Raw genomic sequence first — 107,571 nt, 5'->3', positions numbered from 1 at the left:
GTGCTGGTCGTCGACCAGTTCGAAGAGACCTTCACGCTGTGCCGGGACGACTCCGAGCGGGACCGGTTCGTCGAGTCGCTGATCACGGCCGCGTCGGCGGAGAAGGCGAGCTGCCGGGTGATCCTGGGGGTGCGCGCCGACTTCTACGCGCACTGCACCCGGAACGCGCTGCTGGTGGCGGCGATGCGGGACGCCCAGGTGCCGGTCGGGCCGATGAGCCTGGACGAGCTGCGCCGGGCCGTGACACAGCCGGCACGCAGGGCCGGGCTGACCATCGAGGGCGCGCTCCTCGCGACCCTGACCGCTCAGGCGCACGGCCAGACCGGTGTGCTGCCGCTGCTGTCGCACGCCCTGCTGCAGACCTGGCGGCGCCGGCGCGGCAACGCGCTCACCCTGGAGGCGTTCGAGACGGCGGGCGGCCTGGAGGGCGCGCTGGCCCGTACGGCGGAGGAGTTCTACCAGGATCTGGACGCCGGGCAGCGGGAGCTGGCGCGGAGTGTGTTCGTGCGGCTGACGGCGCTGGGCGAGGGCACGGAGGACACGCGCCGGCCGGCCCGCCGGGCGGAGCTGGAGGGGCTGGCCGGGGCCGACGCCGGCCGGATCGACGCCGTGCTCGACCGTGCCGCCACGGCACGGCTGCTGACGCTCGACCACGAGCAGGTGGAGTTGGCCCACGAGGCGCTGATCCGGTGCTGGCCCCGGCTGCACGGCTGGCTGGCCGAGGACCGCGAGGTCACCCGGACGCTACGCCGGCTGACCGACGCGGCCCAGACGTGGGAGGCCCTGGGGCGCGACCCCGGGGCGCTGTACCGCGGTACGCGTCTGGACATGGCGAGCGCGCTGGACCGTGCCGCGCTGTCCGGGCAGGAGCGGCGGTTCCTGGACGCGAGCCTGGCCGCGCGGGCGGCCGAGGAGGCCGCCGCGCAGCGCCGCGCCTGGCTGCGGCGCGGGATGGTGGCGCTGCTGAGCGTGCTGCTGGTGCTGGCGAGCGTGACGGCGTTCCTCGCCGTGCGGGCGCAGCGCATCGCGGACACCCAGCGGGACGCGGTGAGTTCGCAGCGGGCCGCGGAGAAGGCGGCGGCGCTGCGGACGCTCGATCCGGCGCTGGCCGCGCAGATCGGTCTGGCCGCCTACCGGCTGTCCCCCACGCCGGAGGCGCGGGGCAGTGTGCTCAGCACCTTCGCCACGCCGTACGCCACCACGCTGACCGGGCAGCCGGGCATGGTCACCGCGCTGGCGTTCGGCGCCGGCGGCCGGCTCCTGGTGACCGGCGGCTCCGACCGGGCGCTGCGGTTGTGGCGGTCCTCGGATCCGCATCATCCGCGCCCGCTCGGCGGGCCGTTGCGGTCGGCGAGCCCGGTGCGCGCGGTCGCCGTGAGCGCCGACGGGCGGGCGCTGGCCGCGGGAGGCGCGGACGGCACGGTGCTGGTGTGGGACATCGGTGACGCGGTGCGACCCCGGCTCGCCGCGCGGCTGCCGGGCGGCGAAGGCCCGGTCGTCGCGCTGGTGTTCGGGGCAGACGGCCTCGCGGTGGCCGCGCGCGACGGCATCCGGCTGTGGCGGCTGCCGGAGTCCGGGAAGCCGAGCGCCCTCGCCGGGCGGCGCGTGCCGTCCGATGTGACCGGCGCCGCGTTCGCGCCGGACGGCCGCACTCTCGCCACGGGCCATGCCGACGGGACGGTGCGCCTGTGGGACGGGGACGGAGGGATCCGCGAACGGGCGTCCCTGGACGGTGAAGGCGGCGAGGTGCACGCGCTGGCGTTCGCTCCGGACGGCCGGAGGCTCGCCACCGGAGGCGGCGACTTCGCGGTGCGGCTGTGGGACGTGGGCGAGCCGGGCGACGCCCGGCTGGTGAGGGTGCTCAAGGGCCACACCGACGCGGTGAACGCGGTGGGCTTCAGCCCGGACGGCTCCACCCTGGCCAGCGGCAGCACCGACGCCACCGTCCGCCGCTGGGAGGTGACCGGGTCCGGCCCCGCCCGTGACCTCGCGGTCCTCATCGGCCACACCGGCAGGGTCGGTGTGCTGGCCTTCAGCCCCAACGGCCGAAGCCTCGCCACCGGCAGCGAGGACCGCACGGCCCGGCTGTGGGACCTGCCGGGCCCGGCCCTGACCGGCCACACCAGCTCGGTCTACTCCGTCGCCTTCAGCCCGGACGGACGGCGCCTGGCCACCGGCAGCTACGACCGCACCGTCCGCCTGTGGTCCCTGCCGGGCGGCGACCGACCCGGCCGCTCGGTGCGGCTCACGGGGCACACGGGTCCGGTCAACTCGGTGGCCTTCAGCCCCGACGGCCGCGCCCTGGCCAGCGGCAGCGCCGACGGCACCCTCCGGCTCTGGCGCCCGGGGGCCACAGAGGGCTCCCGGACGCTGAGCACCGTCCCGGCCCGGGTCGGCCACGTCAACGCGGTGGCGTTCGCCCCGGACGGCCGGACCCTGGCCACCGGCGGCGAGGACGGCACCGTCCGCCTGTGGGACACATCCGACCTCCGCAGTCCTCGTCCGTTGGCGGCACTTCCAGGCCCCGGCGGGGTGGACTCCGTGGCGTTCGCCCCCGACGGCCGGGTCCTGGCCGTGGCCGGGCGCGACCACACCGCCGTGCTGTGGAACGTGACGGACCGGCAGCGGCCCGCCCGGCGCGCGGTCCTGGAGGGCCACACCGACGCGGTGAAGAGCGTCGCGTTCAGCGCCGACGGGCGGGCGCTGGCCACCGGCAGCGAGGACCGCACGATCCAGCTGTGGAACGTCACCGACCCGGACCGCCCCGAGCGGCGGGCCCGCTTCACCGGCTACACGGACGGCGTCATGTCCGTCGCCTTCGCGCCGCACGGCCGGATGCTCGCCGCCGCCAGTTCCGACCACTCCGTGCGGCTGTACGACGTGAGCGGGGAGGGCGCCCCGGAACTGGCCGTGCTGGCCGGGCACACCGACGCCGTCGACTCGCTCGCCTTCAGCCCGGACGGCCGGCGTCTCGCCACCGGCAGCGAGGACTGGACGGCGCTGCTGTGGGACCCGGACGTCGAGCGGGTCACGGCCCGGATCTGCGCCACGGCCTCGCCCGCCGTGACCCGCGCGGAGTGGCGGCAGTACTTCCCGCAGCACGTGTACCGGCCGCCCTGCTGAGGGCAGATCACGGCCCGGTCCACACCCGCGAACCCCTTGGCGGGAGGTCTGTACGGTCCGCAGACGGAAGGACGGGGGGCGTTTGGGGGGCCAGACCGAGGATCAAGGACGTCGCGGAGTACGTGGGCGTGTCCCCCGAGACGGTCTCCCCGTCATCAACGACTTCGAGCACGTCTCCGAGCGGACCCGAGCCGCCGTCCGGGAGGCCATCGACGCCCTGGGCTACCGCATCAACCGGCGCACCGTCCCCGGGTGTGCGCCCTGACGGCCGGCTCCCCCTGTCCCCTGTCAAAGACGTCTCGGTCGCCGGCCGTCGACCACCTCGGCCTCGCCCTGCGGACTGCGCCGTCCGCACTGGCCTCTTCCGCGCGGGGAACTGCCACGCATCACCGTTCGCAGCGGCCATCCCCCTGTCTCTCCATCCCAGGGACTTTTCGGGGACTTTCAGCGCTGTCCGAGGAACTTCCGAGGGACTTTTCGCGGCCTGACGCGGCAAGCTCCTGAAAGACCGGAAAGGGCCTCCGACGCAGGTCGGAGGCCCTTTCCAAGGCGAAGCCGCAGAGAGCGGCAGACGAGTCGGGCTGTACGCCGGGTTCTGACCTGATGGGGAACGCCACCTGCGGCGGAGCATCGGCCGCGAGGGCGAAATCCCTCTCACCTGCTTACTTACGCTTCACTCGACTTACCGCAGACTTCACGCGGACGTAGTTCCTGGCGCTCCCCCGCCGCTCCCCGAGCCCATCCGCTCCCCAGATTCTCCCCAGGTTCCGCCCCGTCGGAAGGCGCTCGGACCTGCAGCGACGGCCTAGGCGTCACACTCGCCGAGGTGGCCGGGCTCGTACTCGCTCCCCGAGCGGCGGGCGGCCTCACTCCTTATGTCCTCCATGGCGATGACGCAGTCGGCACAGGCGCGCACCTCGTGCCGGCCGGCATCCCGGGGACGAAGCTCCTTGAGGCATGCGGTGGGGACCGTGCCCTTGTCGGGATGGCGGAAGCAGACGCCTGGACTCCACTGATAGAGGTCGAGGATCTGCTGGCGCTCCATCGCGTCTCCTTGGTCGAGGCGGCCTTAGGGGCGGGGGGTACGGCGCTCGTTCCCGCCGTGCCGATAGCAACACCCCAGGCCGCGCGTCATTCACTCGATCGGGCGAACAAGCGTTCGATTCGTGCACACTACAGGGAGCTCTGCGGCATATGCCAGGCCGCAGAGCTGTGGGGGTGGGGTGGCCGGTCTCGTCGCGGACGTTAGTCCATGATCGAAGACTGCCTCAAATCTGCTGCTGACTTATGATCTTGGTACGTAAACGGTTGGTCGGGTGCCAGCCGATCAGCCCCAGTGGGTCCTCGATGCCCGCCGGGCAGCCGGCGACCGCATCCGCGTCCGACGGCTGCACCAGAACATGACCCAGGAGAGCCTCGCCCACGCCGCCGGCGTCGACCGGTCGACCGTGCAGCGCATGGAAGCCGGCCACGAAATGAAACTCAGCCACCTGCTGCTCGTGGCCCACGCTCTGCGGACACACGTCACCGACCTCCTTCACGGCTGATCACACCGCTACGGCCGGCCGCGTCCTGACCGGGGGGTTAGTAGCCGAGTCAACAACAAGTTGATCGCCCAGGGAAGAGCTTGTAGCGCCCATTCACCGTGCGGTGATGTTGTGGCCAGAGCTTCGCGCGCCGCGCACTTGGTCCATCGCCTCGTCGGCCAGCACCTTGAAGCGGCCGTGCAGCTGCTCCGCCGTCTGGCACGGGCTGCCGTCGACGCGGCGGCAGGTGTCGCACTCGTAGAGGCTGTGGTCGACATACCGCTTCCACGCCTTCTGCACGGCACTGAGGCCGCTCGCCGCGGCGGCTATCGGTGGCGTCGGTCGCCTATCCGCGGCGGGCTGGGTGTCTCTACCCTCGTCCATGCCTGCGCTCCTGTCAGCGTTGGCCACGCCCCCGGGCCGGTGTGCCGCCGGTCGCGGGGGTCCTGCAATTTCACGGTACCGCCTCGACTGGCGCGATAGGTGCGATAGGGCCGATAGGCGCACTCGTCTCGCCTGGTGGGGTGAGCGGTCCTAGCGTCCCGATCATGGACTGGCAGCCGGATATCCCGAGGTGGCGGCAGGTGTACACGGTGATGGAGGAACGGATCGCCGACGGCACCTACCCGCCCGGCGGACGGCTGCCCTCGGTCGTTGACGTATGCGCCGAGTTCGAGATCTCGCAGATGACAGCCCGGAAGGTGCTGCAGAAGCTGCGCGAGGCCGGCCTGGCCGCGATGCACCCCGGCGTGGGCACGTTCGTCACGGAACTGCCGCAGCCCCCGAAGTCATAGCCCGGTGTCAGACCCCGCGGCTACGCTGATCGTCATGCCGTCCTCTCCCTTGCCGGAGCCTCGCGTGCGTCCGGCCGCCGTGGTGAACGAGGAGATCCGTGCGCTCGTCCGCGCGGAGGGCGGCTACCTGTACGGCGCCGCGCGGTCGCGGTACGAGCAGCTTGTCGCGGAGTGGACGGTCGCGGTGCAGGCGGAGCGCGCGTGCGGGGAGATCGTGGAGGCGGCGTAGCCTTCCGCCGTGAGTATCGAACTACCTGACGAGCTGATCGCACTGGAACGCCGCGCCTGGGAAGAGATCCAGGCCCAGAAGCTCACCGTCGACACGGCCTCGGCCGTGCAGGACGCCGTGACCGCGCACGCCAAGGCCGCGGGCATCAGCCGGTACACGGTGGAGATGGCGTTGAAGAAGGCCGTGCGGCACGCGGAGCCCGCCGAGGGCTGACAGCAGCAGGCCCCGCCTCGGTGCATCACGCCGCGGCGGGGCCAGAGCAAACCCGACTTGCTCGTCGGGATGTTCTCGTCAGCTTAAGCGTCGCCACTGACAGCGCCGGGGCGTCGCGTCGACAGCACGTACACGCCCGCAGGTGCCTGCTCGGGCGGGCGCGGGGCGGGGAGCAGCTGGGGCGGCAGTTCGTTGCCGTGGCGGCGCATGACCTGGCGCAGGGCGCGCTCGCGGGAGGGGAACGGGCGGACGTTCATCCCCGCAGCATGGCAGAGCCTCACGCCGTCTCCGGCCAGCTCGTCAACACGTCGCCCGTCTCCTCATCGACGAGGGTGACGGCCGCACCTGGGCGACCCCAGTCGCCGACCCAAGCCCGGAACCGGTCGCGGGCCACGGTCTCGCTGTCCCACCAGCCGTGCATGGCCGGGCGCCCGTCGCGGGTGAGGACGAGGTGGAAGCGGCCAGGGTTCATGGGCGCCGTCATGGGCGTCATCATGCGAGCCGGATGCCGCGCGGCCGGTGCGGCTCGCGGACGATCGCACCCTTGGTCTCCAGCTCGCGCAGCTGGTAGTGCACTGAAGAGGGCCGCAGGCCGGAGGCGGCTGCGAGCTCGGCGACGGTGGGGGCGTCGCCCTGGTCGGTGATGGCCATGCGGATGAGGCGGAGGATCCGCTCCTGGGTGTCGGTGAGATGCTCGACCTTGTGCCTGGCCATGACCCCAGTAGAAACCTTGTTCGATTTTTGGTGCAAGCTGGAGACGTGACCGACCTGCCGCCCGACCTGCCCAGACTCCGCACCCTGGAGACGTGGCTCGCCTACACCCTCGACCAGGTGCGCCAGGCCATCGCCGCGGCCGAGCGGCGGGAAGCGGAGCGGCAGCACGGCATCGAAGCCCGGCCGCCCGCACCCGACTGGCTCCTCGAGCTCGGGCTGAACCGCGACAGCCCGCCAGTGCAGGTGCACGTTGGCGGCTGCTGGAACTCTGGCAAGCGGTCCCGTGGCGTGGCCCGGGACGAGGCGCTGCGAGCGCTCGCCGCCGGGGTCAAGGCATGCGGGGCGTGCCGGCCGGACAGCGAGCTGGGCTTCCTCGACGGCTGAGGCGTCAGTCGTCGAACCAAGGGGCCTGTGCGGGTTCCATGTCGTCGCGCACCCTGACGTAGCGCACCGGGTGCCGGAAGCGGCCCTCATCCACCGCGGTGTCGGCGACGATCTCCACCACCAGGTGCGGCACAACCGGCCGGTGCTCGAGCATCTCGCGCGTCCCCCAGCCCGCGGAGAACCGGCGGCCCCACCACGGGTGCCCGTCCCCGCCCGGCTCCAGCCGCTGACCAAGTTCCTGCCGGGCCGCGCGGGCGAGCGGCGCAGTGCGGGCCACGTAGTGCAGGCGGCCGATGCGATCGAAACGGCCCAGCAGCAGCGTCGACGGCCGGAAGACAGGCCCGGTGACGGAGACGACGACCGCCTCCGTCGTCGCCCGGGTGCGCACCTTGAGCCAGCCGCGGCGGCCCGGCTCGTACCGCTGGCCCAGGCCCTTCACCACGACGCCCTCGATACCGGCCGCGCCCCACGCCGGGTCCAGCCAGTCCTCCGCGGCCGCCCGGTCCGTCGTCGCCGGACACAGCACGAACGGCGCGGCCAGCGTCCGGTCCGCGAAGAGGGCCTCCAGCAGGGCGCGCCGCTCCCGGTACGGCCGGTCGAGCAGCGGCCCGTCCGCGGTGTCGAGAACGTCGAACACGATCAAGTTCGCGGGCCGCTCCCCCGCGGCCGTCCGGGCGCCCGCGCCGCGGCGGCGGGCCCGGCGCTGCAGCTCCCCGAAGTGCAGCCGCCCGTCGTGCGCCACCACCAGCTCGCCGTCGAGGACCAGCGGCCCGGGCAGAGCGCGCCCGGCCGCGGCGATCTCGGGGAACGAGGACGTGAGGTCGGCGCCGTTGCGGGACTGCAAGTACGCCCGGTCCGGCCCGGCGAACAGGAGCGCCCGGTAGCCGTCGGGCTTCTGCTCGAACGCCAGCCCACCCGGCAGCGCGATGTCCCGCGGCAGGGCGGGCCGGGACTCGGCGAGCATCGGCGCGAGCGGAGGGGTGAGAGCCACAGCTCAGGTGTATGTCGGGCGAGCGCCGACCGCGACCGGACACGACAGCGCCCGCCGAGACGGGGGAGGCTCGGCGGGCGCTGCTGCCAGTGTGGCACGGGGCCGGGCGCTACAGCCCGATGTCCTCCGATGCTGCGTCGGTCCACTTGTCGGCTTCGCGGATGTACCCCCAGAAGGCGGGGCTGTTCTCGGCGTGGCCGGACTGTTCGCGGATCTTCTCCTCTCGCTTGCCTGCCCGTCGGCTGGTGGTGATGAACCCTGCCCGCATCGAGTGGCCGGTGAGGCGGACGGAGAGTCCGGCGCGTTCGGCGTTGCGGGCGATGATCTCGCGGACGGCTTCCGGGCTGAGGGCGCGGCCACCCATGTTGCCCCGAGCGTCGATGGGGAGGAACGCGGGCCCCGTGGTGATTCCCGCGGCCGCACGCCAGATCTGCCAGGCGCGGACCGGGCAGGTGTCGGGGTTCTTGCCGTAGGCGACGACCACATCGCGGGGCGGCCGCCCTTTCACTGCGGGGACGTGTACGTCGAGGCCCTGGCTGACGAGGGTGATGCCGTCGGCCCTGAGCGCGGCGACCTCAGCTGAGCGCCCGGCGATCCCGAAGGCCATGAGCCACAGGGCGCGGTCGCGGAGTCCGGTGAGTCCGTCGGCAACGGCTGCGGACATCAGCCGTAGTTGCTCGGGGGTGACGGCGGCCGCGCGGCCGCGGCCGCGGGCTTGCCGCTCGGGGTCGTTCTTCAACGGCCTGAGAGCTTGGCGGGCGGCGACGGTAGCAGCCTTTGGAACTTCCACCCCGCGGCCGCGGGCGGTGACGGTGACGCCGGTGATGCGGCGGTCGATGCTGTTGGGCGCGGCGAGTCTGATGGTGTCGAGCCAGACGACGAACCCGACGAGCGTGCCCTTGGTGACGGCGGTGGGCGGCAGGCGCTGGCCGGTCCGTTCCCCCAGCCAGTCGTGGAACTCCTCCCAGAGTGCCCAGTCGTTGGCGTAGCTGCGTTTGGTGTTGTGGGGGCGGATGGCGTCGAGGTGCTTCTCGGCGGCTTCTTCCATGGCGTGCAGGACGGCGAGCGTCGCAGCGTCGTAGACGGCGGGGGTAGCGTCCGGCTGGCGCGGGATGACGGCGTCGGTCACCGCTCGCCCCGCATCGCCGCCAACGCTCCGTCGGCACCGTCCTCGTAGAAGCGGTTGAACAGTCCGCCCGTCAGCCCCTCATAGACCGCGCTACTCAGTCGACCGCCACCGGGTGCGACCTGCTCAGCGGACGCACCGCTCTGCCGACCCAGCAAGAGCGCCAAGTAGGCCGCCTCGTCGTGGGACAGCTCCACCACCACGGTCTCCGGCATCTCTTCGTCGTCGAGATCGATCCGCTTCACCTTCACGCCTTCGCCCTCGCCTTCGGGTCGATGAGGTTGGCAGTGCCGCGAACGGTGACGCATCCACCACAGCTGCAGTCTTCGGTGGCCGTCGCTCGCTGCTTCTCGGCGAGCCCGTGGGCGTAGTCGTCGAGCACGGCGTTGGCGCGGGCGGTACTCAATCCGGCCTGACAGAGGTAGGCGATTAGTCGCGCTCGGGAGTCTGAGGGCATAGTCGATTGTACCGTTTTGACGCCCGCGATATGGCATGTTATCGAGGGTTGCGCTTGGGCTTCGCCGCTTGTCCGCCCGGCCTGGCGAAGATGCGGCGCAGGAGGTCGACAACCTCGGGCGGCGGCTCAGGAGTGGCGGCAACTCGTGCGCGGATGTCGGCGATGACGTCATCGCCGAGGATTCTTCGGCGTTCTTCTGCTCTCACACCCCACTACCGCGCCGAAGGCCGCAAGGACACGCAGTCCTAGGTACGACGAAGCGCCCCGCCCTCCCACTGCGGCGGGAAGGCGGGGCGTCGAGTCAGGGACGGTTGCGGTTGATGTAGTAGGCGACGACAGCGTTCAGCAGGCCTGTTACCAGGGTGCAGTTGGCGCCGAACAAGGCGATGATCTGGTCGGTGAGCACGTAGGCTCGCCTCCCTTACTGACAGAGACGTAGCCCGGCCCAAAACCAGCGGCTGTCGCCACGACTCGGCCCTCAACCAGCAATCCGTGGCAGCACCATTGAAGCATGCCAGCAGCGTTGGCGGCGTCCTCCGACCAGGTGACGCGAAGCACGACGAAGCGCCCCGCTCCCCCGCCGGTTGGCGGAGAAGCGGGGCGCTGTGGTTCACGCGGGTTCGTCGGGCGTGTACCCGCCGGGCAGGTCGGGATAGACCGGCTCCAGGAACGGGTTCGTCGCCGGCGCCGGTACGGGCGGGGGCTCCTCCCGGCCGAGGCGCACCAGCGAGCCCACATCAGCGGCGGTGTCGTCGCGGCGCGGACGCAGCGGGATCGGCTCAGGCATCAGTCACACTCCAGTTCGGTTACGGCTTTCCCGCTGGGCCTGCAGCAGGATGCGGATGCGCTGCACGATCAGCGCGCTGATCACCAAAGCCAGCCCCGTCCGAACCCCCCGCAGGATCACGGCCATGCAGCCGTCCGGCCACAGGGTGATGAGGACGGTGTACAGGAACAGCAGACCGATCGCGGCCGGCAGCCCCATCAGATTGCGGCCCGTCTCGGACCGCCACCACGTCGTCTTCACGTGGTAGATGACGACGAATGCGGCGCAGACCAGCGTGGCCAGTGCCGACGCGATCAGGTTGACCCACATGTCGACGCCCATCTCTCTCACTACGGTGCTCCTCTGAACGCGGCCTCGATCCGCTCACGGAAGTGGTTCTCCTCGCGGGCGTGCCGGAGTTTCGCGGCGACGGCGGAGACGATCGGCTGCCGCGCCTCGGCCTGCTCGCGTGCTTCACGGGCCCGCTGCAGGGCGGCTTCGGAGTCGCTCGGCTCGATGCGGTCACATCCGAGTACGAGGCGCCTGACCCATCCGATCACCGGCATTCACCTCCTCCTCGTCCGCATGCCCCGGATGGGGCAGGGCGGTGAGGATGTGTCCGCCGAGCTTGGCCATCTCGAGCAGTTCGCCGGTCTGTTCGTGCTCGACCTTGCGGGCCGCCTCGCTCTCGAGGAACGCCTGCCGCCAGTTGTCCCGGTCGGCGAGAGCGTCCTCGTGGGTCTTCCGGGGCACGAGGCGGCCGGTCAGTATCAGCAGGACCACGACGACGAGGAGCGTCACGGCTCCAGCGTCGCCCGGATTGACGCCGAAGACCTCGCTCACTGCGCCCTCCCCTGCAGTTGGTGAAGCACTCGATCAGACGCTTCGGACGGACGCCCCACCGCCGAGAGCGGACTGCGCCTTGTCGCTGACGCCGGCGGGCTTCCACAGGCCGAAGTGCATGAGGACGCCGGTGGCAAAGGAGACGAGCGACAGGACAACGGCAGTGCCGAGGTCGTAGTCGGGGCCCGGGTTGGCGAGCTCGGTGAGGAAGCCGGTGAGCGTGCTGAGCGCCAGGAGCAGCGTGGCTTTCACGCCGGGGTGGGTGACGTGCTTGGTGACCAGCCCGACGAGGACCGGCAGCACGACGGAGACGGCCAAGCCGATCCAGTAGGCCTTGTCGAGGGACGCGTTCATGGGGTTCTCGCTTCCTGTTCGGCGAGCCAGCGCCGGACGGTCTGGTTGTGGCGGGCGTCCGCAAGGGCGTTGTGCTCTCCGGATTCCTGCTTGGGCAGTTCGTCCCAGCGGAAGCCGAGACGGACGCGTTCCTGCTGGATGTCGCAGGTGAACATGGGGACGCCTTCGGGCAGGTCGATCATGCGGCCCCAGAGCTGGGCGAGGCAGACGTGGTCGTAGGCGCCGTAGTTGGCCCACAGCTGTACGTCCGGCCCGGCGGCTCGAATGAAGTCCATGACGTCGTCGGCGATCCGCTCGCGTCGCTTCACGACCGGGTCTGTGTAGTCGAACAGCCAGGACTTCGGCACATGGTTGCGCCGGTCTCCGTGCCCCTTGGGGAGGCTGGGGACGACGTTTTCCATGAGCCACTGGTGCTTGCGGATCTTCCGCACGGGCATGTCGCGGTTGACGGCGTAGTACTCGCGGCCGTCGTCGCACACCATGCCGATGGAGATCAGCTCGATGGTGCGGCCGTCCTCCAGGAACTCGAGGTCGTAGTCGATGACGGTCACGCGGTCACCTCGAATCCGTAGCGGTCGCCGAGGCGGGTGAGGGACGTCTTGCCGGGGATGCCGTCGGCGTCCTTGCCGCGGTAGCCGAGCTTGTTCTGCCACTTGGCGTAGGCGGCGATGGTCGTGGTGCCGAAGTGCCCGTCGGAGTAGCGCTTGGAGAGCAGCCCGGCGTCGACGAGTGCGGCTTCGACGGTCTTCACGCCGCTGTACGTGACCGGTGTGCCCTTCGCTGCGGGGTTGGACTTGGCCGCGGCGACCAGCTTCGACAGGTCCACGGTCGGCTTGGTCGGCTTCGGCAGCGGGTCCGGTGCGGGAGGCTTCGGCGCGGACGGTGCCGCGCCGGCGAGGCGGGCGGCGACGCGGGCGAGGATGTCGTCCCAGTCGACGCCACGCGGGTCGACCTTGCCGGGCTGCCAGTCGAGGTGCCGGATCGCCGAGCGCGGACCCCAGTCGTGCTCCCGGCAGATCGCGGTGATGACACGGACGATCGCCTCGAGCTGGGCATCGGGCCACGGGTCCTTGCCGTCGCCCATGTTCTCGCACTCGAAGCCGTAGAAGTGCCGGTTGCCGTCGACGGTGGCCTCGTTGTCGGCGGGCGGCTTGCGTTCGCCGATGACCGCGGCCAGCACGTCGGGGTCGCCGAGGCCGGCGTGGTTGGCGCGGCCGTTGCCGACGAGGTGCACGCGGCCGTCCTTGGTGATGACGCCGTGGCACAGCGGCCCGGGCAGGGCGCTGTGCCCGCTGCGGCACATGTCGACGGTGGCGGCGGAGCCGCGGGTCACGGTGTGGTGGATCATCACTCCGTTGACCGGGCCCCACGGTCCCTTGCTGTTGCGGTTGTGGGTCTCCCAGTTGCCGACCTCGACGACGGAGATGCCCTCGTCTCTCAGGCAGTTCGCGAAGGCGGCGGCGGACATGGGTGTGGCCATGAGGCCTCCAGGCGGGAAGGGCCCCGAGGCCGGGGCGCGGGCGGGTTAGAGGCTGACGGTGACGCCGTTGAAGCCGACCCACGGGGGCTTGGCCGTGGTGCTGAAGCCGAAGACCTCGAGGTAGCCGTCGGTGCGGACGTCGAGCTTCAGGGCGATGCGGTCCGAGTTGGTGTCCGAGCAGGGGATGAGCACGGTGCGCAGCGTCGACGGGCGGGCCGCGGACGGCAGGGCGGTGTTGTTGACGACGTAGCTGCCCGCCGGGGAGGACGGGTAGGAGGCCCGGCCGAGGGCTCCGCGGAACTGCAGGGACTCCTCGCCGGAGATGTTGAGGATGCGGTACTGCCAGGTCCCGTTGCTGTTGCCGTTCTGCGTCCACGGCGAGGCTGGCGTGATGGTCTTCCAGGCGGACTGGCCCACCGATACCGCGACCCAGGCGCTGCCGTCCCAGACGTCGAGGCGGTTGACGTCGGAGAGCCAGGTCAGCATGCCCTCGACGGGTGCGGCCTCTCCGGTGAGAGTGGCGCCCCGGGCGGAGGCTGAGGCGAACGTCAGCCGGCCGCGGGGGATGACCCCGTCAGCGAGGTCCTTGATGGCCTTGGACAGGTCCGGGGCGTCGGTGAGGGAGGCGAGCTTGATGCCCTGCCCATAGTTGTCCTGTGTGGGCACGGGCCCCTCCTAGATGGTGTACGTGATGCCGTCGAGGGCCACCCACGCCGGCAGGTTCGTGGACTGGAAGGTGCGCAGCACACCCGCGGCAGTGATCTCCAGGCGGCACACGGCCGGCATGATGGCCGCGTCGCGGGCGACCGCCCATGCCGCGGCGACGCCCGGCCGGATCGCGGCCGGGATGGTGGCCAGAGTGTCGCCGTCGGGGATGGTTCCCGAGGTGGGTCCGATGCGGCCCCGCATCCAGATACGGCGACCTTCGCGCAGGTAGGACGCGGTGTAGCCGTGGCCGGGGTTGGTGTAGCCGGCGGCGAGGGTGAGCGGTGTCCAGTCGGGGTCGACGGTGGCGGTGCGGCCCCAGGCGAGCCAGTTGCCGTTGCTGGACTGGGTGATGGCGATGACGTCACCGACGGCGGGCTGGCTGTAGGTCTCCATACAGCGGATGTCTTCGATGCCGTCCGCGTCGACGGTTCCGTCGCCGTTCTCGGCGGTGACGGTGGCGGTGCGCCAGTCCGCGCCGCGCACTGATGGGCTGTTGCTGCCCGCCCGGACGGCTTCGGTGGCCTGGAAGTCGGCGTACTCGCGGGCGTGCGCGAAGAAGCTCTTGTCGCTCACGCGTCCTCCTTCGCCGAGATCGTGCTGATGGGGAAGTCGCCGCCTTGGTCGAGGGGCACCGTGAAGGCGGCGACCTGGTGGAGTTCGCGGGTGTCGTCCTCGTGTGTCACGCGCAGCACGTCGCCCGGCTCCAAGGCGGGGTTGGGCAGGGAGCTGATGTCGCCGGAGGCGTTGGGCGCCTTGCCCTTGGCCAGTTCGGCGTTCGCCGCCTGCGCGCAGGCGGCGAGGCTGGTGTAAGCGCTGGACGACACGAACTTGGGGCGCCGTCCGAAGGGGCCGCCCCAGTAGGTGGGTGAGCCGGTGTCGCTGTCGACGGCCAGGTAGCTGATCGGCGGGACGTTCTCGCTCGTGTTCTCCCCGCGGGCGAGGACGCCGTTGTAGACGTTGTCGCCGCTCATCGCCCGGTTCGCGGAGATGTAGACGCCGCCTTCGACCGCTTCGACCGCCCACGCCGGCTGAGTGGTCAGCAGGTCGGGCAGGGCCGCGATGACGAACACCCCGTCTGCGTTGGCGTACACCTCGGCGCCTGCGGCGGCGGCGATCTCCTGCGCGCCGGCCCACGGGTCCGCCTCGACGTCGAACACCCGCGATCCGATGGGGGTGTCGACGACGAGGCTGATGACGTCGGCGCCGGGGATGCTGCGTTGGATGAGCGCGGTGACCGCGCCGACGACCGTGCCCGAAACTTTGTACGGTTCGGTGAACTTGTCGTCGGCGACGATGACCGACAGGTCCTTGCCCTGCAGGGTGACGGGCCCTTCGGAGACGTCGCCGTCCACCGTGTCGAGCCGGAACACGCCGAGCGGAACCAGCTCGTGGCTGCCGTCGCCGTAGACGATGCCGCGGGAGATCCGCAGCCTGGCGCCGTAGGTGGCGAGCTGGTCCGCCGGCGTGCGGGGGATCAATGCCGGGTCGGCGACCGTCACCGAGCAGGTGCGGCGGACGGCCTGGCCGCGGTCGACGGTGACGCTGCCACCCGTGTGCTCCAGCTCGACGACATCGCCGTTCGTCAGGAACAGTTGCACCTGGGTGAGCGGTGTGTGGGACTGGGCGAGGGTTTTCAGGAACCGGTCGGAGACGGGGTACATGGCGTCACCCCGTTCTGCGGTCGAGGAACACGTCCTCCCAGGTGGCGTAGGTATCGAGGACGTCCTGCCAGGTGGCGAACTCGGTGAGTACGTCCTGCCAGGTACGGCCCGTGGCTCCGTTGACGCCGGTCGTGGTGGGCATGTCCGCCTCGACGAGCGGCAGGCTCCAGGCTCGCCACTGCTCCTGGGCCAGCGTGCCCACGCGGGACTCGGTGACCTGGCCGACGTTGACGTACATGTCAGTGACGCCCATGCCCGGCGACGTCTGCCACAGCAGGACGTTGCCGGAGTCGAGCAGCAGGTGCAGCGCCTCGCGCTCCTCGTCGCTGCGCGTCCAGATCGAGAGGTCCCCCTCCAGGCCCTGCCGCCGACCGGACAGGACGACCTTGTTGCGGCGCCCTCGGACAACGAAGCTGGCCTGCTCGATGGGTCGCTGCCAGTCCGGCGCCGCCGCCACCAGCACCTTCGTGTTCCGCTGCGGGTTGCCCGGGTCCTTCAGCCACGCCTCATTGACGTCGGCCAGGGTCAGGGTGACAGTCTCCGACGTGCGGGTCGACGCCACGCTGCGATCGGCGTTGAGGATCGCGATGTGGTAGTACACCGGCACCCCGAACGGCACCTCGTGGTCCTCGACGACCAGCAGGTCGGACGTGATGGGCTGCAGGTCGATCAGTCCCGTCGGACCCCGCACCAAGGTGCGGGCGCCGTCCGGGGTCACCCGGTACAGCGACAGATAGAAGTCGACCGGCATCTCCCGCAGGGTCAGTGCGATGTAGCCGTCGTCGGAACGCGGGTCGACAGCGGTCTGCGGCAGCACCTGCCACAGGCTGACCAGGTCGACATGCAGGACGCTCGCCGCCGCCGACGCAGTGACGACCAGCTCGATCGCCGCCTGGGCCGCTCCCGGCGGGGCCACACCGTCGGACGGCATGGCGTACCAGCTGGAGCCGGGGACGACATAGTTGATGCCCGTGCTGGCGCCGAGATCGTTGCCCCCCGCGTCGTACCAGCGGATCCGCACCAGCACGGTGCTCCAGGCGCCGGCGTCGCGGTGAGCGAGGATCTGGGCCCGCCAGTTCTGCCCCTCTGTCACGGGGTAGCGGCCGGAGCGCACGGTCGACGCGGTGGCCGTGCTGGAGGTGATGGCCAGCGAGTAGGAGCCCTCGAAGAAGGACACGCCCCAGGGGCTGGTGCGGGCCAGCGTCGCCACGCCGGAGGTCGTCGTCCATGCGCCGACGCCCTGCTCGAAGGAGCCGTCGGCATACGGCAGGACGGTGCCGGACTGCAGCGCCGGTGCGGCGCCGATGACGATCGTCTCCAGGCGCAGCACCTGCCCGGCCGACGCCCCGTCCAGGCCCGCGGCGAGCGAGCAGGTCGCGGCGTTCGCCGGGGCCGTGTCGGAGACCCGCTGGCGGTACATGCCGGTCGCCGGGGTCGGTGGCGCCAGCACGCTCCGGGTGGCCTGGATCTGGTTGCCGTTGGAGTCGTAGAAGCGCAGCTCGATCCATGCCGTCGAGGCAACGGTGGGCGGCTGCAGGTAGGCGTAGGCCAGGTACTCCTGGCCGGGGGTGACCGTCGGCCGGTCCACCGCCAGCATGGACGCGTTACCCGCGGCGACCGCGGTCATGGCGAGGGTGTGGCCGCCTGCGGTGTAGTTGGTGACCGCGTAGCCGACCGCCGGGACCTGCCGGGTGATGGTCGCGTTGACCACCGGCGTCCAGCCCGATGCGTCGATCTCGGAGGACTCGGTGTTGAACGGCAGCAGGTTGCCGAGGGTGCGGATCGGCTCGCCGAGGTAGACGTTCTCCCAGAAGTGGCTGACGTTCGCGCCGGTCTCCGTCGACGACAGCAGCACCTGCGCCTGCGTCGCCCCCGCCGGAGCAGGGCCCGCCACCGACACGCGATGCCAGTTCCCGGAGGCGGACAGCGTCGTCAGCGACCAGGTGACGGACAGCTCCGTCCCGCCGGCCATCCAGCGGATACCGATCCGCTCCGGCGTCGAACCGCCGGCGTCGGCGAACGCGTAGTAGACCGTTCCGGCGGTGACCGGGTAGCTGGAGACCGTGCGGGCCTGCATCTCCCCCGCCGCCACCGACCGGACCGACAGGCAGCCACCCCCGCCGGTCCGGCCGCCAATGCCCTGCGCGATGGTGCAGTTGAGTTTGCTCGTCCAGCCTGACGTGTTCGGGTCGATGGTCTCCGTCGTCGCCGACAACAGATTCCCGGGAATCGGCATCAGGGCCTCCTCCCGCCGCGACCAGCAGCCATCACCATGCGATCCCGCTCCATGACCACCTGCCGCGCCTCGCCCCGCACCTTGCCGAGGAACTCACCCGAGTCCAGGTACAGGTCTCCCTCGAAGTGGCCCGCCCCACCGGCTGCGGCGAGGCTGGTCATGGTCCGCCACTGGGCGGGCGTGAGGACCGCTTCGGGCTGGCGCAGGTTGTTCACGCCGATCTGCCCGGGGCCGAGCCAGCCTCCGCTGTCGTAGCCGCCCGGCCGGTTGTAGGCCCGGGGCAGGCTGCCGTAGGCGGCCAGCGCGTACCGCATCGAGGCGTACACGTTGGCCAGCGGGTTGGTGCTCACCCCGTAGGAGAACGGGCCGGTCTTGCGGAACCGTCCCGCGTAGGAGCGGAACGTCGGCCCGATGACCTGCATGAGGCCCACGGACGGCGTACCGCGCTTCCAGTTGGAGTCCCAGCGGTTGACGATGTTGGGGTCGCCGCCGGACTCCTGGTTCATGCGGCGCAGCGTCGTGTTGGCGTGGGCGCGCGGCTGCCCGGCAAGGTCGAGGGCCTGGTTGACGACGCCCCGCCACCGCTGGACACCCTTGCCGCCGGAACCCTGGCCGCCACCGGTGAGGTACGGCATCGGGTCCACCGGGCGGCCGTTGACCCGCGCCTCCAGGTGGAGGTGGGGTCCGGTGACGTTGCCGGTGGCGCCGACCCGGCCGATGGTCTGCCCGGCTTGGACGGGGCCCGCCTTCTTCACGATGGCGGACAGGTGGGCGTACAGGGACTGCAGCCCGTGCCCGTGGTTGACCAGGATGTGGTTGCCGTAGGGGCCGCCGGAGCGAGCGGAGGCGATCTGCCCGTTGGCGACGGCGTGCACGGCCTTGCCGACCGCGGCCGGGAAGTCCAGGCCGGTGTGCCGGCCGGAGGACCACATGCGGCCGGGCACGCCGAACTTGGTGCCGTAGGCGGCGTCGACGGGCTTGACCCACTGGCCGCCCATCTGGGAGTCCTCGGACCCCTTGATGACGGCGAGGGCCTTGTTCAGCAGCGAGGTGGGCAGCGCCTTGGCGAGCGCCCCGAATCCCTTCGTGCCGCCGGGGATCCGGCTGATGAGGTCCCGGATCGGCTTGGCGGCGAGCTGGGCGGCCTTGTACACGCCGCCGAGGATCCAGTCCTTGCCCTTCTTGACGAGGTTGCCGAGCTTGCTGATGGTGCCGCCGAACCAGTCGTCGATGCCGCCGTGGTGGCCGACGATGCCGCCTTCTGCGTAGCCGCTGACGAGGCGGCGGACCGCGCCGACACCACCGCGGTTGCCCGCGTCGTTGAGGGCGTGGATGGTGCCCGGCCCGATACCGCGGACGGCTTCGGGGACGAGGACGCCTTCGCCGGAGCGCATCGGGGTGAGGACGTCGTCGCGCTTGGCCGACTGGTAGCCGGGCAGGACGCCACCGCGCGCCCAGCCCTTGGGCTTGAACGCGGGGAGCTTGTCGATCGGCAGAACCTTGGCGGCTGCGTTCCACAGGCCGCGGACGCCCTGGTTGTAGACGACGTCGATGACCCATTTGATGGGGGCCTTCGTCGCGTTCTTGATCTTGTCCCAGGCTGTCTTGATGCCTTCCTGTGCCGTCTCGAACGCGCCGACGATCTTTTCCGCGAGGGTGGTTCCCCAGCCCGGGACCGTCTTGGTGAAGAAGGTCTTGATCGGCGTCAGGACGTTCTTTTTGATGCTGGTCCAGACGATGCCCATGCCCTCGAGGACAAGCTCGAAAGCGCCGACCACCTTGTCCTTCAGGCTGGTTGCCCAGCCTGGCACCGTCACCGTGAAGAAGGTCTTGATCGGGGCCAGGATCTTGTCGCGGATGAATGTCCAGGCGGCGGAAATGCCCGTCTGGATGCCCTGCCACACCGGCAGGATCACCTTGTCGCGCAGCCAGACCATGGCCGGGCCGAGCTTGTCCGCGACCCACCCCACCAGCGACGCGATGATGCCGACCAGGCCGGTGACCCAGCCGATCGCCGTCTGCAGGGCACCCGCCAGGAGGCCGACGAGGAACCCGGCCAGCGACAGCAGCGGCGGCAGCAGCCACGACAGCACCTTGACCGCGAGTTCCAGCACCAGCGCCACGATCTTCGCCAGCGACGGAATGATCGGGATCAGGGCGAGAGTCAGCTGCACGAACGACGGCATCAGCTGCACCAGCAGCCCGGTCGCCAGCGACACCACCTGCGCGACCAACTGGCCGATCAGCGGCCACAGCGGCTCCAGCGCCTGGAACAGGATTAGCAGAGCCTGCGTCAGAGGCGGCAGCGCCTGCGCCAGCAGGCCGGCGAACGTGCTCGCGAGCTGACCCAGAACGGGCGCAAGGCCGGCGACCACGGGAGCCAGGGAGCGGCCGAGTTCCGCCGCGATACCGACGATCGGCGGGAGCAGCTGCATCGCCGCCTCGGCGATCACACCGAAGGCGTGGGCGAGCGTGGGCAGCATCGGGCGCAGGGCGTCGAAGACCTGCGTCACGAGCTGCACCCCGATGGGGATCAGCGGCTGGATGGCGACAGCCAGCTGCTGGAAGACCTGCGCGATCATCTGGGCGATGTCCGTCAGCACCGGTGCCAGGGCCTGGATGACGCTCGTCAGCGGCCCGACCAGGGCGTCTACCAGCTGAGTCACCAGCGCCACGACGGGACCGAGTGCAGGGGCCAGGCCCTGAATGACCGCGACGATCAAGTCGGCGATGGGCTGGATCAGCGGCATGACCGACTGGACGAGCTGGATGATGGCGCCGCCGACCAGGACGACCGCGGGGGCCAGGGCCTGTACGATCGGCAGCAGAGCGGCGCCCAGTGTTGCTGCGAGCTGCTGCAGCACCGGGCCCAGAGCGGTAGCCAGTTGGGCGATCGGCTGGGCGATGGCCGCAAGGAGCGGCACCACGGCCTGCACCACGGCGCCGATGACCGGCACCAGCGCGGAGACGATCTGCGCCACCGACGCGAACAGGCTGCGCAACTGCGCCTGCATCTCCGGGGTGGCGAGGATCCTCTCCAGTTCACCGAACACTGCGGCCAGGGCGCCGACGATCTGCCCGCCCGCGTCGGAGGCAGCACGGAAGATCTCCTGGACCGTCCCAAGGACGTTGCCCAGGAGGGTGCCGAACTGGCTCAGGATCCCGAACGCGGTGGTGATGGCCTGCTCGAGGCCACCCGACTCGAAGCTCGCGGCGATACCGTCGGTGAACGACGTGATGGCGCCGGCCATCTGCGTGAGCAGCGAGTTGAACGCGGGCTGTGCGGCCACAGCAAGCTGTCCCCAGGCCGTGATGAGCTGGCCCGGGGTCTCCTCGAACACGCGCAGGTTCTTGGTGGCGTCCGACAGGATCTGATCCAGCATCCCCGACTTGGCCATCTCGGTGACGGCGCCGGCCGCGTTCTCGGCCATCGTGTTCCACACGGCGGCCGTCGCGGTGAGCTGCCGCTGCAGGATGGGGATGGTCGTGCGGCCCAGGGCGGTGACGGTGGAGTCCAGCCCTCGGAAGAGTTCGTTCTGCACGGACAGCCGCATGGACGTCCACGCGGGCCCCAGGCCCTGCACTGCGCGCACGAACGACTGGGCGTTCGGTGCGAGCTTGGACATGGCCTCGTCGAACTTCGACGTCTGCGCCGCCGCCGCGGCCTGGGCATCGGCTACCGCGGACGCGGCTTCGGCTACGGCACGCTGGGCGTCCTCGACCTGCCGTTGCCCTTCGGCGCGGGCCTTGTCCACGCCGGCCTGCGCGTCGGCGAGGGCCTGCTGGGCGTCTGCCACGTCGCGTGCCGCGTCCACACCGGTGCGGCGGGCGTCCTCCTGGGCCTTCGCCAGGCCGCGCTCACGGTCGGCGACGGTCTCGTTCGCGGCGGCGACACGCTCGCGGGCGCGTTGCATCTGCTCCGAGCCCGCGACGCCCGCCTTGTTCGCCTTGGCGGTGTCCTTCGACAGGCGTTGCGTTTCGGTGCGCTGCTCCTGCAGGTTGAGCTTGGCCCGGTCGTAGGCCAACTGCAGCTTGGCCAGCTGGTCGGGGGTGACACCGGGGTTGGCCTGCGCCGCGCGGAGTTCCTTCTCCGCTTCCTGCAGGCGCAGCACTGCCTCCCGCTCGTCGAGCCGGGACTCGGCGAGGCGGGTGTTCATGTCCTGCAGGGCGCGGGTGGCTTCCTGCCGGGCATCGGTCAGGGACGTCTGGGCGTCGCGCGCCTCACGCTGGGCGTCACGCAGGTCCCGTTCGGCGTCGCGCACGGACTGCTGGGCGTCGCGCTGCCGCTGCGCCGAGTCCTCCACGACCCGCGCCAGGTTCTCCTCGGCGTCGGCGACGGCCTTCTGCGCCTCGCGCACCCGCTCGGCCGCCTGCACGCGCGCGTCCGCGAGGGCGCGCTGCGCGGTGGCCAGCCCACGCTGAGCCGACTCGACGGCCTTCGTCGCGGAGGCGGCGGCTTTGGCGTCCGCGCTGGAGTCGGCGAACGCGGCCTTGAACGCCTCCCCCACACCCGACAGGCCCAGCTTCAGCGCGCCGGCCGCGGCCCCGGCCGTGGTCAGGGCAGGCGCCAGCAGCGCCGCACCCGCGGCGGCAGCGGACATGTTCGCGCCGATCGCCACACCGGCCAGCGCGCCGATGCCCTTCAGTCCGGCGCCGAACGCCTTGGAGAAGGCGCCGGCCCCGGACTTGCCCGCACTGGAGGCGCGGGAGTTGACGCTGCGGGACCAGTCGCCCTCGAACTCCGGCCGGATGGAGACGTAGCCACGCCCGACGAGGACACCAGCACCAGCCACCGCGCACCCCCGTTACTGGTTCGCGGCGGGCCTCCCGAAGACCTTCGCCAGTTGCTTCGCTCCGGAGCCGTGGCGGCCACCGAAACGGATCACGTTCGTCTTCGGACGGTCCTCGACCCCCGGCCGTGGGATCGGACGCGGCGGCTTCAGGCGGCCCGTCTTCTTCGGGTCGCCGTGCAGCTTGACCGCCGTGAAGGTGCTCTCCCGTACCGCGTCGGCGATCGTCGCCAGCAGCTGTCGCTCCAAGGTCCAGGCGTCCTCTTCCGGCGTGGACCCGCGTACCGCCCGCGCGGTGGCCGACTCGTGCGGCAGGAACCTGAGGAAGACGCGCAGCTCACGCCACGACATCTCCCCCCGGTACAGCTGAAGCAGGGACCGGCCCGGCCAGTAGCGGGCGATGTCCCACTCGACGGCCTCCCCGTACTCCTCTAGGAAGCGGCGGAGGCCGGCGATTCCCCCGGCTCGACACCGGAGCGCTTCTGCCACTCCTCGGCGATCAGCTCGATGTCGCTGAACTGGTAGCCGGCCGCATACATCTCCTTGACCTTGTCCTCGCCGAGGAGGTCCTTGAGGACGGCGACGGTGTTGTCGAGGTCGCCGACGCGTTCCTGCAGCTCGAATGGCAGGGCCTTGATGGGCGGCAGGGTGAACTCGACATCGAACAGGTTGAAGGTGGTGGGCTTGGGCAGGGCGTCGCGCCGCTGCCTGGCCAGGGAGTTGAGGTCGACGACTTCGGTGCCGGCGGTCTTGCTGGGCATGTGCTTCTCCTTGCGGGTGTAGCGGGTTGGGCCCGGCAGGCGCGACCCGCATGGCACGCCTGCCGGGAGAAGGGGGGTTAGGCCGCGGCCCAGGCCGGGTCGTCGGACAGCCACACGGCGATCTCGGGGGCGGTGTCGGCGTAGGCCGAGACCGTCATGCCCAGGCCGACCGCGCCGGAGCGGGCGAAGGTGATGGACTCACGGTCAGTGACCTCACCGCGGGCGATGATCAGCCGGTTGGTGATGTCGCCGTCGACCCACTCCAGGCCGATGGCCCGCTCGTCGGGCTCGGGCGCTGCCGGGATGGACAGCTTGTGGACGGTGCCCGCGACGTCGGACATCGTCGCGGAGGGGAAGTACAGCGTCATGGTCGCCGTCTTCAGCTCGATCGCGGTGAAGCCGAGTGTCATGTCGACACCGGTCAGCACCTTGCGGACCGGCGACAGGGACTGCCAGGCGTTGATGTCCTCGGTGTCGGTCGAGTAGCTCATCTCGACGCCGTCGTCGGACAGGTAGCCGAGGTCGACCCAGCCGGCTGGCCAGGCGGTGGTCAGGTCCGTGGGGGCGGTGGTGCCCTTCGGGGCGATGAAGATGGAGCCGTTGAGTCCGACCCTCACGTTGTCGGCGTCGTTCGCCACGGGATGCCTCCAGGCATAGCGAGGACCCGCACGGCCAGACGCCGACGGGTGAAGTGGATAGGGGGTGCGGGTTGGGTGCTGCTACGCGGGGCGGACCACCATGCTCATCACGAGCACGTAGCGGGGAATCGCGTCCGTCTCGGCGGACGGCTTGTACGGCAGCCAGATCAGCGACGTCTCGTCGACGCCGTAGATGCGGGCCCCGTGCTGCACGGTGCACTGAGCCGCGATCAGGTGCGCGGAGACCAACGCGGCCAGATCCCGGGCCTGCTTCTTCGTGGCGCCGAGGATGTCGATGTCGAGGGTGCGGTCCGCGGTCACGGGCTTCTGCCGCGATCCGCCGCCGCCCAGGGTCACCGATACGATCCCTGCGGCCAGCTTGGTGTCCCAGTTGGGGGGCCATTCGGTGCCGACGATGGTGCCGGTCGGCAGCAGCGGCTTGAGGTACTTCACAGCGGCCTGCTCGACGTCTGGCATGGCCGCCGCCTGCAGGCCGCCGCTCACCGCTTCCTGCGGCCCGGCTGCTCAGCCTCAGCGCCGGCCTCGACGGCGGGCTGCGGCTGCGCGGGCTCCTCCGTAACCGGGGTGGGGGCCTGCTTCTCCTGCGGTGTCTCCCGCTTCGGCTGGGCGACGAGGCCGTCCCGGCGCAGGGCCTTCGCGGTCACCTCGTCGACGTCGATGGTCTCGCCGGGAGCCTTGTCCCCGTACCAGTGGGCGAGCGTGATCTGGGGCATCAGGTGCTCCTCAGTGAATCAAGGGCGCGCCCGAGCGGGCGGGCCTTCGGAGACCAGCCTGCCTGCGGCCGGTCGCGGGAAGAGGCCGGGCGGCCGGTGCCGAACTCGACCTGCAGCGCCCATTCGGCCGTTGCGCCGTACTCGGCCCGCCAGCCGTTGGGTTGCATGGTGGCCGCCGAGTAGACGCTGGCCGCGTACTCGCCGTGCCGCTGCACCGCCGGATCGTAGGTGGGGCCCGTGTACTTGGGGGCGATAGCCCGGGTCACGGCGGCGCCGCGATCGGCAACGTCCTTGAGCAGGTCCCGCATCTGCGAGGAGCGGGCCAGCTCGTCGTACAGGCGCGGGTTGGGGACGAACCGGAAGGAGGTGCGGGCCATCACGCCACCTCCCGCAGGTCGGCTTCGACGTGGTGCACTCCCCCGCCCGGAGCGGGCCAGCGGGCGACCTTGCCGATGACCTGCATGGTTGTGCCCCACGCCTCGACACGGTCGGTTTCGCGCAGGTCGATGTCCATGCCGCGCGGCGTGTACAGCCGCCAGCCCGTCACCGTGACCTGCTTGTCCTCGGTGTCCTCGGTGGAGCCTCCGTTGGGCTGCACGTTGACCCCCGAGACCGGGATGCGGGTGGCCGCATCGACCCAGTCGTCCTGCTCGTTGCCGTAGTCGTCCTCCACCATGGCGGGGCGGACGATGACGATGTCCTGCAGGTACAGCATCAGCGGCTCCGCAGGTTCACCGAGCCGGCGGTGCGGCGGTAGCGATCCAGCACCCTCTGTTCGGTGCGGGACAGCAGCACGCCCAGGTACTCGCCGACCGCGGGGATCAGGTAGGTGACGGACTCGCCGCCCACCGTCTCCGAGCGGATCCCGGACGGGTTGACGATGACCCGGTTCGCGGCCTGCAGCACGATCGCCTTGATGTCGCCGGGCACTTCGTCGAAGCCGTGGGTGTAGGTGACTGTGACCTGCGGCGGCCGGTGCGCCGCCGGGGGGCGGTCCCAGGTCCACGATCTCAGCAGCAGGTCGTTGCCGTCCTGCCACCAGTCCTGCGTCGCCGTCCCGTCGATCAGCACGGTGTCGATGTCGACGACGGGACGCTGCGGCAGCGTCACCACTCCGGCGCACCGGTGCAGGACCGCATCCGCGCGGCGCATGGTGAACGTGTCCGTGGTGGTGGCGCGGGTTATGTCCTGCCGCACGTAGGACCGCACGACGCTGGAGGCTTGGTCGAGCAGGGCCTGGGCCTGCAGCTCCTGCCCGGGGGTGAAGGTGCGCCCCAGGAGGGTGGCGAGGTCGGCCACCGTCGCCAGCGGGGGAAGCACAGCCACGGTGACCTCCCCTCGTCAGCGCGCGCGGGCGTCGTCGTCGAGCTTCTGCCGCACCTCGCGTGCGTACTCCGGGTCGGTCTCCGGTGTGGGAGCGCCGGAGGTGACGCCCTTCAGGGTGTAGTTCTCGTTGGGCGTCGGGTCGACCGCGATGCCGAAGTAGCCCTGCTCCTCGGCCTCGTCGGTCGCCTTCTGGACCTCCCGGGCGACGCCGTCGTCCGGGGTCTCCTGGGTCGTCTTGGTCTGCCTGCTGCTGCTCTTGGACTCGGCCACGGCCGATACCTCCCATGACAAAGCCCCGACACCGGGCGGTGTCAGGGCGGCGTGTGCGGGTTTGGTCAGGCGCCGACGGTCTTCAGGACGCCCACCGGGTAGCGGTCGGCCTCGGTCGGCCGGTCGTTGTTCAGGGTGTTCGCGACCTGCCAGCCCACGCGGAACGTCAGGCGGATGGCCGTCATGTCCTGCTGGGCCAGGTTGTACACGATCGCGCCGGTGTTGTCGGTGATGACCGCCTGGTCCAGAACCTTCATCGTGATGTCCTGGCGGACGCCGACGATGAACTGGTCCCACTGGCCACCGAAGAGGCGAACCCCGTCGACTCCCGCCCCGCCGGCCAGCGGCCACAGGCCACGCATCGGGTACATGACCGGGAACCCGTCGAGGTTGTCGAGGGAGCCCGAGACCCGGCCGGCGTCCAGCTTGCGGCCCTGCGAGTCACGGGCGGCCCGTAGCTTCGCCTTCGCTGACGTGGCGGCGAGGAAGCCGGTGATGTCGAAGCCGTCCTCCTCGACGACGCCGTACAGCTTGTCGATGTCACCGAAGAAGCCGCCCTGCGCGGCGGCGGTGCCCTCGTTGACGGCGTTTCCGGCAGCGGTAGCCGCGGCCAGGATGTTCGTCGGGAACGAGGCGGGCGCGTTGGTGCCGAAGAACACTGCAGTGTCCAGGACGCGGCCGAACGCCTCCACCAGCAGCGGCATCGCCGTGTCCCAGATGTTCGCGTCGACATCCGCCAGGACGTTGTCCGGCACCGGCATGATCGTTGCGATCTCTTCGACGTTCAGGTACTTGTTCGTCCAGCCCATCTCAGTGGTCTGCTTCAGGCCGGTGTCCCCGGACACCCAGTACGCCATCGGCAGCGCCGACAGCACCGGGAAACGCACCTGTCCGGCCTGCACCGGCACGCGCCGGAACAGCTGCAGCACCGCGGACTGCTCCGTCGCCTTGCCGAGCATCTCGTTGGAGACCTCTTCGGGGATGAGCGCTGCCGCATCGGTGCGGGCAGTGATGTTGTTGTAGGCCACGATCCGGCCCATCCTTTCGGTGAAACCGGCCGGACCGTGCCGCGCCGGGAATGCTTCAGCCCAGACCCGCGGTGTGGCGGATCAGGTCGTTCATGGACGTAGGGCGGGCCGTCTGGCGGACACCGCCGTCGTAGCTGGGGGCCTGCGCCTTCTGGGCGCTGAAGACCTCGAGGAGCCGGTCGGCGTCCTCCGCCATCTCCTCTTCCGTCGCCCCCTTCAGGCGGTCGGCGAGTTCCGCGGGAAGCTTCTTGTTCGCTGCGACGCGGTAGCGCATGAGCTCCTGCTTGGCGGCCGCAGCTTCGCGCTCCGCCTCCGCCTTGCCCTCGGCGAGCTTCTGCGCTTCGGTCTTGTCGCGGTCCTCGTATTGCTTGAGCTTCAGGCGCAGCGTCTCGGCCTCCTTGTTGGCCTTCTTCAGCGCCCGCTCGACCTCCGGCGGGATGCTCGCTCCACCGGATTCCTTCGGCCGCTCTGCAGCCGGTGCAGCAGTCCCCTCGGGCTCGCCCGTCTCGGGCGTCTCCGGGGTTTCAACTGCGGTGTTCTCGTCAGCCATCGCGGCCGACTCCTTCCCATCGCCCCGCCCTCTCGGCAGGGACATTCAAGAACGGCTAGACGATGTAGCCGTAGCGGCGCAGCAACTCGAGCTGTTCACTGCGCCCGGGCGCCTGCCGGAAGATGGCCTCCGGCGTCAGGCGCGAGGCCGTTGAGCGGCTGTAGCGCTGGCCAGGGAACCGGGCGAAGTCGCCGCCCGCCCGCCGCATGCGCCGCCCGTACAGGCCACGGCGCGTGACGCCCTCCATAGTGGTTGGGGCGCCCGGCCGGGACATGCCGCGCCGGGCATTCACCACCTGACCGACATCCGCGCCCTCACCGATCGCGCGGGCGCCCGCAACACCGAAGACCCGCCGCTGCTCGCGCCCCGGCATGCGGTCGAACAACTGCTGCGGCGTCGGCACGTTCGGCCACTCGTTCTCCCGCAGCGGCAGGGTCTGGCAGTCGCAGTTCGGGTGCCGCAGGAAGCCCTCGCTGTAGCGGTACATCTGGCCGGACAGGACGATGCAGCGCGCGCACGCTGGCAGCTGCACCACCCGCACATACGCCACACACGACCGGTTCGCCGCCATCCCTACTTGGTCGGCGGAGCGGGCGCTGTCCGCGATCGCCGTGGAGGCGTAGCGGGCCATGTCGGCGAGGCCGCCGAGCATCGCCTCCTCGGGCGGCATCCCGGCCGCCAGACGCCGCCGCACGCCGACCGCGGGCAGGAACAGCAGCGTTTCCAGCGGCCCGCCGTCCGGGGCGATCCCCGCGAAGGCCGACGCCACCAAAGCGGCCTCCGCGATGGCCGAACCGCCCTGAGCGGCCATCTGTGCGGCGATGTACGCCTGCGCCGCGTCCGCTACCGTCAGCTGCCCTTCGGCCACCGCCGCCACGATCGCCGCGCCGGCCGCGCCCTCCAGGTCGTCCGCGACGGTGGCCGCGGACATGCCCTTCCACAGGGTCTGCACCTGCTGCACCACGGACTGGATGACCGACGTGACCTGGGTGTAGCGGGTGCGGCCCAGCTCAGTCGGCGTTGCCATCGGCTTCGGCCGTGTCGGTGGGTAGCTTCGGCCCGAACAGGGCCGCCGGGTCGCCGCCCATCACGCGGGCTGCCGCATCGGTGCGAAGCTGCTGCCACTGGGCGATCTCCGTCTGCGAGGCGCCCCAGCGCTCCCACAGCGCCTCATGGGGCACCCCGAGGGTGCTCATCTTGAGCAGCGCGTCGACCAGCTCACCCTCGGTGCGGAACTCCGGGTTGTGCCAGATCACCTCGATGCTCGCCAGGTCCCGGGTGTCGCCGGCCGCCTTCAGATACAGCCTTACAACCTCCTCCAGGCCCTCGCCGAGCGGGCGGCAGCGCTGACGCACCTTGGCCACCAGGCCGGACTCCGTGGCCTTCAGGGTCTCGCCGTTGACGTTGGACAGCTTGCCCAGCAGGTACTGAGCGGGGGTGCGTGTGCGCGCGGCCATGTGCTGCACGTCAGCCTCGATGGACGCCAGGTAGGGGCCCAGATCGGTCGCCGAGAACTCGCCGACCTTGACGCCCTCGTCCTCGATCACCCACAGCCGGTCCACCGCGGCCTTGAACGGCTCGATCGGCTGCCCGTTGTCGTCGACGGGCACCTCGTAGCCGGTCATCCACCGTTGACGGAACGCGGAGAACTCCTGCGCCATCATCCGGTCGATGAGGGTCTTGTTGATGCGGTCCTGGACGTCGAGAACGTCCTCGATCTCACTGTGCGCCTCGCCCAGCAGGTCAGGGCGATTTTGGATCTCGACCAGCGGCACGACACCCATCGAGTTCGGCGCCGGCCACGGCTCGCCGGCCACCGCGCGCCTCTCCCAGGACGGCTTCGCGACCCCCTGCACCGGCTTCGGCGCCTGGAACTTGTACAGGCCGTCCGGCAGGTAGAGCGTGGCCATCAGCTGGCCGGTCCAGTCGTCCACCCACGTCTTCAGGCCCGCCGCACGCTGCCTCCGGCTGCCCGGCTGGTAGGCGACGATGGCCTGCGTGGCGTCCTCCGCCGTGATGATGGGCGTCGAGGCATCATTCGGGTTCGGGGCGACCAGCGCGAAAGCTCTGCCGACCTTCACCGCCTCCGTGATCAGCAGATCGGAGTCGGCATCCATCGACGACGCCTGCCAGATCCGCCACGCCTCCTGGTCGCCGACGTCCTCATCGCCGAAGCGAAAGCCGTCCACCTGGATGCGCTCCGCGGTGGCGTCCACGACGAGGCCCGTGTAGTTCGACCGCGACTGCTTCAGCAGCCGCTGGAACGCCGAACGGGCCTTCTCCTGGATCATCGGCAGCGGATGGTCGCCCGAGTAGTACTGGCGCATCGTGTCGGCGTACTTACAGCGCTCCTGCAGCTGCGTCCACAACCGCTCCAGCCACCAGTCCGGCGACTCAGGCTCCAGCTTCTGCGACAGGGCCACCAGGCACCTCCCGTCAGAATCCGACCGCCACCCGAGACTTCGCCTTCGGCCTGCGCAGATAGCCGTCCAGGCCCATCACCGTCGCCGCGATCCCGTCGATGCGGGCCTGGGACTTCTTCCGGTCCGGCTTCGTCGGCCGGTAGTTGTCGTTGCCGTCCGCGATCGTCTCTACGCAACCGGCCATCCAGCGCAGGATCGGATGCCCGCCGTGCAGGAACCGCTGCTCGAGCAGCAGCCGGTCCAGTTCCTTGCAGGCCGGCGACAACCCGAGGAACGTCTGACTGATCGGTGTCACCTTCACGCCGCGCCGGGTGTCCCGGTCGACGTTCTGCACCAGCTGGCCTGCGAACATGCGGTCGTAGCCGATCCACTGCACGTCGAAGTGCTTACAGTCCGCCAAGACCTGCTTCTCGATCGTGTCGTAGTCGATCGCGTCGCCCTCGGTCAGCTTCAGGAAGCCCTCGCGGGCCCACTGGGCGAGGGGTACCTGCAGGTGGCGCTGCAGGTCCTCCAGGCGCTCTGACGGCAGCCAGAACCTCGACACCAGCTCCACCTCGACGCCCGGCTGCTTTGATTCCACCGCCAGCACCCAGGCGCTGAGGTCGGACACCGCCGAAAGGTCCAGGCCGCCCCACGCCCTGCGGCCCTTCAGTGCCGTCTCGTCGACCATGCCGGCCACCCGGTCCCAGGCCCGGACGTCGATCCAGCGGGTCGATGCCTTCTCCCGGATGTTCAGCGACAGCCGCAGGAACGTCGGGAAGTACGAGGGTGTCGCCTGCGCCTTGTTGGCCTCACGCCGCAGGTACGCCAGCGTTGGGCTCACTCCGAGGCCGGGGTTCGCGCGGCGCCAGGTCCGCTCATCGAACGGGTCGTCCGACTCGTCCGCGGCCCAGATCACCCCGTAGTGCGCCGGGTCCTGCACGACGTTCTCGGCGACCTTGCGGGTGTAGGAGTGCTTCTCGTCGTAGATCGAGCCCTCTTGCGCGTCATCCGCCGTCGTGATGAACACGATCAGCGGCTGATCGCGGGCGCCGGTGCCCGTTTCGATGGCATCGATCAGATCCCTCGACTTGTGCACGTGGACCTCGTCGATCACCGCGCCGCTCACGTTCAGGCCGTGCGCGGTCTCCGCGATCCTCGACAGGGCCCGGAAGATTCCGCCCGTCCGCGGCACCCGGATCACTGAGGTAAGCACCTCGGCCCGGCCCTTCACCGCCTTCGACGTCTGAGCCATCCGCTTCGCGTCGTCGAACACGCGCTTCGCCTGCTCCAGCGAGCCAGCCGCCGCATACACCTCGGCGCCGATCTCCCGGTCGGCCAGCAGCAGCGCCAGGCCGATCCCCGACGACAAGGTCGATTTGCCGTTCTTGCGGGGCACCTCGATCCACACCGCGCGGACCACGCGGACGTCCCGCTCCAGCTCCGGGTCGTGCCACAGCCAGCCGAACACCGGCGCGATCACCCACACGAACTGCCACGGCGCCAGCTTCAGCGGCGTACCGCCCCAGCGGCCCTTGGTGTGCTTGAACGACTCGATCGCGGCCTTCGCACGGCGGGCCGCCGCCACGTCGAACCAGGCCCCCGGCTGCTCCGGCATCTGGAACGCCGACACCAGCGGCCTCGACAGCAGCGCGTCCGCGATCTCCTCATCCGACAGGCCCAACTCGTGCAGCGCCGCGCGCGGAACCGGCAGGCCATCCGAGCAGTCCTCGACCGACAGCTGCTCAGTCGAAGGGATCGTCTTCGTCGCCATCGTCGCCACCCTCCGGCGGCGTCAGCCGGCCGCGAGCAGACGGCGACAGCCCAAGCTCCCCGATGTACGCCTTCAACTGCGTCCGGTACTGCGACGCGATCGTCGTCAACGGGTTCCGGCACGGCCCGCGCTGCCCCATCGTCACCAGGCCCTCGATGGACAGCTGCCGCTCACACCACTCCAACCGGGCCACGCACACGCAGTAGTCCACGGCCGTCGACCGGTCCACCGACGTCAGGCCCGCCATCTGCTGCAGCACCGGCACGACCCGCTGCCACTCCCGGCCGGCGACCTCGCGGCCGAACTGAGCCGCCTCCTGGGCCAGTCTCAGGCGCTGCCAGTGCGCGACCTCCCGCCTGTACTCCTTCAGCTCCTCGTCGTCCGCGCCCCGAGGAGCCCGCGGCTTCGGAGGCATCCGCGAGGTGGGGAAGAACGACGACCAGTCCGGCTCATAGAGGGTGGCCGGCGGGAGCTTGACGCCCTCACGGACCGGGCGCTTGCCCGGATTGCCCTCGCGGACGACCTGCAGCGGAGGCTTCGGCTTGCGGCCAGGCACCGCCATACAAGATCACCCCCAAGATCAGAAGGCCCCGGATCGCGGCGCCACGAATTTCCCTCCCCCGCGGTCCCGTGTGCGCGCGGGCGGGGGTACGCCCCCACCCACGTGCGCGCGAGGGCTCCAAAATTGCCGAGAATTTCAGCAATTTCGGACGATCAATTTCCCTGCCGTTTTCGAGTTCGCGCAGCCTTTTTCGCCATGCGTGATCGGTCGGCGTGGGTCTTGCCAGCATTGGCGATCTTGGCGGCTCGGGTCTTACCCATGCGGCCCTTGAGTGCCTCATACACCCTGCCTCGGCCGGCCACGATGCCTCGGATGCGTCCGCCCTTGCCCTTCGGCATGATGATCACCTCGCCCCTAGGCTCGTCATCGGTGCTGCTCTGCTGCCCAACCTCCGGGCTGATGCCTCGCGGTCTCTCTGCTGTGGCAGGGCTTGCACAGCCCTCGTCCGTACTGTGGATCGTTGGCATCGAGGCCCTCTGCCTCTAGCTGTTGGCGTGAGCGTGGCCAGTGGTCTGCCTCAGTGGCCGGTGCACGTCGGCATAGAACGCATACGGGCTGGGCGTCCAGTACGCCTCGCCTGAAGCGGTCCTCGTGCCGCCCCGTGTAGCCCCTCTGCCGTGCTCCACCTCGTGCCCTCGTGTCCTTGCCGTGTATCGGGCAGGGCTTGGTCTGGTCACAGCCTGGCCTTGAGCAGGGAGGCTTGAGCCGGGATGGCATTCAGGGCCCCCTTGGGTGCGCTAACGTGCCCCCTCCAAGGACCAGGGGGTCCAAGAAAAAGGGGGGTGTTCTGATGGCCAGTGGGTGCCGTGATTGTCAGACGTGCACGATGTCGTGGATCGCTCGGATGGGGCGTCACACGGCGTACCTGTTCACGTGCTCCTGGCTGATCAAGCCTGTGTTCCTGAAGTGCTGCCCTCAGTGCAAGCACATGATGAGCCGCCATCAGCGCCGTAGGGACGGCTCGTTCCAGGACTAGTTGGTCGACTCCTCGAAGCGAGGTATCGACACGGCCGAATCATCGTCCACCTCGTCGGGCTGCTGGATGTGGGCGAAGAACGCAAGCGCCTCTTCGATCTCCTCGTCCCGGCCAGCGATGGCTGCGCCCAGCGCGTCAGGTATGAGTGTCATCTGCCCACCTTCTCAGACCCTCAGCGCCTGCACGGTGAGTTCGGCGTTGTCGACGTTGTAGGCGAGCGTTGTGCCGTAGTCGTTGGGGCTGAACGGCCCGAAGACCTGCGTCTCGCCTGCGGGGATGGTCTCGCTGCGCACGGGCGCGGTGAGGCCGTCAACGGAGACGGTCGTCGCGAAGGTGATAGTGCGCGACGAGGCGCCCGTGTTGCGGACGATCAGGACGACTCTGCCGTCGTTCGGGGTCGAGTTGCCGTTGGCGACGTCGCCCGCCGCAGCGGCCGGAAGGACCGTGCCGGAGCGGGTCGCCTGCGTAGCGGCGATCGAAGTGCGGGGCATGGCGATCTCCCTGGGTCAGAAGCGCCTGATGAGGCGGAGGCTGGTGGCGTAGGTACCGGTGCCGTCAAGGCGGGATGCTCCGCCGAGGTCGCCGAAGGTGGGCCCGTTCGGGGTCTTGCGCGAGTTGATGAACCGCAGTTGGCCGAGGCTGTCGGCGCCGAGGTAGATGCCGTTGTGGTCGAGCTGGCCGGCTACGGGGTCGCCGCTGTCGGCGTCGAAGTGGGGCACGTCGCCGATCTGCAGGTTGGTGAGCGGCGGGGCACTGCCGGTGGCTTGGGCGATGATGACGCCGGGCCCGTTGGGGCCGATGTCTTTGGTCATGCGCGGTAGGACGGTGCCGTCGATGTTCGCGGTGCGGACCATGGGGATGCCCATGTGGTAGCCGTAGATCATGCGGACGAAGCCGGAGCAGTCCACGCAGCCCTGTTCGCCGGCACCCGCCGTCTGCGTCTCGCCGTTGGGGAAAACCCAGTCGCGGTTCATGTAGTCGTGGAAGTCGGCGCCTTCTATGGGGGTGCCGTCGGTGTCGAGCGGCCCATAGTTTGCCTGCCCGGCGATCTGCGCCCCGGCGAGAGCCGTGCTGGTCACGGTCGGGGCGCCGGTGGTGTACATGAGCGCGTAGGCGAGTACGTCGGGTGTGGTGTCGACCGCCCAGGCTCGGATCTGGTCGGCCAGCGCGGGCGTCCACGTGCCGTTGAACGGCTGGGCGAGGACGCGCACCCACGTGTTGTGGGTGATCGTCGGGACGGTTTCCCAGCTGCCGGAGATGACCTGCAGGTCGTCGACGCGGACGAGGCGGGGCAGGCCGGTGGAGCCGGTGGAGGCGAGCGCCCGGAACCCGACCCGGCCGGCGGGGTTGGCGGTGTCGGTGACGGAGTGCAGCCACGTGCCGGGTTCGGTGGTGCCGTCGAGCCAGGCCCTGCAGCGCAGTGTGCTGCCGGTGCGCTGGATGCGGATGCGCCACCACTGACCCGCGGTGAAGCCGGTTCCGACTTGGGCGGCGGTACCGAGGGTGGTGGTGGTTCCGGCGACTTCCTTCTCCAGGGCGAGCTGCACGGTGCCGGTGGTGTTGACGATGAGGCGGGCCCGGTTGGCGTTGTTGGTGTCGGTGTAGCCGATGGACAGGCCGATGCTGGTGGCTGCGCCGGCGGGCACGGTGGCGACGGTGACCTTCGCGGTGACGTCGACGTCGGTCAGGGTATCGACGATGGTCGCGTGGCGGCTGCTGTTGGCGACGTCGCAGGAGATCTGCCCGACGCCGCCGCCGACGGTGTAGAGGGTGGCGGTGCCGGACTGGGACCAGGTGCCGCCGCCGGGGCTGAGGCCGAAGCCAGAGCTGGACGTGCGCGCGAAGGCGTCGGTGAAGGGCCGCTTGTTCTCGGTGAACGTGCGCTGCGGCCCGCGCATGGCGACGGTGCGGGCCCCGACGGTGAGCGTGGCCAGCACGCCCGCGGTGTCGGAGACTTGCAGCCGATCCGGGGCGGTGAGGGTCTGGGTGGCGAGCGTGGCGGGCGGCGGCTGGTACAGCATCTGCCCGTCGTCGACGGTGAGCACCGCCATCACTCACACCCCTTGCAGGTCGACTTGGATGGTGACCGCCGTGGGCGTGCCCGTGACGGAGCGGATGGCGAGGGTGAGGCTGTCGCCGGCTGCGAAGGTGGCGTTCTGCACGGACGGCCCGGACAGCCACGTCGCCGCGGTCGACAGGGACAGGTCGGCGGCGAGGAGATCCGACGCGTTCTTCTGCGCGTTGATCGTGGTGCCGGTTCCGCCGACCCGGTAGCCGCGCACCGCAACCACGGTGCACGCCTTGGGGGCCCGCCACACCACGTAGGAGGCGGCGCCGGTCGGGGCGGTGATGACGAGGCTCTTGCTGACGGTGGTGGCCGCCGCCGGCAGGGTGAGGCTGGGCGCCGTGAGGCCGCCGTCTACTGCAACGGCGAACGTGCCGGGCCCGTTGATCGGCCCGGTGAGGGTGCCGCCCGTCTTGGGGAGGAACTTCCCGTCGGCGTAGGCGCGGTCGCCGTGCGGGTCCGCGGCGGCCGTGTGCGCGGCGACCTTCTCGGTGGCGTCCGCGGCGGCAGCCGCTCGGTCACCGTGCGGGTCGGCCGCCGCGACGTGAGCCTGCAGGGCTTCGTCGCTGTATGCCCGGTCACCGTGCGGGTCGACAGCTTCGACGTGGGCGTCGACGGCGGCCTGCGCGGTGGCCTCCACGCCGTCGGCGGTGGCCAGGCCGGTCACGTCGCCGGTCTGCCCGTTCACGCTGGACACGAGCCCCGCCGACACCATGACGGTGCGCGCCTGCTGCCCGGTGGACACTTCGATGTCGTCGGTGAGGGCCTCGCCCGTGACCTGGATCCTCACCGGGTCACCTCCAGCGACACAACGGCCCGCCCCTGCAGGAGCCGCACCACGGTGCCACCGTTGACCATCTCCAGGTCCCATACGCCGTTGCGGGTGAGGGTCTCGGTCACAGCGGCGGGGATGGCGAGCCGAATCGTGTCCCCGATGATCGTCAGATAGTCGCCGAGGTCGAGGAGCAGCTCGCCGTTCTCGGAGGCCGGCGCGGAACGGATCTGGGAGCGTGCGCTCCAGCCGGCCCAGGAGAAGTCGTCGACGTCCTTGACGGTGAAGTTCTGCACGTAGGTGGCGCCCTGCTCGATGCGCAGATCGAAGATGCCAGCGGCCAACCCTGCCACCTCCGGGATCTCGCTGTCGGCGGCGTCCGCGGTGAGCGTCGCCGTCCCGGACAGGGCGGCTGTGGCGCGCACGGACATGCGGGGGGTGGCGGTGAGGCTGCTGTCGGCGCTGAGGACGGCCGCGCCGTGCACGGACGCCTCAGCGGCGGCGGTGAGTGTCGTCTGCCCCGACAGGGTCGCCGAGCCGGTCAGCACGGCCCCGTTGGAGAGGGTGTTGACCATGTCGAACTCGACGAAGTTCGCCGTTCCGGCATCGCGGTGGGCCGACATGTCCAGGGCGCACGCTTCGGCGTCGGCGGCGATCCAGGCTGGGGTGGCGAGGGTGCGCCGGTTGGTCCACGTTGTCCCGTTCGGGGACGTGTCCCAGTACAGGTTGGTGCCGTCCTCGCGGAGCCGCATCCACAGGTGTGCGACCGGGTCGTAGGTGAGCTCGACCGCGTTGTCGTCCCAGTAGTCGGTCTCCGACACGCAGCGCAGCGTGCCGTTGACGGCGTTCATGGAGAAGCCGACGCGGGTGCCGGCTGTGGCGCCTTGTACGGTGACCGCGAAGTACGCCTCGACGGTGGCGCCTGCGGCGGCCGGGGCTGTGGGCACCTGCACGAACAGGGTGGCCCCGGAGAGCGTCCACGCGTAGGCGGTCTGGCAGCCGGCGTAGCCGGTGGTGCAGGGGACGCGGGCCCGGCCGCCGACGACAGCGGTGCCGCCGTAGCTGTTGCCCCACTCGGGGCCCAACGTGCCGCTGTTGAAGTTATCGACGAGGGTGGAAAGGGACGGCACGGCTGGCCTCCCGTCACGCCAGGGACAACTGCAGGGATCCCGCGGTCAGCCGGAGCTCATCCCCGGCAGCAACGGTGCGGGACGCGGTGAGCGGCCCGTACCAGAGCCGCACCGGCGTCCCCGCGTTGTCCCAGATCTCCACACCGACGACCGTGGCCGCAGGCATGCCCGTCCACACGAGGTCAGCCGAGTTGCTGGTGGCGCCGGAGACGGCGGCGCCGACGGAGAGGTTCTGCCGGGCGTAGGAGCCGCCGGTGACCTCAGTGCCCGCCGTGGTGTCATCGCCGTTCGCGGTCACCAGCGCGACCTTCAGCGGGGTGGTCGGGGCGGTCGCCGACAGGCCATTGATGAAGTCCAGGGCCCGGTTCTCGGCGGTGTTCGTCAAGTTGTCGGCCACGCGGCCTCCTCACGAGTGGGCGCCGCGTGGCGCAAGGTGGAAGCCCCGCCGCCCGGGACCGGAGCGAGACGAACGGCGGGACGATCAGGCTGCGCGTGCGCCTTCGGGCAGGGGCGGGGGCTTGCCGGCCTCCAGGAGTTCGCGCGTGTACTCGTCGCGCCGGGCCTTCGGCAAATCGAACACCAGGTAGCCCGCTGCCTTGCCCTTGCCGGCCTTGCTGATGCGGCCTTCGGAGGCCCAGCGCCAGATGGTGCCTACGGGCACACCGGCGTAGTAGGCGGCGTCCGCGGCGGAGACGTAGCCGGGGAGCATGGGCACCTCCCCCGGAAATGACTCAGGGCCGTCGCGCGCGCGACGGCCCTGGAGACACGAGTATCAGATTGATCGCAGTTTGCTTCGGTGCTGGTCAGATTGTCAAGCAGGGGCGGTTGAGGCTGGTGTGTCGGTCAGCGGTCGAGGCGGCGGGTCATGATGGCGCCGCCGACGACGGCGATCACTAGATAGACGGCCAGGCCGATGAGCATGCGGCCGGTGTTCGGCTCACCTGGCAGGAGGATCAACACGAGGGCGATCAGGCCCAGGATCAGCGGGCCGAGGATCGTCACCCAGAACAGGGTGTGGTAGCGCTCCATCAGGGGTTCTCCTACTGCTGGTTGGTGGTCTTGGCCCACACGCCGCGGGTGCGGCTGTGGACGGTGCGCTGGTCGACGGGCCCGGCGTAGTGGTGGTGGTGCACGTCCGGGGTGGTGTCCTTCGCGCGCTTCATGACGCGGCCGATGGCGAGCGCGAGGGCGGTGGGGGCGCCGAAAACGAGGGCGACGACGGCCGGGTTGGCGTAGCCGGACGCCCACAGGACGGCGGTGGTGGCGCCTCCGCTGGTGGCGATGAGGACGCTGGCGCCGAGCATGCGCGCGGTGTCGTCGACGGCCTTGGCGCTCATGGGCGGCCGGCCGGGCTGGGGGACGGGCGGGGTGGTGCCGTACTGCGGGATGGGGGTCTCGTCGCGGTAGCTGGTCTGGCGGATAGTGTCGCGCACGGCGGCCTTGATGACGGCGTCGGTCAGGCTGCCGCCGGCGGCCTGCCCGGCCTTCTCGGCGGTGGACTGCTGCGGGTCGGGCAGGGGGTACACGGCTGGTCACTCCTCAAGAGATTCGCTACGTTGCGTGATTGTCAGGATGGGGCGGGTCTGACAGTCAGGAGGGGTGTCAGATGCAGTGTCATGCCTGATGTCAGGTGACTTTCCTTTAGGTCCCCGCCCGGCCTGACAGTCAGGAGTCAGGCCGGTTCGTGACAGTCAGATCGTCACGGTGGGTGACTTCTATGCGGGCACCGGCTCCAGCGGTGAGCGCACGATGTCGTACTCGCCGTGCCGGTCGTGGCGGAGAACGCCTTCCTTGACCAGGCGGGCGAGTTCGCCCTGGAGCCATGGCCGCTTACGGCCGGCAGCAACGGTTACCGGGGCCAGCTCCCCAGGGGAGAAGGTGAGCTGGTTGCCCTCGACCCACCGGTGGAGCTGTTCATGGAGCAGGTGGCGGGCTTCCTCGGTGGGCAGCTTTTCCTGCTGCTCGAACTGCATCCCGGTGTCAGTTTCGGCGGGCATCGGATCGTCGATGTCGAGGTTGGCGTAGGGGGCGTCGGGTTCAGGGTCGTCCGGGATCAGGCCCATGACCTCGGTGTACGCGTCTTCGATCTCTGCGGACATGGCTTCTTCCTGCTCTGTGGTGAGCTCGGCGACGGGGCCCGCCTCGGGCAGTTCCCGGCGGAGCTGGGCGATCGGCGGCAGCTCGCTGACGTCGGTGTTCGCCCGGTTCGTGCCGCGGTGGGTGCGGTTGGCGTACACCAGGCCGAGAGCGCCCGCGGTGGTGTCGTCCAGGGGGTCCCGATACGACGTGGCGGCCGTGACCAGCGAGGAAAGGTACTCGCGGTCGGTGAGGCCGGAGCGCCATTCCATCGTCCAGCGGGCCTGGTCGATGCCCATGCCGGTGGCGAAGGCGTAACCCGGCCGGCTGGAGCCCCATGCCGGGACAGCGCCAGCGTCGGTCACCGAGTCCGGCAGGCAGAACCCGGCGTCCGAGGCTTCGTCTACGCCGAAGCAGGCGGAGGCCTGGAGGTTGGCGCGCACATCGGTGGACACGTTCGTCCAGGTCGCACGCTGGAGGCTGATGACCAGCCAGATCCCCACGGACCGGGCGGCGCGGGCGATGTTGTCCAGCTCGTCGAAGTCGGCCAGGTCGGCGGCCTCTTCGACCCAGACCAGCACGGCGTTGAGCTTGGACTTCGGTGTCCACTGGTCCAGGCCCTCGTCGGCGAGTACGTCACCGCGGGCCTTGATGGCGCCGGGCAGCGCCTTGAGCAGCTGCTTCGCCTCGCGCATGTCGCTGATGAACACGTCCAGGCCGTGTTTGATGTGGCCGACGGACTGCCGTCCCTTGGAGCAGTCGATCAGCATGACGGTCATCTTGCGGCGGGTCATCAGGTGGGCGAGCAGGCCGCGGGCGAATTCGGACTTGCCGGCGCCCGTGACGCCCATGACCAGCAGGTGCTGCAGGATGTCGGCGTCGAAGGGGTTGATGATGAAGTCCTCGCCGTCGGCGTACAGGCCCAGCGGGATTGGCTCGGTGGGCAGCATCCCGAGGCGGATGGGCGGGATGAACGCCACACCGTCCTTGAGCAGGTCAGCGACGCGGATGTTGAGGACGCCATGGGCGGCGTTGTCAGGGTCCTTGGTGACGGTGACCCCGGACGGAGGCACGTGCATGCCGGCGGCCAGCTTCGGCAGAGCGGCCTGAACCTCCTCGATGGTCTGCCCGCCGGTGACCTCGATGGGCGCCCGGACCATGCCCTTGTCGTTGCCCTTGACGGACTTGACCTTGAGCTTTTCCAGGCCGATGGCCTCGGCGAGCTTGGCCAGGCCGCCCTTCTCCTCGACCTGCTCGGTCTCGTCGTGGGCGTTGCGCATCAGCTGGCGGATGTTCCAGGAGGCGGCGAACACTCCGCCGCCGAGCAGCCACAGATCCATCATCGGGTGGCCGAACGGTCCGGCTGCGGTGGCGCAGGTCAGCCAGCCCATCCCGGCCGCGACCGAGGCGGTGGCCTGGGCGCGGCGGAACTTGCGGAACTTGTTGTTGCCGCCCGCCACCTGCCAGGTCACTGCGGCGAGGGCGACCCCGCCCAGGCCGAGGCCGGCGGATGCCAGCCCGGCCTCGAGGGCGGTGTCTCCCCACATCTGGTTCGTAGCGAACCCGGCGAGCGGGGGCAAGGTGTAGGCGCCGGCCCAGGGTGCGGTGTACGGGATGGCCTTGCCGACGAGGTGGCTGACGACCTGCCCGAACAGTCCGCCCTTGCCGACGGAGATGGGCACGATGTCGGTGGTGGTGTTGACCTGCTGCTTCTTGCTGCTGGTGGTCGTTGCGGATCGGGCCATCACAGGTCCCCCATGTTGAACTCGCGGCGGCCCTTGTGGCCGTTCCTCTTCCGCTTGGCTTCCTGCTCGGGCTTGACGAAGTGCCGGTCGAACGCGTGCGCCATCTTCAGGGAACCCACTCCGAGGGCCTTGGCGGCTTCGGCGCTGACCTTCAGGTGCATGGCGACCAGGCGGGCCCTGATGCGGGACTGGGCGCCGAAGGTGTACCAGGTGCCCTTGTGGGTGGAGAGGACGGCCTGGATCTCCTCGGCGCGCATGGCGAGGATGAAGTGCAACTCCCGGCCGAGCCGGTTGACGGCCTTGGCGCAGTCCAGGATGTCCTTGGCGCCGCGGAACTCGATCCGCTCAATCGCGCTGATCATCCCGTCGCCCTGATGATTGTTCGGGTCCGGTGCGGCGGCGTGACCTGCACCGTTGTTGCCGCCGTCGCCGCGTCCACCGCCGTCGCCGGCTCCGAAGTTGACGTTGATGTTGCGCTGCTTGTGCACGCGCGGCCCGGCCTGCGCCTGCGGGCCGCCGTTGCTGCTGTGTCCCCAGGGCCGCTGACGGCCGGGGCTGTTGCTCATGCCGGAGTCCTTGTCGTCGGCCCAGTTGTAGGGCGTGGTGGGGGAAGCCATCAGTTCTCCTCGTGGAGGGTGGTGGAGCCGAACCACAGCGGGGTGCGGACCTGAACCAGGTCCGCGTCGGGGTCGTCGCCAACTTGGTTCTCGGCCCGGTCGATGAGTTCGTGTGCGGCCATGAACCGGGCGGTACAGGCGGCGGCGTACAGGTCGGTCAGACCCAGGCGGGCCTGGCTGGTGGCGAGGCGGGCGAACAGGCGACCGGTACGGGCGATGCCCTCGGTGAACCTGACGACCCGGTCGATCAGGGCGGTGCGGCGGGAGCCGTACACGGCGCGTCTCCTTCTGGGGTGTTAGTTAGTGGCGGCGCGCTTGACGCGCCGGCCGTAGGAGTCGCCGGTACCGAGCCGCTTGCCGATCTCGGCCCCGGAGAGGCTGGGGTCGGCGGCGAGCCATTCACGGGCGAGGCGCACGTGCCCGTCGAAGGAGGCGGTACCGGTCTTGCTGGTGCTTGCCTTACGGGTGGCGGTCCGCTTGTTGGTGCGGCCGGTACTGGCGGGCTTGCGTGCCGGTACCGGGGTCGAGTCCGGCACCGGGCGCAGGGCCGGTACCGGCTTGCTGTCCGGTACCGGAACGGTTGTCTCGTCACCGGCCGGTACCGGGTGGGCGGGCGACGCCGGTACCGAGGGCTCCGCGTGTCCCGGCACCGGCTTGCTGTCGGGCGCGGTACCGGCCTTGCGTCGCCCGGACTGCGGAACGGTGATCACGTGCATCCGCCAGAGGATGACGGAGGCGATCGATGCCACCAGCGCGATCAGCCACCAGGTGGCGTGGTGTCGGCCCTGAGCGTCGGTGGTGACGCCGAACATGCCGGCGGCGGCGAGGTGGTAGACGACGTTCGCCGCGATGGTCAGAGCGATCGCCTGGAGGATGTCCCGGTGCCGGCGGAAGGCTTGGATCACGTAGATGTCGATGACGAATGGCAGCAGCCATGCCACCTCGCTCGGGAAGTGAGCGAGCCGCGCCAGCGAGTACTCCCCGGAAGCGGTCAGGCCCACGGCGCCGGCAATGACGGCGCGGGCCATCCACAAGTCCAGCCGCTTGCTGTTGTCTTCCTTGCGGGCGGCCTCTGCGCGGGCCGTCTCGCGGATGGTGCGGGCCTCTTCGGTGATGCGCTCCGCCTCGTTTCGCGCGTCGGCCAGCACCTTCTCGGCCTCGGAGCGGGCACCCTCGATCTGCTCGCTGGCCGCGGCGGGCCGGGGTCGCTCCCATACGACTGCGTTGCCCTTGGCCCGCACAGGCCGCCATTCCTCTACGGAAGGCTTGGCGGGCTGGACGAGGGCCTGGCCGTCGGGGCCGTACAGGGTGCGGGGTGCGGCCGGGGCGGTGGTCACGGTTCGGTTCCTCTCGTATGTCGTGGAGGCGGGCTGACGTCTCCCCGCGCTCCCGCCCGTGCGGGACGGGCGGGAGAGGCAGGCGTCAGACGCTGTGGTGGATGGTGGGCTGAACGGTGGTGTCGGAGTCGCGGTTGAAGGCGATCTCCTCGAGGGCCCCGGCGATGCGGGTGAGGGCGGCAGCGATGGCGACGTTCGCGCGGGCGTCGGCCTCGCGGACCTGCTCGCGGCTGGGCGCGTGGAAGCCGTCCTTGGGCTTGAGGGCGTCGAGGGCCTGGTCGACGAGCTGGGCGGTAGTGATGGGCATGGGGTCCTTCCGGGTTGGATCGGCGTTGCCGGGGCTGGGTGCCGGGCGGCGGCTGGGGGTGGTACCGCCGCCCGGCGGTCAGGGGGTCAGGCGGCGGGCTTGGGCATGGCCCGGCAGTTGGTGGCGTGACCATTGGCCTGCTGACGGGCATCCCAGTCCCAGCGGCCGATCCCGTTGTCGGTCTCGCTGCACCCGAGGCACATCCAGTGGTGGTCCTCGGCGCCGTAGCGGCCGGATCCGGTGACGTGGACCTCGGCGCCGCCCTGGGTGAGGAAGCGCATCAGAACGTCGTTAGCGGGCTTCTCGGTGGCGGTCACGGTCTCGGCCATGGGGTTGTCCTTTCGTCGGGTGAGGAAGGCGAACATCGGGTCGGCTCCTAGTCAGCGGTTCAGTGCAGCGGTCGGTGGGAGTCAGGCGGCGGCGGGGTAGTCGAAGCCGTCGAGCTCGGCGAGCAGGCCCGGGTCGGCGGCGAGGCGGATCTCCGCCCGACGGGCCCGGCCGGCAGCCGCATACTCGGCGAACAGGTCGGAGATGGACAGCGCCGTCGGCACGAGAGCCACGGCACGGGCCGCGCCCTGGTCGAGGACGGCATGGTCGGCGGAGAACAGGAACGGAGACATGACGGTGGTTCCTCACTGGTCAGGTGGGTCAGGGAAGGGGGAACGGCAGGCGGCAGGGTGAAGTCAGTTGATCTGCACGCAGGTGACGATGCGGTTGTTGTCGTACTTGACGAACGAGTCGCAGTCGCCGCACTGGAAGCCGCCGCGGCACTCGTCCATCAAGGCGTCGCAACACTCGGGGGTCTCGCTGACGCCGAGTTCGTCGCCCGCGTCCAGGGCGCTGATGTCGATCTGAGACATGGCTGATCTCCTCGGTTGGTCATGCCGGGATGAGATGGGGGTGGAGCACCGCGGGCGACGGGACGGAGGGGAGCCGTGGACATCCGCCACCCGCGGTGGAACAGGGGGCCCTACTTGGGCCGGGACTTGCTCTGCCGGTTGGCTTCGGCGACCTTGCGGGACAGTTCCGCGCGCTCGGCGTCGGTCACGACACGTCCCGCACCGCGTGCAGGTGCCGGACCCGGGCCGGCTTCGGCGCCGAGACCGCGGTGGCCGAGGTGCGCCAGCGGGTGTAGGGCCGCATGGTGTCGGGGTCGACGATCAGCACCCACACGGACGGGGACTGGCCGTCCCACGCCGGCAGGGCGTCCACGATCTTCTGGGCGGTCGCCCGCTGCAGCTCCTGGCGCTCCCGCTCGGTCACAACGCACGCTCCGGCACGACGATGAACCGGTCGTTCGCCAGGTCCATGTGGACGGTGGCGGGCTGGCCCTGCCGGGTCAGCTCAGCCGCCTTCTCCTCCGCCGGCCACGACCCACGCGGGTGACCCGCCGGGAAGTCGGCCAACACCTCCCGGGCACTCACGACGCACCGTCGATCAAGTTCAGGCAGCCTGCGGCCTCCAGCTGGCAGCGGCACATCCGCATCTCGTCCTGCGCCGCCAGACAACCGTCGAAGTCGGCTGCGGCAGAAGCGGCTCGGCAGTGGGCCGAAGCGTTCTCGTAGCGGACCACGGCCCGCCGCACCTCCGGCGTCATCCGCGAGTACGAACGCAGGTCGTGCACCGGAGCGAACGAGCGCTCCAGACGGGCCAGAGCTGCAGCAGCAGCCGGCGACAGCGGGGCGGTGGGGGTCTCGGGTGCGATGGTCATCAGGCCACCTCCGTGGCGGTCACGGTCGCGTCGCGCAGGAAGTCGGCGAGCGCGGCCTCGGAGATTCGGAATCGGGGACGGCCATGGCCCTTGGCGATGTCGATCGCCGTGAGGCGGCCGGACTTGATGAGCTGACGCACGTGCTGCGAGGTGCCACCGATGCGGCGGGCCACCTCTCCGGTGGTCAGGTAGTCGCCCGTAGGGGCGACGGAGACAGGTGTCACTAGGTGCTCCCCTGCGGTCGACTGGGGTGGACACCTAGATAGAAGCAGAGTGCTCCAGAGCAATCAATAGCTCTAGAGCAGAATAGGCGAATCCAAGACAGCAAAAAGGCCCCCGCCCACTTGGGCGGGGGCCAGAAGTAGCAGGTCAGGCGGGGAAGTCGTACACGAAGAGGAACTTCGAAGCGTCCAGAACCATTCGATTGATCTCGACGACACGACCATCCGCACGCATGGCCGAGCGGTGCTGTTCCACAACCGGCGCACCGGCCGCGAGGTGCAGATCGTCGACCTCGGCGGGCGTCGCAAGTCGGCAGCGCAGCTGCTCTCGGAACTGCACCGGCCCGTGCCCCGCTTCACGCAGCCGGGCATAGGTGCCGCCTGGACCCGAGTCGATCTGGGTGATGCGCGTCCCTCGGGCGAGGTCGTCCGGGATGTAACTGGTCGCCCTCATGACGACCTCCCCCTCGACGACGTAGCGCCGATTGCGAGTCCACACAGCCTCGCCGGCTTCAAGGTCGAGGGCGCGGGCCACGTCCGCCGGCGCTTCAATGAGCTCAATCTGCACGTCGCGCGCTTCGAGGTCACGGTCATCGATGTCGGCCACCCACATCGATCGACCTTCACCCCACTGCGCGGCCGACAGCCGCTTCAGTGCGTTACGGACGATGGGCCGCCACTCGGCGACGTACCATCCGGAACCGACGCGCGACTCGATCAGGCCTTCGTCGCGCAGCACGCCGAGGGCCTGCCGGACGGTCATTTGGGAGACGTCGTAGTGATCGCGCAGGCCCCGCTCTGACGGCAGCTTGCGCGCCTCCCCGAACTCACCGGCGTTGATCCGCCTACGCAGGTCGTCGGCGATCTCCCGGTACTTGTGTGGCTCGCCGGGCTTGCGTGGCACGGGCTCTCCTTAGGGACGGATTCATCTAGAGCAACGCTACCTGCTCTACATCAGCGCTGGTCAATGCACGCCTGCTGTGAATCTCCCCGAGGGACTGGCGTCAATTGCTCTAGAGCGCTACGTTGGCGTAGTCGCGTTGTGACGGTGCGCACACCGCAGCAGGGCTCGCATGCCCAGCAACGCAAACGGCCGGACGGTCGCCACCGTCCGGCCGAAGTAGCAGCGGGTCGCCACCCGCTGTCAGCAACTCAATCCTGCAGAGATTGGAGTCTGCCCATGACTGTAGCGCTTCCCCTCTCCCCCGACCACTTGCTCGACGCGCCGTTGCCGCAGCTGCTCGCCGAGACCGGTGCCGAGGTCGTCGACAGTTCGATCACCGACCGGGAGTTCTTCGGCGCCGTCGTCCAGCACAAGAACGGCGACCTGCTCCTCGCCATGCCGACCGGCCGCAGCGAACTGGAGCACGACACCATCGCCCGCTACCTTCTCGCCCAGGTCTTCGACATCGACCTACCCAAGCTGCCGGCTCCCTTCGTCACAACCGAGATCTGAACGTCAGACCCCAGCCCTAGAGTCCAGCAGGCCCGCCCCACACAGCGGCGGGCCTGTTGCACGTGAGGAGACCGAATGCCCGAAGAGGTCGTCTACGTCCTCGGTACACCCGGCAGCAACACTGTCAAGATTGGGCGCACGGCGAACCTGCCGAAACGTGTGGCCGACATCCAACGCATGTCGCCTGTGCCGCTGACCGTCCTGTGGACGCACCCGGGCGGCAGCGAGCTGGAGTCTCGCCTGCACCGGCACTTCGCATCCCAGCGGTCACATGGGGAGTGGTTCACCTTCACCTCAGGCGATCCCGTCCCGCAGATCAAGGCGGCCGTCGCCGCGGCTCCTTGGGCGAAGCCACCTCAGGTCCCTATTGCGCACGAGGTCGTACAGCCCAAGCCGAGACGGGTCTCGCAGTCCGAGTTCGCTGTCATGCTTGAGGCGGCCGAGCGAAGCGTCAGAGTCGATCACGACACGAGCGCCCTGCGATCCGCGCTCTCCGCCCGACTGTCCGAGGTTGAGAGCATCCCCGATCTCTCGGAACGCTTCGAGGGAGCTCGCGATCTACGTGCGGAGATCTCCGAAGGTGAACGCGCCTTCCTGGCTATGGAGCGGGAAGCCGTCGCGGAACTCAAGGCTTCAGGGCTGACCTGGCGACAGATCGGCCAGCTGCTCCGCATGTCGGGTGCCCGAGCCGAACAGATCGCCAAGGCCGCCTAGCCCCACCGCTGGCGGTGTCGCGCACCTGACGACGCACGAAGAGGGCCCGCCCGGGGTGTCCGGGCGGGCCCTTTCGTCATGCGGCGGTTCCTTGTTGACGGAGGCGTTCGGCGTTGGGCCCATATTCGCTGTCGAGCCGCATGAGTTGGTCTCTGGTGTAGTCGGTGCCGCACTGGGGGCAAGTCGCCTCGTCGTCGCGCATGGTGATCGGCATGCGCCCTTGGCAGTCGCCACGGTTGCAGTGGACCTCGAAGACGCGGGCCCGGCGTTCGCCGGTTTCCAGGCCTTTCAGCAGGGCGTGGATCTTGCCGATGGTGCGGAGGTCGTCGTCGATGTCTGGGTAGTTGGAGCAGGTCCATCCGAGCTGGTTGATCAGGAATGAGGTGGCGCCGTCGATGTCGGCGTGATGCCGAGTTGCACCCATTGGCCAGCGGAGGGCCTTACGCCAGTCGTCTTCGATGGCTTGCAGTTGAGTGACGACGCCGCCGTTCGCGGTGAGCGACAAGATGCCGAGCCGCAGCGGGGCTGGGATTTCGCGGCTGGGCCCGCCGATGGCGCCGCCCCCACTGCTGCCTTTCATGAGCGTTTCGAGGCGTTCGAGGTTACGGAAGAGGGTGGGGAGTTCCCGGAGCCGCTGGAAGGCGGTGTGTTCGCAGCGGGCGCAGACCCAGCGGCCGGCGGCTATCTCGGTGTCCCACAGGTTGTGGCCGCATTTGGTGCAGGCGCAGGGGCGGGACTCGGGGGCGTCGTCGTCGAACATCGCGGTGCCTTTCGTGCGGGGCGGTGCGGTACGTCAGGGGCGGTAGCGGTGGTCCCAGGCGAGGTGGGGTCGGAGGATGTCGAGGGCGCGCTGGATGGGTGTGGGCCCGATGGGCTGGTCGGGGTGGATGAGGCCCCAGTCGATGGCGAGTTCGCGCGGCAGGTCGACGGGCAGCTCGGTGACCTTGACCGTGAGATGGGGGCGCGAGCTGGCCGGGGCGTGGTCACAGGGGGCGGGTGTGGGCCCAATCCACAGTTCAGCGGGCTGGTCGGGGCCGCCGTCGAGGCTGATGCCGACCGTGCCGATGCTGGTGAGTTCGGTGACGCGCAGGCCCTGACAGTCGGGGCACAGGTCGAGGTGGGTGTGGTCGGTCACTCGCCCTCCTTCTGCAGCGGCCAGAGCCGGTCCGCTTGGGCGCATTCGCGGATGCTGGGGCCGGCGTTGTGGGCGGGCGTTGGCGGGTGGAGGACGGCGCGCCAGCGGGCGACGGTTTTCTCGCTGATCCAGCCGGACGACAGGCAGGGCTGGCCAGGGTGACCCTTGTGGACGAACTGGCGGAGGACTTCGTCGAGCACGGTCCGGGTCTCGGTGAGTTCCGCGTTGAGGCGTTCGATCCACTCGTTGGCGGCCCGGAGTTCGGCGTCCTTGTCGCGAACGTTGGTGCCCTCGCGTTGGGCGGCGTAGTGGCGTGCCCAGTCGACGGGCCCGCGGGGCTGCTGCTCGCCACGGAAGCCGTCAGCGCCCGCCTGAGGCCCGTTCTCCGCCTCCGGCGGCGCTGGAGTCGCGGGAACCCCCTTCAGGCGCTCCTGCGGGCTCTCAGGCCCCTTCTGGTCGGTCATGCGGCTGCCTCCTCGGCTGGGGTGTGGATTTGGTGGGCGGTCAGTTCGCCGGTGACGAAGGCGAGTGCGACGGCGTTGGCGCGGTCTCGGGCGCCGAGGGCGCGGTAGGTGTCGGCGAGGTACCGGTCGACGGTGACGCGGGTGATGCCGAGGAGTCGGCCGATCGCGGCGTTGGTGTTGCCGTTGGCGGCGAGCAGCAGCACCTGCCGCTGCCGGGCGGTCAGGGGCCTCACGGCCGCCTCCCGGGCCGTGGCTGGACGATGACCCGCCCGCGGGCGTCGAGGATCCCGTCGGCGCGGGCGAGGAGCCGCAGGGCGCGGCGGAGGACGTCGCGCCAGGGTTCGCGGCGGCGGGCGTAGGCGGCGAGGATCGCGGCACTGCCGTCGTCGGGCTGCCAACGCAGCGGTGAGCGGGTCACGACGCGGCCTCGGTGCTGGGCTGGGCGGTGCTGCAGGGACAGTTCGGGTCGCGGCTGCCGCCCGTCTTGGCGAAGCAGGTGATCAGGTGGCCGGTGGTGAACTCGTAGTCGTCGCGCCGGTCGGCGCTGGGCTGCTCGTCGGTCGTCATGTGTGGCTCCAGGGGTGGGGCCGCCCCGGTGCAGGGGCGGCCAACGGGCGGACGGTCAGGACTGGGCTTCGGGGATGAAGTGGCGTCGCAGGGTCCACTGGTGGCCGCACGCGTCACTGGTGCACACGGCGCGGGTGCGGACCGGGTCGCCGCGGTGGAACTCCATGCGCTGGACGGCGGGGCGGACGTTGCCGTCGTCGTCCACCACGGCGAGGCCCCAGTCGGCGAGAGCGGTCGCGTCCTCGACGACTCCAGCGGGGCTGCCGCACCTGGTGCAGAGGAGCGGTCGAGTGGTCATGTGCTGCTGCTCCTGGTGGTGGCTGGTGCGGGCGGGGGTGGGTGGTGTGGGACGCTGAGCGGAGGCCCGGCCGGCTATCACCCGGCCGGGCTGCTGCGTGGTCACGGGGTGCGCGGCTCGATGTAGGTCCGGCCGCGGTTGTAGTGCGGCACCGGGTCGATCGCGGGGAGCAGCACGTGCTCGTCTCCGTCGATCTCCTCGCCGTTCCGCGAGTACGTCGGACCCTCCGGGCTCTCGTGCTCGGCACGCCACTCGGCGAGGTCTTCCTCGGACCAGCCTTCGGGTGGGGTCTCGCCGCGGTACCAATCCGCGGTGATCCCGGCCTGCTTGAGCTCAGCCTCGGACAGTTCCCAGACCTCGTGCTCGGTGGCGGCCTTCACGTCGAAGCACTCGGGCTGCTCGGTGTGCGCGAACGCGGCCTGGAGTTCTTCGAGGCAGGCGACCATGCGCTTCTGGAACTCGATGGGCATCGACTGCAGGTGGCTGCGGTGGAGGACGAGGTAGTTGCTGTAGCTGGGGCTGAACCACTCGTGGATCGGGCCGTCGGTCGGGCGGTCGCTCACAGGTGTCTCCTCGGTGTTGGTGCCCGGTGTGGGGCGGGGCGGGGTGGTGGGGCAGTCACGCGGCGGGGCGGCGCTGGTGCTGCCGGCGGTGGAGTTCGGAATAGGCGGGCAGGTGGCGGCTGGTGGCCCAGCGGTGGCTGCAGGCGGGGCACTGGTAGCCGTGGACGATCGCGTCACCGCGGCGCTTCTCGGCGGCCGGGGCGACACCGCGGCGGCAGCAGTTCGGGCAGGAGTCGGTCATGGCGATCACGTCTGGGCCATGTCGACGAAGCGCGAGTAGTGGCCCTGGAAAGCGGTGGTGATCGTGGCGGTGGGGCCGCCGCGGTTCTTGGCCACGATGAAGTCGGCCTCGCCGGCGCGCGGGGAGTCCCGGTCGTAGGCGTCCTCGCGGTGCAGGAGGATGACCATGTTGGCGTCCTGCTCGATGGCGCCGGACTCGCGCAGGTCGGACAGGAGCGGCTTCTTGTCGGTGCGCTGCTCGGCGCCACGGTTCAGTTGCGACATGGCGATCACGGGGACCTGGAGTTCCGCGGCGAGCTTCTTGAGGCTGCGGCTGATCTTCGCGACTTCCTGCTGGCGGTTCTCGCTGCGGCCGGTCAGTTCGCCTTCCATGAGCTGCAGGTAGTCGACGACGACGAGGCTCAGGTCTCGCTTGCGTGCGATGCGCCGGCAGTGGGAGCGGATCTTCGTGAGGGTCAGGCCGGGGTCGTCGACGATGTCGAGCGGCGCGCCGTTGATCATCGGCCAGACCTTGGCCAGGCGGGCCCAGTCGTCGTCCGTCATGCCGCTCTGGCTCTGCAGGTGGTGCATGGGGACCCTGGCCTGTGCGGACGCGATCTTCATCTTCAGTTCGGTGCGGGACATCTCCAGGCTGAAGAACACCGCCGGTAGGCCCTGCCTCATGGTCGCGTGGCGGACGATGTCGACGCCGAGGGTGGACTTGCCGATAGCGGGGCGCGCGGCGATGACGATCAGCTGGCCGGGCTGGAGGCCGTTCGTCAGCAAGTCGAAGTCGGTGAAGCCGGTGAGTACGCCCCGGGCCGGGCCGTTCTTCTGGAGGTTCTCCAGCTCCTCGAGGAAGTCCTCGCCGTCGGCGCCGATGAGGGTGTCCTGGTCGCCGCGGCTGGTGTCGTCGACGATGCCGTCGACTTCTGCGCGCAGGTCGTCGAGGAGTTCGCCGGTCTCTCCGGTGCCGTCGGCGATCCCATGGAGGGTGCGGTGACAGGCGGACTGCAGGTTCCGCAGCACGGCCTTCTCGCGGACGATGTCGGCGTAGATCTGGGCGTGGGCGGGGCTGGCCACCTGCTGGATGAGGTGGTGCAGGTAGGGGGCGCCACCGATGCGGGTGAGGTCGCCGCTCTTGGTGAGGTCGTCGGCGAGGACGATCGGGTCGACGGGCGCGCCGTCGTTGTACCGGGCGCGGATCGCCAGGAAGACCGTCTGGTGGGCGGGGCGGTAGAAGTCCGCAGGGTTCTTGATGATCTCCGTGACGTCGGCGATGGCGTCTCGGGACAGGAGCATCGCGCCGAGGGCGCCCATCTCGGCGGGGATATCGGCCGGCGTGCGCCCCTCGCGCTGCGGCTCGTCGGCGTAGTCGTCGTGGGTCACTTGGTGTTGCCCTTCCTGCGGTCGGCTCCGGTGAAGTGGGCGACGGTGGCGCCGTCGCCGATGCGTGAGGCGGCGCGGTCGCCGAGCACGGTGCGGATCTCGGGGACGGTGAGGTTCGTGGCGATGAGGGTGGGCCGGCGGTTTTGCCAGCGGGCGTCGATGAGCTCGCTGATGGCGTCGGCGGTCCAGTCATTGACGGCGCGGGCGCCGAGGTCGTCGATCGCGTAGAGGTCGGCGTCGCGCCAGGAGGCGAGCCGTTCGTGGTCGATTGGCCGGTCGGTGGCGAGCTTGACGTCGTAGGTGGTGGCGATGCGGAACTGGCCGCGCCAGCCGCGGCGGATGAGGGTCTCGTTGAGCTTCCACAGGTGCCAGGTCTTGGTGGTGCCGATCTCGCCGGTGAGGATCAGGGATCCGTGGTGGCCGTCGAGGTAGTGGTTCATCCAGGCGTGGATGTCGGGCCGCAGTTCGCCCGGGTCGGCGAAGGCGGACGGTCGTCGGCCCAGGAATGCGTCGAGGCGGAAGGCGACGGCTTCGGCTTGGGCTTCGGCCAGCCAGCTTTCGTGGTCGGTGAGGTTCATGATGCGAAGAGGTCCTCTACGGTCGAGTTGGTGTAGTCGTCGGCGGTGTGGGTCTCGGCGCGGGAGCCGGTGCCGCTGACGGCGTGCAGGGGCGGGCGGGTGGCTCGCTCGGACGCGAACTTCGCGGAGCGGCGGATCCACTTCTGCCATTCGGCCGGCCAGTTGGGGCGGCGGGTGTTCTGGGCCCGGAAGTGGTCGATGAACTGTGCGGTCTCGTAGTCCAGGTCGAGGCCGGAGCCGAAGGTCTTGAGGGCCCAGCCGCGCATGGCGTCGTTGAGGGTGAAGCCGTCGATGTCGATGGGGGCGTCGCCGTCAGGCGGCGTGGCGGCCAGCTCGCTACTACCTGAAGTCTCCTTCCCCACCTCAACCCCCACCCGGTCAGGGGTAGGGGCAGGGGTAGGGGCAGGGGCAGGGGCAGGGGAATGCGCGCGTGATGCGCGCGCGCGTCCGCGCGTAGAGGGTTTCGGACCCCCCTCGTCACCCCCTTCGGAAGGGGTATCGGAGGGGGTTCCCGAGGGGGTTGCGGAGGGGGTTCCCGAACCCCTTCGGGAGGGGTCGGGGGTAGGGCTGCCGAACGCCTTGCGGAGGGCCTCGATGTGCCCGGCGACCTGAGTGCGGATGGACGGTCCTTCGCCGCCGCGCATCTTGGTCGGCTCGTCGCTGAGTTCGCCGAGCGGGATGCGGTCCATCTCGGCAAGCAGCGCCTCCTGGAGCCGGCGCGAGGAGATCTCCAGCGCGCCGGACACCATGGCGCCCATGACCTTGGGCATCCGCCACACGCCGTCGTTGCGGACGAAGGAGCGGATGAGAAGCTCCTCGGTGTCGTCGTCGACGACGATGAATTGCGCCTCGTCGAGGGACTGCAGGCGCTTCTCGACGTCGGCGGAGGTTAGGTCCTTCGCCTTGCGGGACCAGCGTCGGAGGGTGAGCGGCAGCAGCCCGGCGTGGTTCAGGTTGGGCTGCGAGATCAGGAACAGGTAGAAGCGCTGCTCCCTTTCGTCGAGCTTCAGAAAGTCGGCGTCCTCCCAGATGCTGGTGAGGATCCGGCCGTGGCCACGTGCCATGAGGTGTCCTTCTGACGAGTGCTTGAGGGTTGTGGGCTTTCAGGGACCGCTACCGGGTGCGCCAGTAGCTGCTCGGGCGGTGCTTGTCGCAGCGCCAGCCGGCGGGATAGAAGCGGGCTGGCTGGCCGCACCTTGGCTGGCCGGTGTCGCAGACCCCGGGGGCCGGACGCTCGATGGCTGGTGCGGATGGGCCGGGCCTGGAGCCCGCGCGCTGATGCGGGATGGATAGGTCGACTGCCTGGGCGCGCATGGCCTCGAGCCGGTCTTCCCTGGTGCGGGAGTGCCCGGCGCGGCGGCCCTTCCGGGTTGGTCCGGCGCCTGCCGGCCCGCCGGTCTCCGTAACCGTCGGGCTGGCTATGTAGGCGAGGTACTGCCCGTAGGACGCCATGTCGGTCCAGAAGACCCGGGGGGCTCGGAGCACCTTGGCGTCCATGACGGGCATGTAGGCGCCGATCGGCGCACCGCGGAGGACGTCGTCGAGCTGGCCGGCCGTGACCTGGCCGCGGGCGTGGGGCTTGCCGCAGCCGCTGAACTTGCGGTTGGGGCACTCGTGGCCTTCGCGCACGGTGCAGGTGTAGATCTCGATGCGGTAGATACCGCCTCGGAACTCGTGCCGGTAGTTGGGGTTGAGGATGACCTTCGGCGGCAGCCCGCGGTCGGTGCGCAGGATCGGCACCTGGCCGCGAACCTTTTCGCTGGTGGTGTGCCACATAGCGGTGCGTCCGGCTGCCGCGGCGAGGCGTGTCCGCTCGGGTGCGCTGTAGCGGCCGGTGGCGCTGAACGGGGAGTGCTGGTGCTCGTAGGCGATGGTGAGGGTGCCGGTCAGCAGGACGTCGGCGCGCGTCTTCATGTCCGGCGCCCACGCTTCCTTGCGCGGGTTGAAGCCTTCCTCGTCGCCGATGATGAACACCCGCTCGTTCCAGGCGAGATGTTCCGGGGCCTCCACGGCCTCGTAGAAGTGATCCGGGCGGGATTCGCCGGGCTGGTGGCTGATGACCCGGGTTCCGGCGAGGTTGTAGGTCTTGAGCCACTGGATGTCGCCGTACAGTTCCCAGCACTTGGCGCACTGCACGAGGCGGATCTTCGTTGAGTTCGCGTTCCGGCCGCGCAGCTCCTCCCACTCGCTGCTGGAGAGCTCGGCCGCGTCGACGACCCCCCGGTGGTTGCGGTGCGCGTAGGCGCGCACGCTGGCGTCGGTGATGATGACCTGGTTGTTCAGCACGTCTACGCGCTCCTTCCGGTGACTGGCGTGGGTGGGTGTGTTGCTGGTCAGGGCTGGTCGCGCGGCCGGCGGACCGCGGTCACGCGGCTTGCTGGAGGCGCTCGCTGATTCCTGCTGCCGCGCGGATCACGGCAGTGGCGAGCGGTGGGGGTACGGCGTTGCCGACGGTCAGGTACTGGTCGCCCTGCCGGCCGTGGAAGATGAGCTCGGGGCGGAAGCCCTGCAGGAGGGCGGCCTCCCGGATCGTGGGGCGCAGGCTCGGCGTAGTGCGGTCGCGCCAGGCCTGCGTGCCCATGGCCCGCTTCATGGCCTGCCGGGTGCCGTTGCCGAACGGCTCCGCTCCCCCGGTGGCCGTACCGCCGCCGGTGACGGTGGGCGCCGGGCGCTGGGTGTAGCCCCACTCGATAACGTCGGCCATGCTCACGTGCGGCAGCAGGCCGGGGCCATGCGTCGGGCCCGGCAGGGTCACCTTGAGGGTGCGGGAGGCGACGAGGATCGCGCGCGGCCTGCGCTGCCCCAGGCCGTAGTCCGCAGCGTCCAGTACGCCCGTCGCCACGCAGTAGCCCCACCGCCGCAGGATCTTGGCCATGTGCTCCCACACCGGCAGCACAGAGGGCACCTGCTCCAGCGCGATCCACGTCGGGCGCATGGCGCGCATCCACCGCATCGGCTCCGCGGTGAGGATGCTGCGTGCGTCCAGACACTTGGCGTTGAGTTCGGCCCGGGTGTCGCGGCCGGCTGCAAGGTCGTCGATCGCCCTGTGCACCCGGGGGAGATCGCGGAGGCCGAGCTTGTTGCCGGACTTCCCGAAACCGGGGCAGGGAGGGGAACCGATCAGGTTGGCGCCTCGGTAGTCGGCCGGGTCCTGCAACGTGACGTCGCACTCGACGGTTTTGTGTCCGGCTTCGCGGCGGGTGGCGCAGGCGGTGGGTGCGAGTTCGAGTCCGGTCTCGCTGAGGCCGAGGGGCTTGGCGCCTTCGGCCCATCCGATGCCAGCGAACAGGTCGACGGTTTCGGTGATCACGCCGCCACCTCCAGCCCGTATTCGGGGTGTTCGCGCAGGGCGTGGTCGACGTAGGACTTGTGGACGCCGAGGCGCTGGGCGGTGGCGAATCGGTCGAGGTTGTTGGTGCGCATGAGCCAGTGCGCGTTCTCGGCGATGACCTGCCGCCGCGGGGTGGTGTCCTCGACGGCCGGGGTGAAGTCCGGGTTGTCGTAGTCGTCGGGGTCCCAGTAGGCGGTGCCAGCCCAGCCCTTGTCGGCAGCGGTCTTCCGGATGCGTTCGGCGATGTGGGTGGGAACCCCGTGGTCTTCCGGCCGCTGTCCGGCGAGCTGCTGGGATAGTGCGGCGACGTAGTCGGCGACCCACCGGCGGACCACGGTCGTGTCGGGGTCGCTGTTCTGCAGGTGGACGATGAACTGCTTGTGCTTGCCGCAGCGCTCGCCGAGGTGGACGGCGGGCCAGCCGTCGGCGGCGAGGGCGCGAAGACGGAGGATGGTGCCGCGGCCGGCGAGGTGGATGCCGGAGCGGGGCGCGTCGATCTGGCGGGGCTTGACGGCCAGGATGCGCGTCTCGCTGTCCCGGCGGATCTCGGAGCGCTGCCCGATGATGCGGTAGAAGACGTTCTGGCAGACGCCCGACTCGGCCTGGATCTCCTTGTCGGACATGCCGAGGCTGCGGAGGAGTTCGATGTGCCGGGCGGCTCGCTGCGGGCTGACCGTGGCGCCGCGTCCGGTGGCGCGGAGGTAACGCTGGCGGCGGACGGTAGCGGTCACGCCTGCCTTGCAGGTGGTGCACCGGCAGCCGCGGCGGTAGCGGCGCGGGTCGCCGTGATCGAAGGCTTCGGCGGGGATGGCGGGGCGGCCCATCACTTCTCCTTCCGGATGTTGTCGAGCAGGGCGCGGGCGCCCGGGTGGTTGGCGAGGTTCTCGAGGCGGCGGATGCCGCTGCGCGTGCGGTGTTCTCCGCCGCGGACGCTGTAGGTGATGGCCCAGGCGGCGGAGATGATCACGACGGCGCCGAAGATCAGGGCCGGGGCGGCGGTGGCGAGGCGATCCATCAGGCGGCCCTCCGCTGCTCGATGCGGGCGGCCTGCCGGTCGGTAATGAACTTCCGGCCGGCGCGGGTCAGCAGGTAGACGTTGACCTTCTTGCCGTGGGCCTTCGGGTTGATCGACGGCTCCTCGCCCACCTTGCGCAGCAGCTGCGGCTCGTCGGGGTGGAGGGCGTCGTGGCCGGTGAGGGCTGCGAAGTACAGGCCGGCTTTGCGGCACTCGTCTTCGGGGGCGATGAGGCGTATGTCGTTCATGCCGAAGGGGCGGCCGGTGTCGGCGAGGTGGAGGACGGCCTGGTCGAGGACGGCGGTGGTCCACTGGGTGAGGGTGGGCTGCAGGGCGGCGAGGATCTGGGCGGCGCGGGCCTTGGCCTCGGCGGGAGTCAGCTGCATGTGATGTCCTTGGGGTAGCGGGGCTGGCCGCGATTCGGGCGCGGCCAGCGCCCCGGCGGGTTGAGTCAGTCGACGAGCTCGGCTTCGACCGGCTCATCCGGATCGGCGTCGTCGAGGACGGACGACTGCGGCATCGACGGGGCGCCCGCGAGGGACGGGGCCGCCAGCTCGCCGGCCACCTCGGCTTGGGCGCGGAGCTGTTCGCGCATGTACTCGGCGGAGGTCGGCACCCACTTGGCCAACTGGCGCACGGCCGACTTGAGCCACATGGCTTCCTCGTTGGTCTGCCACGGGCTGTACTCGGAGTCCTTGCTGTCGGACTTGGCTCGGATCTCCATGACGCGCTTGCGGTTGAGGACGACGACCTTGGAGACGGCGCCGTCCTTCATGACGGCGTAGGCGTACACGCCGACGAGGGGGCCGCGGTCGCCGCCGAACCAGTCGATCTCGTGGACGGGCCGGTCGTCGCGGCCGGGCACGTAGCGGAAGGTGTCGCGCTCGCGGACGGCTTCGACGATGACGGTGGAGACGGCGCCGGCCCGGTAGATGAGCTCGACGATGCCCTGGTAGCCGACGATGCCCTTGATGATCAGCTTGTAGCCGTGGGCCTTGCTCTTGCGCGGGGTGAGGTAGAACTGCTCCGTGCCGGGCTCCAACCCGAGACGGGCTGCGGTCTTCAGCTCGCGCAGGAAGACACCGACGTCGTTGCGGGCGGCCTGCTCGAGGTCCTTGTTGCCGCGGATGGCGCCGACGGCGAGACGAATCCACTGGTCGGCGTTGACGTGGGAGGGAACGAGGGCCGCGTACTCGTCGCGGTACTGCTCGATCTGGGCGGCAGGCCCGTTGTCCCGCTTGGCGATCTCGTTGCCGATCTGGCTCATGCTGCGTCCTTGCTGCTGGTGTAGGGGTGGAGGCTGTGGGTGTGGCCGTCGCGGACGGTGCGGTAGGCGATGCGGCGGCCTTCGCAGACGGCGCGGCGTCCGTTGCCGATGGCGTCGAGGACTTCGCCGCGGATCTGGGTGAGGTCGGCCGCCGCCTTGGCCATCTGCTCGTAGGCGTCGTCCCAGCGGCAGACGAGGCCGAAGCCGATCTCGACGTCGCGGTCCTCGAGCCCGTCGGGCTGGACGCGGATGGTCTGGTAGGTGTCGGTGGCCCCGTCGATGGGCGGGCGGTGGCCAGCCTCGACGTCCGTGAGGAACTGGACGGCGGCGTCCCGCAGCAGCTTCGCTTCGGCCTCGTCGTAGTCGACGGTGTATTCGCGGTAGTCGTGGCCGGAGATGAGGACGGCGAAGTGGGTGGTGCGCAGGCCGAGGACGTCCATCTGCCAGATGACCTGGCACCGGTAGTGGATGGGGATCTCGTCCGATCCGTCCGGCCCCCACTCGTCGCCGAACGGGGCGGTCTTCACCTCGAGCAGCGCGGTCGCCTGCTCGGGGACGTCGAACTCGCTGGTGGGCTGGGGGTAGATGAGCCGGTCAGGGGTGGCGCGCTGCCACTCCCGCTCCCGGTGCCGCCAGGTGCCGGCGGGGGCGGCGAGCTGCCCGGGGTGTTCGTCCTGCCATTTCAGGGCGACGGCGTCCTCGAGTCGGTTGCCCCATTCGACGGCGGGGTTCATCTCGAACGGCGGGGTGGGCAGGCCGGCCTTCTTGTGCCAGAGGGTGAAGCGGCTCATCCATGGGGAGAGGCCGACGACGGCGGCGATCTCGGTGGCGGTGATGGTGAGGCCGGTGCGGGCTTCTTCCCAGGCGGCGGTGCCGGGGGTGAGGTGCCCGATAAGGACACCCTCCGGCACTGTGCCGGTTAGTTTTGCGGTGGTTTCGGTGCTCATGTCTCCTGCTTTCGGGTGTGCTTGGTGGGGGCCGCCGCCCCGGGCGGGGGGGTGCCGCGAGGCGGCGGCCCTGGGTGGCGGTCGCGGAGTGGGGGCTCGACGCGACCGCCGGCTATGGGTGATGTGGTGGATGGTCAGGCGAGGGCGGGGATCTCGCAGGCCGCCCAGGCGAGCTGCTTGTACAGCTCGTCGGGGTCGAGGACGGCCCGGAGTTCGTCGGCGGGCTTCGTCCAGTCGGCGAAGTCGGCGATCTTCTGGGCGCCGCGGGTGGCGTCGTCCTCGTACATGGCGGAGGCGATGAGCCGGCCGGAGTGGTGGCCGATGCTCCAGCGGTAGCTGCTGGCGGGTTCGACCTCGTCGGGGACCTGGTAGACGAAGAGGCCGGGGACGGGGCTGGTGGCGGGCACGGTGTAGTCGCCCATGTCCGTCTGGAAGGTGTGGGTGGGTGTGGCGGTGTTGGTCACGGGTTCCTCCGTGGGATGCTGGTGGTTGACCCCCGCCCGCTGGACCCGGGTGGGGTTCTTGCTGTCTGGCCTCAGGCGATGCGGCCGGGGTCGGTGACGGGCCGTATGCCGTGGGCGTCCCAGAGCGGCCGGACGTCGATGGGCCCGGTGGCCTGGTCCTCAAGGGCGGTGGTGTCGCGCACCATGCGGGGCACAGTGATCCGGTTGGCGTTCGCGTCGGCCGCGAGGTGGGCGGAGAACCGGCTCTTCAGCGCGGTGTTCTCCTCGGCGAGCTGGTCGTTCTCGGCGCGCAGGTCGTCGAGGTTGGCCAGCTGGGTGACGACGAGCTCCTGCGTCTGGACGAGCTCGCGGCGGGCTTCGGTGAGGTCCCAGCGGAGCAGCGCCACCTCGTCACCCGCCCTGCCCAGCGCGGTCTCCAGTTGCTGCTCGCGCTGTCGCAGCCGTTCCACCTCGTCGACCGCGCGGCGTCGGCCGTGGCCCTTGGGGAGCAGGTTGAGGGCCATTACGCCTCCAGTCCGGTTCGGTCGATGTAGCCGGCGGCTGCCGTGTCGGCGAAGTCGCGGGCGTCGCGGAGTCGGTGGTTGAGGTTGCGGGCTTCGTCGACGGCGCGCTGCTCGGCGGCGATGATCGGCAGGGCCCGGCGGATGTACAGGCGGGCCATCGCGTTGAGCAGGCCGGCCATCGGCGACAGGCGCGACGCCGGGGCCATTACGACGCCTCCAGGACTTGCCGGTACATGGCGGCGGTGGTGGGCCGGGGGGCGGGGATGAGAGGGCCGTGCATGGCGTACACGTCGGGCAGCGGGATCGGCGACGAGTTGCCCGGCATGGCCTGCATGAGCGGCTCCCCGGCCTCGGTGTAGACGCCGATCCAGCGCCATTCGACGCCGGTGACGTCGAGGTGCGGGACGCCCAGGTCGAACGTGATCCCGTCGTGCAGGTACGTGCTCATGAGGTGATCACCCATCCGGGGTCGAGTCGGGCGGCGTCGAGGTCGAGGAGGTGCTCGCGCCACGCGCCGGGCGTCCACGCGGTCTGGTCGTTGCCGTGCTGGCGGCGGGCGTCCGCGTCGAGGCGGGCGAGCGCGTCCTCGATGAGGTCTGCGGGCTGCGTCGGGGAGGCCATCACGCCGCACCTCCTTGGCGGCGGGCGTGCTTCCTGCGGCTGGGGGCCGAGGACCGGCGGGGGCGGCCCGTCGGGTTCCCGCCCACACGCGGATCCGTCGGACCCGGGGGCTGCTTCTCGGTGCGCTGCGAGTCGCTCACTGGGCCGCCTCCTTCGTCTTCACGTGGGGGCAGCGGGCGGCGAGGTCGACCTCGGCGCGGTAGCGGTCCCAGCTCATGAGCTCCATGCGGTAGCCCTGCCGCTGGTACTTGTCGCGCTCGCGCTTCAGCGGGTAGTGCTCGCGCCACGCCTGCTCCTCGGTAGCGAACGCTTCGTCGCCGAAGGCGGCGGTGAGGGCGCCGCAGGGGCAGCCGCAGGGCGCCCAGGTGATCCACGTGCAGTTGGCCAGCGGTCGGATCTCTCCGTCGACCTGCACCATCAGCGTCAGCCCGCTCATGCCGCACCTCCCATGGCTTCGAAGGCGGCGCGTCGTTCGCGGTCGGCTTCCAATGCGGTCCACCAGCAGTAGAAGAGGGCGTCCAGCGCGGCCGGCTTCTCCTCCTCGGGCAGGCAGTCGAAGGCGATGCGGCCGATCTCCTCGACGTCGTAGCCCTCCGGGTGCGTCTCGCGGAGCAGCTCTTCCGCCTCGTTCCAGACGGCCTGGAACGGCGACAGGTGCGGGAGACGGGAGGTGATGACGTCGAACGGGGTCAGGTCGTTCATGCGGCACCGCCCTCGAGCAGTGCGCCGATCGCGGCCACCACGTCCGATACGGCCTGGTTGTACGCCTCGTCCTCCGGCGTGCGGATGTCGTCGTGCAGGTACTCGCCGCGTGCCGCCTCGATCGCCTCGTTCACGACAGAAGGGCGCACCTCGCGTCGCCCCTCAAGCAGCGACTCGGCGATCAGCTCGTCCAGGGTGTCGACGGCGTCGCGGGCATCGCCGGAAGCGAGCGTCGACTTCAGCAGGTACACCAGCTCTTCACGCAGTTCGGCGCGACGGCTGGGGCTAGGGGGGCTCGGGCTCTGGGATGATGTGGACACGGTCCACGCTCCTGTTCTCTGCGTTCTGGTGGTGTGGATCAAGGCCGTTCCCCGTGCTTGGCCGTTCGGGGGGCGGCCTCTTTGCCGCTCAGGCGGCGGCGCGGGCCGGCTTGCGGGAGATCCGCGGTTCGGCCGGGCGGGACTCGTGGGCGCGGTCCTCGTCGGACGCGAGGGCCTGCTCGAGCTCGGCCTTGTTGTGGGCCTCGATGTCGGCCAGGGAGTAGATGAGCTGGCCGCGATAGCGGGTGGCCTTGGGGCCCTTGCCGAGGTGGCGGTAGTTCCAGAGGGTTCGGCGGCTGAGCCGGAGGAGGCGGGCGGCCTCGTCGCTCCAGACGTAGCCGTCGGGGGGCGGCTGTCGGCCTTCCTTCGGGATCCTGGGCACGGGGTTCCTTTCGCGAGTGAGACGGTTTGTCATTGATCTGTTGACGCAGGGGGCGCGAAGAGCACCAGGACGGTGACGCCGAGGGCCTCCACTACGCGATGCGCTTCATTGACGTCGAGCCAGTCCAGTTCGCCGCGCACGAGGCGCTCTATCTTCGACTTGCTGACCTGAGCCGTCTGAGCCAGATCTCGGATGCTGTAGGACTGGCCGCGACCTGGGTGTTCCATGATCTTCAGGAAGGTTTCCAGGTCTCTCAGGACATAGCGCACGCTCAATGGATCCCCCGAGTGCAGAGGTGCCTTTCGATGCCTTCAACTTACTCACGCCGACGACGATTCGTCAACGCCTCAATGACGGCCGAATGACCGGTTTCGGCCGAGCTGCGGGCCGGATAGCATCAGTCCGTAGACAGTTCGTCTCAAGTCTCAGATGGTTGTACGGACTGACCTGCTATTTTTCCGACGCACACTTCTGCGACTAGAGACAGCCGGTGAGAGAGTGACGCGAGAGGACGACAACATGAAGGCCCCGGCCACCACCCCACAGCCTGGTGCGACCGACGCCTCTGCTCTCGGCGCCCTCTCCCAGCTCATTCAGGACGCCAACGACGGGGGCCTCTCCTACCAGGACATGGCCGACCGCGCAGTCGACCCCGAGAGCGGCACCCGCTACTACAAGCAGAACCTGCAGAAGCTCGTCCGCAACCCCCCGGTCAACCCGCCCTCCATCGAGCAGATGCGTGCCATCGCCAACGGCATCGGCCGGCCGCTGCGCCACGTACAGGAGGCCGTCGCCCGACAGTGGCTGCAGTACGAGGCCACCGAACTCGCGGGCTACGACGCCGACGTGCGCATCATCGTGGCGCACCTGGCCGGCAAGTCCCCTGAGGACGTGCGCCGCTGGCGCTACATGATCGAGGCCGAGGAGCGCGCCCGGCGCGAAGCCGGCGAGTAATGGCAGAGTCAAGCCGCTTCCGCCGATCGATCGGCATTGTCCACAAGTAGATATTTCTGCAACGCCTTGTTGACCACTCCGCGTAGACGTAGTCTTCACCAACCGTGCACTTTCGGCCGCTCTGGCTCATCGTGCACAGCTGGGTCACGCGGGGAGGTTTCATGCTGGACGTCGCCTACGAAGCCGTGAACGACCTGCCGCCGGGCAGACTGGCCGCCATCGACGAGGACCGAGGGCTGATACGCGTCCGCCTCGACGTGAGCGAGCCCCTCGAACCGGTTGTGCAGCAGCTCAACATAGAGATCGACCACCTCATGTCCGCCGCCCACTGGTTCCAACTGTGGGGCGACGAGATCGTCTCCCGCGACACCCCCGAGTGCCCCCTCCGCGTTCGCTACGTCCTGAAGGACTGGCAGACCGAGGAAGCCTTCGTAGCCGAAGACCGCGGCGTTGTCAGCGTGTACGCCAGCCAGAACCTGACCGTCCTGCAGTTCGCCGCCGCCCTGAATCAGGCCACCAAGCAGCTGCTTGCGGGCGGTCATTGGTTCCAGCTGTACGCGGGTGAGATCATCGACAACAGCCCGGAGCCCATGCGGCAGGCGTGAACGAACGGGGGCCGTCTTGCCCGGATACATCGAAGACCGGTGGTGGACGAAAAAGCCCGACCCGGCCACCGGAAAGAAGCGCAAGACGGAGCGCTACGGCAAGGGCAAGCGGTGGCGGGTCGCCGGCATCCCCGGCGTGCGGGACCGGTCCTTCGAGCGGGAGGCCGACGCCAAGGCGTGGCTGAAGGAGTCGGCCACCGACTCCACGCGCGGCACCTTCTACGATCCGCGCGACGGCGCCATCACGCTGCGGGAGTACGTCGAAGAGCACTGGTGGCCGAACCTGCGCAAGCCGCCAAGCACCAAGTACTCGATGCGGCCGCGGGTGTTCAATCACATCCTCCCCCACGTCGGGCACCTGCCGCTGAACCGGATCGGGCACGACGAGATCCTTGCCTGGCAGACGAAGGCGGAACGCAGCCTCGAGGTGTCGACGCTGTCGACGACGTGGCGGCACTTCTCGTCCATCATGCAGGCCGCGCACAAGGCGAAGCGCATCCCAGCCAACCCGTTCCGCGACGAGGACTTGAAGGCGCCGGCGATCCCGAAGTCGAAGGCGAAGGCCTGGTCCCCGGAGACGGTCATCGCCGTGCGCAAGGCGCTGCCGGCGCGTTACCGCATCCTGCTCGACCTCGGCATCGCCGCGGGGCTGCGTCAGGGTGAGGCGTTCGCGTTCTCGCCGGACGACATCGACGGCGACGAGATCAACGTGGTGCGGCAGATCGTCCGTATCCATTCGCGTCTCGGGTTCGCCCCGCCGAAGGGCAACAAGGAGCGGATCGCGCCGTGCCCGCCCGCGCTCGCCCGCGCGGTGAAGGAGTACGCGAACCTCTTCCCGACGGTGGAGGTGACGCTGCCGTGGGTTGACCCGGACCGGCCGAACCTTCAGTGGGAGGAGCGGCCGCTGCGCACGGTCCGGCTGCTGGTGACGACGATCCGCACGGCCGGTAAGAGCGGCGGCGCGATGAACCGCACCTACTTCGACGACCGGATCTGGAAGCCTGCGCTGGTGGAGGCGGGGATCATCGGTCCGCCGGAGGAGGAGGTCGTGCGGCGGCCGGGCAAGGCGACGCTGAAGCGGGTGCGGTTCAACATGCCGCGTGAGGAGGGCTTCCACGTCACGCGGCACACGTTCGCGTCGATCGTGCTGCAGGCCGGGGAGACCGTGACACAGCTGGCGGCGTGGCTGGGGCACTCGGATCCGGCGTTCACGCTGCGGACCTACGTGCACTTCATGCCGAAGTCGGGCAGCAAGGGCCTGGTCGCGCTGGGCGAGTGGGTGGCTCCTGGCGCCGACGGGGCGGCTGTGCTCTCGGCGGCTTCTGATTCTCCCCAGATTCTCCCCAGGGCTAGATCATCCGAGGATTCTGAGGGTGTTCCGGCAGGTCAGTGACCTAAGCGGCAGACGAGTCGGGCTGTACGCCGGGTTCTGTTCCGGCAGGTCCTCGCGGGCCCGCCGGCGACGGCCATCCATCTAGGGCCGGCGTTGCCGCCGGCCTCGTGCGGTCTACCCGCGGACTCGGGCGGGCAGCCCTCGAACGTCCGCGCAGAGACACCGAGGTGTCTCCTCTTGACCTTGCTCCGGGTGGGGTTTACCTAGCTGCCTGAGTCACCTCAGGCACTGGTGGTCTCTTACACCACCGTTTCACCCTTACCGAGGGCCGAAGCCCCCGGCGGTCTGCTTTCTGTGGCACTGTCCCGCGGGTCACCCCGGGTGGCCGTTAGCCACCACCCTGCCCTGTGGAGCCCGGACGTTCCTCGGGAAGCCCCCTCACGGGGAACTCCACGCGGCCGTCCGCCCGGCTCGTCTGCCGTGCCGACCATGGTACCCGGGGCGCGTCCCGCTTCGGTGCCGCGGCCGTGACCAGGACCGAACCGCTGATGTACCTCTCGTGATCCCCGTCCGGCGGCGCGTCACCACGATCTCCCCCTCGATCGACTCGGCCCGGAAACCCTCCGGTGCATTCGGGGCGAGGAAGCCCTCCAGCAGGACGTCTTCCTGCGAGAGCGGCTCGTGGGCCATGGCAGTCATGTCACGCCCCTCCTTCTGGGACAAGCCCGCCGTCCGCGTCGGAAGGCCGGGGACCCGCTGCTTGACCTTGTCGTGGCGTCAGCGTTTTCACTGGTGGCATGCGGATCGGAGAACTCGCCCGGGTCGTCGGCGTCACCACGCGGGCCGTGCGGCACTACCACCATCTGGGGCTGCTGCCCGAGCCCGAGCGGCGGGCCAACGGGTACCGGGAGTACACCCTGCGGCACGCCGTCGTGCTGGCGCGGATCCGACGGCTGACGGAGCTGGGGCTGGGGCTCGCCGAGGTGCGGGACGTACTGGCCGACGAGGAGGGCAAGGACCTCGTCGAGGTGCTGACCGAGCTGGACGAGGACCTCGCCCGGCAGGAGGAGGAGATCCGGGAGCGGCGGGCGCGGCTGAGGGCGCTGCTGGAGACGGAGGGCGGGCTGCCCGCCGAGGGGCCGGTCTCGCCGGAGCTGGCGGAGCTGTTCGCCGGGACCGCGCATCTGTCGGACTCGCCGATGGCCGCCAAGGACCGCGAGATCATCGCCTTCCTGGAGACCGCCATGCCGGCCGGCGAGCGGGAGCGGATGGTGGCGGCGATCGGCGAGGCCCTCGGCACTCCGGAGGCGGTGGAGGGGGCGGCGGCCGCGTACGCGCTGCTCGACGCGCTCGCCGGTGCCGAGCCGGACGACCCGCGGGTCGAGGAGGCGGCCCGGGCGCTGGCCGGCTGCATCCCGCCCGGACTGTTCCCTCGGGCCGGGGCGGTCGACGAGGGCGACCACGTGCTGCGCGCCCTCTACGCCGATCTCGCCCCGGCCCAGGCGGAGGCCGTCCGCCGCACCATGCGGCTGCTCGGCAAGGAGCTGCGATGAGGACCGTGCGGCGGCTGGCCGGGCACGAGCTGCGGCTGCTGTGGAGCCTCGTGCTGTGGGCGGCCCGGCGGAGGCAGGTGACGGCCGGCGGGCAGGGCTTCGGGTACGCGCGCGGGCAGGGCGCCCTGATGGCCGGGTTCGCGTTCGTGTGCCTGGTCGAGACGGTGGCGATGTCCGTGCTGCTGAAGGACTGGCCGGCCGTGCACGCGGTGGTTCTCTTCTTGGACGTGTACACGATCGTGCTGGTGGGCGCGCTGCACGCCTCGTCCGTGGTGCGTCCGCACGTGCTGGACGCGGACGGCGGCTCGCTGCGGATCCGTCGCTACGTCCACGTCGACCTGGTGGTGCCGCTGGAGCGGATCGCCTCGGTGCGGCGGGAGCTGCGGACGACGCACGAGCGGGCCGAGGGCGAACTGGACGTGGAGGTCGGCTCGCAGACCACCGTGACGCTCGAACTGACCGGGCCGGTCACCCACGTGACCTTCCTCGGCCGCCGCCGCGAGGTGCGGCTCGTCCGCTTCCACGCCGACGACGCCGACGGCCTGGTCCGCGCCCTCGGACGGGCCCCGGTCCGACGCCCCCGTACGCTGGCGGCTGAGTTCGATCGAAGGAGTACCCGTGCTCGTCCTGCTGCCGCCGTCCGAGGGGAAGGCCGCCTCCGGCCGCGGTGCCCCGCTGAAGCCCGAGTCGCTGTCCCTGCCGGGGCTGGCCGGCGCCCGTGAGGCCGTGCTCACCGAGCTGGTCGAGCTGTGCTGCGGTGACGAGGAGAAGGCACGCGAGGTGCTGGGGCTGAGCGAGGGCCTGCGGGGCGAGGTCGCCAAGAACGCCGCGCTGCGCACCGCCGGTACCCGGCCGGCCGGGGAGGTCTACACCGGCGTGCTGTACGACGCCCTCGGTCTGGCCACCCTGGACACGGCGGCCAAGCGCCGCGCCGCGCGGTCGCTGCTGGTGTTCTCGGGGCTGTGGGGCGCGGTGCGGGTGACGGACCGGATCCCCTCCTACCGCTGCTCGATGGGCGTGAAGCTGCCGGGTCTGGGCGCGCTGGCCGGGCACTGGCGTGCGCCGCTGGCGTCGGTGCTGCCGGAGGTGGCCGGACAGGGGCTGGTGCTGGACCTGCGGTCCGCCGCGTACGCGGCCGCGTGGAAGCCGAAGGGCGAGGTCGCGGGGCGGACGGCGTCGGTGCGGGTGCTGCACGCGCCGACCCGGAAGGTCGTCAGCCACTTCAACAAGGCGACGAAGGGCCGGATCGTACGAAGTCTGCTGACCTCGGGGGCGGCGCCTCAGTCGCCCGCCGCGCTGGTCGAGGCGCTGCGGGACCTCGGTTACGTCGTGGAGGCGGAGGCTCCCGTGAAGGCCGGGCAGCCGTGGTCGCTGGACGTGCTGGTGGACGAGGTGCACTAGCGACACCGACCAAGGTCGTTGCATGCTACGCAACGACCTTTGCGCACCGTGCATCCCGACGGCAGGATGAGGCCCATGGTCTCCTCCTCTCCTCTGCCTGCCTCCCTGCTGGACCTCGCGCCCGTCCTTCCCGTCGTGGTCGTCGAGGACGTCGGTGACGCCGTACCGCTGGCGCGGGCGCTGGTCGCGGGCGGGCTGCCCGCGATCGAGGTGACCCTGCGCACGCCCGTGGCGCTGGACGCGATCCGGGCGATCGCCCGGGAGGTGCCGGACGCGGTGGTCGGCGCGGGGACCGTGATCAGCCCGGGCCAGGTCGCCGACGCCGTGGCCGCGGGCGCGCGGTTCCTGGTCAGCCCCGGCTGGACGGACCTGCTGCTGGACGCGATGCGGGCGTCCGGGGTGCCGTTCCTGCCGGGGGTGTCGACCACGTCCGAGGTGGTGGCGCTGCTGGAGCGCGGGGTGCGGGAGATGAAGTTCTTCCCGGCCGAGGCCGCGGGCGGCACGGCGTATCTGAGGTCGCTGGCGGGGCCGTTGCCGCAGGCGCGGTTCTGCCCGACGGGCGGGGTCGGGCCGGACTGTGCCCCGGACTACCTGGCCCTGCCCAACGTCGGCTGCGTGGGCGGCAGTTGGATGCTGCCGACGGACGCGGTCGCCGGGCGCGACTGGGGGCGCGTCGAGGCGCTGGCCCGGGCGGCGGCGGAGCTCAGCGCAGGTACGACGTGTCGTTGAGGAGGCGGACGCTGGCGTTGCCGTCGGCGTAGTAGGCGACGACCGACAGGGACGCGGCGGACAGCTCCATGCGGAAGAGGGACTCCGGCGGGGCGCCGAGCGCGAGGCGCACCAGCGTCTTGATCGGAGTCACGTGCGTGACGAGCAGGACTGTGCGGCCCGCGTGGGCCGCCAGCAGCTTGTCCCGGGTGGCGGCGAGCCGGATGGCCGTCGCCGCGAAGCTCTCGCCCCCGCCGGTGGGTTCGGCGTCCGGGGAGGCCAGCCAGGCGTTCAGGTCGTCGGGGTGGCGCTCGCGCACCTCGGCGAAGGTCAGCCCCTCCCAGGCGCCGAAGTCGGTCTCGCGCAGGCCGTCCTCGATCTGCACGTCGAGGCCGAGCCGGGCGGCGACGATCCCGGCGGTCTCGCGCGTGCGGGCCAGGGGGGAGGACACCACGGCCTGGATCGTCCCGCGCCGGGCCAGCATCGCGGCGGCCCGCTCGGCCTGCTCGCGTCCGACGTCGGACAGGGAGGGGTCGGTCCCGCCGCTGCCCGAGAACCGCTTCTGCGGGGTCAGCGGGGTCTCGCCGTGCCGGAGCATGACGAACGTGGCCGGGGCACCCATGTCGGCGGGAGCCCACCCGGGGCCGGCGACGGCCTGAGCGGCCCGGGCGCCGGTAGCGCCCTTCACCTCGGCATCGGCGCGGTCCTTGACGTCACCGGCCGGGGCGTCGGCACCGGCCTCCACAGCACTCGCCGGGGCACCTGCCTCCGCATCACCGGCCTCCGCATCCGCACGGGTCCCGGCAGCGTCGTGCGCCCCGCTCCGCGTGGCACGAGCGCCGGGGGCGGCCTGCGCGGCGGGGGTCTCGCCCCTCGGCGCGGGATCCTCGCCCCTCGGCGCGCGGGTCTCCGCGTCTGCGACGGAGACGCCTTCGGCGGACGCGGCCCCGGTCCCGGTGTTCGAGCCGCCGGTCCTCGCGCCGCCGCCCGCGACGGCCTGCGCGGCGTTCACGTCGGCGTCAGCCGCCGTGGAGGCAGCCCCCTGCGGCGACGGCTCCCGGTTCGCCGCACCCTGCGCGGGGTCCCCGGCCGACGAACCCGCCGCACTTGCGGAAGGCCGCACGGCACCCGCCCCCGCCGGCCCGGCCGCGCGTCGTGCCGCCAGGGCGTCGCGCACCCGGGCGGCGCCCGCAGCCGCGTCGCCGGGCGGCTCCGGCGTGGCCGCCGCCCGGGGTGCCGCGTGCAGCTCGGCGGTCGACGCCGGCTCCGACCACTGCTCGCCCCTGGCGCCCGCGTCCATCGCCTCGTTGGCCAGACGGTCCGCGTGGGTGTTGCGGTCCCTCGGGATCCACTCGTAGGTGACGCTGCCGGGCGGGAAGACGCGGGCGGCCTCCGCCGCCAGCGGCTTCATGTCGGGGTGCTTGATCTTCCAGCGGCCCGACATCTGCTCGACGACGAGCTTGGAGTCCATCCGGACGTGGACCCTCGCGGCCGGGTCCAGTGCGCGGGCGGCGCGCAGCCCGGCGAGGAGTCCGCGGTACTCGGCGACGTTGTTCGTGGCGACGCCGATGTACTCGGCGGTCTCCCGCAGGGTCTCCCCCGTCGCCGCGTCGCTGACGACGGCCCCGTAGCCCGCGGGCCCGGGGTTGCCCCGCGACCCGCCGTCGGCCTCGACGATGAACTCCCGCACCGGCACCGCTCCCGCGACCTAGATACCGGACTCGGACGTGCGCACCAGGATGCGGCGGCAGTTCTCGCAGCGGATCACCGTGTCGGGCGCCGCCCGGCGGATCTCGTTCAGCTCGGTGATGGCCAGCTCCTGCCGGCAGCCCTGGCAGGAGCGCGCGTACAGCTTCGCCGCGCCGATGCCGCCCTGCTGCTCGCGGAGCTTGTCGTACAGCTTGAGCAGGTCCGCCGGGACGGAACCGGCGACCACCTCGCGCTCCTTGGTGACCTGGGCGACCTCGGCGTCGATCTGCTCGACCGCGGCGTCGCGGCGCGCGGTCGCGTCGTCGACCTTCGCCTGGACGGCGGCCACCCGCTCGGTCAGCTCGGCCACCCGCTCCTGCGCGGACTCCCGGCGCTCCATGACCTCCAGCACCACGTCCTCCAGATCGCCCTGCCGCTTGGCGAGGGAGGCGATCTCGCGCTGGAGGTTCTCCAGGTCCTTGGGGGAGGTGACGGCACCGGAGTCCAGGCGCTGCTGGTCGCGGGCGGCGCGCTGGCGCACCTGGTCCACGTCCTGCTCGGCCTTGGTCTGCTCGCGGGCGGTGTCGCTCTCCTCGGTCTGCGCGGCGACGAGCAGGTCGCGCAGCTGGGTGTGGTCCTTGGTCAGCGACTCGATCTCGGCGTGCTCGGGCAGCGACCTCCGCTTGTGCGCCAGCTGCTGCAGGCGGACGTCGAGGTCCTGGAGGTCGAGGAGTCGGATCTGGTCGGCGGGCGCGGCGTTCAGTTCGGGGCTCCAGGGGATTCAGGGGTGGTCGAGGCCGCGTGGGCGGTCCAGGGGTCGGTGACCGTCTTGGAGACGTGGACGCGCAGGTCCCATCCGTGGCGGTCGGAGATCTCATCGAGCTGGCTCGCGGCCAGCTCGCACCAGGGCCACTCGGTGGCCCAGTGCGCCGCGTCGAGCAGCGCGAGGGGACTGTGGGCACGGGCCTCGGACACCGGGTGGTGGCGCAGGTCCGCGGTGAGGAAGGCGTCGACCCCGGCCGCGCGGACCTGGTCGAAGAGGCTGTCGCCGGAGCCGCCGCTGACGGCGACGGTCCGCACCGGGGCGCCGGGGTCGCCGGCGACGCGGACGCCCTGCGCGGTGGCGGGCAGCCGCTCGGCGGCGAGGGCGGCGAACTCCCGGACGGTCAGCGGGTGGTCCAGGGCGCAGACGCGGCCCAGGCCCCGGCGGCCCTCGGGGTCGGTCGGGTCCGGTACGAGCGGCCCGGTGACCCGCAGGCCGAGGGCGCCCGCGAGGGCGTCGGAGACGCCCGGGTCGGCGGTGTCGGCGTTGGTGTGGGCGACGTGCAGCGCGATGTCGTTCTTGATGAGGGTGTGCACGACCCGGCCCTTGAAGTGCGTGGCCGCCACGGTCGTCGTGCCGCGCAGGTAGAGCGGGTGGTGGGTGACGAGCAGGTCGGCGCCCAGTTTCACCGCCTCGTCGACGATCTCCTGGACGGGGTCGACGGCGAACAGGACCCGCGTGACCTCCTGGTCGGGGTCGCCCGCGACGGTGCCGACCGCGTCCCAGGACTCGGCCCGCTCCGCGGGCCACAGGATCTCCAGCGCGGCGATGACTTCAGACAGACGGGGCACGGAAGCAAGGCTACCCGCCTGATCTGTGGCGTTGCACCGTCACCGGCGGGGCAGGTCCCGCAGCGCGGCGCACAGCACAGTCGCCCCGCCCTCCTCAGGCGAATCGTTCCTGGAACACCCTTATGTGTGAAGTCCGGGTCCGAGGAATTCCCCGCCCGTGCGTGCGAAAACTACGTTCGTCACTGGAGGTGACCGAACGATGACGGCCTGTGCGATCGAACCTTCGGCGGGACACGAGGACGGGGACCGGGACGGTACCGCGCCGGCAGGCTGCACCCTCACCGCGGACGGTGCCTACGCCGCCCGTCTCGCGTCGGCCGGCGGCTCCTGGTTCCCGGAGCGCTGGACCCTGGACGGCCCCGAGCCCTACGCGGTGCCCCTGCCCCGCAACCAGCCGGAGGAGCCGGGCACCGAGGTGCAGCCGATGGGTGACGGGCGGGTGCTGATCCACCGGCTGGTGGCCGGCCGGCACGCCTTCTCCCTGCTGTATCCGACCGGGCCCGGCACGGGTGAGCTGCCCCTGGGCGCGGTCGAGTGCCGCGACGGCACGGCCCGGCTGCGGCTGCTGCCGCCCGCTCCGGGCGGGGAGAGGGCGTACGCGCTGGCCGTCGGGGAGCGGTCCACGTCGGTGTGGCTGGTGGCCGGCGGCGCCTTCGGGCCCGAGCGGCTGGCGGAGTTGCCGGGCCGCTGCTCGGGCGGGGTGTGGCTGGACCGTGCGGGGCGGCTGCTGGCGCTGGACCGGGAGACCGGGGGGCGCACCAAGGCGGTCGTGGTGGATCTGGAGTGCGGGGGCGAGGTGTCGCCGCTGCTGCAGATCGCCGCCGACAGCGACGACCGGGTGCTGCTCGCCGACCACGACAGCGGTCTGCTGATCGTCCGCTCGGACGCGCCCTCACCCGGGCAGGACCGGCTGGGATGGGGGGTGCTGGGCAGCACGCTGCCGGTGCGGTTCCCCGAGTGCCTGCGCCTGCGGGACTGTGCGGTGACGCCGTTCGCGATCCAGCCGGGGCAGGTGCTGACACCGGAGAGCTGTGCGGTGGCCCTGCGGATGGACGGGCCGGCGGGCAGTTGGGTCGGGGTGTGGCGCCCGGCGGAGCGGCGGGTGCATCATCTCCCGGCGCCCCCGGGGTGGTTGGCGGGCGCGGGGCTGTGGACGGCGGACGGTGTGCTGCGACTGCCGTACGCGACGCCGGCCGTGCCGTGCGGGGTGGCGCAGGTGAGCCCACCCCCGGCCGTACCGGTGGAACCGGCGCAGCCGGTGGAATCCGCGCGCCCCACGCACCCCGTGGGATCCGCGCAACCGGCGGAAGCGGATGGCGTTCCGGCACCGGGCCCCGAGCCCTTCGCGCCGGATGCGGAGCAGCCGAGGCCGCTCCCGGACCCCCGGCAGGCGTCCTCGCCGCCGCCGTCCGACCGGACTCCGGCGCCCGCCGCCGCTCGCCCGGTGCCGCTCGGGCAGGCGCCGTTGGGACGCCTTGTAACGAACTAGTGCCGGTCGGCGCGGCCGTCTGGAATCGGGGTGCGGGGGGCCGGTTAAACTCGCTCGGCTGTAAAGAAGATGATGTTGACGGGGTGAATTCCATCCGATGAGCGACGCCAGCACGAACCAGCGCACTGCCGACGTCCTGGAGACCTCCGCCGGTCACGGCCGGCACCGTGGCGAGGTGTCCACGCAGGACAGTGAGACGGCTCCGCGCGGCCGTCACCGCAAGCCGGTGGCGGAGAGCGAGCCGGCCGGGTCGGCGGCCTGACGGACCGTCGGCCACCACACGGCGCAACGGCCCTGCCCGGCGTGCGACACACGCCGGGCAGGGCCGTTGCCGCTTCCGCTCCCGGCATCCGGAGCTCGGGTGTGTGCGGTGACCTTGACCGGCCGGCGCCTGTGCCGCGGTGCCGGCGTGTACGTTGGCCGGGGGCCCGCGGCTCGCGCCGGGGCGCCGCCGGGGGCTGCGAAGCCCGCGCCGACCAGCGGAACGACCAGGGAAAACGGAGCCATGGCACGCGTCGCCGTCATCACCGCGCCGAACATCGGGTACCGCAACACGGGCATGCTGACCGTCGACTTGGCGTTCGAGTCCCTGCGGCGACGGGCGGACGGCGCGTTCGACGCCACCTGGTACACGCTGCACACGCCGGACACCGTGCCGCTGCGCGACTGCGCGCGCGGCACGCGGATGCCGTTCGGCTTCCTCCCGCTGGCCGAGCACCTGGACACCCTCGGCGACCACGACGCGGTCGTCTTCTGGGGCGACTTCCTGCACACCCGCCACTACCTGGCGCAGGACGCCACGAACCGCCTGACGGACTTCGGGATCGCCGCGGACCGCGACGCGGCCCGCGCCCTGCTCAACCGGACGCTCCTGCTGGCGGACCAGCCGGACGCGCTCCTCGCGCGAACCCTCAGCTACGGCGGGACGATCCTGCACAACACCCAGTCCGACTACGAGGACAAGGAGTACGGCCCGCTGTTCACCCGCCTGGTGCGGCACGGTCACCGCATCTGGGTGCGCGACCCGCTCTCGGCGGCGAAGATCGCGCATCTGCGCGGCGACCGCTCCACCGACCACTTCGGTTCGGACGCCGCCCTGCTGAACCGCCCGGGCGACTTCGACCACCTGCCCGTCACGGACTGGTCCCGGTCCGTCCCGGACGGCGGCGCGATCGGTGTGTTCCTCGGCGCCCGCACACCGGTCCCCGACTGGCTGCCCGCCACCTGCCGGGAACTGTCCGACCGGCTGGGCGCCCCGCTGGAGTGGCTGCCCTGGTTCGACCGGGACGTCCCGGCCGCGGTGGCGCACATCTCCCGGCGCCCCGGCGAGCACACCGTCGGCGACCTGCTCGGCGTCCTCCCCCGCTACCGGCTCGTCATCACCGACACCTACCACCTGGCCGTCAACGCCTGGGGCGCCGGCACCCCGGCGGTGTGCGTCGGCGCGCCCGAGCCGACGCCCAAGACGCACGACGACTACCTGACGCTGAGCGATGTGAAGAAGCACGTCTTCCACATGGCGTACGACGCGACGGACTTCTACCTGTCGACCCGGCAGGGGGACGGGGGTGACGCCGAGCGCGTCGTCCGGCTGGTCGAGGGCGGCGGGGCCGCGGCGGTGGCGGCACGGATCCGCGACCACGCCGAGTACTCGGCGGCGTCGTTCCTGACCGCCCTGACCTCGCTGCTGGACACGCCCCGCCCCGCCGCCTGACCGGCACGCCGGCCGGGCACCCTCCGTCAGATCCGGTCCCGCCGGAACAGGGCCGTCCACAGGAAGGACTCCCCGAAGCGCCCGGACTCCTCCGGCTCGTCCCGCATCCGGCGCAGTTCCAGCTCGGTCAGGCCGGAGAAGATCAGCCGCAGGGACTCGGGCGTGTACGCGAGGCCGCCGAGCAGCCCGCCGCCCTCGCGGTAGAAGTCCGCGTCGGACACCTCCGAGCCCATCCCGCCCTCCCCGGCGGCGAAGCAGGTGAGCCCGAACAGGCCGCCCGGCGCGAGCAGTCGCTCCAGCAGGGCCAGGTAGCTGACGCGGCGGTGCGGGGCCAGGTGGTGGAAGCAGCCCGAGTCGTGGATCAGGTCGTACGGGCCGGTCAGTTCGGTGGCGGCGAGGGCGAAGGCGTCGCCGCAGTGGAACCGCACACCGTCCGCCCCCGCCTCGCGCGCCCGTTCCCGGGCCCACGCGAGGGCCTGCGGTGACAGGTCGACCGCGTCGACCTCGAAGCCCTGTCCGGCGAGGTACAGGGCGTTGCGGCCCGGTCCGCAGCCCAGGTCGAGCGCGCGCCCCCGGCCGGTGCCGTACCGCTCCACGCAGCGCACGAGGTTCTCGTCGGGCTTCGCCACGAAGAACGGCACCGGCCGCGAACGGTCGGCGTAGAAGCCGTCCCACCAGTCGGCGCCCCGCCCCGACCAGCGGTCCGCCTCCGGCGCGAACAGGCCGTCGAGGAGGGCGAGTACGTCGTCGGCGGTGCGTATGGCCCGGTCCATCCGGTCCCCCTTTCCCGAGCCGCCCACGCTAGGCGCGCGGGGGAGAAAAGACCAGGTCAGCACCCTTCTGACGCAACGTCAGGAAGGCGCTCCCCGGGCCTGTGGGGCACAGGCGGGCACCCCCTCGGCACCCCGGTCCGGACCGGCACTGAAACACCGGTGGCGTGCCCGCGCAGGGCCCGTACGAGCCTGTTGCGGAGCACGCCACCGCCGCCGTTTCGAGACCTGGCGCCGAAGGGCCTCACACGGCCCGCGGCTCCCGCTCCGGCCGGGGCAGCCACACCCACATCAGCACCACTCCGGCCGCCAGCACCGCCGCACCGACCCGGAACGCCAGGGCGTAGCCCTCCGTCAGTGCCTGCGCACTCGCGCTGCCGCCCGAGCGGGCCGCCGCCAGGGTCGACAGGACGGCGAGGCCCAGCGAACCCCCCATCGTGCGCGAGGTGTTGACGAGCCCGGAGACCAGTCCTGCCTCCTCGGGCGCGGCCCCGGACGTGGCCAGGGAGGCCAGCGGGGTGGCCGCCAGGCCCGCGCCGAGCATCATCAGGACGCCGGGGACGAGGATCCCGGTGAGGTAGGGGCTGTCGGGGGTCAGGGTGGACTGCCAGGCGAAGCCCGCCACGGCGACCAGCGTGCCGAGCACCGCCACCGCGCGCGGTCCGGTCGTGCGCATCAGCCGGGGCGCGGCCTTGGAGCCGAGGATGACGGCGAGGGAGCTGGGGACCAGCGCGAGTCCGGCCTCCAGCGGGCTGTACCCGAGGACGTTCTGGGCGTAGAGGGTCATGAAGAACCACATGCAGAACATCGCCGAGCCGCACAGGAACATGGCGACGTTGGCGGAGGACACCGAGCGCAGGCGCAGCAGGCCCAGCGGCATCAGCGGGCTGGCGGTGCGGGCCTCGACGGCGAGGAACGCGGCGAGCAGGACCAGCCCGGCGAGCAGCGGAAGCAGGGTGGCCCCGGCCGTCCAGCCCGCCGCCTCCGTCTGGGAGATGCCGTAGGCGAGGGTGCCGAGCCCGGCCGTGACGAGGAGGGCGCCGGGCAGGTCCAGGCGCCGCCCGTCCCCGGCCCTGCCCTCGGTGAGGAACCAGGCGGCGGCGCACAGCACCACCGCTCCCACGGGCACGTTGATCAGCAGCACCCACCGCCACGACAGCGTCTCCACGAGCAGTCCGCCGACGAGGCCGCCCGCCGCCCCGCCGCCGGCACCGACCGCCGTCCAGGTGCCTATCGCCCGGGCCCGCGCCGCCCCCTCCGGCACGGAGGCGGTGAGGATGGTCAGGGTCGCGGGCGCCAGCACCGCGGCGCCCAGGCCCTGCACCGCCCGCGCGAGCAGCAGCTGCCAGTCCTGCTGTGCCAGCCCGCCGGCCAGCGAGGCGAGGGTGAACAGGCCGAGCCCGACGAGGAACATGCGCTTGCGGCCGTAGAGGTCGCCGGCCCGGCCGCCGAGCAGCATGAAGCCGGCGAAGGCGATGGCGTAGGCGTTGACCACCCACTGCAGGCCCTGCTCGCTCAGCCCGAGGCCGGTCCGCATCGACGGCAGCGCCACGTTGACCACGGACACGTCCAGCACGACGAGGAACTGCCCGGCGCAGGTGAGCGCCACGACGAGCCAGGTCGGCGGCGTGCCGCGCGGACGCAGGCGGGACGGTCGGGGTGAGCGGTCGGTGACGGGGCGGGCGGATTCGAGCATGAGTGTCATGCTCTCAACCCGCTTGCGCCCCTTGCATCGGGATTTCGCCGGGGCGGGACCTCGGTCCCGGGTCCTAGGACCGCCACCGTCCGCGGGCGCCCGGGCGGTTCCCGCCGAGTGCCAAGAGAAGGTCAAGAATTCGTTAGAGTGCCAAAGCAACGGAATAGTTGCCCGGACGAACGAGGTTCGCCCTGCACGTAACCCCTGACCCTTTTCTTGTGCAGTTTCCGGCCCGGAGGCCCACCTCACATGACGCAGACGACGACAGACCGTTCCGCCGGCGGAGCCAGCAGGGCCGTGGTGCCGGTGCTCGCCTTCGCGGGCATCGTTGTCGCGGTGATGCAGACCCTGCTCGTCCCGGTGATCAAGGATCTGCCGCAACTGCTGGACACCTCTCCCAGCGACGCCACCTGGGTCCTGACCTCGACCCTGCTGTCGGGCGCGGTGGCGACCCCGATCATGGGCCGCCTCGGCGACCTCTACGGCAAACGCCGCATGCTGATCCTCAGCCTCGCCGTGATGATCGTCGGCGCCCTGGTCAGCGCGCTCACCAGCGATCTGCCGGCGATGATCGCCGGCCGTACCCTCCAGGGCTTCGCGATGGGCGCCATTCCGCTGGGCATCGGCCTGATGCGGGACATGCTGCCCCGCGAGCGGCTCGGCTCGGCGATGGCCCTGATGAGCTCCTCCATAGGCGTCGGCGGCGGCCTGGCCCTGCCGGGCGCCGCCCTGGTCGCCCAGCACAGCGACTGGCACGCCCTGTTCTACGGCGCCGCCGGCCTGGGCGCCCTCTCCATCGTCCTCACGCTCCTGGTCGTGCCGGAGTCCCCGATGCGGGCCGAGGGGTCCTTCGACCTGCCGGGCGCGCTCGGCCTGTCGGCCGGTCTGGTGCTGTTCCTGGTGCCGATCACCAAGGGCAGCGACTGGGGCTGGACCTCCGGCACCACGCTGGGCCTGTTCGCCGCCGCCGCGGTGGTGCTCGTGCTGTGGGGCGTGATGGAGCTGCGCGTCAAGGCGCCGCTGGTGGACCTGCGCACCACGGCCCGCCCGGCCGTGCTCTTCACCAACCTCGCCTCGATCATGGTCGGCGTCTCCTTCTACGTCGTCTCCCTGGTCCTGCCCCAGCTGCTGCAGCTGCCGAAGTCCACGGGCTACGGCCTCGGCCAGTCGATGGTCGTCGCGGGCCTGCTGGTCGCCCCGCTGGGCCTGACGATGATGTTCACGGCGCCGGTGTACGCCCGGCTGTCCGCCAGGTACGGCCCCAAGGTGACCCTGATCCTCGGTCTGCTGGTCATCGCCGTCGGCTACGGCGCGGGTCTTGGCCTGATGAGCGCCGCCTGGCAGAGCCTGGTCATCTCGGTGCTGCTGGGCGCGGGCATCGGCCTGGCGTACTCCTCGCTGCCCGCCCTCATCGTCGGCGCGGTCCCGGCCTCGGAGACGGGCGCCGCGAACGGTCTGAACACGCTGATGCGCTCCATCGGCACGTCCGTCTCCAGCGCGGTGATCGGCATGGTGCTGGCGAACACCGCGGACACCGCAGGCGGTGTCGAGATCCCCACCATGCACGGCTTCCGTCTCTCCTTCCTGATCGCCACGGCCGCGGTGGCCGTGGGCCTGGTCCTGGCCCTGTTCCTGCCGGGCAACCGCCCGTCGGGCAAGCCGCAGCTGCGGGCCAGCAGCGAGGAGGACGCCAACCTGGAGCGCGCCGAGCGGGCACTGCGCGGCTTCCGGGGCCGTGTGCTCGGCCCCGACGGCTCCCCGGTCGCGCGCGCCAAGGTGACGCTGATCGACCGTCGCGGCCGGCAGGCCGGCGCGACCCTGTCCGCCGAGGACGGCAGCTACGCGCTGAGCGTCCCGGCCCGCGGTTCCTACGTCGTCGCCGCACGGGCCGCCGGCCACGGCCCGCACGCCTCGTCCGCGACCCACGCGGGCGACGACCGGCCGGTCGACCTCGACCTGTCCCTGCCCGGCGAGACCGTCTCCGCCTGATCAGGCACCCGGCCCGTACCCCCTGTCGTCACGCGGCAGGGGGTACGGCACGATGGGCGCCCGGACCGTCGTACGACCGAGAGGAACCCCATGCCCGCGGCCCCGAAGCCCGAGATCCTGGCCGCGTTCGAGGCGGCGAAGGGGTTCATGCCCGCCGGCGAGGGCCTGGCCCTGTACGCGGCGGCCGTGGAGGCCGGGCGGCTGGGGCTGCCGCTGCTGGAGGTCGGCACGTACTGCGGGCGCTCCACGATCCTGCTCGCCGACGCGGCCCGGCAGGCGGGGGTCAGCGCCCTCACCGTGGACCACCACCGCGGCAGCGAGGAGCAGCAGCCGGGCTGGGAGTACCACGACCCGGAGACGGTCGACCCCGAGACCGGCCTGATGGACACGCTGCCCACGTTCCGCCGGACGCTGCACCGGGCGGGCCTGGAGGAGCACGTGGTGGCGCTGGTCGGACGGTCCCCGCAGATCGCCGGGTTCTGGCGGACGCCGCTGGGGTTCGTCTTCATCGACGGCGGCCACACCGACGAGCACGCCACCGCCGACTACGAGGGCTGGGCCCCGCACGTCGCCGAGGGCGGACTGCTCCTCATCCACGACGTGTTCCCCGAGCCGGAGGACGAGTTCACCGGTCAGGCGCCCTACCGCGTGTACCTGCGGGCGCTGGCCTCCGGCGCGTTCACCGAGGTCTCGGCGACGGACTCGCTGCGGGTCCTGCGGCGCACCGGCCCCGGCATCTGACGCACCGGCACCCCGGCCCCGCGGTGTGGGCCGGGGTCCCGCTCACGGACGCGGGCCGGGGGTCCGGCGGCGCACCGGCCCGGGCGGGTGAGGGAACGGCTGGGCGGGTGAACCACCCCCGGCAGGCCCCCGCCCGGTCGGCCCACGGGCGGCGTGGCGCGACGGCGCCCGGCCGCCGCTGCCCCGAGATTCGGGCGCGTGGCCCACACCTTCGAAGAGCTCGTGGAGAAGCAGCGCGCGGCGGACGAGGCGTACGCGCGCGTACGTCATCTGCAGGACGCGTACGGCCCGCCCACCCAGACCAAGTGGAGCGAACAGCAGACCACCACCTGGGAGACGGCCTGGCGCGCCTGGCGCGACCTCGCCCGGGACGTGCAGGCGGCGGTGACCGCGTACGCCAAGCAGGAGGACACCCCGCGCACGGAGATCGAGGCCCGGGTGAAGGAGGCGGTGCGGCACGGCGACGAGGGCGGCAACTCCGGGTAGCGGCCCCGCGCCGGGTCTCGCTCCGCCCGCCCGCCCCCGCGCACGGCCGCTAGGGTGGCAGCGTGTCGTACGCAGGCCCGGAATTCGAACCGTCCCCGCCCCGCCGCCCCCGCCGCGGCCCCCTGACCGTGGCGCTCGCCGCGCTGGTGCCGGGGGCGCTGCTCGGCTGGCTGGTGTACGAGACGGTCGGCGGCTCCGGCGGCGGTGACGACCGGGGCCGCGCGGACGTGCGCTCCTCCTCCCCCGCCGTGTCGCAAGCGCCGTCCGACGACGCCAAGCAGCCGGGCGCCTCGCCGTCGCCCACGCCGTCCGCCACGGCGTCCGCCCCCGCCGTCTCCGGGCCGCTCGAGGGCAAGGTCGTCGTCATCGACCCGGGGCACAACCCGGGCAACTTCCGGCACGCCGCCGAGATCAACCGCCAGGTCGACATCGGCACCAACCGCAAGGAGTGCGACACCACCGGTACCTCCACCAACGCCGGTTACACCGAGGCCGAGTTCACCCTCGACGTGGCGCACCGGCTGCGCGCACTGCTCCAGGAGCAGGGCGCCACGGTGAAGCTGACGCAGGACGCGGACCGGCCGTTCGGGCCGTGCGTGGACGAACGGGCCCGGATCGGCAACGAGGCGAAGGCCGACGCGGTGGTCTCGATCCACGCGGACGGCTCGGGTGCCGGGAACCGCGGCTTCCACGTGATCCTGCCCGGCTCGGTCCACGCGGGCGCCGCGGACACCCGGGCGATCGTGGGCCCCTCCCGCGAACTCGGCGAGCGCGTCGCGGGCCGTTTCGTGGCCGTCACCGGCACCGCCCCCTCCAACTACATCGGCGACGGCGGCGGCCTCGTCACGCGCGAGGACCTGGGCGGTCTCAATCTGTCAACGGTTCCGAAGGTGTTCATCGAGTGCGGCAACATGCGCGATAGCAAGGACGCGGCGCTGCTCACCAGTGGCGCCTGGCGGCAGAAGGCCGCGCGGGGGATCTCCGAAGGAATCGTGGGCTTCCTGCGCGGGTAGGCGCGGACCGGAAGATCCCGGCGGACACGCCGACCGGGCGGACGATAGGGTCCTCCTTACGATGAGGGGCCACCCCTGCGCTTCACACCGGGGCCCGACGGCGGCCCGGTGACAGCGACGCCTCTATTGACGACGAGACGACCTACGAAGGACCTGAAGTGAATATCCGCTCCCTCACTCGGGGCGACGGCGTGGTGATCGGAGCAGCGGTGTTGCTGTTGATCGCGTCGTTCCTCGACCTCTACTCCTTCGACAATGTCCCCGACAGCGTCGACCTCCCGAGCCTGTGGGGCAGCGGCCCGGTCGTGTTCGGCGTCGTGCTGGCCGGGATCATCGGTGCCGCGCTCGTCGTCGTCGCCCGGGGTCTGCCGCAGGCGCCGAAGGTCGCGGGGCTGGACCTCGGCCAGTTCGGCGTCGCGTTCACGGTGTTCGCCGCGTGGTGCGCGCTGGGCAACATCGTCGACGCGCCGAGCGGCTACGACAACATCGGTGACTTCGGCGAGTCCAACGCCCCCGGCCCCGGCATCGGCATGATCCTCGCTCTCGTCGCGACGCTTCTGCTGGCCGCCGCCGCCGTCGCCACGCCCCTGGTCCCGGCCCTCAAGGGCTCGCTCGTACCGGCCCCGCGTCCGGCCGCCCCGCAGCCCTACGGCGCGCAGCCGCCCGGTGGTTACGGCTACCCGGGCGCGCAGCAGCCGGGCGGCTACGGCCACCCGCAGCCGGGTCAGCAGCAGTCCGGGCAGCCGTTCGGCGGCCAGCCCCAGCAGGCGCAGGCCCAGCCGCAGCCCCCGGCCGGGGACTTCTCGCCGTTCTGGTTCGCCGTGCCGGTGCCGCGTCCGCTGTTCGCCGAGGACGGCTCCCCGACGCCGATCGCCGAACTCGCCCCCGGCACCTGGTACCTGGCGGTCGAGCAGCGCGGCCAGGCCCTGGTCGCCCAGACGCAGGACGGCCGCCGGGGCGTCCTGCAGGACACCTCGGGCATCCAGCGCGGCTGAGCCGCACGGACCGCACACGGCCCCTCGCCCTCCCGGGCGGGGGCCGTCGCCGTTGCCCGGCCGCACCTGAACTGCTGAGCGAATCCCCGGGTTTCATCCATGGTTCGGGGGCAAGACGGGAGTCATGTCCCCTCGATATCGCAACGGCTCGAGCGCCGGCACGGCCATCGCGGTCGTCGCCGACATCATGGCCCTCATCCTGGGCCTGTGGATCCTGATGTATCTCCTGGACGCCAACCAGGGCAACAGTTTCGTCCAGTTCATCCACGACTGCGCCCGTGTGCTGGCGGGCTGGTCCCACGACCTCTTCACGTTCGACGAGGCCTGGGCCCGGGTCGTGGCGGGTTACGGGCTGGCGGCGGTGGTCTACCTGTTCGTGGGCCACGCGATCGCCAACCGGGTGCACCGGCACTGACGCCCTCGGGGCGCGGGGACCTGCGCGACCCGTCGCGCACGACCCGCGCCCTCGCGGCCGACGGGGCCGGCGGACTCTAGGAGCAGCAGTCCGACTCGAGCCCGGCCGGCAGTTCCGTGCCGCCGAACACCTGGCAGGTCGCCTCGTGCCCGCCCAGCGCGGCCACGGCGAGCAGCAGCGACCCCGCCGTCCAGGTGGTGAGTTCCCGCGGCCAGACGGCGTCGTCGTCGAAGACGTACCCGGTCCAGTACAGGCCGCTGTCCTCGTCCCGCAGGTGCTGGATGGACTGCAGGATCTCCAGGGCCCGGTCGGACTCCCCCGTCGCCCAGAGCGCGAGCGCCAGTTCGGCGGACTCGCCGCCCGTCACCCACGGGTTGGGCACCACGCAGCGCACGCCCAGGCCCGGGACGACGAACCGGTCCCAGCCCTCCTCGATGCGGGCCTTGGCCTGCGCGCCGGTCAGCGCGCCGCCCAGCACGGGGTAGTACCAGTCCATCGAGTAGCGGTCCTTGTCCAGGAACCGCTCGGGGTGGTGCCGCAGGGCGTGCCGCAGCGCGCCGACGGCCAACTCCCAGTCCGGTTGGGCCTCCTCGCGCTGCTCGGCGATGGCCAGGGCGCAGCGCAGGGCGTGGTGGATCGAGGAGCAGCCCGTCAGCAGGGCGTCGGCCGTGGGCGTGCCGTCGTCGTCGCGCCGCCAGCCGATCTGCCCGCCCGGCTGCTGCAGGCGCAGCACGAACTCCACCGCCGCGTACACCGCCGGCCACATCCGCTCCAGGAACGTGTCGTCTCCGGTGGACAGGTAGTGGTGCCAGACGCCGACGGCTATGTAGGCGACGAAGTTGGTCTCCCGGCCCCGGTCGGTGACGTCGGCGAAGTCGCCGTCGGCGTAGGCCGCGTACCAGGAGCCGTCGTCGTTCTGGTGCCGGGCCAGCCACAGGTAGGCGCGTTCGGCGGCTTCGTGCTCACCGGCGGTGTCCAGGGCCATGGCGGCCTCGACGTGGTCCCAGGGGTCCAGGTGGTGACCGCGGAACCAGGGGATCGCGCCGTCCTCGCGCTGCACGGCGAGAACGCCGGCGACGGTCGCGGCGGCCTCCGCCGCGGTGAGGACCCCGGGCAGGACCAGGTGCTCCGTCCGGGGAGTGGTCACGCGACGTCCGCCCCGGTCCCGGCCGTGCGCGGCAGGTGCGGTTTGGTGGCGTAGGCCACGAAGCTCTTGCCGATCAGCGGGTTCAGCGCCTGCTCGGCGACCCGGGTGGCCAGCGGCTTCTTCATGATGTCCCAGACCAGCAGCTTGTGGTACGCACGTACCGGCAGCGCCTTGTCGTTGTCGACGCCGAACGCGCACTTCAGCCACCAGTAGGGCGAGTGCAGGGCGTGGGCGTGGTGGGTGCCGTAGGGCTTCAGGCCGGCCTCGCGGATCTTCCGCAGCAGCTCGTCCGCGCGGTAGATGCGGATGTGGCCGCCCTCGACCTCGTGGTAGGCGTCGGACAGGGCCCAGCAGACCTTCTCGGGGCCGTAGCGCGGGACGGTGACGGCGATGCGGCCGCCGGGCCTGAGCACGCGCACCATCTCGGCGAGGACGCCCTTGTCGTCCGGGATGTGCTCCATCACCTCGGAGATGATGACGACGTCGAAGGACTCGTCGGGGAAGGGCAGGGCGAGGGCGTCGCCCTCCATGGCCGTGGCGGTGGCGCCCTCGGGGGCCTCGCCGGCCTCCTTCATCGCCGCGAACCACTTGGCGACCTCGCGGATCTCCTCGGCGTTCCGGTCCAGGGCCACGACCTGCGCGCCGCGCCGGTAGCACTCGAACGCGTGCCGGCCGGCCCCGCAGCCGAGGTCCAGGACGCGGTCGCCCGGCGCGAGCGGGAACCGGGAGAAGTCGACGGTCAGCACGTGGCCCTGCTTTCGGAGTTGACGCCTGCTACATCTGTCGCCGCCGCGGACGCGGCTGCCCCGGCAGCGGTGGTCCCGGCACCGGCCGGGGAGCCCGCGCCGGTCGGGACGGGACGGGTCGGCCGGTGCGCGCCGTTGCCGGGGCCGCCGGCGCGGTCGATGGCCTCGCGGTAGCGGGCCACGGTGCCCTGTGCGGCTCTGGCCCAGGTGAAGTGGCGGAGCACGCGTTCGCGTCCGGCCCCGCCGAGGCGGGCCCGCAGGTCCGCGTCGCCGAGCAGGCGGACCAGGCCCGCGGCCAGCGCGCCCGCGTCGCCCGGCGGTACCGCCAGGCACGTCTCGCCGTCGCGGCCGGCCACCTCGGGGATGGCCCCGCCGGTCGTGGCCAGCAGCGGCGTGCCGGTCGCCATCGCCTCGGCGGCCGGCAGGGAGAAGCCCTCGTAGAGCGACGGGACGCATGCGACCTGCGCCGAGCGCACGAGGTCGACCAGTTCCGCGTCGGAGATGCCCTTGACGAACTCGACGGCGCCGTCCAGGCCGTAGCGCTCCATGGCCTGGGCGACGGGGCCCTCGGCCGGGCGCTTGCCGACGACGACCAGGTGGGCCTGCGGGTGCTCGGTGCGCACCTTGGCCAGTGCCTCGACGAGGTGCACCAAGCCCTTCAGCGGCACGTCCGCGCTGGAGGTGGTCACGATCCGGCCCGGGACGACCGGCACGGACGGGTCCGGCGAGAACAGGTCGGTGTCGGCGCCGATGTGCACGACGTGGATCCGGTCCTGGCGCACCCTCAGGTGGTCGACGATCTCCTGGCGGGACGTGCCGGAGACGGTCAGCACGGACGGCAGGCGCCGCGCCACCCGCTTCTGCATGCGCGTGAAGGCGTACCAGCGCCGCACCGACAGGCGCCGCCGCCAGCCGTCGGCCGCGTCCAGCTCCAGCTGCCGGTCGACGGTGATGGGGTGGTGGATGGTGGTCACCAGGGGGGCGCCGACGTCGCCCAGCAGGCCGTAGCCGAGGGTCTGGTTGTCGTGGACGACGTCGAACTCGCCGCGGCGGGCGCGCAGGTGGCGGCGGGCGCGCAGCGAGAACGTCAGGGGCTCGGGGAAGCCGCCGGTCCACATGGTCCCGACCTCGAGCGCGTCGATCCAGTCGCGGTACTCGTCGCGGCCCGGGGTGCGGAAGGGGTCCGGCTGGCGGTACAGGTCGAGGCTGGGCAGCTCGGTGAGGCTCAGACCGTCGTACCCCTCGTCCAGGACGGGGTAGGGCTGGGAGCCGATGACCTCGACGCGGTGGCCGAGGCGGGCCAGTTCCCGCGAGAGGTGGCGGACGTAGACGCCCTGGCCGCCGCAGAACGGGTTCCCTTTGTAGGTGAGGAGCGCGATGCGGAGCGGTCGCAAGCCGTCGGCGGCCGGGTCCTGCGGGGCCCCGGCCTGACTGGCCTCAGCGGTCACCCTGGGCCCCCTTCTCCCTGCACTGTCCCGCGAGATTACGCCGGGACGCTAATCTAGAACAAGTTTCAGACTTGATCGTTCGGAGGCTCCGAATCTACCGGCAGGTAGGGGCGCTGTGAGCAGTGGATCAGGTGATTCACGCCACGACCGGTGCCGTGCCATGCTGTGTGATCACCCGTCCTCACGGACGGTCACGGAACGGGACCGGCACATCCCGCAGGAGCCGAGGTGAGCGCCCAGGTGAACAAGGTGGCCAAGGCGGACCCCGCGGCCGCGGCCCTCGCCGCCCCGCCCCTGACGGAGCGGCAGGAGGCCCGCCGCCGCCGCATCCTGCACGCGAGCGCCCAACTGGCCGTCCGGGGCGGCTTCGACGCCGTGCAGATGCGCGAGGTCGCGGAGTCCTCCCAGGTAGCGCTCGGCACGCTCTACCGGTACTTCCCCTCCAAGATCCACCTGCTGGTCGCCACGATGCAGGACCAGTTGGAGCGCATGCACGGCACGCTCCGCAGGAGGCCGCCGCAGGGCGAGACGGCGGCCGGGCGGGTCGCCGAGACGCTGATGCGGGCCTTCCGGGCGCTGCAGCGCGAGCCCCAGCTGGCCGACGCGATGGTCCGGGCCCTCACCTTCGCCGACCGCAGCGTGAGCCCCGAGGTCGACCAGGTCTCCCGGCAGACCACGGCGATCATCCTGGACGCGATGGGCCAGGAGGACCCGACGCCCGAGCAGCTCTCCGCGGTCCGGGTCATCGAGCACACCTGGCACTCGGCGCTGATCACCTGGCTGTCGGGGCGCGCCTCCATCGCCCAGGTCAGGGTCGACATCGAGACGGCGTGCCGCCTGATCGACCTGACGGCCCCGGACCGCTCCTGACCCCTGCCCACGGGTCCCTCACCCGTCGGGGACGCCTTGTGACGGGCGGGTACAGTAAGCGGGTCGTCATCACACCGTACGGGGGGAAGCCGGTGCAATTCCGGCGCTGACCCGCAACCGTGAACCGTCGCCCGGACGGTGAGCCGGATCGCCGCGTACGGTTCGTGACCGGCTCGCGTGCCCGGCAGTCCGCCGGTGCACGGCACCGTCGAGGTATACGGAGCCGAGCCGCCGGGGTGTCCCGTGCCGCCCGGCTCCCCCACAGGGAGAGGCACCCGCCGATCATGAACGTCCGCCGCAGCGCCGCGGTCCTGGCCGCCGTCGCCGTGATCGGCGCCGCCACCCCGGCCGCCGCCGACCCGTCCCCCTCGCCGTCCCAGGCGTTCCCCTCCGCGCTGTACGGCGACAAGGACCCGACGTACGACGGTGTCTGGCGCCAGTCGCTCGCGCTGCTCGCGCAGGACACGGTGGGGGTGAAGCCCGCGGCCAAGTCGGTGCAGTGGCTGGTGCGCCAGCAGTGCGCCGACGGCGGCTTCGCCGCCTACCGCGCCGACCCGGCCACCGCCTGTGACGGCAAGACCATGCTCGACACCAACGCCACCTCCGCCGCCGTGCAGGCCCTCGCCGCGCTCGGCGGGCACGACGAGGTCACCGGCAAGGCCGTCGGCTGGCTGAAGTCCGTCCAGAACGAGGACGGCGGCTGGGGCTACGCGCCCGGCGGCGCCAGCGACACCAACTCGACGTCGGTCGTCATCGGCGCCCTGGCCGCCGTCGGCGAGCAGCCGGACCGCGTCGAGAAGGGCGGGAAGTCGCCCTACGACGCGCTGCTGAAGCTCGCCCTGCCCTGCGGCGGGGACGATGACGGCGCGTTCGCGTTCCAGCCGGACAAGAAGGGCGAGCTGGTCGCCAACGCCGACGCCACGGCCGCCGGGGTGCTCGGCGCGCTCGGCAAGGGCATGGTGACGCGGGCCGGTGCGAAGAAGTCCGCCACGGACTGCGCGAAGCCGGGCACGCCCGGGCAGGCGGCGGCCAACGGGGCCGGCTACCTCACGGCCGCGCTGGCCGCGGACGGCGACCACCTGATGTCCGCCCTGCCCGGCGCCGAACCGCAGCCCGACGTCGGCAACACCGCCGACGCGGTCGTCGCGCTCGCCGCGCACGGCGACACCGGGGAGGCCGGGAAGTCCGTGCGGTGGCTGGAGAAGAACTCCGCCACCTGGGCCGCGCAGAACGGCCCCGCCGCCTACGCCCAGCTGATCTTCGCCGCGCACGCGACGGGCACGGACCCGCGCGACTTCGGCGGCGCCGACCTGGTGAAGCAGCTGAACGCCACCGGCCCGGCCCCGCAGGCCGCCGCCGCGAAGGCGGACGGGCGAGACGGCGAGGACGAGAAGAAGGACTCGGACTCGGTGTTCGGCGTCTGGTGGTACGTCGGCGTCTGCCTGGTCGCCGGCATCGGCATCGGCTTCCTGTTCAGCAGCGGCCGCCGGAAGAAGCAGCAGCCGTGATCCGCCGGGCCCTGCTGCTGCTCCTGGCCGCGCTCCTGCCGCTTGTGGGCGGCACCGGTCAGGCCCAGGCCGCCGGCTACCGCTACTGGTCCTTCTGGGAGCGCGACGGCGACCGCTGGGTGTACGCCACCCAGGGGCCGTCCACGACCCGGCCCTCGGACGGCGACGTGCAGGGCTTCCGCTTCGCGGTGAGCGAGGACTCGGCGGACGCGACCCGGCCGCGCGGCGCGGCCCGCTTCGACACGGTCTGCGCGCGGACGCCGGCCGAGGAGGGCACCAAGCGCGTCGCCCTCGTCCTCGACTTCGGCACGGCCGCCGACGCCCCCGACGGCGAGCGTCCGCCGCCCGCCCGCACGGCCTGCGCCCGGGTCTCTCCCGACGCGACCACCGCCGAGGCCCTGGCCGCGGTGGCCGGGCCGCTGCGCTACGGCAGCGACGCCCTCCTGTGCGCGATCGCCGGCTACCCGGCGAAGGGCTGCGGCGAACAGGTCGCGCAGCGCCCGGACCCGTCGGCGGACGGCGGGGAACCCCCGCAGGAGACCGGCGAGGAAGGCGGCACGTCCGGCGGCGGCCCGTCCCTGGGGCTGGCCGCCGGCATCGCGGTGGTGGTGATCCTGGGGGGAGCGGCCGTCTGGCAGGTACGCCGGCGTGGCTAGCACGACCCCGCCGCAGGGACGCCCGGCCACCCTGCACCCCGGTGCCTGGTGGCTGTGGGCCCTCGCCCTGGGCACCGCGGCCACCCGCACCGCCAACCCCCTGCTGCTCGCCCTCCTGGTCACCGTCTCCGCCTACGTCGTCGCCGCCCGCCGCCCCGACACGCCCTGGTCCCGCTCCTACGGCGCCTTCGTCAAGCTCGCCCTGGCCGTGCTGCTGGTCCGGCTGTTCTTCGCGACGGTCCTCGGCTCCCCGATCCCGGGCACGCACACCCTGTTCACGCTGCCCGAAGCCGGCCTGCCCGCATGGGCGCAGGGCATCCGCCTCGGCGGCAGGGTGACGGCGGAGGCCTTGGTCTTCGCGCTGTACGACGGTCTGCGGCTGGCCACTCTGCTGATCTGCGTCGGCGCCGCGAACGCCCTCGCGAACCCCGCCCGTCTCCTCAAGTCCCTGCCGGGCGCGCTGTACGAGATGGGCGTGGCGGTCGTCGTCGCGCTCACCTTCGCGCCGAACCTCATCGCCGACGTGCAGCGGTTGCGCGCCGCCCGCAGGCTGCGCGGCCGTCCGGACAGGGGCGTCCGGGGCCTGCTGCAGGTGGGCCTGCCGGTGCTGGAGGGGGCCCTGGAGCGTTCCGTCGCCCTGGCCGCCGCGATGGACGCCCGCGGCTACGGCCGTACCGCGCGGGTCCCCGACGGGGTACGGCGGACCACCGCCGCCCTGACCCTGGGCGGACTGCTCGGCGTGTGCGCCGGGACGTACGGGCTGCTCACGGCCGAGGGCGGCTCCTACGGCGTGCCCGTCCTGGCCGTCGGCTGCGCCGCCGCCCTCGCGGGGCTGCGGCTCGGTGGCCGCCGCTCCCTGCGCACCCGATACCGCCCGGACCGCTGGGACGTGCGCGCCGGGCTGGTCGTGGCCTCCGGCGTGGCCGTCGCCGCCCTCCTCACGCTCGCCTCCGTCCGCGATCCCGCGGCGCTGCGGCCCGGTGTGGTCCCCCTCGTGGCGCCGACGCTCCCCCTCTGGCCCGCCGCGGCGATCCTGCTCGGTCTGCTGCCCGCGTTCGTCGCCCCCGACCCGAAGGAGCCTTCGTGATCCGCTTCGAGGACGTCTCCGTGACCTACGACGGGGCCGCCGAACCCACGGTCCGGGGCGTCGACTTCGAGGTCCCCGAGGGCGAGCTGGTCCTGCTGGCCGGCCCGTCCGGCGTCGGCAAGTCGACCGTGCTGGGCGCGGTCAGCGGGCTCGTCCCGCACTTCACCGGCGGCACGCTGCGCGGCCGGGTCACGGTCGCCGGGCGCGACACCCGCACCCACAAGCCGCGCGAACTGGCCGACGTGGTGGGCACGGTCGGCCAGGACCCGCTGTCCCACTTCGTCACGGACACCGTCGAGGACGAACTCGCCTACGGCATGGAGTCGCTGGGCCTCGCCCCGGACGTGATGCGCCGCCGCGTCGAGGAGACCCTGGACCTGCTGGGCCTGACCGGTCTGCGCGACCGCTCGATCGCCACGCTCTCCGGCGGCCAGCAGCAGCGGGTGGCGATCGGCTCGGTGCTGACCCCGCACCCGGACGTCCTCGTCCTGGACGAGCCGACCTCCGCGCTCGACCCGGCCGCGGCCGAGGAGGTCCTGGCCGTCCTGCAGCGACTGGTGCACGACCTCGGCACCACGGTCCTCATGGCCGAACACCGCCTGGAACGCGTCGTCCAGTACGCCGACCGGGTCGTGCTGCTGCCGGGCCCGGGGGCCGCGCCCGTACTGGGCACCCCGGCCGAGGTGATGGCCGTGTCGCCGGTGTACCCGCCGGTGGTGGCCCTGGGCCGCCTGGCGGACTGGTCCCCGCTGCCCCTGACGGTCCGCGACGCCCGCCGCCGGGCGGCCCCGCTGCGCGACCGGCTCGCCGGCGCGCCCCCGGCGGGCAGGGGCCCGGAGGATCAGCCCCGCCGAGCCGTCGTCCGCACCACCGAGCCCGCCGCCCCCGGCCGCCGCCCCTGGTTCCGTCGCAACCGCCCGGCCCTCGCCGCGAAGGACGCCGGGCACGCCGCAGAAGTCCGGGAGCTGGCCGTCACCCGGGGCCGTGTCCGGGCCCTGCGCCACGTCGACCTCACCGTCGACCCGGGCGAGACGATCGCCCTCATGGGCCGCAACGGCGCCGGGAAGTCGACGCTGCTCAACTCCCTGGTCGGGCTGGTCGCCCCCACCTCTGGGACGGTCCTGGTCGACGGCGCGACGCCCCACCGGACGGCACCGAGGGACCTCGTCCGCAAGGTCGGGCTGGTACCGCAGGAGCCGCGCGACCTGCTCTACGCCGACACCGTCGCCGCCGAGTGCGCGGCGGCCGACCAGGACGCGGGCGCGGCCTCCGGCACCTGCCGGGCCCTGGTCGGCGACCTGCTCCCGGGTGTCGCCGACGGCACCCACCCCCGGGACCTGTCCGAGGGGCAGCGGCTCGCGCTGGCCCTGGCGGTCGTGCTGACCGCCCGGCCCCCACTGCTGCTGCTGGACGAGCCGACCCGCGGCCTGGACTACGCGGCGAAGGCCCGGCTGGCCACGGTGCTGCGGACCTTGGCCGCCGAGGGCCACGCCCTCGTGCTGGCCACGCACGACGTGGAACTGGCCGCCGAGATCGCCCACCGGGTGGTGCTGCTCGCGGAGGGCGAGGTCATCGCCGACGGCCCGACGGCGGACGTGGTGGTGTCCTCGCCGTCCTTCGCCCCGCAGGTGACGAAGATCCTCGCCCCGCAGCACTGGCTCACCGTCTCCCAGGTCCGCGCGGCCCTCGCCGGGACCGGCCGATGAGCGCCCGTACGACCGCCCCCACCCGGCCCGCGCCCCGGCGCCGGGCCCGGGCCGTCCGCCTCGGCCCCCGCTCCCTCGCCGCACTGATCCTGGTCAGCGCGGTGGGGGTCGCCGCCTTCGGCTGGCCCTTCCTGGCCCCGCCCACCTCGAAGCTCGGCGCGCACGCGCAGGACGCGCCCTGGCTGTTCGCGGGGCTGCTGGTGCTGCTCGTGGCCGTGGTGGGCGCGTCGATCGCGGAATCGGGCCTCGGCCCGAAGGCGGTCGCGATGCTCGGGGTGCTCGCCGCGACGGGGGCGGCCCTGCGGCCGATCGGCGCCGGTACGGCCGGTATCGAGCCGATGTTCTTCCTGATGGTGCTCAGCGGCCGGGTCCTCGGCCCTGGCTTCGGGTTCGTCCTCGGCGCGGTGACGATGTTCGCGTCCGCGCTGCTCACGGGCGGGGTCGGGCCGTGGCTGCCGTTCCAGATGCTGTCGATGGGCTGGTTCGCGATGGGCGCGGGACTGCTGCCCGGCCAGGACCGCCTGCGCGGCCGGGCCGAACTGGCGCTGCTCGCCGTGTACGGCTTCGTCGCCGCGTTCGCCTACGGCACGATCATGAACATGGCCGGGTGGCCCTTCATGGGGACGCTCGCCTCGAACGTGGCCTTCGACCCCGACGCGCCGGTCGCCACGAATCTGGCCCGCTTCTTCGCCTACTGCGTGGCGACCTCCCTCGGCTGGGACCTGGGCCGGGCCGCCGTCACGGTCGTCCTGACCCTGGTGCTCGGCCCGGCGGTCCTCAAGGCCCTGCGCAGAGCCACGCGGCGGGCGGCCTTCGAGGCACCGGTCACGTTCGAGGCGCCCGGGCCGGACGGTGGGCGTGACACCCCCCACATGACCGGCGTCACGTACGAAGCGGGGCCGTAGCGCAAGGCTGTGGTGAAACGCGGGGGGCTTCGGCGGATATGCGGCCGGGCGTAGTAGAGGGGCCCTTTGCACGCACCCGACCGGGCCTGTTTCGGTGGACGACCGCGTCGCGTTCGGCAGTGTGCGCGGCGCCCGGGACCGGTCACGAGCCGGTCCCCTCCGACCGGAGGCGGCGGTCCCCTGATCCCCGGGGCCGCCGCCTTCGCCGAATCCGCGGCGCGGTTACTCGGCGGCGGTGGAGGCCCAGTCGACGAACGTGCTGAACGGGACGGGGTGCAGGGTCAGAACCGGCCCGTGCGGGTTCTTGGAGTCGCGCACCGCGACGGTGGCACCAGGGCTTTCGGCGACTTCCACACACTCACCGCCCTGGTCACTGCTGTAGGACGACTTACGCCAGGCCAGGTCCCCGATCGGCGCGCATTCGACGCACTGGCCGCCTTGATCACCGCTGTAGGACGACTTACGCCACTGCATCTCCATAGCGTTCCTCCATCACGCGCCGGATGAGCTCCGCCGTGTCGTTGAGGGACAGCGCGGCGGCCCGCAGGTGATCGTAACGGAGCGAACACTCCCTGACTGTGTCCGGGTTGGCCGTCGGGTGGCCACTGCCGTACCCCTCCGTGTAGACGATGGTGGGATCGCTCGTGAAGCGGTAGACGTCGAATGAGCCTTGCAGTCCGGCATGCGCCCCGACGGACAGCGGCAGCACCTGGATGTTGATCCGCGGGTCGTCCTCGAACGACAACAAATGGGCGAGTTGCTCCCGCATCACCTCCGGTCCGCCGATCTCCAGTTGAAGCGCGGCCTCACTGAGGACCGCCCAGAAGATCGGCGGCTCCCGCTTCTCGAAGACGCGCTGCCGAGCGAGGCGTACCGCTGTCCGGTCCTCGAGGTCGGTCTTGTCCAGCGCGCCGAGCACGGCCTGCGCGTACCCCCGGCTCTGGAGCAGCCCGAGAACCATGTGGGTCTGAAAGGAACAGATTTCGGTGGCCCGCATCTCCAGCTCCGCGACCTGCTGGAACCAGGCGGGGAGCCGGCTGCGCAGCACCAGCTCGACGAGCCGGGAGGAGAGACCGTCCGCGCCCAGTGCCGCATCCGCCCGCTCGCTGAACTCCGGGGTCGGCACCTTCCTGGCCGTCTCGATCTGGCCCACCAGGGAGCCGGTGTAGTTGACGATGTCCCCCAACTGCCGTTGCGTCAGCCCGGCCGCCTCCCGGTGCCGGCGCAACTCGTAGCCGTAGTAGTCGAACGGGGAGGCCCCCGGGTCGAGGGCGTTGATGTGGGTCACGCGCGAAGCCCCTCTCACGCAACTCCGTCCACCACGGGACGCGTTGTATCCGTCCCGTAGCCGAGGGTAGTCACCGCACGTCAGGCTCGTCCCGTGAACGGATACATTCCCGCGCAGTACTCGATGCGCCTCACCGTCGGCGCGCACGCCCCCCGCCATGTGCGCCGTATCGTCCGCTCGTTCCTCGAAGAGTGGGGCGTGGCCGAGCTGTCGGACGCCGTGGAACTGGGCGTGACGGAGCTGCTGGCCAATGTCGTACGGCACGTCCCGGACCGGCGCTGCGCCCTGCTGTTGCTGCGGCAGCGGACCGGCGTACGGGTGGAGGTCACGGACGGGAGCGCCGAACTCCCGCGCACACCGCCCTCCTTGGACGAGGACTCGGAGGGCGGTCGGGGCCTGCTCCTGCTGGAGGCGATGGCCGACAAGTGGGGCGTGTCCCTGTGGGCGGACGGCGGGAAGACGGTGTGGTTCGAGTGCGGAACCTCCACCCCCTGCGGCCCGTCCCCGTCGAGGGCGACGTAGCCGTCAACGGCAGGGACCGGCCCCCCGCCGCACGTACACCACGACCTGCGCCCCGTGCAGCCGCACCCGCTCGCACTCCTGGAAGCGGGTGGCGAGCACACGCCGTTTGACCTCCTCCCGCGCGTACGGGTCGAGCGGCTGACCCGCAGGATCCATGAGCGCGACGACGCGGTCGGAGGACAGGAGGGCCCGGCGGATGGCGGAAGCATCCCGTTCCGTGCCCTGGAGCGTGCGGGAAGGGCCCGGGGGCCGCGCGAGAGCGAGGTCGTCCAGCCGGGCGCGGACCTCGGGGTACGACAGGAGCCACTCCCGGCGCCGGGACGGCATGAACAGCACGCCGTCACCCGGGTGCGTCCGCCGCTCCACCGCGCGGGCCACCGCCGCCACGTCGTCCTTGCGGCTCTCGGGCGAGCGCACCTGCAGCGACCACGGCAACAGCACGGCGACCGCCAGGGCAGCCGCCAGGCAATGCGCCAGGAGCCGGGCCCGCGTAGCCAGTCGTCTGCTCTCCTCAGCCGCCCACGCCAGCGCCGCCCCGGCCGGCAGAGCCAGACCGGTCATGCCGTACAGCACGTACCGGTCGACGTACCAGGGCTTGACGAGGGAGGCCGTCATCAGCAGACCCACCGGGGCGATGAGCAGCGGCAGGGCGACCCGCGTCAGGGCGGGCGCCCCAGGGCGGCCGGTCCGTACGAGGAGGCGGCACAGGACGAACGCCCCGGCCGAGAGCCCCGCGGCCAGCAGCCACGCACCGGCGCTCGGGCGGCCCAGCCAGCCCAGTTGGGCCTCCGCCTGCCCCGCACTGATCACCGCGAGCGGCAACAACCCGACGACCACGGCCGTCCCCGCGATCGCCCAGCGCCGCACGGACCGCCGCTCCGCGCGCGACCACCACAGGGTCAGTCCGTGCGCCGCCAGGGCGAGGACGGCGAACTCGTGGAGCCACGAGGTGAGCCCGAGGAGGAAACCGTACGCCGTCCACCAGGGGCGGTGCGAGCCTGCCAGGGCACGCACCAGGAAGTAGGTGGCCTATGTGACCCCGGCGGTGACCAGGGCGTACGAGCGGCCTTCCTGCGCGTACTGCTGCGTGATCGGCAGCACCGCGAAGACCACCCCCGCCAGGGTGCCGGCCCGGGGGCCCGACAGGCGGGCGCCGATCGCACCGACCCCGGCCGCGGCCAGGGCCGTGCCGAGCACGGACGGCAGCCGCAGGGCGGTCGGGCCGCCGTCCCACACCGCGAACACGGCGTGCATGAGGAGGTAGTACAGGCCGTGCACGGCGTCGATCTCGCCCAGCAGCCCCCAGAGTTCGCCGAGCGGCCGGTGCGCGACCTGGTAGGTGACGGACTCGTCGCGCCACATGCTGTTCCGCCGGTCGATCCCCCACAGGCCCAGGGCGAGCGCCGTGAGTGCCGGGACGGCCACAGGAACCGCGCCCCGGCGGGGCGCGGCGGGCCGGCCCGGACGGGACACGGCGGTGCGCGGGCGGCGCGGGCGGGTGACGGTGCCCGTGGCGTGCGGATGCTGGGTGATGGCTTCCTCCACGGGCGCGGGGGTGCGTGATCCGAATCGTCAGACGCACTCCGTCGCCGCGGGGATGCCTGGGTCGCTCAACTCCCTACCCGTGGACGGGATCCAGGGCCTGTTTCCGGTCGGGTCGGGCCGCCGCGCCGACCGGCGGTCTCGGCCCGGACAGCAGGTACGTCATCCCGAACCCCGCCGCCACGACGACTGCTCCGCCCACCGCGTCCAGCACCCAGTGGTTCCCCGTCGCGACGATCGCCGACACCGTGAACAGGGGGTGCAGCAGTCCGAGGGCCTTCACCCACCACCGGCGGGCCAGGACGGCGATCACCACGCCGCACCACAGGGACCAGCCGAAGTGCAGGGACGGCATCGCCGCGTACTGGTTGGTGAGGTGGGTGAGCGTGCCGTAGTCCGGCTGGGAGAAGTCCTGGACGCCGTGGACGGTGTCGATGAAGCCCAGCGTCGGCATCAGGCGCGGCGGGGCCAGCGGGTAGAGCCAGAAGCCCACCAGGGCGAGCAGGGTGGCGAGGCCGAGGGCGGAGCGCGCCCAGCGGTACTGCGCGGGGCGGCGCCAGTAGAGCAGGGCCAGCACGGTCAGCGGGACGAGGAAGTGGAAGGAGGTGTAGTAGAAGTCGAAGAACTCCCGCAGCCGGTCCATGCCGGCGACGGTGTGGTTGACCCAGCGCTCGACGTCGATGTGCAGGGCGCGTTCGAGGTCGTACACCTGCATCCCGTGCTCCTCGGCCTCGGCCCGCCCCGCCGAGTTGCTGCCGCCGGTCGCGGCGAGCCTGACCTCGGAGTACCCGGCATAGGTGACGCGGATGAGGAGCAGTTCGAGCAGCAGGTTCGGCCGGGTGAGGACCCGGCGCAGGACCGGTACGAGCGGCACGTGCCGGAAGCGGGTGGGGACGGCGGGCGCGTACTCGGCCGGTTCCGGCGCGCGGTAGTACGGCGAGGTCCGGGACAGGAACGGCAGGGCGACGGCGGCGGCGAGGGCGGCCAGCAGCACGGCGTTGGTGCGCAGCGGGTCCAGGGACGTCATGTCCGGGAACAGCGCCTTGACCGGCAGGGTCATGACCAGCACGACGGTGACGGGCCAGACGTACCGGTCGGAGCTGCGTGTGCCGACCCGGCCGACGGCCGCGAGCAGCACCCACAGCAGCTGGTGCTGCCAGGCCGTGGGCGAGACGGCGATCGCGGCGCAGCCGGTGACGGCGACCGCGAGGAGCAGCTGGCCGTCGCGGAAGTAGCGCACGGCCCGGCGCAGCGCGAGGACGGCGACGGCCGCGCCGAGGGCCAGGAACAGGGCGATCTCCAGCGGGCCGCTGAGGCCGAGGCGCAGCAGGGCGCCGTGCAGGGACTGGTTGGCGAGGTCGTCGGCCGGGCCGCCGAGACCCGCGCCCGCCAGGTGGTGGACCCAGTAGCGGTAGGAGTCGGCGGGCATGACCGCCCAGGCCAGGCCGGTGCAGGCGGTGAAGGCGGCCCCGGCGGACAGGGCCGCGTTCCTGCGGCCGGTGAGCCACAGCAGCGGCGTGAACAGCAGCAGGGTCGGCTGGAGTGCGGCGGCGAGACCGATGAGCAGGCCGCTGGTGCGCTGGCCGTGCGCGGCGAAGCAGCCCAGCAGGACGAGCAGGACCGGGATGATGCTGGTCTGGCCGAGCCACAGGGCGTTGCGCACGGGCAGGGAGACCATCAGCAGGCTGATGGCGACGGGGGTCGCCAGCAGGGCGGTGCGGCGGCCGACCGGCTGGGGCAGGGCCCGGGCGGCGAGCACTCCCAGGGCCACGACCAGCAGCAGCGTGCCGAAGGTCCAGCCCCAGCCGAGCGCCTGCTCGGCAGAGCGGGTGAGGGGCTTCAGGACGAGGCCGTTGAAGGGTGTGCCGGTGAAGCGGGTCGAGTCGTACAGCGAGCCGTTGACGTGGAGCACGCCGTTCGGTCCGACCCAGGTCTCCAGGTCGATGAGGCGCTCGCCGCGCGGGGTGGCGAGGACGGCGGCCACCTGCCGCGCGGCGAGGAGGGCGACGACCAGCCAGAGTCCGAGGCGGGCCGCTCTCAGGCGCGGGTGGTCCCGGCCGACGGCTGTCGCTCCGATGGATTCCGCCGGTCGCCCGTCGCGATTCGCCTGAGACATGCCCTTGCGGCCTCCCGCCCCAGTTCATCCCACATGCCCTGGATGTGGGAATCCTCCGCGAACCCTATGAGGGCCCGCCTCACCACGGGATGGAAGACGCGGGTTACCCCCGATTCACCTGACGTCCGTCCTCCTTTTGTCCGGATGACGATAGTCCGCGCCCGTTTCGGACGCCTCCCGCGAACGCGAGAAGGATCACAGGGAGATCGCGTGGGAACCGGAGGCGGGCGGGCAGAAGCCCCTGGGCAGCCACGGTTTACGTGCACTGTGCAACGAAAGGCGTACCGCCCGTAGGCGGTCTAAAGCCGCCTATCGTCGCTTTTCGGCCCGTACGACAGCGCCGCCGCGCGGGACCGTGCCCCTGTCCCCGTCGAAAGGTAGGCGAGCGAGCCTTGTCGACTGCCTCAGTCGTCACCTCCCCGTCCGTGGTGAAGCCCCGCGGTGCGAAGGCCACCGACCCCACCGTCACCGACCCCGCACTGGTCAGGCGCGCCGTGAAGGCGGCCGCGCTGGGCAACGCCATGGAATGGTTCGACTTCGGTGTCTACAGCTACATCGCGGTCACGCTCGGCAAGGTCTTCTTCCCCTCGGGCAACCCAACCGCCCAGCTGCTCTCCACGTTCGGCGCCTTCGCCGCGGCGTTCCTGGTCCGCCCCCTGGGCGGCATGGTGTTCGGCCCGCTCGGGGACCGCGTCGGCCGCCAGAAGGTCCTCGCCCTCACCATGATCATGATGGCCGCGGGCACCTTCGCGATCGGCCTGATCCCGTCGTACGCGACGATCGGTGTCGGCGCGCCGGTCCTGCTGCTCGTGGCCCGGCTGGTGCAGGGCTTCTCCACCGGCGGCGAGTACGCCGGTGCCTCGACGTTCATCGCCGAGTACGCCCCCGACAAGCGGCGCGGCTTCCTCGGCAGCTGGCTGGAGTTCGGCACGCTCGCCGGCTACATCGGCGGCGCCGGCCTGGTCACGCTGATGACCGCCCTGCTCTCCGCCGACGACCTGACCTCCTGGGGCTGGCGCATCCCCTTCCTGATCGCGGGCCCGATGGGCATCATCGGCCTCTACCTGCGCATGCGCCTGGAGGAGACCCCGGCGTTCGCCGCCGAGGTCGCGAAGGCCGAGAAGGACCGGCCCAAGGTGCCGCTGCGCGAGATGGTCACCGGCCAGTGGCGCGCGCTGCTGCTCTGCGTCGGCCTGGTCCTGGTCTTCAACGTCACCGACTACATGCTGCTGTCGTACATGCCCAGCTACCTGACCAGCGAGCTGCACTACGACAAGACCCACGGTCTGCTCGTCGTGCTCGGCGTGATGGCCGTCATGATGGTCGCCCAGCCGTTCGTCGGCGCGCTGACCGACCGCGTCGGCCGCCGCCCGGTGATCGCCACCGGCTGCGCGGGCTTCCTGCTGCTGTCCGTGCCCGCCCTGCTGCTGATCCGCGACGGCAGCCTGCTCGCGGTCGCGCTCGGCATGGGCGCCCTGGGCCTGCTGCTGGTGTGCTTCACGGCGGCCATGCCCGCGGCCCTGCCCGCGCTGTTCCCGACCCGGGTCCGCTACGGCTCGCTGTCCATCGGCTTCAACGTCTCGGTGTCCCTGTTCGGCGGCACGACCCCGCTGGTGGTCACGGCCCTGATCGGCGCGACCGGGAACATGATGATGCCCGCGTACTACATGATGGCCGCGGCCGTGATCGGCGGTTTCGCCGTGTGGCGCATGGCGGAGTCGGCCGGCCGCCCGCTGCCCGGCTCGGCCCCCTCGGTGGCGGCACCTCAGCGGTGAGCCCCGGGGGCGGCCGGCGGGCCCGCCCCCACCCGCAGCGCCCCCACCCGCAGCGCCCTCACTCACGGCGCCCTCACCCTGAGGCCCTGCACCCCGTCCGTTCCCGCTCCGGCCCCTCCCCCGCCCCGGCCCCTCTCCGCCCGCCGGGCGGAACCCCCGCGCGGCCGTGCTCGTTCGCCTGCTGGTGAAGCAATCGGGCCGGGTACGGAAGGGCAGTCGTATGAGCGAGTCGCACGTCTGGGACGAGGTCGACGCCTACTTCAGCGAGCGTCTCGCCCCGGACGACGAGGTCCTGGCAGCCGCGCTGCGCGACAGTGACGCCGCCGGGCTGCCCCGCATCGCCGTCTCCGCCAACCAGGGCAAGCTCCTGCAGCTCCTCGCCCAGATCCAGGGCGCCCGGCACGTCCTGGAGATCGGCACGCTCGGCGGCTACAGCACCATCTGGCTGGGTCGCGCCCTGCCCGCCGACGGGCGGCTGGTCTCCCTGGAGTACGACCCGCGGCACGCGGAGGTCGCCGCCGGCAACCTCGCCCGCGCCGGGCTGGCCGAGCGGGTCGAAGTGCGGGTCGGCCCGGCCCTGGAGTCGCTGTCCGCGCTGGCCGCGGAGAACCCGCCCCCGTTCGACCTGGTCTTCATCGACGCCGACAAGGTCAACAACCCGCACTACGTCCGGTGGGCGGTCGAGCTGGCCGGCCCGGGCTCCCTGATCGTCCTGGACAACGTGGTCCGCGGCGGCCGGGTGACCGACGCGGACAGCACGGCCCCCGACGTGGTCGGCACCCGAGCGGCCGTCGAACTGATCGCCAGCCACCCGAGGTTGACCGGCACGGCGATCCAGACGGTCGGCACGAAGGGCTACGACGGGTTCGCCCTGGCACGCGTCCTGCCGTGAACCGGCCCGGCAGGGCCCCCGGGTCTCCCGCCGCGGGCGTCACACCTCGTGGTAGAAGCCCACGTTGACGCTGCGCGGGGCGGTGCGGTCCTGGACGACGATCTCGCCGCTGCCGCCCCGGGGCAGCGGGACCGTACCGCCGTAGGCGAGCGGCTGGACGTAGTCGCCGACCGTCAGCCGGACCTCTGAGGACGGGTCCGGCTGGGAGCCGCGCAGCCACGTCACCTGCCAGGTGCCGTCGGGCCCGCACAGGAACTCGAGGTGGACGCGGGAGACGAACAGCCAGTCGTCCGGCGTGCCCAGCCGGCACACGGACTTGTCGCGGCCCACCCGCAGCACCGCACCCGGCTCGCTGGGCGCCTCGGCCATGAACATGCCGGCCGTGGCACCCTCCTCCGCCGCGGAGACGGCGGCCATGGTGAGTTCGAGCACGTGCGCTCCTCCTGGGACGTCCGAAACGGGCCTGTAAGCCCGCCGCATGATAGAACGCCCGGCTGCGCGGTGTCCGGCACAATGGGTTCATGACCGAGCGAAAGCCACCCGGCGTCGGCTTCGAGTCCTGGGTCGACCGGCAGATCCGTGACGCGGAGGCGCGCGGGGAGTTCGAGCGGTTGCCGGGCGCCGGCCGGCCCCTGCCGCCGGACGTGGAGAACACCTACGACGAACTGTGGTGGGTCAAGCGGAAGATGGCCCGTGAGGGCCTGGCGGTCCTGCCGCCCGCGCTGGCCCTGCGCAAGGAGGCCGAGGACGCGCTGGAGGCCGCGCTGGCGGCCCCCTCCGAGCGGATCGTCCGGAAGATCATCGGCGAGGTCAACGACAAGATCCGCGACATGATGTTCAAGCCGCCGCCCGGACCCCCGCTGGGAAAGAAGCCGTACGACGTCGAGGACGTCGTACGGCAGTGGCGGGAGCGCCGGGCGCACCACTGACCCGGCCGGCCGGCCGGGTCAGTGGTGCGGTGCGGCAGCGCGGCAGCGGTCCGGTCAGACGTGCAGCAGCCGTTCCGCGAGTTCCCGGTAGTCCTTCAGGGCCAGGCGGAGCTGTTCGGTGTCGGCGGCCGACGCGGACGTGTCCCGGCCGCTCTCGGCGGTCTGCCAGGACCGGCGCAGGGACCGACGGCGTTCGGTGACGGCCTCGGTGAAGCGGGCCGCGATCTCCTCCAGCACCTGGTCGGCCTCCTCGACGGAGGCGCGCGGCCCGTCGACGAACCCGGCGACCGCGTGCCGCAGCCGCTCGCCGAGCTTGTCGGAGGCGTCGTGCGGGAAGAGGTGCGCGTCATCGTCGGCGTGGCCGTGTCCGGTGGTGCCGGTCTTCGTGGTGGCGTGGTCCGCGCCGGTGCCGTGCGCGCCGGTGCCCTGGATGCCGGCGGAGTGCGTGCCGGTGTCCTGGGCGGCGGCCCGGGGCGTCCGCGTGCCGTGCGCGTCGCTGCCCTGGGCGGCGACGCGTACGGCGTCGGTGGCGCGGTCCGCGTCGGCGAGACGGGGGTCACCGGCGTGCGCGTCGGTGCCGTGGGCCGCGCCGCTGCCGGTGTGCCCCGCTGTGGCGTGTCCGGCGGCCGGAACGGTCCCGCCGCGGGTGTCCGGGGTGTCCGGCGTGTGGTCGCCGGACCGTCGGGTCGTGTCGGTCATCGGGCTCAGCTCTCCTTCGCCTGGCGTCGGTCGAGCGCCCACGGCATGCCGCCGCGGGCGGAAGCCTTGCGGCCGCCGTCCGGCGCGGCGCGGTCCCGCCCGTCGTGGCGCGCGGCCTCGTGCCGTCCGTCCGTGCGGCCGCCCTCGTGGCGGTCCGGCCGCACCAGTTCCTCGAACAGGGCACGGGCGGCCACCATGGCCTCGCGCATGTCCTCGGTGCCCTGGCCGCCGTCCCGGGCGTCCTCCGCGCGCAGGTGTGCGGCGCGGTGCACCCGCCGGTAGCCGTCCACGTGGTGGGCGTGGTGCACGGACAGCGCGGCGAGCTGCTCCTCGTACTGCCCACCGTCCGGGAAGCCCCGCACGCCGGCGAGTTCGGCGATCAGCCGGTCCGCCTCGGCGACGGCCTCGCGCGGCGAGTCGACGAACCGCTCCTGGGCGGCGGTCCAGCGCGCCTGGTACTCCTCCCGCTGCGCCGGCTCCAGCGGCCGCTCGCGCAGGTCGCCGTGGCGCTCCAGACGCTCGGTCAGCTCGCGCTCGGCAGCCTCGGTGTCACCGTCGTGCCGGGCGACGACCCGCTCGTACTCGGGTCCGAAGCGGCGCTTGAGGTTCGGGCCGCGCCGGGTCCCTCGGGCACGCAGGGTCAGGGCGGCCGCGATGATGACGACGACCGCCGCGATCACGATCAAAGCAATGATCAGGCCAGTGGACATGGATGCCTTCCGGGTTCGGGCCCAACCGGCTCTCCTCGCGGGCCGGTTCGCGGTTCGGGTTGCCCGGAAGTACGGCCGTAAACGGTCTGCGCACGGGGCGAGGGCCCGTGCGTGCCGAGGGATTATCCGGTTGCGGGACCCGTGGGACGGCTGCGGAGAATGCGCCTCATGACCTGGACCGTGAGCCCGGAACCGTACGACTCCCCCGTCGCCGCCGCGCTGTGGCGGGCGTACTACACCGAGGTCAGCGACCGCTGGTATCTGCTGTACGAGGGGCGGCGCACCGACCCGGCCGAGCTGGAGCGGGAGATCGCCGCGCAGCCGGGTGCCGATCTCGCGCCGCCGCGCGGGGAGTTGCTCGTCGCCCGGTACGGCGGTGAGCCGGCCGGCACGGCGGGGGTGCGGCTGCTGGACGGCGCGACCGCGGAGCTGAAGCGGGTGTTCGTGCATCCCTCGATGCGCGGCAGGGGCGGCGCCGCGCTCCTGGTGGGCGCCGCCGAGGACACCGCACGCGCGCTCGGCGCCACGCGGATGATCCTGGACACGCGCAGCGACCTCGACGAGGCCCGTGCCCTGTACGGCCGGCTCGGTTACACGGAGACGGAGCGGTACAACGACGACCCGTACGCCGAGCACTGGTTCACCAAACGACTCGACTGACGGGCCCGGACGGGCAATCGGGACCGGCTGCTCGGACCGCTGCTCGAACCGGCTGCTCGAACCGGTTGTTCAGATCGGTTGTTCGGACCGCCGTACCTCGCGGGGCCGGTCGCTGCGCGATCCGCACAGTTCACCGTTCAGCTCCCGGACGAGCGCGACCAGGTCGGTGGGCCGGTCGGGGCCCCACCAGTCGCCGAGCAGCTCGGCGAGGGACTCCTCGCGGGCTTCGGCCAGCCTCTCGGCGAACACGCGGCCCTGGTCGGTCAGGAACAGGTCGAGGCCCTCGCGCACGGCCAGCCGCCGCTCCTCCACCTGCCGCACGGCCTCCATGACCACGGGCAGCGGCACGGACATGTCCTCGGCCAGGACCGCGGGCTCCACCGAGCCGTACCTGCGGATGCGCAGCAGCAGCCAGCTCGACGCGGGCAGCAGGTCGTAGCCCGCCCGCTCGGTGATCCGGCGGTAGATCTCCCGCCGGCCCGCGCGGGTGCCCAGCACCGACAGCGCGCGGCACACCTCGTCGTACGAGGACCGCTCGACGGGGTTGCTGGCCAGGGTCTCGGAGATGTCCGGCGCGGTGACCGAGCCGCGCAACCGGTCCTCCTTGAGGAACCAGGCCAGCACGAACCCGAGGAGTGCGACGGGTGCGGCGTACAGGAAGACGTCCGTGATGGCGACGGCGTAGGCGTGCAGGGCCGCCGGGCGCAGACCCGGCGGCAGGGCGGCGATGCCCCGCGGGTCGGCCTCCAGCGAGCCCGCGGAGACGCCGGCCGGCAGCCGGGTGCCGCGGAAGGCGTCGGCGAGCAGGTCGCCGAGCCGTCCCGCGAAGACCGTGCCGAAGACGGCGACGCCGAACGAGGCGCCGATGGAGCGGAAGAAGGTCGCCCCGGAGGTGGCGACGCCCAGGTCCTCGTACGGGACGGCGTTCTGCACGATGAGCACCAGCACCTGCATGACGAGGCCGAGGCCGAGACCGAAGACGAAGAAGAAGCCGCTCAGCTCGGCCGTGGAGCTGCCCTCGTCGAGCTGGTGGAGCAGGAGCAGGCCCAGCGCGGTGATGCCGGTGCCGGCGATCGGGAACACCTTCCAGCGACCGGTCCGGCTGACGATCTGTCCCGACGTCGTGGAGGCCAGCAGCAGTCCCGCCACCATGGGCAGCATGTGCACACCGGACAGGGTGGGGCTGATGCCGTGCACGACCTGGAGGAACGTCGGCAGGTACGTCATCGCGCCGAACATCGCGAAGCCGACGACGAAACTGATCACGGCGGAGAGCGTGAAGGTCCGCACCCGGAACAGCTTGAGCGGCAGCACCGGTTCGGCGGCCCGTCGCTCCACGGCCACGAACGCGCAGGCCAGGACGGCACCGAGGACGGCGAGGCCGATGATCTGCGGGGAACCCCAGCCCCAGGTCGTCCCGCCGAGCGAGGCCACCAGCACCAGGCAGGTGGCGACGGCGGCGATGAGGAAGGTGCCGAGGTAGTCGATGACGTGCCGCTGCCTGTTGCGCGGGATGTGCAGGACCGCGGCGATCACGGCGAGCGCGACGACGCCCACGGGCAGGTTGATGTAGAACACCCAGCGCCAGCTGGCGTGCTGGGTCAGCACGCCGCCGAGCAGCGGCCCGAGCACGCTGGTCGCGCCGAAGACGGCCCCGAACAGGCCCTGGTAGCGGCCGCGTTCGCGCGGCGGCACGAGGTCCCCGACGATCGCCATGGACAGCACGATCAGACCGCCGCCGCCCAGCCCCTGCAGGGCCCGGAAGGCGATGAGCTGGCCCATGTCCTGTGCGGCCCCGCACAGCGCGGATCCGATCAGGAAGATGACGATCGCCGTCTGGAACAGCCGCTTGCGGCCGTACTGGTCGCCGAGTTTGCCCCACAGGGGCGTCGCGGCGGTCGCCGCCAGCAGATACGCCGTGACCACCCACGACAGGTGGTCCAGACCACCGAGTTCGCTGACGATGGTCGGCAGCGCGGTCGACACGATCGTCTGGTCGAGCGCGGCGAGCAGCATGCCGAGCAGCAGCGCGCCGATGGACACCAGCACGTTGCCGGGCACCTGCTCCCCGTCGGCCGTGCCCGCACCTGAGGGCCTGACGGCGTTCACGTCCCCGGCCATGCGACCTCCCACGGACTCTGTGACATCTTCATCGTGACCGCTCTGGGCCGTTATGGCCCGCCGGGTCCCGTTGGAAGCGAGGATTCCGGGGGCTCGCCCGCCGCGCTATGGAGAACATCTGGATAATCTCTGAAGTTCGCGAGGGGAGGGAGGAACGCGTGGAATCGCCGGCAGGCCACCCGTGCCCGGAGTGCGGGGTACCCAGACGGCAGGACAGCACGCCTTCCTGCTCCTGCACGGACCGCGTGGCGGAGGCCCTCCGCGACACCCGCACGGCCGAGGCGGCAGCGGCGGAGGACTTCGACCCGCTGCGCATCCGTCCGTACGTCGAGATCGACGGCGCGCGGCCCACCGGGCCCGGGCCCGGCTCCCGCGAGGAAGCGGAAACGCTTCGCCACGGCGACGGGGCCGGCATGCCTTCGACGGCCCCGGGATCCGGGCAGGACCGCCGCGCCACCCCGGACGGACCGTCCGCGTCCGGCGGGGAAGCCGGAAAGGCACACGGCGACGCCACCCCCGGCACGCCGCGGCCCGCGTCCCCGGCGGGCGACGACCTCCCCCTCTCCCCCGCCGCAGCACGCAAACGGCGCCAGGACGCCCCCCGCCCGGCGGCACAGCCGGCCACGCCTCCCGCGACCGGCATCACCCCGCCCCCCGCGAACACCGCGGGCGACGACCTCCCCCTCTCCCCCGCCGCAGCACGCGAACGACGCCAGGACGCCCCCCGCCCGGCGGCACAGCCTTCCG

The 107,571-nt window shown here is 71.6% G+C and carries 139 protein-coding genes, 1 other RNA gene and 3 pseudogenes (2 of these 143 cut by a window edge); 37 read left to right on the top strand and 106 right to left on the bottom strand.

Going from position 1 to position 107,571, the window contains the following annotated elements:
* A protein-coding gene (locus Q5694_RS05855) for an nSTAND1 domain-containing NTPase (RefSeq protein ID WP_333930956.1) crosses the window boundary here: on the top strand, positions 1-3,123 show its 3' portion. 669 nt of this gene lie to the left of the window's left edge; only the last 3,123 of its 3,792 coding nucleotides appear in the window; its start codon lies off the left edge, out of view; the stop codon is at positions 3,121-3,123.
* Positions 3,124-3,224: 101 nt separating this feature from the next.
* A pseudogene (locus Q5694_RS05850) lies at positions 3,225-3,358 on the top strand (LacI family DNA-binding transcriptional regulator); the annotation flags it as partial.
* A gap of 570 nt (positions 3,359-3,928) precedes the next feature.
* Here the strand turns inward: Q5694_RS05850 and Q5694_RS05845 are convergent.
* Positions 3,929-4,168, bottom strand: coding sequence for a hypothetical protein (locus Q5694_RS05845; protein ID WP_333930955.1), 240 nt, complete (start codon positions 4,166-4,168; stop codon positions 3,929-3,931).
* Positions 4,169-4,523: 355 nt separating this feature from the next.
* Here Q5694_RS05845 and Q5694_RS05840 point away from each other — a divergent pair, with 355 nt between their 5' ends.
* On the top strand, positions 4,524-4,670 hold the full coding sequence (locus tag Q5694_RS05840) for a helix-turn-helix transcriptional regulator (protein WP_333931300.1): 147 nt from the start codon (positions 4,524-4,526) through the stop codon (positions 4,668-4,670).
* Between the two features lie 93 nt (positions 4,671-4,763).
* Here the strand turns inward: Q5694_RS05840 and Q5694_RS05835 are convergent, their stop codons facing one another.
* The gene (locus Q5694_RS05835; RefSeq protein ID WP_333930954.1) at positions 4,764-5,033 is read right to left on the bottom strand and encodes a hypothetical protein; all 270 of its coding nucleotides are present in this window, start codon (positions 5,031-5,033) and stop codon (positions 4,764-4,766) included.
* A 164-nt stretch (positions 5,034-5,197) separates the two neighbouring features.
* On the opposite strand from Q5694_RS05835, the gene Q5694_RS05830 reads away from it, so the two are divergent.
* The 3 genes from Q5694_RS05830 to Q5694_RS05820 are packed head-to-tail and all read left to right on the top strand — an operon-like array spanning position 5,198 to position 5,885.
* Positions 5,198-5,443, top strand: coding sequence for a winged helix-turn-helix domain-containing protein (locus Q5694_RS05830; RefSeq protein ID WP_333930952.1), 246 nt, complete (start codon positions 5,198-5,200; stop codon positions 5,441-5,443).
* 34 nt (positions 5,444-5,477) lie between these two features.
* Positions 5,478-5,672, top strand: coding sequence for a hypothetical protein (locus Q5694_RS05825; protein WP_333930951.1), 195 nt, complete (start codon positions 5,478-5,480; stop codon positions 5,670-5,672).
* 9 nt (positions 5,673-5,681) lie between these two features.
* Positions 5,682-5,885 carry a hypothetical protein gene (locus Q5694_RS05820; protein ID WP_333930950.1) on the top strand — a complete coding sequence of 68 codons (204 nt, stop codon included), beginning with the start codon at positions 5,682-5,684 and terminating at the stop codon, positions 5,883-5,885.
* Between the two features lie 83 nt (positions 5,886-5,968).
* Here the strand turns inward: Q5694_RS05820 and Q5694_RS05815 are convergent, their stop codons facing one another.
* Genes Q5694_RS05815 through Q5694_RS05805 form a run of 3 tightly spaced genes read right to left on the bottom strand, consistent with a single transcriptional unit; the run spans position 5,969 to position 6,599 of the window.
* Positions 5,969-6,142, bottom strand: a complete 174-nt coding sequence (locus Q5694_RS05815; protein ID WP_333930949.1) for a hypothetical protein — start codon at positions 6,140-6,142, stop codon at positions 5,969-5,971.
* A gap of 20 nt (positions 6,143-6,162) precedes the next feature.
* Positions 6,163-6,369 carry a hypothetical protein gene (locus Q5694_RS05810; protein ID WP_333930948.1) on the bottom strand — a complete coding sequence of 69 codons (207 nt, stop codon included), beginning with the start codon at positions 6,367-6,369 and terminating at the stop codon, positions 6,163-6,165.
* An 8-nt stretch (positions 6,370-6,377) separates the two neighbouring features.
* Positions 6,378-6,599 carry a LexA family protein gene (locus Q5694_RS05805; RefSeq protein WP_333930947.1) on the bottom strand — a complete coding sequence of 74 codons (222 nt, stop codon included), beginning with the start codon at positions 6,597-6,599 and terminating at the stop codon, positions 6,378-6,380.
* A 45-nt stretch (positions 6,600-6,644) separates the two neighbouring features.
* On the opposite strand from Q5694_RS05805, the gene Q5694_RS05800 reads away from it, so the two are divergent.
* The gene (locus Q5694_RS05800; protein WP_333930946.1) at positions 6,645-6,983 is read left to right on the top strand and encodes a DUF6233 domain-containing protein; all 339 of its coding nucleotides are present in this window, start codon (positions 6,645-6,647) and stop codon (positions 6,981-6,983) included.
* Between the two features lie 4 nt (positions 6,984-6,987).
* Here the strand turns inward: Q5694_RS05800 and Q5694_RS05795 are convergent, their stop codons facing one another.
* The 53 genes from Q5694_RS05795 to Q5694_RS05535 form a co-directional block, all read right to left on the bottom strand.
* Positions 6,988-7,974 (bottom strand): ATP-dependent DNA ligase, encoded by a 987-nt coding sequence (locus Q5694_RS05795; RefSeq protein WP_333930945.1) that lies wholly within the window; start codon positions 7,972-7,974, stop codon positions 6,988-6,990.
* Positions 7,975-8,083: 109 nt separating this feature from the next.
* The gene (locus Q5694_RS05790; RefSeq protein WP_333930944.1) at positions 8,084-9,103 is read right to left on the bottom strand and encodes an integrase; all 1,020 of its coding nucleotides are present in this window, start codon (positions 9,101-9,103) and stop codon (positions 8,084-8,086) included.
* The gene (locus tag Q5694_RS05785; RefSeq protein ID WP_333930942.1) at positions 9,100-9,351 is read right to left on the bottom strand and encodes a hypothetical protein; all 252 of its coding nucleotides are present in this window, start codon (positions 9,349-9,351) and stop codon (positions 9,100-9,102) included. The genes Q5694_RS05790 and Q5694_RS05785 overlap by 4 nt, the downstream gene beginning before the upstream one ends.
* Positions 9,352-10,167: 816 nt before the next feature.
* Positions 10,168-10,344 (bottom strand): hypothetical protein, encoded by a 177-nt coding sequence (locus Q5694_RS05780; RefSeq protein WP_333930941.1) that lies wholly within the window; start codon positions 10,342-10,344, stop codon positions 10,168-10,170.
* 3 nt (positions 10,345-10,347) lie between these two features.
* The gene (locus Q5694_RS05775) at positions 10,348-10,665 is read right to left on the bottom strand and encodes a putative phage holin (protein ID WP_443040825.1); all 318 of its coding nucleotides are present in this window, start codon (positions 10,663-10,665) and stop codon (positions 10,348-10,350) included.
* 8 nt (positions 10,666-10,673) lie between these two features.
* The gene (locus tag Q5694_RS05770; protein WP_333930939.1) at positions 10,674-10,889 is read right to left on the bottom strand and encodes a DUF7620 family protein; all 216 of its coding nucleotides are present in this window, start codon (positions 10,887-10,889) and stop codon (positions 10,674-10,676) included.
* Positions 10,846-11,166 carry a hypothetical protein gene (locus Q5694_RS05765; RefSeq protein WP_333930938.1) on the bottom strand — a complete coding sequence of 107 codons (321 nt, stop codon included), beginning with the start codon at positions 11,164-11,166 and terminating at the stop codon, positions 10,846-10,848. Before Q5694_RS05765 ends, Q5694_RS05770 begins: the two co-directional genes overlap by 44 nt.
* A gap of 33 nt (positions 11,167-11,199) precedes the next feature.
* Positions 11,200-11,520, bottom strand: coding sequence for a hypothetical protein (locus Q5694_RS05760; protein WP_333930937.1), 321 nt, complete (start codon positions 11,518-11,520; stop codon positions 11,200-11,202).
* On the bottom strand, positions 11,517-12,071 hold the full coding sequence (locus Q5694_RS05755) for a 3'-5' exoribonuclease domain-containing protein (RefSeq protein ID WP_333930936.1): 555 nt from the start codon (positions 12,069-12,071) through the stop codon (positions 11,517-11,519). Before Q5694_RS05755 ends, Q5694_RS05760 begins: the two co-directional genes overlap by 4 nt.
* Complete coding sequence (locus Q5694_RS05750) at positions 12,068-13,000, bottom strand: N-acetylmuramoyl-L-alanine amidase (protein ID WP_333930935.1); 933 nt, start codon at positions 12,998-13,000, stop codon at positions 12,068-12,070. The genes Q5694_RS05755 and Q5694_RS05750 overlap by 4 nt, the downstream gene beginning before the upstream one ends.
* A 45-nt stretch (positions 13,001-13,045) precedes the next feature.
* Positions 13,046-13,666 carry a hypothetical protein gene (locus Q5694_RS05745; RefSeq protein ID WP_333930934.1) on the bottom strand — a complete coding sequence of 207 codons (621 nt, stop codon included), beginning with the start codon at positions 13,664-13,666 and terminating at the stop codon, positions 13,046-13,048.
* 9 nt (positions 13,667-13,675) lie between these two features.
* Complete coding sequence (locus Q5694_RS05740; protein WP_333930933.1) at positions 13,676-14,281, bottom strand: hypothetical protein; 606 nt, start codon at positions 14,279-14,281, stop codon at positions 13,676-13,678.
* The gene (locus tag Q5694_RS05735) at positions 14,278-15,369 is read right to left on the bottom strand and encodes a DUF5047 domain-containing protein (RefSeq protein WP_333930932.1); all 1,092 of its coding nucleotides are present in this window, start codon (positions 15,367-15,369) and stop codon (positions 14,278-14,280) included. The genes Q5694_RS05740 and Q5694_RS05735 overlap by 4 nt, the downstream gene beginning before the upstream one ends.
* Positions 15,370-15,373: 4 nt before the next feature.
* The gene (locus Q5694_RS05730; RefSeq protein WP_333930931.1) at positions 15,374-17,605 is read right to left on the bottom strand and encodes a hypothetical protein; all 2,232 of its coding nucleotides are present in this window, start codon (positions 17,603-17,605) and stop codon (positions 15,374-15,376) included.
* On the bottom strand, positions 17,605-22,398 hold the full coding sequence (locus Q5694_RS05725) for a peptidoglycan DD-metalloendopeptidase family protein (protein WP_333930930.1): 4,794 nt from the start codon (positions 22,396-22,398) through the stop codon (positions 17,605-17,607). Before Q5694_RS05725 ends, Q5694_RS05730 begins: the two co-directional genes overlap by 1 nt.
* 12 nt (positions 22,399-22,410) lie before the next feature.
* Positions 22,411-22,746, bottom strand: coding sequence for a hypothetical protein (locus Q5694_RS05720; protein ID WP_333930929.1), 336 nt, complete (start codon positions 22,744-22,746; stop codon positions 22,411-22,413).
* Positions 22,747-22,826: 80 nt separating this feature from the next.
* On the bottom strand, positions 22,827-23,156 hold the full coding sequence (locus tag Q5694_RS05715) for a hypothetical protein (RefSeq protein ID WP_333930928.1): 330 nt from the start codon (positions 23,154-23,156) through the stop codon (positions 22,827-22,829).
* Positions 23,157-23,233: 77 nt separating this feature from the next.
* A complete protein-coding gene (locus tag Q5694_RS05710) occupies positions 23,234-23,794 on the bottom strand; it encodes a phage tail tube protein (protein ID WP_333930927.1) in 561 nt (186 codons plus the stop codon).
* Between the two features lie 81 nt (positions 23,795-23,875).
* Positions 23,876-24,271, bottom strand: coding sequence for a hypothetical protein (locus Q5694_RS05705; RefSeq protein ID WP_333930925.1), 396 nt, complete (start codon positions 24,269-24,271; stop codon positions 23,876-23,878).
* 23 nt (positions 24,272-24,294) lie between these two features.
* Positions 24,295-24,528, bottom strand: coding sequence for a hypothetical protein (locus Q5694_RS05700; RefSeq protein WP_333930923.1), 234 nt, complete (start codon positions 24,526-24,528; stop codon positions 24,295-24,297).
* Complete coding sequence (locus tag Q5694_RS05695; protein ID WP_333930922.1) at positions 24,528-24,905, bottom strand: hypothetical protein; 378 nt, start codon at positions 24,903-24,905, stop codon at positions 24,528-24,530. The genes Q5694_RS05700 and Q5694_RS05695 overlap by 1 nt, the downstream gene beginning before the upstream one ends.
* Positions 24,905-25,243, bottom strand: a complete 339-nt coding sequence (locus Q5694_RS05690; RefSeq protein ID WP_333930920.1) for a hypothetical protein — start codon at positions 25,241-25,243, stop codon at positions 24,905-24,907. Before Q5694_RS05690 ends, Q5694_RS05695 begins: the two co-directional genes overlap by 1 nt.
* Entirely contained in the window at positions 25,243-25,854 is a 612-nt protein-coding gene (locus Q5694_RS05685) for a hypothetical protein (RefSeq protein ID WP_333930919.1), read from the bottom strand. The genes Q5694_RS05690 and Q5694_RS05685 overlap by 1 nt, the downstream gene beginning before the upstream one ends.
* 15 nt (positions 25,855-25,869) lie before the next feature.
* Entirely contained in the window at positions 25,870-26,124 is a 255-nt protein-coding gene (locus tag Q5694_RS05680) for a hypothetical protein (protein WP_333930918.1), read from the bottom strand.
* Between the two features lie 65 nt (positions 26,125-26,189).
* Positions 26,190-27,152, bottom strand: a complete 963-nt coding sequence (locus Q5694_RS05675) for a phage major capsid protein (RefSeq protein WP_333930917.1) — start codon at positions 27,150-27,152, stop codon at positions 26,190-26,192.
* A gap of 55 nt (positions 27,153-27,207) precedes the next feature.
* On the bottom strand, positions 27,208-27,702 hold the full coding sequence (locus Q5694_RS05670; protein WP_333930916.1) for a hypothetical protein: 495 nt from the start codon (positions 27,700-27,702) through the stop codon (positions 27,208-27,210).
* Between the two features lie 55 nt (positions 27,703-27,757).
* Positions 27,758-28,729 carry a hypothetical protein gene (locus tag Q5694_RS05665; RefSeq protein WP_333930915.1) on the bottom strand — a complete coding sequence of 324 codons (972 nt, stop codon included), beginning with the start codon at positions 28,727-28,729 and terminating at the stop codon, positions 27,758-27,760.
* Positions 28,713-30,125: a phage portal protein gene (locus Q5694_RS05660; RefSeq protein WP_333930914.1), complete on the bottom strand. Its 1,413-nt coding sequence runs from the start codon at positions 30,123-30,125 to the stop codon at positions 28,713-28,715. The genes Q5694_RS05665 and Q5694_RS05660 overlap by 17 nt, the downstream gene beginning before the upstream one ends.
* Positions 30,126-30,138: 13 nt before the next feature.
* Positions 30,139-31,878: a terminase large subunit gene (locus tag Q5694_RS05655; RefSeq protein WP_333930913.1), complete on the bottom strand. Its 1,740-nt coding sequence runs from the start codon at positions 31,876-31,878 to the stop codon at positions 30,139-30,141.
* Positions 31,850-32,440 (bottom strand): phage terminase small subunit P27 family, encoded by a 591-nt coding sequence (locus Q5694_RS05650; protein ID WP_333930912.1) that lies wholly within the window; start codon positions 32,438-32,440, stop codon positions 31,850-31,852. The genes Q5694_RS05655 and Q5694_RS05650 overlap by 29 nt, the downstream gene beginning before the upstream one ends.
* A 152-nt stretch (positions 32,441-32,592) precedes the next feature.
* Positions 32,593-32,778: a hypothetical protein gene (locus tag Q5694_RS05645; RefSeq protein WP_333930911.1), complete on the bottom strand. Its 186-nt coding sequence runs from the start codon at positions 32,776-32,778 to the stop codon at positions 32,593-32,595.
* 634 nt (positions 32,779-33,412) lie between these two features.
* Positions 33,413-33,568: a hypothetical protein gene (locus tag Q5694_RS05640; protein ID WP_333930910.1), complete on the bottom strand. Its 156-nt coding sequence runs from the start codon at positions 33,566-33,568 to the stop codon at positions 33,413-33,415.
* A 12-nt stretch (positions 33,569-33,580) separates the two neighbouring features.
* Positions 33,581-33,907, bottom strand: coding sequence for a hypothetical protein (locus Q5694_RS05635; RefSeq protein ID WP_333930909.1), 327 nt, complete (start codon positions 33,905-33,907; stop codon positions 33,581-33,583).
* Positions 33,908-33,922: 15 nt separating this feature from the next.
* Positions 33,923-35,467: an NlpC/P60 family protein gene (locus Q5694_RS05630; protein WP_333930908.1), complete on the bottom strand. Its 1,545-nt coding sequence runs from the start codon at positions 35,465-35,467 to the stop codon at positions 33,923-33,925.
* Between the two features lie 3 nt (positions 35,468-35,470).
* Positions 35,471-36,271: a hypothetical protein gene (locus Q5694_RS05625; RefSeq protein WP_333930907.1), complete on the bottom strand. Its 801-nt coding sequence runs from the start codon at positions 36,269-36,271 to the stop codon at positions 35,471-35,473.
* Positions 36,268-37,383, bottom strand: a complete 1,116-nt coding sequence (locus Q5694_RS05620; protein WP_333930906.1) for a hypothetical protein — start codon at positions 37,381-37,383, stop codon at positions 36,268-36,270. Before Q5694_RS05620 ends, Q5694_RS05625 begins: the two co-directional genes overlap by 4 nt.
* A gap of 13 nt (positions 37,384-37,396) precedes the next feature.
* The gene (locus tag Q5694_RS05615) at positions 37,397-37,780 is read right to left on the bottom strand and encodes a phage tail fiber protein (protein WP_333930905.1); all 384 of its coding nucleotides are present in this window, start codon (positions 37,778-37,780) and stop codon (positions 37,397-37,399) included.
* Positions 37,781-37,864: 84 nt separating this feature from the next.
* On the bottom strand, positions 37,865-38,092 hold the full coding sequence (locus Q5694_RS05610) for a DNA-binding protein (protein ID WP_333930904.1): 228 nt from the start codon (positions 38,090-38,092) through the stop codon (positions 37,865-37,867).
* Between the two features lie 134 nt (positions 38,093-38,226).
* On the bottom strand, positions 38,227-38,412 hold the full coding sequence (locus Q5694_RS05605; protein WP_333930902.1) for a hypothetical protein: 186 nt from the start codon (positions 38,410-38,412) through the stop codon (positions 38,227-38,229).
* 11 nt (positions 38,413-38,423) lie between these two features.
* Positions 38,424-38,909, bottom strand: coding sequence for a hypothetical protein (locus tag Q5694_RS05600; RefSeq protein ID WP_333930901.1), 486 nt, complete (start codon positions 38,907-38,909; stop codon positions 38,424-38,426).
* Between the two features lie 189 nt (positions 38,910-39,098).
* On the bottom strand, positions 39,099-41,204 hold the full coding sequence (locus Q5694_RS05595) for an FtsK/SpoIIIE domain-containing protein (protein WP_333930900.1): 2,106 nt from the start codon (positions 41,202-41,204) through the stop codon (positions 39,099-39,101).
* Positions 41,204-41,821 (bottom strand): hypothetical protein, encoded by a 618-nt coding sequence (locus Q5694_RS05590; protein WP_333930899.1) that lies wholly within the window; start codon positions 41,819-41,821, stop codon positions 41,204-41,206. The genes Q5694_RS05595 and Q5694_RS05590 overlap by 1 nt, the downstream gene beginning before the upstream one ends.
* Positions 41,821-42,096: a hypothetical protein gene (locus Q5694_RS05585; protein ID WP_333930897.1), complete on the bottom strand. Its 276-nt coding sequence runs from the start codon at positions 42,094-42,096 to the stop codon at positions 41,821-41,823. Before Q5694_RS05585 ends, Q5694_RS05590 begins: the two co-directional genes overlap by 1 nt.
* A 21-nt stretch (positions 42,097-42,117) precedes the next feature.
* Complete coding sequence (locus Q5694_RS05580; RefSeq protein ID WP_333930896.1) at positions 42,118-43,158, bottom strand: DivIVA domain-containing protein; 1,041 nt, start codon at positions 43,156-43,158, stop codon at positions 42,118-42,120.
* Positions 43,159-43,243: 85 nt separating this feature from the next.
* A complete protein-coding gene (locus tag Q5694_RS05575) occupies positions 43,244-43,465 on the bottom strand; it encodes a hypothetical protein (protein WP_333930895.1) in 222 nt (73 codons plus the stop codon).
* A gap of 86 nt (positions 43,466-43,551) precedes the next feature.
* On the bottom strand, positions 43,552-43,830 hold the full coding sequence (locus Q5694_RS05570) for a hypothetical protein (RefSeq protein ID WP_333930894.1): 279 nt from the start codon (positions 43,828-43,830) through the stop codon (positions 43,552-43,554).
* A 45-nt stretch (positions 43,831-43,875) separates the two neighbouring features.
* Positions 43,876-44,085, bottom strand: coding sequence for a hypothetical protein (locus Q5694_RS05565; protein WP_333930893.1), 210 nt, complete (start codon positions 44,083-44,085; stop codon positions 43,876-43,878).
* Between the two features lie 63 nt (positions 44,086-44,148).
* Entirely contained in the window at positions 44,149-44,325 is a 177-nt protein-coding gene (locus Q5694_RS05560; RefSeq protein ID WP_333930891.1) for a hypothetical protein, read from the bottom strand.
* 184 nt (positions 44,326-44,509) lie between these two features.
* A complete protein-coding gene (locus tag Q5694_RS05555; protein WP_333930890.1) occupies positions 44,510-44,728 on the bottom strand; it encodes a hypothetical protein in 219 nt (72 codons plus the stop codon).
* A complete protein-coding gene (locus tag Q5694_RS05550) occupies positions 44,725-44,889 on the bottom strand; it encodes a hypothetical protein (protein WP_333930889.1) in 165 nt (54 codons plus the stop codon). The genes Q5694_RS05555 and Q5694_RS05550 overlap by 4 nt, the downstream gene beginning before the upstream one ends.
* Positions 44,886-45,176, bottom strand: coding sequence for a hypothetical protein (locus Q5694_RS05545; protein ID WP_333930888.1), 291 nt, complete (start codon positions 45,174-45,176; stop codon positions 44,886-44,888). Before Q5694_RS05545 ends, Q5694_RS05550 begins: the two co-directional genes overlap by 4 nt.
* A complete protein-coding gene (locus Q5694_RS05540) occupies positions 45,176-45,400 on the bottom strand; it encodes a helix-turn-helix domain-containing protein (protein ID WP_333930886.1) in 225 nt (74 codons plus the stop codon). The genes Q5694_RS05545 and Q5694_RS05540 overlap by 1 nt, the downstream gene beginning before the upstream one ends.
* A 145-nt stretch (positions 45,401-45,545) precedes the next feature.
* Positions 45,546-46,301, bottom strand: coding sequence for a GntR family transcriptional regulator (locus Q5694_RS05535; protein WP_333930885.1), 756 nt, complete (start codon positions 46,299-46,301; stop codon positions 45,546-45,548).
* 276 nt (positions 46,302-46,577) lie between these two features.
* Between Q5694_RS05535 and Q5694_RS05530 the strand changes: the two genes are divergently transcribed.
* Together Q5694_RS05530 and Q5694_RS05525 are read left to right on the top strand one after the other, a co-directional pair.
* Positions 46,578-46,853, top strand: a complete 276-nt coding sequence (locus Q5694_RS05530; RefSeq protein WP_333930884.1) for a hypothetical protein — start codon at positions 46,578-46,580, stop codon at positions 46,851-46,853.
* A 75-nt stretch (positions 46,854-46,928) separates the two neighbouring features.
* Positions 46,929-47,567: a GIY-YIG nuclease family protein gene (locus Q5694_RS05525; protein WP_333930883.1), complete on the top strand. Its 639-nt coding sequence runs from the start codon at positions 46,929-46,931 to the stop codon at positions 47,565-47,567.
* Between the two features lie 76 nt (positions 47,568-47,643).
* Here the strand turns inward: Q5694_RS05525 and Q5694_RS05520 are convergent, their stop codons facing one another.
* The 29 genes from Q5694_RS05520 to Q5694_RS05380 all read right to left on the bottom strand — a co-directional run bounded on the left by Q5694_RS05520 (position 47,644) and on the right by Q5694_RS05380 (position 62,601).
* Positions 47,644-48,327: a hypothetical protein gene (locus Q5694_RS05520; RefSeq protein WP_333930882.1), complete on the bottom strand. Its 684-nt coding sequence runs from the start codon at positions 48,325-48,327 to the stop codon at positions 47,644-47,646.
* 33 nt (positions 48,328-48,360) lie between these two features.
* Positions 48,361-48,702, bottom strand: a complete 342-nt coding sequence (locus Q5694_RS05515; protein WP_333930881.1) for a hypothetical protein — start codon at positions 48,700-48,702, stop codon at positions 48,361-48,363.
* Positions 48,699-49,166 (bottom strand): hypothetical protein, encoded by a 468-nt coding sequence (locus Q5694_RS05510; RefSeq protein ID WP_333930880.1) that lies wholly within the window; start codon positions 49,164-49,166, stop codon positions 48,699-48,701. The genes Q5694_RS05515 and Q5694_RS05510 overlap by 4 nt, the downstream gene beginning before the upstream one ends.
* Positions 49,163-49,399, bottom strand: coding sequence for a helix-turn-helix domain-containing protein (locus tag Q5694_RS05505; RefSeq protein ID WP_333930879.1), 237 nt, complete (start codon positions 49,397-49,399; stop codon positions 49,163-49,165). The genes Q5694_RS05510 and Q5694_RS05505 overlap by 4 nt, the downstream gene beginning before the upstream one ends.
* Entirely contained in the window at positions 49,396-49,584 is a 189-nt protein-coding gene (locus tag Q5694_RS05500) for a hypothetical protein (protein WP_333930878.1), read from the bottom strand. Before Q5694_RS05500 ends, Q5694_RS05505 begins: the two co-directional genes overlap by 4 nt.
* Positions 49,581-49,733 carry a hypothetical protein gene (locus Q5694_RS05495; RefSeq protein ID WP_333930877.1) on the bottom strand — a complete coding sequence of 51 codons (153 nt, stop codon included), beginning with the start codon at positions 49,731-49,733 and terminating at the stop codon, positions 49,581-49,583. Before Q5694_RS05495 ends, Q5694_RS05500 begins: the two co-directional genes overlap by 4 nt.
* 55 nt (positions 49,734-49,788) lie before the next feature.
* Entirely contained in the window at positions 49,789-50,136 is a 348-nt protein-coding gene (locus tag Q5694_RS05490; protein WP_333930876.1) for a hypothetical protein, read from the bottom strand.
* Positions 50,133-50,594 (bottom strand): hypothetical protein, encoded by a 462-nt coding sequence (locus tag Q5694_RS05485; protein ID WP_333930875.1) that lies wholly within the window; start codon positions 50,592-50,594, stop codon positions 50,133-50,135. Before Q5694_RS05485 ends, Q5694_RS05490 begins: the two co-directional genes overlap by 4 nt.
* 55 nt (positions 50,595-50,649) lie before the next feature.
* Entirely contained in the window at positions 50,650-50,844 is a 195-nt protein-coding gene (locus Q5694_RS05480) for a hypothetical protein (RefSeq protein WP_333930874.1), read from the bottom strand.
* On the bottom strand, positions 50,841-52,202 hold the full coding sequence (gene dnaB, locus Q5694_RS05475; RefSeq protein WP_333930873.1) for a replicative DNA helicase: 1,362 nt from the start codon (positions 52,200-52,202) through the stop codon (positions 50,841-50,843). Before dnaB ends, Q5694_RS05480 begins: the two co-directional genes overlap by 4 nt.
* On the bottom strand, positions 52,199-52,780 hold the full coding sequence (locus Q5694_RS05470; protein ID WP_333930872.1) for an ATP-binding protein: 582 nt from the start codon (positions 52,778-52,780) through the stop codon (positions 52,199-52,201). Before Q5694_RS05470 ends, dnaB begins: the two co-directional genes overlap by 4 nt.
* Positions 52,777-53,844 (bottom strand): hypothetical protein, encoded by a 1,068-nt coding sequence (locus Q5694_RS05465; protein WP_333930870.1) that lies wholly within the window; start codon positions 53,842-53,844, stop codon positions 52,777-52,779. The genes Q5694_RS05470 and Q5694_RS05465 overlap by 4 nt, the downstream gene beginning before the upstream one ends.
* 49 nt (positions 53,845-53,893) lie before the next feature.
* Entirely contained in the window at positions 53,894-55,066 is a 1,173-nt protein-coding gene (locus Q5694_RS05460; RefSeq protein ID WP_333930869.1) for a hypothetical protein, read from the bottom strand.
* A 79-nt stretch (positions 55,067-55,145) separates the two neighbouring features.
* Positions 55,146-56,090, bottom strand: coding sequence for a DNA cytosine methyltransferase (locus Q5694_RS05455; RefSeq protein ID WP_333930868.1), 945 nt, complete (start codon positions 56,088-56,090; stop codon positions 55,146-55,148).
* Positions 56,087-56,935, bottom strand: coding sequence for a hypothetical protein (locus Q5694_RS05450; protein WP_333930867.1), 849 nt, complete (start codon positions 56,933-56,935; stop codon positions 56,087-56,089). The genes Q5694_RS05455 and Q5694_RS05450 overlap by 4 nt, the downstream gene beginning before the upstream one ends.
* A complete protein-coding gene (locus tag Q5694_RS05445) occupies positions 56,935-57,126 on the bottom strand; it encodes a hypothetical protein (protein ID WP_333930866.1) in 192 nt (63 codons plus the stop codon). The genes Q5694_RS05450 and Q5694_RS05445 overlap by 1 nt, the downstream gene beginning before the upstream one ends.
* Positions 57,126-57,512 (bottom strand): hypothetical protein, encoded by a 387-nt coding sequence (locus tag Q5694_RS05440; RefSeq protein ID WP_333930865.1) that lies wholly within the window; start codon positions 57,510-57,512, stop codon positions 57,126-57,128. The genes Q5694_RS05445 and Q5694_RS05440 overlap by 1 nt, the downstream gene beginning before the upstream one ends.
* A gap of 65 nt (positions 57,513-57,577) precedes the next feature.
* Positions 57,578-58,393, bottom strand: a complete 816-nt coding sequence (locus Q5694_RS05435; RefSeq protein WP_333930864.1) for a recombinase RecT — start codon at positions 58,391-58,393, stop codon at positions 57,578-57,580.
* Positions 58,390-59,340 (bottom strand): YqaJ viral recombinase family nuclease, encoded by a 951-nt coding sequence (locus Q5694_RS05430; RefSeq protein ID WP_333930863.1) that lies wholly within the window; start codon positions 59,338-59,340, stop codon positions 58,390-58,392. The genes Q5694_RS05435 and Q5694_RS05430 overlap by 4 nt, the downstream gene beginning before the upstream one ends.
* 134 nt (positions 59,341-59,474) lie before the next feature.
* Complete coding sequence (locus tag Q5694_RS05425; RefSeq protein WP_333930862.1) at positions 59,475-59,804, bottom strand: hypothetical protein; 330 nt, start codon at positions 59,802-59,804, stop codon at positions 59,475-59,477.
* Positions 59,805-59,875: 71 nt separating this feature from the next.
* The gene (locus Q5694_RS05420) at positions 59,876-60,307 is read right to left on the bottom strand and encodes a hypothetical protein (protein ID WP_333930861.1); all 432 of its coding nucleotides are present in this window, start codon (positions 60,305-60,307) and stop codon (positions 59,876-59,878) included.
* The gene (locus Q5694_RS05415; protein WP_333930860.1) at positions 60,307-60,513 is read right to left on the bottom strand and encodes a hypothetical protein; all 207 of its coding nucleotides are present in this window, start codon (positions 60,511-60,513) and stop codon (positions 60,307-60,309) included. The genes Q5694_RS05420 and Q5694_RS05415 overlap by 1 nt, the downstream gene beginning before the upstream one ends.
* Positions 60,513-60,755, bottom strand: coding sequence for a phiSA1p31-related protein (locus Q5694_RS05410; RefSeq protein ID WP_333930859.1), 243 nt, complete (start codon positions 60,753-60,755; stop codon positions 60,513-60,515). The genes Q5694_RS05415 and Q5694_RS05410 overlap by 1 nt, the downstream gene beginning before the upstream one ends.
* Positions 60,752-60,928 (bottom strand): hypothetical protein, encoded by a 177-nt coding sequence (locus Q5694_RS05405; RefSeq protein WP_333930858.1) that lies wholly within the window; start codon positions 60,926-60,928, stop codon positions 60,752-60,754. Before Q5694_RS05405 ends, Q5694_RS05410 begins: the two co-directional genes overlap by 4 nt.
* Before the next feature lie 136 nt (positions 60,929-61,064).
* Positions 61,065-61,364 (bottom strand): hypothetical protein, encoded by a 300-nt coding sequence (locus Q5694_RS05400; RefSeq protein WP_333930857.1) that lies wholly within the window; start codon positions 61,362-61,364, stop codon positions 61,065-61,067.
* Positions 61,361-61,630 carry a hypothetical protein gene (locus Q5694_RS05395; RefSeq protein WP_333930856.1) on the bottom strand — a complete coding sequence of 90 codons (270 nt, stop codon included), beginning with the start codon at positions 61,628-61,630 and terminating at the stop codon, positions 61,361-61,363. The genes Q5694_RS05400 and Q5694_RS05395 overlap by 4 nt, the downstream gene beginning before the upstream one ends.
* Positions 61,627-61,881 carry a hypothetical protein gene (locus Q5694_RS05390; protein WP_333930855.1) on the bottom strand — a complete coding sequence of 85 codons (255 nt, stop codon included), beginning with the start codon at positions 61,879-61,881 and terminating at the stop codon, positions 61,627-61,629. Before Q5694_RS05390 ends, Q5694_RS05395 begins: the two co-directional genes overlap by 4 nt.
* Positions 61,882-62,038: 157 nt before the next feature.
* On the bottom strand, positions 62,039-62,332 hold the full coding sequence (locus tag Q5694_RS05385; protein ID WP_333930854.1) for a helix-turn-helix domain-containing protein: 294 nt from the start codon (positions 62,330-62,332) through the stop codon (positions 62,039-62,041).
* Positions 62,333-62,361: 29 nt separating this feature from the next.
* A complete protein-coding gene (locus tag Q5694_RS05380) occupies positions 62,362-62,601 on the bottom strand; it encodes a hypothetical protein (protein ID WP_333930853.1) in 240 nt (79 codons plus the stop codon).
* A 229-nt stretch (positions 62,602-62,830) separates the two neighbouring features.
* Here Q5694_RS05380 and Q5694_RS05375 point away from each other — a divergent pair, with 229 nt between their 5' ends.
* The 3 genes from Q5694_RS05375 to Q5694_RS05365 all read left to right on the top strand — a co-directional run bounded on the left by Q5694_RS05375 (position 62,831) and on the right by Q5694_RS05365 (position 65,284).
* The gene (locus Q5694_RS05375) at positions 62,831-63,286 is read left to right on the top strand and encodes a hypothetical protein (RefSeq protein ID WP_333930852.1); all 456 of its coding nucleotides are present in this window, start codon (positions 62,831-62,833) and stop codon (positions 63,284-63,286) included.
* A gap of 104 nt (positions 63,287-63,390) precedes the next feature.
* A complete protein-coding gene (locus tag Q5694_RS05370) occupies positions 63,391-63,891 on the top strand; it encodes a hypothetical protein (protein WP_333930851.1) in 501 nt (166 codons plus the stop codon).
* Between the two features lie 136 nt (positions 63,892-64,027).
* Entirely contained in the window at positions 64,028-65,284 is a 1,257-nt protein-coding gene (locus tag Q5694_RS05365) for a tyrosine-type recombinase/integrase (RefSeq protein WP_333930850.1), read from the top strand.
* A gap of 9 nt (positions 65,285-65,293) precedes the next feature.
* Here the strand turns inward: Q5694_RS05365 and rnpB are convergent.
* Positions 65,294-65,698, bottom strand: an RNA gene (gene rnpB / locus Q5694_RS05360) — RNase P RNA component class A.
* Positions 65,699-65,768: 70 nt separating this feature from the next.
* Positions 65,769-65,923 (bottom strand): annotated as a pseudogene (locus Q5694_RS05355) (Uma2 family endonuclease); the annotation flags it as partial.
* A 98-nt stretch (positions 65,924-66,021) separates the two neighbouring features.
* On the opposite strand from Q5694_RS05355, the gene Q5694_RS05350 reads away from it, so the two are divergent.
* The 4 genes and pseudogenes from Q5694_RS05350 (at position 66,022) to eda (ending at position 68,907) form a co-directional block, all read left to right on the top strand.
* Positions 66,022-66,777: a MerR family transcriptional regulator gene (locus Q5694_RS05350; RefSeq protein WP_333930849.1), complete on the top strand. Its 756-nt coding sequence runs from the start codon at positions 66,022-66,024 to the stop codon at positions 66,775-66,777.
* A pseudogene (locus tag Q5694_RS05345) lies at positions 66,774-67,343 on the top strand (hypothetical protein); the annotation flags it as partial. The gene Q5694_RS05350 and the pseudogene Q5694_RS05345, both read left to right, overlap by 4 nt.
* Positions 67,344-67,395: 52 nt before the next feature.
* Positions 67,396-68,178 carry a peroxide stress protein YaaA gene (gene yaaA, locus Q5694_RS05340; RefSeq protein ID WP_333930848.1) on the top strand — a complete coding sequence of 261 codons (783 nt, stop codon included), beginning with the start codon at positions 67,396-67,398 and terminating at the stop codon, positions 68,176-68,178.
* 75 nt (positions 68,179-68,253) lie between these two features.
* The gene (eda, locus tag Q5694_RS05335) at positions 68,254-68,907 is read left to right on the top strand and encodes a bifunctional 4-hydroxy-2-oxoglutarate aldolase/2-dehydro-3-deoxy-phosphogluconate aldolase (RefSeq protein ID WP_333930847.1); all 654 of its coding nucleotides are present in this window, start codon (positions 68,254-68,256) and stop codon (positions 68,905-68,907) included.
* Here eda and Q5694_RS05330 read toward each other — a convergent pair.
* From Q5694_RS05330 to Q5694_RS05320, 3 genes are read right to left on the bottom strand one after another with little or no spacing between them, the layout of a single operon-like run.
* The gene (locus Q5694_RS05330) at positions 68,882-70,576 is read right to left on the bottom strand and encodes a bifunctional RNase H/acid phosphatase (protein ID WP_333930845.1); all 1,695 of its coding nucleotides are present in this window, start codon (positions 70,574-70,576) and stop codon (positions 68,882-68,884) included. The two genes, eda and Q5694_RS05330, sit on opposite strands and share 26 nt — an antisense overlap.
* 18 nt (positions 70,577-70,594) lie before the next feature.
* Entirely contained in the window at positions 70,595-71,338 is a 744-nt protein-coding gene (locus tag Q5694_RS05325; RefSeq protein ID WP_333931299.1) for a zinc ribbon domain-containing protein, read from the bottom strand.
* Positions 71,335-72,189 carry a Nif3-like dinuclear metal center hexameric protein gene (locus tag Q5694_RS05320; RefSeq protein ID WP_333930844.1) on the bottom strand — a complete coding sequence of 285 codons (855 nt, stop codon included), beginning with the start codon at positions 72,187-72,189 and terminating at the stop codon, positions 71,335-71,337. Before Q5694_RS05320 ends, Q5694_RS05325 begins: the two co-directional genes overlap by 4 nt.
* Positions 72,190-72,388: 199 nt before the next feature.
* Between Q5694_RS05320 and Q5694_RS05315 the strand changes: the two genes are divergently transcribed.
* From Q5694_RS05315 to Q5694_RS05305, 3 genes are all read left to right on the top strand, one after another.
* Complete coding sequence (locus Q5694_RS05315) at positions 72,389-73,678, top strand: hypothetical protein (RefSeq protein ID WP_333930843.1); 1,290 nt, start codon at positions 72,389-72,391, stop codon at positions 73,676-73,678.
* 97 nt (positions 73,679-73,775) lie between these two features.
* A complete protein-coding gene (locus tag Q5694_RS05310; protein WP_333930842.1) occupies positions 73,776-73,940 on the top strand; it encodes a hypothetical protein in 165 nt (54 codons plus the stop codon).
* Between the two features lie 243 nt (positions 73,941-74,183).
* Complete coding sequence (locus tag Q5694_RS05305; protein WP_333930841.1) at positions 74,184-75,392, top strand: polysaccharide pyruvyl transferase family protein; 1,209 nt, start codon at positions 74,184-74,186, stop codon at positions 75,390-75,392.
* A gap of 26 nt (positions 75,393-75,418) precedes the next feature.
* Here the strand turns inward: Q5694_RS05305 and Q5694_RS05300 are convergent, their stop codons facing one another.
* Both Q5694_RS05300 and Q5694_RS05295 read right to left on the bottom strand, forming a co-directional pair.
* On the bottom strand, positions 75,419-76,165 hold the full coding sequence (locus Q5694_RS05300; protein ID WP_333930840.1) for a class I SAM-dependent methyltransferase: 747 nt from the start codon (positions 76,163-76,165) through the stop codon (positions 75,419-75,421).
* A 241-nt stretch (positions 76,166-76,406) separates the two neighbouring features.
* Entirely contained in the window at positions 76,407-77,867 is a 1,461-nt protein-coding gene (locus Q5694_RS05295) for an MFS transporter (RefSeq protein WP_443040819.1), read from the bottom strand.
* Between the two features lie 240 nt (positions 77,868-78,107).
* Between Q5694_RS05295 and Q5694_RS05290 the strand changes: the two genes are divergently transcribed.
* The 6 genes from Q5694_RS05290 (at position 78,108) to Q5694_RS05265 (ending at position 83,497) form a co-directional block, all read left to right on the top strand.
* Positions 78,108-79,847: an MFS transporter gene (locus tag Q5694_RS05290; RefSeq protein WP_333930838.1), complete on the top strand. Its 1,740-nt coding sequence runs from the start codon at positions 78,108-78,110 to the stop codon at positions 79,845-79,847.
* Positions 79,848-79,937: 90 nt separating this feature from the next.
* On the top strand, positions 79,938-80,588 hold the full coding sequence (locus Q5694_RS05285) for a class I SAM-dependent methyltransferase (RefSeq protein WP_333930837.1): 651 nt from the start codon (positions 79,938-79,940) through the stop codon (positions 80,586-80,588).
* A gap of 198 nt (positions 80,589-80,786) precedes the next feature.
* Positions 80,787-81,074: a hypothetical protein gene (locus Q5694_RS05280; RefSeq protein WP_333930836.1), complete on the top strand. Its 288-nt coding sequence runs from the start codon at positions 80,787-80,789 to the stop codon at positions 81,072-81,074.
* A 62-nt stretch (positions 81,075-81,136) separates the two neighbouring features.
* On the top strand, positions 81,137-82,087 hold the full coding sequence (locus Q5694_RS05275) for an N-acetylmuramoyl-L-alanine amidase (RefSeq protein ID WP_333930835.1): 951 nt from the start codon (positions 81,137-81,139) through the stop codon (positions 82,085-82,087).
* Between the two features lie 158 nt (positions 82,088-82,245).
* Entirely contained in the window at positions 82,246-83,082 is an 837-nt protein-coding gene (locus tag Q5694_RS05270; protein ID WP_333930834.1) for a hypothetical protein, read from the top strand.
* Between the two features lie 124 nt (positions 83,083-83,206).
* Complete coding sequence (locus Q5694_RS05265) at positions 83,207-83,497, top strand: hypothetical protein (protein WP_333930833.1); 291 nt, start codon at positions 83,207-83,209, stop codon at positions 83,495-83,497.
* Between the two features lie 76 nt (positions 83,498-83,573).
* On the opposite strand, the gene Q5694_RS05260 is transcribed toward Q5694_RS05265, so the two are convergent.
* From Q5694_RS05260 to Q5694_RS05250, 3 genes are read right to left on the bottom strand one after another with little or no spacing between them, the layout of a single operon-like run.
* Complete coding sequence (locus Q5694_RS05260) at positions 83,574-84,644, bottom strand: prenyltransferase (RefSeq protein WP_333930832.1); 1,071 nt, start codon at positions 84,642-84,644, stop codon at positions 83,574-83,576.
* Entirely contained in the window at positions 84,641-85,390 is a 750-nt protein-coding gene (locus Q5694_RS05255) for a class I SAM-dependent methyltransferase (protein ID WP_333930831.1), read from the bottom strand. The genes Q5694_RS05260 and Q5694_RS05255 overlap by 4 nt, the downstream gene beginning before the upstream one ends.
* The gene (locus Q5694_RS05250) at positions 85,384-86,838 is read right to left on the bottom strand and encodes a glycosyltransferase family 4 protein (RefSeq protein WP_333930830.1); all 1,455 of its coding nucleotides are present in this window, start codon (positions 86,836-86,838) and stop codon (positions 85,384-85,386) included. Before Q5694_RS05250 ends, Q5694_RS05255 begins: the two co-directional genes overlap by 7 nt.
* A 228-nt stretch (positions 86,839-87,066) precedes the next feature.
* On the opposite strand from Q5694_RS05250, the gene Q5694_RS05245 reads away from it, so the two are divergent.
* The 6 genes from Q5694_RS05245 (at position 87,067) to Q5694_RS05220 (ending at position 93,570) form a co-directional block, all read left to right on the top strand.
* Complete coding sequence (locus Q5694_RS05245; RefSeq protein WP_443040818.1) at positions 87,067-87,708, top strand: TetR family transcriptional regulator; 642 nt, start codon at positions 87,067-87,069, stop codon at positions 87,706-87,708.
* Between the two features lie 284 nt (positions 87,709-87,992).
* Complete coding sequence (locus Q5694_RS05240) at positions 87,993-89,216, top strand: prenyltransferase/squalene oxidase repeat-containing protein (protein ID WP_333930829.1); 1,224 nt, start codon at positions 87,993-87,995, stop codon at positions 89,214-89,216.
* A complete protein-coding gene (locus Q5694_RS05235) occupies positions 89,213-89,872 on the top strand; it encodes an SCO2322 family protein (RefSeq protein ID WP_333930828.1) in 660 nt (219 codons plus the stop codon). Before Q5694_RS05240 ends, Q5694_RS05235 begins: the two co-directional genes overlap by 4 nt.
* Positions 89,865-90,959: an energy-coupling factor transporter transmembrane component T gene (locus Q5694_RS05230; RefSeq protein WP_333930827.1), complete on the top strand. Its 1,095-nt coding sequence runs from the start codon at positions 89,865-89,867 to the stop codon at positions 90,957-90,959. The genes Q5694_RS05235 and Q5694_RS05230 overlap by 8 nt, the downstream gene beginning before the upstream one ends.
* A complete protein-coding gene (locus Q5694_RS05225; RefSeq protein WP_333930826.1) occupies positions 90,956-92,665 on the top strand; it encodes an ABC transporter ATP-binding protein in 1,710 nt (569 codons plus the stop codon). The genes Q5694_RS05230 and Q5694_RS05225 overlap by 4 nt, the downstream gene beginning before the upstream one ends.
* Positions 92,662-93,570: an ECF transporter S component gene (locus Q5694_RS05220; RefSeq protein WP_333930825.1), complete on the top strand. Its 909-nt coding sequence runs from the start codon at positions 92,662-92,664 to the stop codon at positions 93,568-93,570. Before Q5694_RS05225 ends, Q5694_RS05220 begins: the two co-directional genes overlap by 4 nt.
* Before the next feature lie 222 nt (positions 93,571-93,792).
* On the opposite strand, the gene Q5694_RS05215 is transcribed toward Q5694_RS05220, so the two are convergent.
* Positions 93,793-94,050, bottom strand: coding sequence for a DUF397 domain-containing protein (locus tag Q5694_RS05215; RefSeq protein WP_333930824.1), 258 nt, complete (start codon positions 94,048-94,050; stop codon positions 93,793-93,795).
* Complete coding sequence (locus Q5694_RS05210) at positions 94,031-94,858, bottom strand: helix-turn-helix domain-containing protein (protein ID WP_333930823.1); 828 nt, start codon at positions 94,856-94,858, stop codon at positions 94,031-94,033. Before Q5694_RS05210 ends, Q5694_RS05215 begins: the two co-directional genes overlap by 20 nt.
* Positions 94,859-94,951: 93 nt before the next feature.
* On the opposite strand from Q5694_RS05210, the gene Q5694_RS05205 reads away from it, so the two are divergent.
* Entirely contained in the window at positions 94,952-95,380 is a 429-nt protein-coding gene (locus tag Q5694_RS05205; RefSeq protein WP_333930822.1) for an ATP-binding protein, read from the top strand.
* A gap of 3 nt (positions 95,381-95,383) precedes the next feature.
* Here Q5694_RS05205 and Q5694_RS05200 read toward each other — a convergent pair whose 3' ends face one another.
* The 3 genes from Q5694_RS05200 to Q5694_RS05190 all read right to left on the bottom strand — a co-directional run bounded on the left by Q5694_RS05200 (position 95,384) and on the right by Q5694_RS05190 (position 99,038).
* Positions 95,384-96,394 carry a hypothetical protein gene (locus Q5694_RS05200; protein WP_333930821.1) on the bottom strand — a complete coding sequence of 337 codons (1,011 nt, stop codon included), beginning with the start codon at positions 96,392-96,394 and terminating at the stop codon, positions 95,384-95,386.
* Between the two features lie 15 nt (positions 96,395-96,409).
* Complete coding sequence (locus Q5694_RS05195) at positions 96,410-96,925, bottom strand: hypothetical protein (protein WP_333930820.1); 516 nt, start codon at positions 96,923-96,925, stop codon at positions 96,410-96,412.
* A gap of 73 nt (positions 96,926-96,998) precedes the next feature.
* Positions 96,999-99,038, bottom strand: a complete 2,040-nt coding sequence (locus Q5694_RS05190; protein WP_333930819.1) for a bifunctional glycosyltransferase 87/phosphatase PAP2 family protein — start codon at positions 99,036-99,038, stop codon at positions 96,999-97,001.
* A 392-nt stretch (positions 99,039-99,430) separates the two neighbouring features.
* Between Q5694_RS05190 and proP the strand changes: the two genes are divergently transcribed.
* Positions 99,431-100,813: a glycine betaine/L-proline transporter ProP gene (proP, locus tag Q5694_RS05185; RefSeq protein ID WP_443040817.1), complete on the top strand. Its 1,383-nt coding sequence runs from the start codon at positions 99,431-99,433 to the stop codon at positions 100,811-100,813.
* A gap of 220 nt (positions 100,814-101,033) precedes the next feature.
* The gene (locus Q5694_RS05180; protein ID WP_333930818.1) at positions 101,034-101,705 is read left to right on the top strand and encodes an O-methyltransferase; all 672 of its coding nucleotides are present in this window, start codon (positions 101,034-101,036) and stop codon (positions 101,703-101,705) included.
* A 39-nt stretch (positions 101,706-101,744) separates the two neighbouring features.
* Here Q5694_RS05180 and Q5694_RS05175 read toward each other — a convergent pair whose 3' ends face one another.
* Positions 101,745-102,137, bottom strand: a complete 393-nt coding sequence (locus tag Q5694_RS05175; protein WP_333930817.1) for a hypothetical protein — start codon at positions 102,135-102,137, stop codon at positions 101,745-101,747.
* An 89-nt stretch (positions 102,138-102,226) separates the two neighbouring features.
* Here Q5694_RS05175 and Q5694_RS05170 point away from each other — a divergent pair, with 89 nt between their 5' ends.
* On the top strand, positions 102,227-102,634 hold the full coding sequence (locus tag Q5694_RS05170; RefSeq protein ID WP_333930816.1) for a J-domain-containing protein: 408 nt from the start codon (positions 102,227-102,229) through the stop codon (positions 102,632-102,634).
* 54 nt (positions 102,635-102,688) lie between these two features.
* On the opposite strand, the gene Q5694_RS05165 is transcribed toward Q5694_RS05170, so the two are convergent.
* On the bottom strand, positions 102,689-103,333 hold the full coding sequence (locus tag Q5694_RS05165; RefSeq protein WP_333930815.1) for a hypothetical protein: 645 nt from the start codon (positions 103,331-103,333) through the stop codon (positions 102,689-102,691).
* A gap of 5 nt (positions 103,334-103,338) precedes the next feature.
* The gene (locus tag Q5694_RS05160; protein ID WP_333930814.1) at positions 103,339-104,043 is read right to left on the bottom strand and encodes a hypothetical protein; all 705 of its coding nucleotides are present in this window, start codon (positions 104,041-104,043) and stop codon (positions 103,339-103,341) included.
* A gap of 168 nt (positions 104,044-104,211) precedes the next feature.
* On the opposite strand from Q5694_RS05160, the gene Q5694_RS05155 reads away from it, so the two are divergent.
* Positions 104,212-104,703, top strand: a complete 492-nt coding sequence (locus Q5694_RS05155; protein ID WP_333930813.1) for a GNAT family N-acetyltransferase — start codon at positions 104,212-104,214, stop codon at positions 104,701-104,703.
* Between the two features lie 69 nt (positions 104,704-104,772).
* On the opposite strand, the gene Q5694_RS05150 is transcribed toward Q5694_RS05155, so the two are convergent.
* The gene (locus tag Q5694_RS05150; RefSeq protein WP_333930812.1) at positions 104,773-106,824 is read right to left on the bottom strand and encodes an MDR family MFS transporter; all 2,052 of its coding nucleotides are present in this window, start codon (positions 106,822-106,824) and stop codon (positions 104,773-104,775) included.
* A gap of 245 nt (positions 106,825-107,069) precedes the next feature.
* Here Q5694_RS05150 and Q5694_RS05145 point away from each other — a divergent pair, with 245 nt between their 5' ends.
* On the top strand, positions 107,070-107,571 hold the 5' portion of the coding sequence (locus tag Q5694_RS05145) for a peptidoglycan-binding domain-containing protein (protein WP_333930811.1). Its footprint extends 1,016 nt past the window's final position; the window shows 502 of its 1,518 coding nt (coding positions 1-502); the start codon lies at positions 107,070-107,072; its stop codon lies off the right edge, out of view.

Source organism: Streptomyces sp. AHA2, assembly GCF_036857595.1.
GTDB lineage: Bacteria > Actinomycetota > Actinomycetes > Streptomycetales > Streptomycetaceae > Streptomyces.
Note: the sequence above shows the minus strand (reverse complement) of the source record. Positions and strands in the feature narration are given on the sequence as shown.

Bases quoted from the DNA above. Each gene is read 5' to 3' on its own strand.
- Q5694_RS05750 (WP_333930935.1), bottom strand. From the start codon at position 13,000: ATGGCCACACCCATGTCCGCCGCCGCCTTCGCGAACTGCCTGAGAGAC.
- Q5694_RS05530 (WP_333930884.1), top strand. From the start codon at position 46,578: ATGACTGTAGCGCTTCCCCTCTCCCCCGACCACTTGCTCGACGCGCCG.
- Q5694_RS05695 (WP_333930922.1), bottom strand. From the start codon at position 24,905: ATGGCCCGCACCTCCTTCCGGTTCGTCCCCAACCCGCGCCTGTACGAC.
- Q5694_RS05780 (WP_333930941.1), bottom strand. From the start codon at position 10,344: ATGCCTGAGCCGATCCCGCTGCGTCCGCGCCGCGACGACACCGCCGCT.
- Q5694_RS05165 (WP_333930815.1), bottom strand. From the start codon at position 103,333: ATGACCGACACGACCCGACGGTCCGGCGACCACACGCCGGACACCCCG.
- Q5694_RS05565 (WP_333930893.1), bottom strand. From the start codon at position 44,085: ATGTCTCCGTTCCTGTTCTCCGCCGACCATGCCGTCCTCGACCAGGGC.
- Q5694_RS05220 (WP_333930825.1), top strand. From the start codon at position 92,662: ATGAGCGCCCGTACGACCGCCCCCACCCGGCCCGCGCCCCGGCGCCGG.
- Q5694_RS05155 (WP_333930813.1), top strand. From the start codon at position 104,212: ATGACCTGGACCGTGAGCCCGGAACCGTACGACTCCCCCGTCGCCGCC.
- Q5694_RS05595 (WP_333930900.1), bottom strand. From the start codon at position 41,204: ATGGCCCGATCCGCAACGACCACCAGCAGCAAGAAGCAGCAGGTCAAC.
- eda (WP_333930847.1), top strand. From the start codon at position 68,254: ATGGTCTCCTCCTCTCCTCTGCCTGCCTCCCTGCTGGACCTCGCGCCC.
- Q5694_RS05445 (WP_333930866.1), bottom strand. From the start codon at position 57,126: ATGGATCGCCTCGCCACCGCCGCCCCGGCCCTGATCTTCGGCGCCGTC.
- Q5694_RS05160 (WP_333930814.1), bottom strand. From the start codon at position 104,043: ATGTCCACTGGCCTGATCATTGCTTTGATCGTGATCGCGGCGGTCGTC.
- Q5694_RS05735 (WP_333930932.1), bottom strand. From the start codon at position 15,369: ATGTACCCCGTCTCCGACCGGTTCCTGAAAACCCTCGCCCAGTCCCAC.
- Q5694_RS05405 (WP_333930858.1), bottom strand. From the start codon at position 60,928: ATGGCCTCCCCGACGCAGCCCGCAGACCTCATCGAGGACGCGCTCGCC.
- Q5694_RS05845 (WP_333930955.1), bottom strand. From the start codon at position 4,168: ATGGAGCGCCAGCAGATCCTCGACCTCTATCAGTGGAGTCCAGGCGTC.
- Q5694_RS05395 (WP_333930856.1), bottom strand. From the start codon at position 61,630: ATGAACGACCTGACCCCGTTCGACGTCATCACCTCCCGTCTCCCGCAC.
- Q5694_RS05610 (WP_333930904.1), bottom strand. From the start codon at position 38,092: ATGCTCCCCGGCTACGTCTCCGCCGCGGACGCCGCCTACTACGCCGGT.
- Q5694_RS05180 (WP_333930818.1), top strand. From the start codon at position 101,034: ATGAGCGAGTCGCACGTCTGGGACGAGGTCGACGCCTACTTCAGCGAG.
- Q5694_RS05805 (WP_333930947.1), bottom strand. From the start codon at position 6,599: ATGGCCAGGCACAAGGTCGAGCATCTCACCGACACCCAGGAGCGGATC.
- Q5694_RS05170 (WP_333930816.1), top strand. From the start codon at position 102,227: ATGACCGAGCGAAAGCCACCCGGCGTCGGCTTCGAGTCCTGGGTCGAC.
- Q5694_RS05520 (WP_333930882.1), bottom strand. From the start codon at position 48,327: ATGTTCGACGACGACGCCCCCGAGTCCCGCCCCTGCGCCTGCACCAAA.
- Q5694_RS05640 (WP_333930910.1), bottom strand. From the start codon at position 33,568: ATGACACTCATACCTGACGCGCTGGGCGCAGCCATCGCTGGCCGGGAC.
- Q5694_RS05435 (WP_333930864.1), bottom strand. From the start codon at position 58,393: ATGAGCCAGATCGGCAACGAGATCGCCAAGCGGGACAACGGGCCTGCC.
- Q5694_RS05665 (WP_333930915.1), bottom strand. From the start codon at position 28,729: ATGGCAACGCCGACTGAGCTGGGCCGCACCCGCTACACCCAGGTCACG.
- Q5694_RS05770 (WP_333930939.1), bottom strand. From the start codon at position 10,889: ATGCCGGTGATCGGATGGGTCAGGCGCCTCGTACTCGGATGTGACCGC.
- Q5694_RS05670 (WP_333930916.1), bottom strand. From the start codon at position 27,702: ATGGCTGACGAGAACACCGCAGTTGAAACCCCGGAGACGCCCGAGACG.
- Q5694_RS05815 (WP_333930949.1), bottom strand. From the start codon at position 6,142: ATGAACGTCCGCCCGTTCCCCTCCCGCGAGCGCGCCCTGCGCCAGGTC.
- Q5694_RS05590 (WP_333930899.1), bottom strand. From the start codon at position 41,821: ATGGCTTCCCCCACCACGCCCTACAACTGGGCCGACGACAAGGACTCC.
- Q5694_RS05150 (WP_333930812.1), bottom strand. From the start codon at position 106,824: ATGGCCGGGGACGTGAACGCCGTCAGGCCCTCAGGTGCGGGCACGGCC.
- Q5694_RS05605 (WP_333930902.1), bottom strand. From the start codon at position 38,412: ATGGAGCGCTACCACACCCTGTTCTGGGTGACGATCCTCGGCCCGCTG.
- Q5694_RS05835 (WP_333930954.1), bottom strand. From the start codon at position 5,033: ATGGACGAGGGTAGAGACACCCAGCCCGCCGCGGATAGGCGACCGACG.
- Q5694_RS05810 (WP_333930948.1), bottom strand. From the start codon at position 6,369: ATGACGGCGCCCATGAACCCTGGCCGCTTCCACCTCGTCCTCACCCGC.
- Q5694_RS05560 (WP_333930891.1), bottom strand. From the start codon at position 44,325: ATGTCTCAGATCGACATCAGCGCCCTGGACGCGGGCGACGAACTCGGC.
- Q5694_RS05525 (WP_333930883.1), top strand. From the start codon at position 46,929: ATGCCCGAAGAGGTCGTCTACGTCCTCGGTACACCCGGCAGCAACACT.
- Q5694_RS05190 (WP_333930819.1), bottom strand. From the start codon at position 99,038: ATGTCTCAGGCGAATCGCGACGGGCGACCGGCGGAATCCATCGGAGCG.
- Q5694_RS05650 (WP_333930912.1), bottom strand. From the start codon at position 32,440: ATGGCGGTGCCTGGCCGCAAGCCGAAGCCTCCGCTGCAGGTCGTCCGC.
- Q5694_RS05720 (WP_333930929.1), bottom strand. From the start codon at position 22,746: ATGTCGTGGCGTGAGCTGCGCGTCTTCCTCAGGTTCCTGCCGCACGAG.
- Q5694_RS05545 (WP_333930888.1), bottom strand. From the start codon at position 45,176: ATGACCATCGCACCCGAGACCCCCACCGCCCCGCTGTCGCCGGCTGCT.
- Q5694_RS05730 (WP_333930931.1), bottom strand. From the start codon at position 17,605: ATGCCGATTCCCGGGAATCTGTTGTCGGCGACGACGGAGACCATCGAC.
- Q5694_RS05240 (WP_333930829.1), top strand. From the start codon at position 87,993: ATGAACGTCCGCCGCAGCGCCGCGGTCCTGGCCGCCGTCGCCGTGATC.
- Q5694_RS05420 (WP_333930861.1), bottom strand. From the start codon at position 60,307: ATGGCCCTCAACCTGCTCCCCAAGGGCCACGGCCGACGCCGCGCGGTC.
- Q5694_RS05215 (WP_333930824.1), bottom strand. From the start codon at position 94,050: ATGGAGATGCAGTGGCGTAAGTCGTCCTACAGCGGTGATCAAGGCGGC.
- Q5694_RS05440 (WP_333930865.1), bottom strand. From the start codon at position 57,512: ATGCAGCTGACTCCCGCCGAGGCCAAGGCCCGCGCCGCCCAGATCCTC.
- Q5694_RS05655 (WP_333930913.1), bottom strand. From the start codon at position 31,878: ATGGCGACGAAGACGATCCCTTCGACTGAGCAGCTGTCGGTCGAGGAC.
- Q5694_RS05315 (WP_333930843.1), top strand. From the start codon at position 72,389: ATGACGGCCTGTGCGATCGAACCTTCGGCGGGACACGAGGACGGGGAC.
- Q5694_RS05290 (WP_333930838.1), top strand. From the start codon at position 78,108: ATGACGCAGACGACGACAGACCGTTCCGCCGGCGGAGCCAGCAGGGCC.
- Q5694_RS05700 (WP_333930923.1), bottom strand. From the start codon at position 24,528: ATGCCCCAGATCACGCTCGCCCACTGGTACGGGGACAAGGCTCCCGGC.
- Q5694_RS05400 (WP_333930857.1), bottom strand. From the start codon at position 61,364: ATGAGCGGGCTGACGCTGATGGTGCAGGTCGACGGAGAGATCCGACCG.
- Q5694_RS05825 (WP_333930951.1), top strand. From the start codon at position 5,478: ATGCCGTCCTCTCCCTTGCCGGAGCCTCGCGTGCGTCCGGCCGCCGTG.
- Q5694_RS05510 (WP_333930880.1), bottom strand. From the start codon at position 49,166: ATGACCGACCAGAAGGGGCCTGAGAGCCCGCAGGAGCGCCTGAAGGGG.
- Q5694_RS05645 (WP_333930911.1), bottom strand. From the start codon at position 32,778: ATGCCGAAGGGCAAGGGCGGACGCATCCGAGGCATCGTGGCCGGCCGA.
- Q5694_RS05570 (WP_333930894.1), bottom strand. From the start codon at position 43,830: ATGTTCGCCTTCCTCACCCGACGAAAGGACAACCCCATGGCCGAGACC.
- Q5694_RS05470 (WP_333930872.1), bottom strand. From the start codon at position 52,780: ATGAACCTCACCGACCACGAAAGCTGGCTGGCCGAAGCCCAAGCCGAA.
- Q5694_RS05715 (WP_333930928.1), bottom strand. From the start codon at position 23,156: ATGCCCAGCAAGACCGCCGGCACCGAAGTCGTCGACCTCAACTCCCTG.
- Q5694_RS05300 (WP_333930840.1), bottom strand. From the start codon at position 76,165: ATGGACCGGGCCATACGCACCGCCGACGACGTACTCGCCCTCCTCGAC.
- Q5694_RS05415 (WP_333930860.1), bottom strand. From the start codon at position 60,513: ATGGCCCCGGCGTCGCGCCTGTCGCCGATGGCCGGCCTGCTCAACGCG.
- Q5694_RS05690 (WP_333930920.1), bottom strand. From the start codon at position 25,243: ATGCTGTACCTGCAGGACATCGTCATCGTCCGCCCCGCCATGGTGGAG.
- Q5694_RS05410 (WP_333930859.1), bottom strand. From the start codon at position 60,755: ATGAGCACGTACCTGCACGACGGGATCACGTTCGACCTGGGCGTCCCG.
- Q5694_RS05305 (WP_333930841.1), top strand. From the start codon at position 74,184: ATGGCACGCGTCGCCGTCATCACCGCGCCGAACATCGGGTACCGCAAC.
- Q5694_RS05265 (WP_333930833.1), top strand. From the start codon at position 83,207: ATGTCCCCTCGATATCGCAACGGCTCGAGCGCCGGCACGGCCATCGCG.
- Q5694_RS05310 (WP_333930842.1), top strand. From the start codon at position 73,776: ATGAGCGACGCCAGCACGAACCAGCGCACTGCCGACGTCCTGGAGACC.
- Q5694_RS05575 (WP_333930895.1), bottom strand. From the start codon at position 43,465: ATGCCCATCACTACCGCCCAGCTCGTCGACCAGGCCCTCGACGCCCTC.
- Q5694_RS05775 (WP_443040825.1), bottom strand. From the start codon at position 10,665: ATGGGCGTCGACATGTGGGTCAACCTGATCGCGTCGGCACTGGCCACG.
- Q5694_RS05295 (WP_443040819.1), bottom strand. From the start codon at position 77,867: ATGACACTCATGCTCGAATCCGCCCGCCCCGTCACCGACCGCTCACCC.
- Q5694_RS05635 (WP_333930909.1), bottom strand. From the start codon at position 33,907: ATGCCCCGCACTTCGATCGCCGCTACGCAGGCGACCCGCTCCGGCACG.
- Q5694_RS05285 (WP_333930837.1), top strand. From the start codon at position 79,938: ATGCCCGCGGCCCCGAAGCCCGAGATCCTGGCCGCGTTCGAGGCGGCG.
- Q5694_RS05840 (WP_333931300.1), top strand. From the start codon at position 4,524: ATGACCCAGGAGAGCCTCGCCCACGCCGCCGGCGTCGACCGGTCGACC.
- Q5694_RS05705 (WP_333930925.1), bottom strand. From the start codon at position 24,271: ATGCCAGACGTCGAGCAGGCCGCTGTGAAGTACCTCAAGCCGCTGCTG.
- Q5694_RS05450 (WP_333930867.1), bottom strand. From the start codon at position 56,935: ATGGGCCGCCCCGCCATCCCCGCCGAAGCCTTCGATCACGGCGACCCG.
- Q5694_RS05350 (WP_333930849.1), top strand. From the start codon at position 66,022: ATGCGGATCGGAGAACTCGCCCGGGTCGTCGGCGTCACCACGCGGGCC.
- Q5694_RS05430 (WP_333930863.1), bottom strand. From the start codon at position 59,340: ATGAGCACCGAAACCACCGCAAAACTAACCGGCACAGTGCCGGAGGGT.
- Q5694_RS05630 (WP_333930908.1), bottom strand. From the start codon at position 35,467: ATGGCGGTGCTCACCGTCGACGACGGGCAGATGCTGTACCAGCCGCCG.
- Q5694_RS05760 (WP_333930937.1), bottom strand. From the start codon at position 11,520: ATGAACGCGTCCCTCGACAAGGCCTACTGGATCGGCTTGGCCGTCTCC.
- Q5694_RS05830 (WP_333930952.1), top strand. From the start codon at position 5,198: ATGGACTGGCAGCCGGATATCCCGAGGTGGCGGCAGGTGTACACGGTG.
- Q5694_RS05465 (WP_333930870.1), bottom strand. From the start codon at position 53,844: ATGGCACGTGGCCACGGCCGGATCCTCACCAGCATCTGGGAGGACGCC.
- Q5694_RS05495 (WP_333930877.1), bottom strand. From the start codon at position 49,733: ATGACGACCGACGAGCAGCCCAGCGCCGACCGGCGCGACGACTACGAG.